The 113,425-nt window shown below is 72.2% G+C and carries 108 protein-coding genes, 1 tRNA gene and 1 pseudogene (2 of these 110 running past the window's edge); 71 read left to right on the plus strand and 39 right to left on the minus strand.

What is annotated here, in order from left to right; translation table 11 throughout:
- Positions 1–358, minus strand: partial view of a HelD family protein gene (locus FHU28_RS04645; protein ID WP_184681228.1) — the start only. 1,688 nt of this gene lie to the left of the window's left edge; the window shows 358 of its 2,046 coding nt (coding positions 1–358); it begins with the start codon at positions 356–358; the stop codon falls past the left edge of the window.
- Between the two features lie 218 nt (positions 359–576).
- Here FHU28_RS04645 and FHU28_RS04650 point away from each other — a divergent pair, with 218 nt between their 5' ends.
- From FHU28_RS04650 to FHU28_RS04670, 5 genes are all read left to right on the plus strand, one after another.
- On the plus strand, positions 577–948 hold the full coding sequence (locus FHU28_RS04650; protein WP_184681230.1) for a type II toxin-antitoxin system RelE/ParE family toxin: 372 nt from the start codon (positions 577–579) through the stop codon (positions 946–948).
- Positions 945–1,265 (plus strand): helix-turn-helix domain-containing protein, encoded by a 321-nt coding sequence (locus FHU28_RS04655; protein ID WP_184681232.1) that lies wholly within the window; start codon positions 945–947, stop codon positions 1,263–1,265. Before FHU28_RS04650 ends, FHU28_RS04655 begins: the two co-directional genes overlap by 4 nt.
- A gap of 55 nt (positions 1,266–1,320) precedes the next feature.
- Complete coding sequence (locus FHU28_RS04660) at positions 1,321–1,902, plus strand: ArsR/SmtB family transcription factor (RefSeq protein ID WP_184681234.1); 582 nt, start codon at positions 1,321–1,323, stop codon at positions 1,900–1,902.
- A gap of 39 nt (positions 1,903–1,941) precedes the next feature.
- Positions 1,942–3,183 (plus strand): MFS transporter, encoded by a 1,242-nt coding sequence (locus FHU28_RS04665; RefSeq protein WP_184681236.1) that lies wholly within the window; start codon positions 1,942–1,944, stop codon positions 3,181–3,183.
- 136 nt (positions 3,184–3,319) lie between these two features.
- Positions 3,320–4,171 carry a menaquinone biosynthetic enzyme MqnA/MqnD family protein gene (locus FHU28_RS04670; RefSeq protein WP_184681238.1) on the plus strand — a complete coding sequence of 284 codons (852 nt, stop codon included), beginning with the start codon at positions 3,320–3,322 and terminating at the stop codon, positions 4,169–4,171.
- Positions 4,172–4,227: 56 nt separating this feature from the next.
- On the opposite strand, the gene FHU28_RS04675 is transcribed toward FHU28_RS04670, so the two are convergent.
- Together FHU28_RS04675 and FHU28_RS04680 are read right to left on the minus strand one after the other, a co-directional pair.
- A complete protein-coding gene (locus FHU28_RS04675) occupies positions 4,228–5,163 on the minus strand; it encodes a hypothetical protein (protein WP_184681240.1) in 936 nt (311 codons plus the stop codon).
- The gene (locus FHU28_RS04680; RefSeq protein ID WP_184681242.1) at positions 5,163–6,140 is read right to left on the minus strand and encodes a hypothetical protein; all 978 of its coding nucleotides are present in this window, start codon (positions 6,138–6,140) and stop codon (positions 5,163–5,165) included. The genes FHU28_RS04675 and FHU28_RS04680 overlap by 1 nt, the downstream gene beginning before the upstream one ends.
- 365 nt (positions 6,141–6,505) lie before the next feature.
- On the opposite strand from FHU28_RS04680, the gene paaA reads away from it, so the two are divergent.
- From paaA to paaE, 5 genes are read left to right on the plus strand one after another with little or no spacing between them, the layout of a single operon-like run.
- Positions 6,506–7,570: a 1,2-phenylacetyl-CoA epoxidase subunit PaaA gene (gene paaA / locus FHU28_RS04685; protein WP_128137401.1), complete on the plus strand. Its 1,065-nt coding sequence runs from the start codon at positions 6,506–6,508 to the stop codon at positions 7,568–7,570.
- Positions 7,567–7,911: a 1,2-phenylacetyl-CoA epoxidase subunit PaaB gene (paaB, locus tag FHU28_RS04690; protein ID WP_376700628.1), complete on the plus strand. Its 345-nt coding sequence runs from the start codon at positions 7,567–7,569 to the stop codon at positions 7,909–7,911. Before paaA ends, paaB begins: the two co-directional genes overlap by 4 nt.
- A complete protein-coding gene (paaC, locus tag FHU28_RS04695; protein ID WP_184681244.1) occupies positions 7,908–8,630 on the plus strand; it encodes a 1,2-phenylacetyl-CoA epoxidase subunit PaaC in 723 nt (240 codons plus the stop codon). The genes paaB and paaC overlap by 4 nt, the downstream gene beginning before the upstream one ends.
- Positions 8,627–9,103 carry a 1,2-phenylacetyl-CoA epoxidase subunit PaaD gene (paaD, locus tag FHU28_RS04700; protein ID WP_184681246.1) on the plus strand — a complete coding sequence of 159 codons (477 nt, stop codon included), beginning with the start codon at positions 8,627–8,629 and terminating at the stop codon, positions 9,101–9,103. Before paaC ends, paaD begins: the two co-directional genes overlap by 4 nt.
- Positions 9,100–10,212 carry a 1,2-phenylacetyl-CoA epoxidase subunit PaaE gene (paaE, locus tag FHU28_RS04705; protein WP_184681248.1) on the plus strand — a complete coding sequence of 371 codons (1,113 nt, stop codon included), beginning with the start codon at positions 9,100–9,102 and terminating at the stop codon, positions 10,210–10,212. The genes paaD and paaE overlap by 4 nt, the downstream gene beginning before the upstream one ends.
- A gap of 27 nt (positions 10,213–10,239) precedes the next feature.
- Here paaE and FHU28_RS04710 read toward each other — a convergent pair whose 3' ends face one another.
- From FHU28_RS04710 to FHU28_RS04720, 3 genes are read right to left on the minus strand one after another with little or no spacing between them, the layout of a single operon-like run.
- A complete protein-coding gene (locus tag FHU28_RS04710) occupies positions 10,240–10,887 on the minus strand; it encodes a hypothetical protein (protein ID WP_311773513.1) in 648 nt (215 codons plus the stop codon).
- Between the two features lie 58 nt (positions 10,888–10,945).
- Positions 10,946–11,710: a peptidoglycan recognition protein family protein gene (locus tag FHU28_RS04715; protein ID WP_260412843.1), complete on the minus strand. Its 765-nt coding sequence runs from the start codon at positions 11,708–11,710 to the stop codon at positions 10,946–10,948.
- Positions 11,710–11,874 carry a hypothetical protein gene (locus FHU28_RS04720; RefSeq protein WP_184681250.1) on the minus strand — a complete coding sequence of 55 codons (165 nt, stop codon included), beginning with the start codon at positions 11,872–11,874 and terminating at the stop codon, positions 11,710–11,712. The genes FHU28_RS04715 and FHU28_RS04720 overlap by 1 nt, the downstream gene beginning before the upstream one ends.
- Before the next feature lie 121 nt (positions 11,875–11,995).
- On the opposite strand from FHU28_RS04720, the gene mqnC reads away from it, so the two are divergent.
- The 20 genes from mqnC to FHU28_RS04820 all read left to right on the plus strand — a co-directional run bounded on the left by mqnC (position 11,996) and on the right by FHU28_RS04820 (position 34,975).
- Positions 11,996–13,186: a cyclic dehypoxanthinyl futalosine synthase gene (gene mqnC / locus FHU28_RS04725; protein ID WP_073826356.1), complete on the plus strand. Its 1,191-nt coding sequence runs from the start codon at positions 11,996–11,998 to the stop codon at positions 13,184–13,186.
- 428 nt (positions 13,187–13,614) lie between these two features.
- Positions 13,615–14,874, plus strand: coding sequence for a cell wall anchor protein (locus FHU28_RS04730; protein WP_184681252.1), 1,260 nt, complete (start codon positions 13,615–13,617; stop codon positions 14,872–14,874).
- A gap of 98 nt (positions 14,875–14,972) precedes the next feature.
- Positions 14,973–15,683: a demethylmenaquinone methyltransferase gene (locus FHU28_RS04735; protein WP_073826353.1), complete on the plus strand. Its 711-nt coding sequence runs from the start codon at positions 14,973–14,975 to the stop codon at positions 15,681–15,683.
- Between the two features lie 75 nt (positions 15,684–15,758).
- Positions 15,759–15,977 carry a hypothetical protein gene (locus FHU28_RS04740; RefSeq protein WP_030500769.1) on the plus strand — a complete coding sequence of 73 codons (219 nt, stop codon included), beginning with the start codon at positions 15,759–15,761 and terminating at the stop codon, positions 15,975–15,977.
- 134 nt (positions 15,978–16,111) lie between these two features.
- Entirely contained in the window at positions 16,112–17,386 is a 1,275-nt protein-coding gene (locus FHU28_RS04745) for a geranylgeranyl reductase family protein (protein ID WP_184681254.1), read from the plus strand.
- A 133-nt stretch (positions 17,387–17,519) separates the two neighbouring features.
- Entirely contained in the window at positions 17,520–17,885 is a 366-nt protein-coding gene (locus FHU28_RS04750; RefSeq protein ID WP_013283601.1) for an NADH-quinone oxidoreductase subunit A, read from the plus strand.
- A gap of 11 nt (positions 17,886–17,896) precedes the next feature.
- Positions 17,897–18,577, plus strand: a complete 681-nt coding sequence (locus FHU28_RS04755; protein WP_030500771.1) for a NuoB/complex I 20 kDa subunit family protein — start codon at positions 17,897–17,899, stop codon at positions 18,575–18,577.
- Positions 18,574–19,308 (plus strand): NADH-quinone oxidoreductase subunit C, encoded by a 735-nt coding sequence (locus FHU28_RS04760; RefSeq protein ID WP_184681256.1) that lies wholly within the window; start codon positions 18,574–18,576, stop codon positions 19,306–19,308. Before FHU28_RS04755 ends, FHU28_RS04760 begins: the two co-directional genes overlap by 4 nt.
- Positions 19,305–20,630 (plus strand): NADH-quinone oxidoreductase subunit D, encoded by a 1,326-nt coding sequence (locus FHU28_RS04765; protein ID WP_073826339.1) that lies wholly within the window; start codon positions 19,305–19,307, stop codon positions 20,628–20,630. Before FHU28_RS04760 ends, FHU28_RS04765 begins: the two co-directional genes overlap by 4 nt.
- Positions 20,627–21,724 (plus strand): NADH-quinone oxidoreductase subunit NuoE, encoded by a 1,098-nt coding sequence (gene nuoE / locus FHU28_RS04770; protein WP_184681258.1) that lies wholly within the window; start codon positions 20,627–20,629, stop codon positions 21,722–21,724. The genes FHU28_RS04765 and nuoE overlap by 4 nt, the downstream gene beginning before the upstream one ends.
- Entirely contained in the window at positions 21,721–23,037 is a 1,317-nt protein-coding gene (gene nuoF / locus FHU28_RS04775) for an NADH-quinone oxidoreductase subunit NuoF (protein WP_184681260.1), read from the plus strand. Before nuoE ends, nuoF begins: the two co-directional genes overlap by 4 nt.
- Positions 23,037–25,547 (plus strand): NADH-quinone oxidoreductase subunit G, encoded by a 2,511-nt coding sequence (locus tag FHU28_RS04780; protein WP_184681262.1) that lies wholly within the window; start codon positions 23,037–23,039, stop codon positions 25,545–25,547. The genes nuoF and FHU28_RS04780 overlap by 1 nt, the downstream gene beginning before the upstream one ends.
- Positions 25,548–25,608: 61 nt before the next feature.
- Positions 25,609–26,961 carry an NADH-quinone oxidoreductase subunit NuoH gene (gene nuoH / locus FHU28_RS04785; protein WP_184681264.1) on the plus strand — a complete coding sequence of 451 codons (1,353 nt, stop codon included), beginning with the start codon at positions 25,609–25,611 and terminating at the stop codon, positions 26,959–26,961.
- Position 26,962: 1 nt separating this feature from the next.
- Positions 26,963–27,607, plus strand: coding sequence for an NADH-quinone oxidoreductase subunit NuoI (gene nuoI, locus FHU28_RS04790; RefSeq protein ID WP_073826325.1), 645 nt, complete (start codon positions 26,963–26,965; stop codon positions 27,605–27,607).
- Complete coding sequence (locus FHU28_RS04795) at positions 27,604–28,374, plus strand: NADH-quinone oxidoreductase subunit J (protein WP_184681266.1); 771 nt, start codon at positions 27,604–27,606, stop codon at positions 28,372–28,374. Before nuoI ends, FHU28_RS04795 begins: the two co-directional genes overlap by 4 nt.
- A gap of 55 nt (positions 28,375–28,429) precedes the next feature.
- Positions 28,430–28,729, plus strand: coding sequence for an NADH-quinone oxidoreductase subunit NuoK (nuoK, locus tag FHU28_RS04800; protein WP_013283611.1), 300 nt, complete (start codon positions 28,430–28,432; stop codon positions 28,727–28,729).
- A 7-nt stretch (positions 28,730–28,736) separates the two neighbouring features.
- A complete protein-coding gene (nuoL, locus tag FHU28_RS04805; RefSeq protein WP_184681268.1) occupies positions 28,737–30,698 on the plus strand; it encodes an NADH-quinone oxidoreductase subunit L in 1,962 nt (653 codons plus the stop codon).
- A 64-nt stretch (positions 30,699–30,762) separates the two neighbouring features.
- Positions 30,763–32,295 (plus strand): NADH-quinone oxidoreductase subunit M, encoded by a 1,533-nt coding sequence (locus tag FHU28_RS04810; RefSeq protein WP_184681270.1) that lies wholly within the window; start codon positions 30,763–30,765, stop codon positions 32,293–32,295.
- A complete protein-coding gene (gene nuoN, locus FHU28_RS04815) occupies positions 32,292–33,845 on the plus strand; it encodes an NADH-quinone oxidoreductase subunit NuoN (RefSeq protein WP_184681272.1) in 1,554 nt (517 codons plus the stop codon). The genes FHU28_RS04810 and nuoN overlap by 4 nt, the downstream gene beginning before the upstream one ends.
- A gap of 89 nt (positions 33,846–33,934) precedes the next feature.
- Entirely contained in the window at positions 33,935–34,975 is a 1,041-nt protein-coding gene (locus tag FHU28_RS04820) for a polyprenyl synthetase family protein (RefSeq protein ID WP_184681273.1), read from the plus strand.
- A 24-nt stretch (positions 34,976–34,999) separates the two neighbouring features.
- On the opposite strand, the gene FHU28_RS04825 is transcribed toward FHU28_RS04820, so the two are convergent.
- Entirely contained in the window at positions 35,000–36,190 is a 1,191-nt protein-coding gene (locus tag FHU28_RS04825) for an MFS transporter (RefSeq protein ID WP_184681275.1), read from the minus strand.
- Positions 36,191–36,343: 153 nt separating this feature from the next.
- Here FHU28_RS04825 and FHU28_RS04830 point away from each other — a divergent pair, with 153 nt between their 5' ends.
- Entirely contained in the window at positions 36,344–37,126 is a 783-nt protein-coding gene (locus FHU28_RS04830; protein ID WP_073826302.1) for an IclR family transcriptional regulator, read from the plus strand.
- Between the two features lie 69 nt (positions 37,127–37,195).
- On the opposite strand, the pseudogene FHU28_RS04835 reads toward FHU28_RS04830, so the two are convergent.
- A pseudogene (locus FHU28_RS04835) lies at positions 37,196–39,320 on the minus strand (PhoX family protein).
- Between the two features lie 169 nt (positions 39,321–39,489).
- Between FHU28_RS04835 and FHU28_RS04840 the strand changes: the two are divergent.
- Complete coding sequence (locus FHU28_RS04840) at positions 39,490–40,059, plus strand: sigma-70 family RNA polymerase sigma factor (protein ID WP_013283619.1); 570 nt, start codon at positions 39,490–39,492, stop codon at positions 40,057–40,059.
- On the plus strand, positions 40,056–40,745 hold the full coding sequence (locus FHU28_RS04845; RefSeq protein ID WP_184681277.1) for an anti-sigma factor family protein: 690 nt from the start codon (positions 40,056–40,058) through the stop codon (positions 40,743–40,745). The genes FHU28_RS04840 and FHU28_RS04845 overlap by 4 nt, the downstream gene beginning before the upstream one ends.
- Here the strand turns inward: FHU28_RS04845 and rarD are convergent.
- The 4 genes from rarD to eccE all read right to left on the minus strand — a co-directional run bounded on the left by rarD (position 40,730) and on the right by eccE (position 44,634).
- Positions 40,730–41,758: an EamA family transporter RarD gene (gene rarD, locus FHU28_RS04850; protein WP_376700637.1), complete on the minus strand. Its 1,029-nt coding sequence runs from the start codon at positions 41,756–41,758 to the stop codon at positions 40,730–40,732. The two genes, FHU28_RS04845 and rarD, sit on opposite strands and share 16 nt — an antisense overlap.
- Before the next feature lie 2 nt (positions 41,759–41,760).
- Positions 41,761–42,243, minus strand: a complete 483-nt coding sequence (locus FHU28_RS04855; RefSeq protein ID WP_184681279.1) for a GNAT family N-acetyltransferase — start codon at positions 42,241–42,243, stop codon at positions 41,761–41,763.
- A gap of 105 nt (positions 42,244–42,348) precedes the next feature.
- Positions 42,349–42,735, minus strand: coding sequence for a phage holin family protein (locus tag FHU28_RS04860; RefSeq protein ID WP_116503491.1), 387 nt, complete (start codon positions 42,733–42,735; stop codon positions 42,349–42,351).
- A gap of 69 nt (positions 42,736–42,804) precedes the next feature.
- Positions 42,805–44,634, minus strand: a complete 1,830-nt coding sequence (gene eccE / locus FHU28_RS04865) for a type VII secretion protein EccE (protein WP_184689224.1) — start codon at positions 44,632–44,634, stop codon at positions 42,805–42,807.
- Between the two features lie 203 nt (positions 44,635–44,837).
- Here eccE and FHU28_RS04870 point away from each other — a divergent pair, with 203 nt between their 5' ends.
- Together FHU28_RS04870 and FHU28_RS04875 are read left to right on the plus strand one after the other, a co-directional pair.
- Complete coding sequence (locus FHU28_RS04870; RefSeq protein ID WP_030503719.1) at positions 44,838–45,155, plus strand: WXG100 family type VII secretion target; 318 nt, start codon at positions 44,838–44,840, stop codon at positions 45,153–45,155.
- Between the two features lie 20 nt (positions 45,156–45,175).
- Positions 45,176–45,469, plus strand: a complete 294-nt coding sequence (locus FHU28_RS04875) for a WXG100 family type VII secretion target (protein ID WP_073826279.1) — start codon at positions 45,176–45,178, stop codon at positions 45,467–45,469.
- A 48-nt stretch (positions 45,470–45,517) separates the two neighbouring features.
- On the opposite strand, the gene mycP is transcribed toward FHU28_RS04875, so the two are convergent.
- On the minus strand, positions 45,518–46,723 hold the full coding sequence (mycP, locus tag FHU28_RS04880; protein WP_184681281.1) for a type VII secretion-associated serine protease mycosin: 1,206 nt from the start codon (positions 46,721–46,723) through the stop codon (positions 45,518–45,520).
- Positions 46,724–46,875: 152 nt separating this feature from the next.
- Here mycP and FHU28_RS04885 point away from each other — a divergent pair, with 152 nt between their 5' ends.
- Both FHU28_RS04885 and FHU28_RS04890 read left to right on the plus strand, forming a co-directional pair.
- The gene (locus FHU28_RS04885; protein ID WP_311773515.1) at positions 46,876–50,001 is read left to right on the plus strand and encodes an SseB family protein; all 3,126 of its coding nucleotides are present in this window, start codon (positions 46,876–46,878) and stop codon (positions 49,999–50,001) included.
- Positions 49,998–50,363, plus strand: a complete 366-nt coding sequence (locus tag FHU28_RS04890) for a hypothetical protein (protein WP_073826273.1) — start codon at positions 49,998–50,000, stop codon at positions 50,361–50,363. The genes FHU28_RS04885 and FHU28_RS04890 overlap by 4 nt, the downstream gene beginning before the upstream one ends.
- 1 nt (position 50,364) lies before the next feature.
- Here FHU28_RS04890 and FHU28_RS04895 read toward each other — a convergent pair whose 3' ends face one another.
- From FHU28_RS04895 to acs, 5 genes are all read right to left on the minus strand, one after another.
- Positions 50,365–51,297, minus strand: a complete 933-nt coding sequence (locus FHU28_RS04895; RefSeq protein ID WP_184681283.1) for an alpha/beta fold hydrolase — start codon at positions 51,295–51,297, stop codon at positions 50,365–50,367.
- A 104-nt stretch (positions 51,298–51,401) separates the two neighbouring features.
- Positions 51,402–51,797, minus strand: a complete 396-nt coding sequence (locus FHU28_RS04900) for a hypothetical protein (RefSeq protein ID WP_260412844.1) — start codon at positions 51,795–51,797, stop codon at positions 51,402–51,404.
- 180 nt (positions 51,798–51,977) lie between these two features.
- On the minus strand, positions 51,978–54,380 hold the full coding sequence (locus tag FHU28_RS04905) for an immune inhibitor A domain-containing protein (protein ID WP_184689228.1): 2,403 nt from the start codon (positions 54,378–54,380) through the stop codon (positions 51,978–51,980).
- A 358-nt stretch (positions 54,381–54,738) separates the two neighbouring features.
- Positions 54,739–57,522 (minus strand): immune inhibitor A, encoded by a 2,784-nt coding sequence (locus FHU28_RS04910; protein WP_260412845.1) that lies wholly within the window; start codon positions 57,520–57,522, stop codon positions 54,739–54,741.
- A gap of 231 nt (positions 57,523–57,753) precedes the next feature.
- Entirely contained in the window at positions 57,754–59,742 is a 1,989-nt protein-coding gene (gene acs, locus FHU28_RS04915; RefSeq protein ID WP_184681293.1) for an acetate--CoA ligase, read from the minus strand.
- A gap of 222 nt (positions 59,743–59,964) precedes the next feature.
- Here acs and FHU28_RS04920 point away from each other — a divergent pair, with 222 nt between their 5' ends.
- The gene (locus FHU28_RS04920) at positions 59,965–60,711 is read left to right on the plus strand and encodes a Fic family protein (protein ID WP_184681296.1); all 747 of its coding nucleotides are present in this window, start codon (positions 59,965–59,967) and stop codon (positions 60,709–60,711) included.
- A 23-nt stretch (positions 60,712–60,734) separates the two neighbouring features.
- Here FHU28_RS04920 and FHU28_RS04925 read toward each other — a convergent pair whose 3' ends face one another.
- Positions 60,735–61,541 carry an HAD family hydrolase gene (locus FHU28_RS04925; protein WP_174535058.1) on the minus strand — a complete coding sequence of 269 codons (807 nt, stop codon included), beginning with the start codon at positions 61,539–61,541 and terminating at the stop codon, positions 60,735–60,737.
- A gap of 618 nt (positions 61,542–62,159) precedes the next feature.
- Between FHU28_RS04925 and FHU28_RS04930 the strand changes: the two genes are divergently transcribed.
- Positions 62,160–62,939, plus strand: a complete 780-nt coding sequence (locus FHU28_RS04930) for a DUF6928 family protein (protein WP_260412846.1) — start codon at positions 62,160–62,162, stop codon at positions 62,937–62,939.
- A gap of 36 nt (positions 62,940–62,975) precedes the next feature.
- On the opposite strand, the gene FHU28_RS04935 is transcribed toward FHU28_RS04930, so the two are convergent.
- The 3 genes from FHU28_RS04935 to FHU28_RS04945 form a co-directional block, all read right to left on the minus strand.
- Complete coding sequence (locus FHU28_RS04935; protein ID WP_311773516.1) at positions 62,976–63,386, minus strand: hypothetical protein; 411 nt, start codon at positions 63,384–63,386, stop codon at positions 62,976–62,978.
- Positions 63,387–63,502: 116 nt separating this feature from the next.
- Entirely contained in the window at positions 63,503–64,468 is a 966-nt protein-coding gene (locus FHU28_RS04940; RefSeq protein ID WP_184681299.1) for a phosphotransferase enzyme family protein, read from the minus strand.
- A gap of 52 nt (positions 64,469–64,520) precedes the next feature.
- Complete coding sequence (locus FHU28_RS04945; protein ID WP_184681302.1) at positions 64,521–65,216, minus strand: VHL beta domain-containing protein; 696 nt, start codon at positions 65,214–65,216, stop codon at positions 64,521–64,523.
- A gap of 256 nt (positions 65,217–65,472) precedes the next feature.
- Between FHU28_RS04945 and ssd the strand changes: the two genes are divergently transcribed.
- The 7 genes from ssd to FHU28_RS04980 all read left to right on the plus strand — a co-directional run bounded on the left by ssd (position 65,473) and on the right by FHU28_RS04980 (position 70,443).
- Positions 65,473–66,576, plus strand: coding sequence for a septum site-determining protein Ssd (gene ssd / locus FHU28_RS04950; RefSeq protein ID WP_184681304.1), 1,104 nt, complete (start codon positions 65,473–65,475; stop codon positions 66,574–66,576).
- Positions 66,573–67,775, plus strand: coding sequence for a TadA family conjugal transfer-associated ATPase (locus FHU28_RS04955; RefSeq protein WP_184681312.1), 1,203 nt, complete (start codon positions 66,573–66,575; stop codon positions 67,773–67,775). The genes ssd and FHU28_RS04955 overlap by 4 nt, the downstream gene beginning before the upstream one ends.
- Entirely contained in the window at positions 67,772–68,632 is an 861-nt protein-coding gene (locus FHU28_RS04960; RefSeq protein WP_311773517.1) for a hypothetical protein, read from the plus strand. The genes FHU28_RS04955 and FHU28_RS04960 overlap by 4 nt, the downstream gene beginning before the upstream one ends.
- The gene (locus FHU28_RS04965; protein ID WP_184681321.1) at positions 68,632–69,360 is read left to right on the plus strand and encodes a type II secretion system F family protein; all 729 of its coding nucleotides are present in this window, start codon (positions 68,632–68,634) and stop codon (positions 69,358–69,360) included. The genes FHU28_RS04960 and FHU28_RS04965 overlap by 1 nt, the downstream gene beginning before the upstream one ends.
- 23 nt (positions 69,361–69,383) lie before the next feature.
- Positions 69,384–69,551: a DUF4244 domain-containing protein gene (locus FHU28_RS04970; protein ID WP_013283643.1), complete on the plus strand. Its 168-nt coding sequence runs from the start codon at positions 69,384–69,386 to the stop codon at positions 69,549–69,551.
- A 137-nt stretch (positions 69,552–69,688) separates the two neighbouring features.
- Entirely contained in the window at positions 69,689–70,063 is a 375-nt protein-coding gene (locus tag FHU28_RS04975) for a TadE family type IV pilus minor pilin (protein WP_198937442.1), read from the plus strand.
- Positions 70,060–70,443, plus strand: coding sequence for an Rv3654c family TadE-like protein (locus FHU28_RS04980; RefSeq protein WP_184681324.1), 384 nt, complete (start codon positions 70,060–70,062; stop codon positions 70,441–70,443). Before FHU28_RS04975 ends, FHU28_RS04980 begins: the two co-directional genes overlap by 4 nt.
- Positions 70,444–70,617: 174 nt before the next feature.
- Here the strand turns inward: FHU28_RS04980 and FHU28_RS04985 are convergent, their stop codons facing one another.
- The 3 genes from FHU28_RS04985 to FHU28_RS04995 all read right to left on the minus strand — a co-directional run bounded on the left by FHU28_RS04985 (position 70,618) and on the right by FHU28_RS04995 (position 74,289).
- Positions 70,618–71,196 carry an LURP-one-related family protein gene (locus FHU28_RS04985; protein WP_184681327.1) on the minus strand — a complete coding sequence of 193 codons (579 nt, stop codon included), beginning with the start codon at positions 71,194–71,196 and terminating at the stop codon, positions 70,618–70,620.
- Positions 71,197–71,334: 138 nt separating this feature from the next.
- Positions 71,335–71,541 carry a hypothetical protein gene (locus tag FHU28_RS04990; RefSeq protein ID WP_184681331.1) on the minus strand — a complete coding sequence of 69 codons (207 nt, stop codon included), beginning with the start codon at positions 71,539–71,541 and terminating at the stop codon, positions 71,335–71,337.
- Positions 71,542–71,799: 258 nt separating this feature from the next.
- Positions 71,800–74,289, minus strand: a complete 2,490-nt coding sequence (locus FHU28_RS04995; protein WP_184681333.1) for a DEAD/DEAH box helicase — start codon at positions 74,287–74,289, stop codon at positions 71,800–71,802.
- Between the two features lie 124 nt (positions 74,290–74,413).
- Here FHU28_RS04995 and FHU28_RS05000 point away from each other — a divergent pair, with 124 nt between their 5' ends.
- The 7 genes from FHU28_RS05000 (at position 74,414) to FHU28_RS05030 (ending at position 83,271) form a co-directional block, all read left to right on the plus strand.
- Positions 74,414–74,764, plus strand: a complete 351-nt coding sequence (locus FHU28_RS05000) for an STAS domain-containing protein (RefSeq protein WP_013283649.1) — start codon at positions 74,414–74,416, stop codon at positions 74,762–74,764.
- Positions 74,764–75,201, plus strand: coding sequence for an ATP-binding protein (locus FHU28_RS05005; protein WP_174535032.1), 438 nt, complete (start codon positions 74,764–74,766; stop codon positions 75,199–75,201). Before FHU28_RS05000 ends, FHU28_RS05005 begins: the two co-directional genes overlap by 1 nt.
- A gap of 320 nt (positions 75,202–75,521) precedes the next feature.
- Positions 75,522–77,873, plus strand: coding sequence for a sodium-translocating pyrophosphatase (locus FHU28_RS05010; RefSeq protein WP_184681342.1), 2,352 nt, complete (start codon positions 75,522–75,524; stop codon positions 77,871–77,873).
- A 102-nt stretch (positions 77,874–77,975) separates the two neighbouring features.
- Positions 77,976–78,518, plus strand: a complete 543-nt coding sequence (locus FHU28_RS05015) for a hypothetical protein (protein WP_184681344.1) — start codon at positions 77,976–77,978, stop codon at positions 78,516–78,518.
- Positions 78,509–79,117 carry a hypothetical protein gene (locus FHU28_RS05020; protein WP_184681346.1) on the plus strand — a complete coding sequence of 203 codons (609 nt, stop codon included), beginning with the start codon at positions 78,509–78,511 and terminating at the stop codon, positions 79,115–79,117. The genes FHU28_RS05015 and FHU28_RS05020 overlap by 10 nt, the downstream gene beginning before the upstream one ends.
- Positions 79,118–79,384: 267 nt before the next feature.
- A complete protein-coding gene (topA, locus tag FHU28_RS05025; protein ID WP_184681348.1) occupies positions 79,385–82,204 on the plus strand; it encodes a type I DNA topoisomerase in 2,820 nt (939 codons plus the stop codon).
- 113 nt (positions 82,205–82,317) lie between these two features.
- On the plus strand, positions 82,318–83,271 hold the full coding sequence (locus FHU28_RS05030; protein WP_311773518.1) for a DUF559 domain-containing protein: 954 nt from the start codon (positions 82,318–82,320) through the stop codon (positions 83,269–83,271).
- Between the two features lie 60 nt (positions 83,272–83,331).
- On the opposite strand, the gene FHU28_RS05035 is transcribed toward FHU28_RS05030, so the two are convergent.
- The gene (locus tag FHU28_RS05035) at positions 83,332–84,648 is read right to left on the minus strand and encodes a D-arabinono-1,4-lactone oxidase (RefSeq protein WP_184681350.1); all 1,317 of its coding nucleotides are present in this window, start codon (positions 84,646–84,648) and stop codon (positions 83,332–83,334) included.
- Positions 84,649–84,867: 219 nt separating this feature from the next.
- Between FHU28_RS05035 and FHU28_RS05040 the strand changes: the two genes are divergently transcribed.
- Positions 84,868–85,443: a TetR/AcrR family transcriptional regulator gene (locus FHU28_RS05040; RefSeq protein WP_184681353.1), complete on the plus strand. Its 576-nt coding sequence runs from the start codon at positions 84,868–84,870 to the stop codon at positions 85,441–85,443.
- Between the two features lie 63 nt (positions 85,444–85,506).
- Here FHU28_RS05040 and FHU28_RS05045 read toward each other — a convergent pair whose 3' ends face one another.
- A complete protein-coding gene (locus FHU28_RS05045) occupies positions 85,507–86,715 on the minus strand; it encodes an amino acid deaminase/aldolase (protein WP_184681355.1) in 1,209 nt (402 codons plus the stop codon).
- Positions 86,716–86,863: 148 nt separating this feature from the next.
- On the opposite strand from FHU28_RS05045, the gene tmk reads away from it, so the two are divergent.
- The 6 genes from tmk to FHU28_RS05075 all read left to right on the plus strand — a co-directional run bounded on the left by tmk (position 86,864) and on the right by FHU28_RS05075 (position 92,927).
- A complete protein-coding gene (tmk, locus tag FHU28_RS05050) occupies positions 86,864–89,089 on the plus strand; it encodes a dTMP kinase (RefSeq protein ID WP_260412847.1) in 2,226 nt (741 codons plus the stop codon).
- A complete protein-coding gene (locus FHU28_RS05055; protein WP_184681357.1) occupies positions 89,086–90,384 on the plus strand; it encodes a DNA polymerase III subunit delta' in 1,299 nt (432 codons plus the stop codon). Before tmk ends, FHU28_RS05055 begins: the two co-directional genes overlap by 4 nt.
- A gap of 135 nt (positions 90,385–90,519) precedes the next feature.
- Positions 90,520–90,849 carry a YbaB/EbfC family nucleoid-associated protein gene (locus tag FHU28_RS05060; RefSeq protein ID WP_013473591.1) on the plus strand — a complete coding sequence of 110 codons (330 nt, stop codon included), beginning with the start codon at positions 90,520–90,522 and terminating at the stop codon, positions 90,847–90,849.
- Position 90,850: 1 nt separating this feature from the next.
- The gene (locus FHU28_RS05065; protein ID WP_073826196.1) at positions 90,851–91,156 is read left to right on the plus strand and encodes a hypothetical protein; all 306 of its coding nucleotides are present in this window, start codon (positions 90,851–90,853) and stop codon (positions 91,154–91,156) included.
- Positions 91,156–91,824, plus strand: a complete 669-nt coding sequence (locus FHU28_RS05070) for a hypothetical protein (RefSeq protein ID WP_184681359.1) — start codon at positions 91,156–91,158, stop codon at positions 91,822–91,824. The genes FHU28_RS05065 and FHU28_RS05070 overlap by 1 nt, the downstream gene beginning before the upstream one ends.
- Positions 91,825–92,084: 260 nt before the next feature.
- Positions 92,085–92,927, plus strand: a complete 843-nt coding sequence (locus tag FHU28_RS05075) for a PSP1 domain-containing protein (protein ID WP_184681361.1) — start codon at positions 92,085–92,087, stop codon at positions 92,925–92,927.
- A 37-nt stretch (positions 92,928–92,964) separates the two neighbouring features.
- Here the strand turns inward: FHU28_RS05075 and FHU28_RS05080 are convergent, their stop codons facing one another.
- Positions 92,965–94,695, minus strand: coding sequence for a metallophosphoesterase family protein (locus FHU28_RS05080; protein ID WP_184681363.1), 1,731 nt, complete (start codon positions 94,693–94,695; stop codon positions 92,965–92,967).
- A gap of 132 nt (positions 94,696–94,827) precedes the next feature.
- Between FHU28_RS05080 and FHU28_RS05085 the strand changes: the two genes are divergently transcribed.
- Positions 94,828–94,904, plus strand: a tRNA-Thr gene (locus tag FHU28_RS05085).
- A 169-nt stretch (positions 94,905–95,073) separates the two neighbouring features.
- Here FHU28_RS05085 and FHU28_RS05090 read toward each other — a convergent pair.
- Entirely contained in the window at positions 95,074–95,853 is a 780-nt protein-coding gene (locus tag FHU28_RS05090) for an SDR family oxidoreductase (protein WP_184681365.1), read from the minus strand.
- A gap of 378 nt (positions 95,854–96,231) precedes the next feature.
- Between FHU28_RS05090 and FHU28_RS05095 the strand changes: the two genes are divergently transcribed.
- Positions 96,232–96,627, plus strand: a complete 396-nt coding sequence (locus FHU28_RS05095; protein ID WP_184681367.1) for a CPCC family cysteine-rich protein — start codon at positions 96,232–96,234, stop codon at positions 96,625–96,627.
- Positions 96,628–96,779: 152 nt separating this feature from the next.
- Here FHU28_RS05095 and FHU28_RS05100 read toward each other — a convergent pair whose 3' ends face one another.
- The 3 genes from FHU28_RS05100 to FHU28_RS05110 form a co-directional block, all read right to left on the minus strand.
- Positions 96,780–97,073, minus strand: a complete 294-nt coding sequence (locus FHU28_RS05100) for a hypothetical protein (RefSeq protein ID WP_184681369.1) — start codon at positions 97,071–97,073, stop codon at positions 96,780–96,782.
- A gap of 405 nt (positions 97,074–97,478) precedes the next feature.
- Positions 97,479–98,150, minus strand: a complete 672-nt coding sequence (locus FHU28_RS05105) for a hypothetical protein (protein ID WP_184681371.1) — start codon at positions 98,148–98,150, stop codon at positions 97,479–97,481.
- A 102-nt stretch (positions 98,151–98,252) separates the two neighbouring features.
- The gene (locus tag FHU28_RS05110) at positions 98,253–99,134 is read right to left on the minus strand and encodes an NAD(P)-dependent oxidoreductase (protein ID WP_184681373.1); all 882 of its coding nucleotides are present in this window, start codon (positions 99,132–99,134) and stop codon (positions 98,253–98,255) included.
- Positions 99,135–99,231: 97 nt separating this feature from the next.
- Here FHU28_RS05110 and FHU28_RS05115 point away from each other — a divergent pair, with 97 nt between their 5' ends.
- The gene (locus FHU28_RS05115) at positions 99,232–99,585 is read left to right on the plus strand and encodes a winged helix-turn-helix transcriptional regulator (RefSeq protein ID WP_174536015.1); all 354 of its coding nucleotides are present in this window, start codon (positions 99,232–99,234) and stop codon (positions 99,583–99,585) included.
- Positions 99,582–99,911: a hypothetical protein gene (locus FHU28_RS05120; RefSeq protein ID WP_184681374.1), complete on the plus strand. Its 330-nt coding sequence runs from the start codon at positions 99,582–99,584 to the stop codon at positions 99,909–99,911. The genes FHU28_RS05115 and FHU28_RS05120 overlap by 4 nt, the downstream gene beginning before the upstream one ends.
- Here the strand turns inward: FHU28_RS05120 and FHU28_RS05125 are convergent.
- Positions 99,908–100,732: a TrmH family RNA methyltransferase gene (locus FHU28_RS05125; protein ID WP_073826166.1), complete on the minus strand. Its 825-nt coding sequence runs from the start codon at positions 100,730–100,732 to the stop codon at positions 99,908–99,910. The two genes, FHU28_RS05120 and FHU28_RS05125, sit on opposite strands and share 4 nt — an antisense overlap.
- Before the next feature lie 63 nt (positions 100,733–100,795).
- Between FHU28_RS05125 and FHU28_RS05130 the strand changes: the two genes are divergently transcribed.
- Positions 100,796–101,350 carry a DUF3592 domain-containing protein gene (locus FHU28_RS05130; protein ID WP_311773519.1) on the plus strand — a complete coding sequence of 185 codons (555 nt, stop codon included), beginning with the start codon at positions 100,796–100,798 and terminating at the stop codon, positions 101,348–101,350.
- A gap of 9 nt (positions 101,351–101,359) precedes the next feature.
- Here the strand turns inward: FHU28_RS05130 and FHU28_RS05135 are convergent, their stop codons facing one another.
- Positions 101,360–101,980, minus strand: a complete 621-nt coding sequence (locus FHU28_RS05135; RefSeq protein ID WP_184681376.1) for a pyridoxamine 5'-phosphate oxidase family protein — start codon at positions 101,978–101,980, stop codon at positions 101,360–101,362.
- A 166-nt stretch (positions 101,981–102,146) separates the two neighbouring features.
- Between FHU28_RS05135 and FHU28_RS05140 the strand changes: the two genes are divergently transcribed.
- The 3 genes from FHU28_RS05140 to FHU28_RS05150 all read left to right on the plus strand — a co-directional run bounded on the left by FHU28_RS05140 (position 102,147) and on the right by FHU28_RS05150 (position 104,366).
- Positions 102,147–102,653: a DUF2231 domain-containing protein gene (locus FHU28_RS05140; protein WP_184681378.1), complete on the plus strand. Its 507-nt coding sequence runs from the start codon at positions 102,147–102,149 to the stop codon at positions 102,651–102,653.
- Positions 102,650–103,186 (plus strand): Hsp20/alpha crystallin family protein, encoded by a 537-nt coding sequence (locus tag FHU28_RS05145; RefSeq protein ID WP_184681380.1) that lies wholly within the window; start codon positions 102,650–102,652, stop codon positions 103,184–103,186. Before FHU28_RS05140 ends, FHU28_RS05145 begins: the two co-directional genes overlap by 4 nt.
- A gap of 61 nt (positions 103,187–103,247) precedes the next feature.
- Positions 103,248–104,366, plus strand: coding sequence for a glycosyltransferase family 9 protein (locus tag FHU28_RS05150; RefSeq protein WP_184689247.1), 1,119 nt, complete (start codon positions 103,248–103,250; stop codon positions 104,364–104,366).
- On the opposite strand, the gene FHU28_RS05155 is transcribed toward FHU28_RS05150, so the two are convergent.
- Both FHU28_RS05155 and rfaE2 read right to left on the minus strand, forming a co-directional pair.
- Positions 104,341–105,213, minus strand: a complete 873-nt coding sequence (locus FHU28_RS05155) for a glycosyltransferase family 2 protein (protein WP_184681382.1) — start codon at positions 105,211–105,213, stop codon at positions 104,341–104,343. The genes FHU28_RS05150 and FHU28_RS05155 overlap by 26 nt on opposite strands.
- Positions 105,210–107,105 (minus strand): D-glycero-beta-D-manno-heptose 1-phosphate adenylyltransferase, encoded by a 1,896-nt coding sequence (gene rfaE2 / locus FHU28_RS05160; protein WP_260412848.1) that lies wholly within the window; start codon positions 107,103–107,105, stop codon positions 105,210–105,212. The genes FHU28_RS05155 and rfaE2 overlap by 4 nt, the downstream gene beginning before the upstream one ends.
- A gap of 124 nt (positions 107,106–107,229) precedes the next feature.
- On the opposite strand from rfaE2, the gene FHU28_RS05165 reads away from it, so the two are divergent.
- The gene (locus tag FHU28_RS05165) at positions 107,230–107,784 is read left to right on the plus strand and encodes a type 1 glutamine amidotransferase domain-containing protein (RefSeq protein ID WP_184681384.1); all 555 of its coding nucleotides are present in this window, start codon (positions 107,230–107,232) and stop codon (positions 107,782–107,784) included.
- A gap of 56 nt (positions 107,785–107,840) precedes the next feature.
- Complete coding sequence (locus tag FHU28_RS05170) at positions 107,841–109,508, plus strand: MDR family MFS transporter (RefSeq protein ID WP_184681386.1); 1,668 nt, start codon at positions 107,841–107,843, stop codon at positions 109,506–109,508.
- 7 nt (positions 109,509–109,515) lie between these two features.
- Here FHU28_RS05170 and FHU28_RS05175 read toward each other — a convergent pair whose 3' ends face one another.
- Complete coding sequence (locus FHU28_RS05175; protein WP_184681388.1) at positions 109,516–110,007, minus strand: NUDIX domain-containing protein; 492 nt, start codon at positions 110,005–110,007, stop codon at positions 109,516–109,518.
- Between the two features lie 100 nt (positions 110,008–110,107).
- Between FHU28_RS05175 and FHU28_RS05180 the strand changes: the two genes are divergently transcribed.
- Positions 110,108–111,742: a fatty acid--CoA ligase gene (locus tag FHU28_RS05180; protein ID WP_184689249.1), complete on the plus strand. Its 1,635-nt coding sequence runs from the start codon at positions 110,108–110,110 to the stop codon at positions 111,740–111,742.
- 180 nt (positions 111,743–111,922) lie between these two features.
- Here FHU28_RS05180 and FHU28_RS05185 read toward each other — a convergent pair whose 3' ends face one another.
- On the minus strand, positions 111,923–112,936 hold the full coding sequence (locus FHU28_RS05185) for an NADPH:quinone reductase (protein WP_184681390.1): 1,014 nt from the start codon (positions 112,934–112,936) through the stop codon (positions 111,923–111,925).
- Positions 112,937–113,031: 95 nt separating this feature from the next.
- Positions 113,032–113,425, minus strand: partial view of an HAD family hydrolase gene (locus FHU28_RS05190; RefSeq protein ID WP_184681392.1) — the 3' portion only. It continues 257 nt past the right edge of the window; only the last 394 of its 651 coding nucleotides appear in the window; its start codon lies off the right edge, out of view; its stop codon occupies positions 113,032–113,034.

Genomic DNA, 113,425 nt, shown 5'->3' on the forward strand with positions numbered 1-113,425 from the left:
GGGAGACCGGCGCCCGCCAGTCCAGCACCAGCGGCTCGCCCAGCTCGTCGGTGATGTGCCGCCGCCCGACGTGGTACTCCCGCCCGGCGTGGTCCGGGTCCACCTCCCCGAAGTCGAGGCGGCCGAAGAACAGCGGCGTGGTGGGGTCGTCGGCCAGCTCCTTGACCCGCCGGGCCATGTGCCGGCCGAGCTGCTCGGCGGTGTACGAGTCGCCGGCCACCTTGTCGCCGGTGGCGAAGAGCGCTTCGGCGCGCTCCCGCATCCGGGTCAGCGCGGCGCGGGAGGCGGTGAGGTGGGCGCGCTCGGCTGCCAGTTCGGCGTCGAGACTGGCAGTGGCGTCAACTTCGGTTGCGGGCACTGTGAACTCCGATGGCTCAACTGAGGCTCGCTCGCGTGTCCGGGGCGGTTGGCCTGCTCCCGGCGCGGGGACGTCCGCTGCGGTGCATGCTCACCGCGGCCGTCGGGCGGCCATCCACGCTACGGCCATCCAGTCGCCGACACCACCGGATTTCGCTGCCGGGCGTGGCACTCGACCAACCGGGTGCTTAATAATATTCTTAAGTCCGGGGGTGAGAAATGGAGTGGGAGATCCTGATGACCGGGCAGGTCGAGGACTTCCTCGATGAGCTCTACGCTGCGGACCGTGAGTCGCACCGCCTGGTGAACCAGGCCATCCTGGTGCTGGAACGTAACGGTCCCATCGAGGGGCGACCCCTGGTCGACAGCATCACTGCATCTCGTCTCAGTAACCTCAAGGAGCTGCGGCCTCCGTCGGCCGGGCGCACCGAGATCAGGATTCTCTTCGTCTTCGACCCGTGGCGCTCCGCGGTTCTGCTGGTCGCCGGCGACAAGTCGGGGCAGTGGACGCGCTGGTACCGGGATGCCATTCCCGAGGCGGAGCAGCTCTACGACACCTACCTCAAGGAGCGGCAGGAGGAGATTCGATGAGCAGCGTCAAGCGGTGGCGTGACACCTCGCACCTGGACCGGGCGGTGGAGACCGCCGGTGGTGAGGAGGCATTCGAGGCCGCGATCGGTGGCATGCTCGACGAAGCCCGCGGCTGGCGTCTCGCGGAGCTGCGGAAGCGGCGCGAGATGACTCAGGAGCAGGTCGCGTCGAGGATGGGTGTGTCGGTCGCGCGGGTGTCGCAGATCGAGGCGGGCAGTGTCGCCACCCAGGACGTGCTCGCGCGATACATCGCCGCTCTCGGCGGCACGCTCAAGCTCATCGCCGATTTCGGCGACGAGCAGCTCAAGGTCGCCTGAGCCGATGGGCTCCACCTCGCGTGTCCGGGTGTCGGCGGCGCGGGATCATTGAGGCATGACCGAGGCGCGGCCCGAGCAGCGCCGGGTGACGATCAGCGACCCGCAGGTGATGCGGGCGCTGGCCCATCCGGCCCGTATGGCGATCATGGAACATCTCGGCACGCTGGAGGGCGGTGCGACGGCCACCGAGTGCGCCGAGATCGCCGGGCTGTCGCCGAGCGCGACCAGCTACCACCTGCGTGAGCTGGCGAAGTTCGGGCTGATCCGGCAGGCGCCCGGCCGGGGTGACGCGCGGGAGCGGGTGTGGCAGGCGGTGAATCCGTCGTTCCACGTCGAGGTGGGGCCCGATGCCGACCCGGAGGCGCGTGCGGCCGAGGCGGCCCTGGTCGAGGCGCATCTGGTCCGCGACGCGCAGCGCGTCCGGGACTGGTTGCGCAAGGCGCCGGACGAGCCGCAGGAGTGGTACGAGGCGACCTGGCTCAGCGACAGCGTGCTGCTGGTGACCGCGGAGGAGTTGACCGGGCTGAACCAGGCGATCCAGGCGCTGATGGAACCGTACCGGCGGCGGAACCGGACCGATCCACCCGCGGGGGTCCGCCCGGTGGCGGCGCAGTACCGGGCGATGCCTATCGATTGAGGGTTGCGCCCGCCAGGTGTGAAGGATTATTTTCGAAGTATGTCCTTCGCATCTGGCTCCTCGCGCTGGCCGGACGTCTGGCTCGCGGCCACCGCGCGCGGCATCTCCAGCTGCGGAAACTTCCTGGTCACCAGCGCCCTCACGCTGGCGCTCCAGTCCGCCGGAGCCGGTGGGCTCGCCGTATCCGGGCTGCTGCTCGCCGCGACGCTGCCGCTGGTCGCGCTCGCGCCGCTGACCGGTCGCCTCGCCGACCGGGTGGACAGCCGGGTGCTGCTGACCGTCGCCGGGATCGGCCAGGGCGCGACATGCCTGGCGCTCGCGTACGCCCCGGAGCCGGCGCTGGTGATCACACTGGTGGCGTTGCTGGCCACCGGCCTCGCGGTCACCCAGCCGGTGATCTCCGCGCTGGTGCCGGCCATGGTGCGGCCCGAGGACCTGCCCCGGGCCGGCGCGCTGAATCAGACCGCCGGCACGCTCGGCGCGCTCGCCGGACCGGCGCTGGCCGGGCTCCTCGTCGGTCAGTTCGGCACCCGGGTGCCGCTGCTCCTCGGCGCGCTCAGCTATCTCTCGCTGGTGGCGGCCGGGCTGCTCGTCCGTACCCGCAGGGGAGGCCGCCGGGTGACAGCCGGGACGGCCGCGGCGGTCGCGCCCCCGTGGCGGTTCCGGCGCGACCCGCTGCTCACGGTGATGGTCGGCAGCGTGGCTGCGGTGATCGGAGCGGTCGGGGCGGTGAACGTGATCGAGGTCTTCTTCATCCGGGAGACGCTCGGCAGCAGCGCCACCGTGTACGGGCTGGTCACCGGCTCGTGGACGCTCGGCGTCGTGCTCGGCGCGTGGCTGTTCGCCCGGGTCGCCCGCCGGCTCGCCGACGACGGCGCGCTGCTCGGCGCCGGGCTGGTGCTGCTCGGCGGATGCTGCCTGGCGGTGCTCGTGTCGGCCGCGGTGCCCTCGGCGTGGCTGCTCGTGCCGATCTGGCTGCTGGGCGGGGTGGGCAACGGCGGCGACAACGTCTTCAACAACCTCCTGCTGGCCCGGCGGGTACCGGAGGCGGCCCGGGGCCGGGCGTTCGCGGTCTTCGGCGCGGCGGCACAGGGCGCCGCGATGGGCGGCTACCTGGTCGGGGGCCTGCTGCTGGAGGTGGCCGGCCCGCGCGCGCTGATCGCCGGCTGCGGCGTGGCCGGCCTGCTGGTCGTGGTGGCGCTGCTCGGTCCGGTCCGCCGGGCGGTACGCGCCGAGCGCGCCGTCGTCCCCGCCGAAGCCGTGGCGGCGGAGCCGGTCTGACCGCTGGTGTTAAGAAGGGCCCCTTCCTCTACCGGAGGCGTTAATAGGGGGCCCTTCCTTTCCGCCGGGTGCGGGGTTCACCACTCGATCGGCTCCCCCGGCGGCGGGGGAGAGGCCGCGGCGATACGGTCGGGTCATGGCCGACCGCATCGCCCGCCCCCGGGTGGGGCACATCCAGTTCCTCAACTGCCTGCCCATCTACTGGGGGCTGATGCGGTCCGGCGCGCTCATCGACGTCGACCTGCACAAGGACTCGCCGGACCGGCTGAGCGCCGACCTGGTCGCCGGTGACCTCGACATCGGCCCGATCACGCTCGTGGAGTTCCTGAAGCACGCCGACGACCTGCTGCTCCTGCCCGACCTGGCGGTCGGCAGCGACGGGCCGGTGCTCTCGGTCAACATGGTGTCCACCCGCCCGCTGGGTGAGCTGGACGGCGCCCGGGTCGCGCTCGGCTCGACGTCGCGTACCGGGGTGCTGCTGGCCCAGCTGTTGCTGGCCGAGCGCCACGGGGTGCGGCCGGAGTACTTCCGCTGCCCGCCGGACCTGACCCAGATGCTGCTGGAGGCCGACGCCGGGGTGCTGATCGGCGACGTGGCGCTGCGCGCGCTCTACGAGGCGCCCGCCAAGGGCCTCGAAGTGACCGACCTGGGCCAGGCGTGGCACGACTGGACCGGGCTGCCGATGGTCTTCGCCGTCTGGGCGGTACGCCGTGACTTCGCCGCCGCCCACCCGGGCCTGGTGAAGGAGGTGCACGAGGCGTTCCTGCGCTCGCGTGACCTGTGCCTGGCCGAGCTGGACCAGGTGGCGGAGGCGGCGGCCCGCTGGGAGACGTTCGACGCGGAGACGCTCGCCACGTACTTCCGGGCGCTGGACTTCTCGCTCGGTGAGCGTCAGGTGGCCGGGCTGCGCGAGTTCGCCCACCGGGCGGCCGCGTACGGGGAGGTGCCGGCGTTGCCGGCCGGCGGACCGGAGTTCTTCCAGGGCTGAGCCGCCCACCGCGCAGGCCGGTGCGCCGGCCCGCGCGAATCAGGTGGCGGGGCGGGTCAGGTCGCCGGGCGCAGCAGCGCCTTGGTGATCCGTTCGCAGGCGTCCATGCCGTACTCCCAGCCGCCCTCGACGCCGAACGGGCTGCGGACCATCACGCCCATCGTCCACGTGTCGCCGATGGCGAGGCAGTTGACGTGGTACTCCTCTTCCTTGTCCCGGTCGATCCACCCGTTCTTGATGGCGATCTTCTTCTGCTGGGCGGCCGGGAACGCCTTGCGGATGCCGAAGTCACCGGGAGCGCGTACCTGGCGCATCTCGCTGAGCAGCCACTTGGTCCACTTCAGCCCGGCCGCGCGGCCGTCGTCGATACAGAGCCCGAGCCGGGCGGTGTCCCGAGGGGACAGCTCGGTGCGGCTCCAGCCGCCGTCGGAGGCGACCGCGCTGTCGGTGAGCTTGCAGATCGAGATCAGCCGCTCGATCGAGTCGGAACCGCCCACGCTCTCGTAGAACTCCTGGGCGCGGGTGTTGTCACTGTCGCGAATGATCTTCGTGGCGTCGGCCAGCTTCGCCTCGCTCGGCGTCTTGCCGTCCTCGGCGCGCAGGCGCAGGTAGTCGGCCACCACCCAGGACTTGATCAGCGAAGCGGTCGTGCTGGTCTCGTCCATGTTCGCCGAGCCGATGATCTTTCCGGTCCGCTTGTCCAGCACGGACCAGCCGTACCAGCCCTTGATCTTCAGGCTGTCCAGGTTCTTCTCCTGAAACGGCAGCGGGGTGAGCGTCGGTGAGGGGGCGACGCGCGGCGCGTTGCGGTCGACCGGTTGCTTGGCGGACCGCTCGGCCGTCGGCTCGGGGTGCGAGTTCGCGGTGGCCTCCAGCGGCGAGCCGGGGATCACCCGCAGGGAGAGGCCGAGCAGTCCGACGAGGACGACTGCCAGCGCGCTGAACGCCAGTGGGCGGCGATGGCTGCCGGGCCGACGCCGGACGCCGGCCATCAGAGCTTCCCGGCTGGCTGTTGCGGCACCTTGAGCGCGGCGCCGGGCTGCGGCGTCACGAGCTGGGTGGCGACGCTGGCGCACATCTCCGCGCCGTACGACAGGCTGGCCCTGCTCGGGTAGCGCATCATGACCGAGAGACTCCACTTGTCGGTGAACGCCAGGCAGCTGACGTGCCAGTTGCCGTCGTATGCGAGCCGCGTCCAGCCGTTCTTCATGTGCACCGGGCCCTGCGCCTTGATCGTCGCGGGCAGGCCGTCGATGATGCCCCATCGGCCACCGCCGGAGCGCTCCCTCTGCTGCTTGACGCTGCCGGCCACCTTGGTCATTTCGCTGAGCAGCCACTTCGTCCACTTGGGCCCGGCGGCGCGGCCGTCGGCGATGCAGTCGCCGAGGCGGACCGCGTCCCGGGGGGACATCTCGGTGAAGCTCCACCAGCCCTTGTATTCGGGCACGTCACCGGGCCGGGTGTCGGTCAGGCCGCAGATGCGGATCGCGCGCGCGATGACCGGGTCCGGCTTGCCGCCCGGCTGCGGCCGGTAGGAGCCGCCGGCCGCCCGGTAGACCCTGTTGGCGCCGTCGTCGTCGCTGTTGCGGATCGCCAGGATCGCCGCCTTCTTCAGTTCGTCGCTCGGCTCCTTCTCGCCGAGCTGGCGCAGGTAGTCCGCGACGATCCAGGCCTTGAGCATCGACTCGGTGGAGCTGGTCTGGCTCATGTTCTTCGCGCCGGTGACGGTGCCCGTCTCGCGGTCCATCAGTGCCCAGGAGAAAAACTCGCCCTCGAACTTCACCGAGACCGGCGCGTCGGCGAGCGTCGGCGGTGCGGGCGCGGTCGGGCTCGGCGCCGGGACCTGCCCACCGCCGATGCCGCCCTCGCCGCTGCCGCCGGCGAACTTGGCGTACGCGGCGGGCACCAGCATGACGCCACCGACGAGGACCGCCACGATGGCGAGCACCATGGTCACGCGAGGTCGCATGAGTGGTGAACTCCAGATGTATGGCCGGGGGGACCGGCGCTTCCGCAGGTTTCGCTCCGGTCGCCACACGGCCGGGGGAATTGGCCTGAACGGTGACGATCTTGGAGCCGAACGGCTTGCCGGGGGAAGTCTACTTCCGGACTGTCGATATGCCAGGTCTCGACACCCGCCGACTTGGCCGGAAGGGCGGGTTATTGACATGCTTTGCCAGCCTTGGGGGGTTTCATCTTCACGGAGTAATCGACATCACACCAACTCTCCGATGGCCACCGACCACGGCAGGCGCTTGTCCGATCACGGAAGGTGGCTCGCGAAAGCTGTTACACCCTCTAGTGTCAATCGTTCCGAGCTGTAACACTGGCTCCATGTATGGCAATGACTTCGCCCCGCCGGAGGACGCTCCGGGCGGCGGCCTGCTCGGCGAGGTGGAGGCGGCGGAGGCGGCGCTGCGCGAAGCGGCGGCGCGGGCCCGGCGCGGCGGCGCGGCGCCGGACGAGGACGTCGAGGCGTACTTCGCCGACGTCATCAACGCCGACCAGAAGATCGAACCCCGCGACTGGATGCCCGAGGCGTACCGCAGGACGCTGATCCGGCAGATCGCCCAGCACGCGCACTCCGAGATCATCGGCATGCAGCCGGAGGGCAACTGGATCAGCCGGGCACCGTCACTCAAGCGCAAGGCCATCCTGCTGGCGAAGGTGCAGGACGAGGCCGGCCACGGCCTCTACCTGTACGCGGCGGCCGAGACGCTCGGGATCAGCCGCGACGAGCTGGTGGAGCTGCTGCTCGACGGGCGGCAGAAGTACAGCTCGATCTTCAACTACCCGACGCTGACCTGGGCCGACGTGGGCGCCATCGGCTGGCTGGTGGACGGCGCGGCGATCGTCAACCAGGTGCCGCTGTGCCGCTGCTCCTACGGGCCGTACGCCCGGGCGATGATCCGGGTCTGCAAGGAGGAGTCGTTCCACCAGCGGCAGGGCTACGAGATCCTGCACACGCTGGCGCACGGCACCGAGGCGCAGAAGGCGATGGCCCAGGACGCGGTGGACCGCTGGTGGTACCCGTCACTTGCCATGTTCGGCCCGCCCGACGGCGACTCGACGCACAGCGCGCAGTCCATGGCCTGGAAGATCAAGCGCTTCTCCAACGACGAGCTGCGCCAGCGCTTCGTCGACATGTGCGTCGGCCAGGCGGAGGTGCTCGGCCTCACCCTGCCCGACCCGGACCTGCGCTGGAACGACGAGCGCCAGGCGTACGACTACACCCAGCCCGACTACGCCGAGCTGATGCGTGTCATCAAGGGCGACGGGCCGTGCAACAGGGAGCGCATGGCGCACCGGCGCAAGGCGCACGCCGACGGCGCGTGGGTACGGGAGGCCGCCGCGGCGTACGCCGCGAAGCGGGCGGAACGAAAGGCGGTAGCGGCATGAGCGAACGCACCGAGCGAAGCGAGGGCCGTGAGGGCATGCCCGGCCAGCCCGGCGTGAGCGGCGCGTCCTCTCCCCTCTGGGAGGTCTTCGTGCGGGCCCGCCGTGGCCTGTCGCACACCCACGTCGGCAGCCTGCACGCCCCCGACGCCGAGCTGGCCCTGCGCAACGCCCGCGACCTCTACACCCGCCGGCAGGAGGGCGTCTCGATCTGGGTGGTGCCGGCGAGCGCGATCACCGCGTCCAGCCCGGACGAGAAGGACGCTTTCTTCGACCCGGCCGCCGACAAGGTCTACCGGCACCCGACGTTCTACGAGGTCCCCGAAGGGGCGGCGCACCTATGAGCCGGTTCGACTTCACGCTCGCCATCGGCGACGACGCGCTCATCGCGGCGCAGCGCCTCGGCGAGTGGACCTCCCGCGCGCCGGAGATGGAAGAGGACATCGCGCTCGCCAACATCGCCCTCGACCAGCTCGGCGCGGCCCGGCTGCTGCTCACGTACGCGGGCGAGCTGGAGGGCGCCGGCCGGGACGAGGACGACCTGGCCTTCCTGCGCGACGACCGCGAGTTCCGCAACTGCCTGCTGGTCGAGCTGCCCAACGGCGACTTCGGCGTGACCATGGCGAAGCTGTTCTTCCTGGCCGCGTACCAGGTGCCGCTGTACACGGCGCTGGCCAGCTGCGCGGACGAGCGGCTGGCAGCGGTCGGCGCGAAGGCGCGCAAGGAGTCGGCGTACCACCTGGACCACGCCGCGCTGTGGGTGAAGCGGCTCGGCGACGGCACCGAGGAGTCGCACCGGCGCATGCAGGACGCGGTCGACCACGTGTGGCCGTACGTCCACGAGCTGTTCGACCCCGATCCGGCGGCGCCGGTCGACCCGGCCACCCTTCGGGCCGACTTCGACGCCACTGTGGCCGCCGTGCTGGACGAGGCGACGCTCACCCGCCCGGAGACGGGCTGGACGCCCGGCGGCGGCCGGGACGGCCTGCACACCGAACACCTCTCCTACCTGCTCGCCGAGATGCAGGTGCTGCACCGCGCCCACCCCGGAGCAAGCTGGTGACAAGCGCGAGGGACGCCGCGGCGGCGGTGGTGGACCCGGAGATCCGGGTCATCACCATCGACGAGCTGGGCATCCTGCGCGCGGTCGACGAGGAGCCCGGCACCGGCCGGGTCGTCGTCACCATCACACCCACCTACACCGGCTGCCCGGCCATGGACGTGATCCGGGAGGACATCCGCCGGGCGCTGGCCACCGCCGGGCATCCGGACGCCGAGGTACGCACCGTCTACCACCCGGCGTGGAGCACGGACTGGATCTCCGACGCGGGCCGGGCCAAGCTCGCCGCCGCCGGCATCGCCCCGCCCGCCTCGCGCGGCGACGACACAGTGGTGCCGCTGACCCTGGCCGTACGCTGCCCGCGCTGCGGCTCGCCGGAGACCACGCAGATCAGCCGCTTCGGCTCGACCGCGTGCAAGGCGCTGTGGCGCTGCCGCTCCTGTTCCGAACCCTTCGACCACCTGAAGGCGCTGTGACTGTCACCATCACGCGGCCGGTTCGCCGCCGGCCGGTCTTCCACCCGCTGCCCGTGGCCGCCGTGGACCGGCTCACCGACGACTCGGTGTCGATCACGTTCGCGGTGCCGGAGGAGCTGCGCGAGACGTTCGCGTTCTCCGCCGGGCAGCACCTCACCGTCCGCCGCCCGGCCGACGCCGACGGCGGGGAGGTGCGGCGGTCGTACTCGATCTGCTCCACCCCCGACGAGCTGGCCCGGCACGGCCGGTTGCGGATCGGGGTGCGTGAGGTGCCGGGCGGGGCGTTCTCCGCGTACGCCTGCGGCGCGCTGCGTGGCGGCGACACCGTCGAGGTGCTGCCGCCGCTGGGCCACTTCACCTCCGCGTTCGCCCCGGACCGGGCCCGCCGGTACGGCGCGGTGGTCGCCGGTTCCGGCATCACCCCGGTGCTCGGGCTGGCCGCGACCGCGCTGGCGGTCGAGCCGCGCAGCACGTTCACGCTGGTGTACGGCAACCGCACGGCGAACTCGGTGATGTTCGCCGAGGAGCTGGCCGACCTGAAGGACCGCTACCCGACCCGGCTGCACCTGGTGCACGTGCTGTCCCGGGAGATGGGCGAGTCGGCGCTGCTGTCCGGTCGGATCGACGCCGACCGGCTGACCCGGCTGCTCGACACCGTCGTACCGGGGGACGAGATCGATGAGTGGTTCCTCTGCGGCCCGTACGGGATGGTGGTGGACGCCAAGGCGGTGCTGGCGGGTCGCGGCGTGCCGGACGCGGCGGTGCACACCGAGCTGTTCCACGTCGACGCCCCGCCGGAGCCGGTGCGCCGCGAGGTCGAGCGGTCCGGCGCCGGCGCCGAGGTGACGATCGTGCTGGACGGGCGCTCGTCGAGTTTCACGATGGGCCGGGACGAGCGGGTGCTGGACGCGGCCCTGCGGGTGCGCGGCGAGCTGCCGTACGCGTGCAAGGGCGGGGTGTGCTCGACCTGCCGGGCCCGGGTGGTCTCGGGCGAGGTGACGATGGCGCGCAACTACGCGCTGGAGCCCGACGAGGTGGCCGCTGGTTACGTGCTGACCTGCCAGTCGAGCCCGGTCACCGACGAGCTGACAGTCGACTACGACGCGTGAGCTGACCGGCGGGCCGGCGCCCGCCGGTCAGATCGACAGCGGCGCCATGGCCTGACGGCCCCGGGCCCGCCGGACGTGGCCACGCCATCCGGCGAGGAGCGCGAACAGCGTCCAGCCGACCGCGCCGAGCACGAGCATGCTCCGCTTGCCGCCGACGTCGACCTTCTCGGCGTCGGCCAGTTCCACCTGCCCCTGCGGGTCGGTGAGCACCGTGAGTTGCTGGCCGACCCGGTAGCCGGGAGCGCTGCCCCGGTATACGAGCGGCTCGTCGAGCGGACCGGAGTCGCCGCGGAGCGCGAACTCGTGCCGCTTGCCGGACGTCTGCACGTCGGTGATGGTGACCTGCTGGGCGACGCCCCGCTGCTGCAGCACCGCCTCGGGGGCGAGCTGCACGCTGCCCACCAGCACGAAGAGGGCCGGCACCACCGACAGGACGGCCAGCCACCAGGCCCGGTGCAGCAGGCGCAGGGCGACGGCGACGGTGAAGCAGCCGGCCAGGCCGAGGCAGATCGGCACGGCCTGCGACAGGCCGACGGTCAGGTACCCGACGAGCGTGTTCACCACGATCACGGCGAGGCCGAGGCCGGCCACCACGGCTGTCATGGCGAGGGACCAGAGGGCAGGGCGGGCGCCCGCCACGACTACCGGGGTGTGCGGATGTGATGCGACGGACACGCCGCGAGCCTAGGCGACGGACGCAAGACCGCCGACGCGCCCGTCGCCCGGACGCGGCTCAGCTCGGCGCTTTGACCTCGCCGTCGAAGGCGATGCTGCGCCAGAGGTCGAACTGGCGGTCGTTGCCGATCAGCGGGTTGCCGACGAGCGCGACGGCGGCGTAGACCTCCTCGTTGTTGCGAAGCAGGCGGAAGTAACCGGGGCCGACCAGGGCGATGCCCCGGTTGGTGGACTGGATGAGCTTCATGTCGTCCTTCCAGAGTTCGAGGGGTGGGTTTCCGGTGAGCTGCCGGGCGACGTCGGCGCGCATGCTGTCGAGGTCGATGAAGGAGGGGTCGATCTTGCCGGTGGTGCTGGTCTCCCGGTGCCCGCGCGCGTAGGAGGCGTCGCGGCCGAGCCGCCTCAGCACGGCGGCGGTGGCGAGCACGGAGGCGGAGTACTGGGCGGGGGTCATCCGCTGGTCGACGCCGTTGTAGTCGATCTCCCAGCCGACCAGGAGCGTGTTGCCGTCACCGGCCGGGATCGGCCCGCTGCCGCGGCTGGACCCGGCGTGGTTGGCCCGCCCGCCGGAGATGACGTGGAAGACGCCGTTGTAGTCGACGAGCGCGTGGCAGAGCGGCCCGGGCAGGTCGGAGCGGCCGTTGATGCAGATGCCCAGGGCGGGGTGCGGGTTGGTGGCGCTGGAGGCGGCGGCGGTGTGGTGCCAGAGCACGCCGATCGGGTTGAACGAGCTGCCGGCCACGCGGCCGAGCCAGTTGCCCTCCTCCACCACCGTGACGCCGGCCGAGCGCAGCACGTCGGCGAGCCACGGAATGGTGGCCATCAGCGCTCCAGCAGGTCGGCGAGGCACTCCGGCGCGGTGGTGGCCGCCGCGGCGGGGCGAGGGCCGGCGGCGAGGGCCAGGCCGCCGGCCGCGAGTGGCGCGAGGACGAGCAAGGCGCGCCGGCGGAACGCGCGCCTCGTGCGGGGTACGGGTGCGTCAGTCATCGATGAATCGTAGGTTATCGATGGAATTCCCGGGGGCGTGGCGCTCGTCACCGTGTTTTCCGCGCCGGATCCCCAGGGTGGGCCGGTCGGGGCCGGGGGCGGTCGGCGTACGCTCGGGAGTGTGACGGCGAACCGGGAGATCGACGACATCCTGCAACGCGGCGCGGACGGCGGGCGCATCACGCCCGAGGAGGCGCTGCTGCTCTACATCGACGCGCCCTTCCACGCGCTGGGCGAGGCGGCCGACGCGGTACGGCGGCGCCGCTACCCGGACAACATCGTCACGTACCTGATCGACCGCAACATCAACTACACGAACGTCTGCGTGACGGCGTGCAAGTTCTGCGCGTTCTACCGGGCCCCCAAGCACAAGGAGGGCTGGACCCACCCGACCGAGGAGATCCTGCGCCGCTGCGGCGAGGCGGTCGAGCTGGGCGCCACCCAGGTCATGCTTCAGGGCGGGCACCACCCGGACTACGGCGTGGAGTACTACGAGGAGTTGTTCTCCTCGGTCAAGAAGGCGTACCCGCAGCTCGCGATCCACTCGATCGGCCCGAGCGAGATCCTGCACATGGCGAAGGTCTCCGGTGTGAGCCTGGACGAGGCCATCGCCCGGATCAAGGCCGCCGGCCTGGACTCGATCGCCGGCGCCGGCGCCGAGATGCTGCCGGACCGGCCGCGCAAGGCGATCGCGCCGCTGAAGGAGTCCGGCGCCCGCTGGCTGGAGGTCATGGAGCTGGCGCACCGGCAGGGCCTGGAGTCGACGGCCACCATGATGATGGGCACCGGCGAGACCAACGCCGAGCGGATCGAGCACCTGCGGATGATCCGCGACGTGCAGGACCGCACCGGCGGCTTCCGGGCCTTCATCCCGTGGACGTACCAGCCGGAGAACAACCACCTGAAGGGCCGCACCCAGGCGACCACGCTGGAGTACCTGCGGCTGGTCGCGGTGGCCCGGCTGTTCTTCGAGACGGTGCCGCACCTGCAGGCGTCCTGGCTGACCACCGGCAAGGACGTCGGGCAGCTCGCGCTGCACATGGGCGTGGACGACCTCGGCTCGATCATGCTGGAGGAGAACGTCATCTCCTCCGCCGGCGCCCGGCACCGGTCCAACCTGCACGAGCTGATCGGCATGATCCGGTCGGCCGACCGGATCCCCGCGCAGCGGGACACGCTCTACAACCGGCTCGCGGTGCACCACACGCCCGCCGACGACCCGAGCGACGACCGCGTGGTCTCGCACTTCTCGTCGATCGCGCTGCCCGGCGGTGGGGCCGGGAAGTCGCTGCCGCTGGTCGAGGTCAACTGACCTCGTTCCCCCGTTCGGCCGGTCGGCTCCCGTCGTGCGGCCGGAGCTCCGCCCGTTTCCGGTGAAGCTTCCGCCAGGGGTCTTCACCTGCGTGATCACCGGCGGCTAGCCTGCCCGCGCGACACCACCGATCCGGCCCGCGAGCAGGCAGGTAACAGGTCGGCGGCGACCCGGGTGAGCACGGCCCGGCACGTCGGCGACGCCATTACGCTGGCGGCGTCCGTCGGGGACGGTCGTCCTCCATCGGCCCATGAGGGCCGTTCACATAACGCACCGCGGCAAGGGCGGGATGGGTGACCATCCCGCCCTTGCCGTCTGTCGAATCGATGGGAATTCCCACCGTGGGACGCTGGCGCGACGCTGCGTCGCTCCGGTACCGTCCCTTCGTTCGTGCGTTGATCGGCGCGTCCCTACCCCCCGGGGGAACAATGACCTTCCGCTACCGGTCCACGCTGGCGCGCGCCGGCGTCGTGGCCCTGCTCTCCACCGCCGGTCTCGGCGCGCTCGCCGGCCCGGCGCAGGCGGCCGGCAAGGCAGACCTCCAGCTCATCCCGCTCAGCTACCAGCTCGCCAACGGCGTCACCGAGGCGAAGGCCAAGCCGTTCAAGTTCCAGGTGAACAACACCGCCGGGACCGTCGACGCGAAGGGCGTCCGGGTCACGGTCGAGACGAAGAACCTCAAGACCGGCAAGGTGGGCGTGCTGGTGCCGAAGGGCTGCGACATCCGCGGCACCACGTTCTCCTGCCTGCTCGGCGATCTGCCCGCGGGCACCACTGAGGACTTCGGACTCCCGCTGTTCTCCACCGGCGGCACGGGCGCGGCCGGCACCCTGACGGTGTCGATCAGCGCGGCCAACGGCGACGGGGTGCTCGACTCCGTCGACCACGACATCACCGTCACCGACCCCGGCTACGACCTCACCACATGGGTCCAGGACGTGTACGTCGACGTGGCGGTCGACGGCGACGACGCCGGTGAGGCGGGCCTGCGCCCGGTCCGGCCGGGCCAGACCGCGCCGCTGGACTGGGCCGTGTTCAACGGTGGCAGCGAGAACGCCACCGGCATCAGCTACGGGATCACACTGCCGGTCGGTGTCACCTTCGCCGAGCTGCCCGAGGGCTGCGTCGAGCAGGACCTGGGCGGGTTCGCCAACGCGTACTGCGAGGACCTGGGCGTGGTGCTCAAGCCCGGCCAGTACTACACCGCCGACGTGCGGGTGAAGGTCGGCGCGGACGTGGCCGAGAAGGTGCTCCGGCCGGGCTTCGTCTGGGCCGCCGGGCTGGAGGCGGCCTCCGGCACGCCGGAGGAGCAGCCGAAGGTCGCCAACTCGGCGCAGCGCCGCGCGTTCTCCGAGGCCGACGACGGCGACAACACCGCCCAGTTCGACGTCTTCGTCGACCAGAGCCCGCAGTCGACCCCGAGCCCGACGCCGACGGTCCAGCCGACCTCGACGCCGACCGCCGAGCCGACTCCGACCGGCAGCGTGACGGCGGTGCCGACCCCGACCGCCGATGGTGGCGCGGGTGGCGGCACCGGCGGCGGTGGCCTGCCGGTGACCGGTATGCAGGTCGGCCTGATCGGCGGGATCGGCGCGGCGGTGGTCGCCGCCGGCGTGGCGCTGATGATGCTGTCCCGGCGCCGCAAGGTGGTGCTCGTCACGCCGGGCGAGGAGCGCACCGAGGACTGACCGGTACGCAGGACGCGGCGAGGGCGGGGTGGGCGACCACCCCGCCCTCTCGCGTACCCGGGGCGGGGCGGGGGCCGCGCGGCTGGCAGAGTGGAGGGGTGAGCCGTACCCCGCAGGGCCAGCGCGCCAGCCTGGACAAGCAGCCGCACGAGGTAGCCGCGATGTTCGACGGTGTCGCGGCCCGCTACGACCTGACCAACACCGTGCTCTCCTTCGGGCAGGACCGGTCCTGGCGGCGTGCCACCCGGGCGGCGCTCGGGTTGCGCCCGGGCGAGCGGGTGCTCGACGTGGGCGCCGGCACCGGCGTCTCGACCGAGGAGCTGGCCCATTCCGGGGCGTACGCGGTGGGCGCCGACCTGTCGCTGGGCATGCTGTACGCGGGCAAGCGCACCCGCCCGTCGGTGCCGCTGCTGGCCGGGGACGCGCTGCGATTGCCGTTCGCCGACGCCAGCTTCGACGCGGTGACCATCTCCTTCGCGTTGCGCAACGTCAACGACACCGACGCGGCGCTGCGCGAACTGGCCCGGGTGACCCGGCCGGGCGGGCGGCTTGTGGTCTGCGAGTTCAGCACCCCGGTCAACCCGGCGTTCCGCACCGTCTACCTGTCGTACCTGATGCGGTCGTTGCCGGCCGTGGCGCGCGCGGTGTCCAGCAACCCCGACGCCTACGTCTACCTGGCGGAGTCGATCCGGGCCTGGCCGGACCAGCCGGCGCTGGCCGCGCGGATCGGCGCGGCCGGCTGGGGCCGGGTGGCGTGGCGCAACCTGACCGGGGGCGTGGTGGCCCTGCACCGGGCCGTCCGAAACTGACCGGACGACCAGGCGCGAGCCGGTCATTTCGTGAATATCCGGTTCTGGTCTACTTTGTCCCGTAGGCTCGCCCCCATGACGGGACCAGACCAGGCCGCCACCGACGACGACGCCGCCGAGCTGATCGCCCAGCTCCGCGAGTTGGCCGGCGCGGATCCCGCTGATGTCCGGCAGGTCGTCGCCGAGGTGCTGGCGGCGCTCGACCGCGCGGCGGGCGGCGCGTTGCGCGACCACCTGCCCGAGGCGATCCGGCTCGACGCCGGGCTCGGACCGGCCGCGCCGGCCCGCCCCTGACCGGTTTCGGCACTCCTACCGGCCCGTTTCCACGAAGTTAGGCCCCCCTCAGCGCGGCCTGGTGTAACGGCGGTCATAGACTCCAACCGGATGGGCTTGTGAAGCATTTCACGAGCATGCGGGAGGAGGCGCGGATGACCGCGGTGGAGAACGACGCCGACGTCATCGTCGTGGGCGCCGGTCCCGGAGGATCGGCCACGGCGTACCACCTGGCGCGGCACGGCGTACGCGTGCTGCTGCTGGAGAAGACGGAGTTTCCCCGGGAGAAGGTCTGCGGCGACGGGCTCACGCCCCGCGCCGTGCGGCAGCTCATCCGGATGGGCGTGGACACCTCGCCCGAGGCCGGCTGGCTGCACAACAAGGGCCTGCGGGTGATCGGCGGCGGGGTGCGCCTGGAGCTGGACTGGCCCGACCTGGCCAGCTTCCCCAACTACGGCCTGGTGCGGACCCGGCTCGACTTCGACGACCTGCTCGCGCAGCGGGCCGTCGCCGCCGGGGCGAAGCTGCGCACCAGCGTCAACGTCCTCGGCCCGGTGCTCGGCGCCGACGACCGGGTGATCGGCGTGCAGGCCGAGGTCGGCCCGGACAACGAGCCCGCCACCTTCCACGCGCCGCTCGTGGTCGCCGCCGACGGCGTCTCCGGCCGCTTCCCGCTCGCCCTCGGGCTGACCAAGCGGGAGGACCGCCCGATCGGCGTGGCGGTCCGCCGCTACTACCGCTCAGCCGCCAAGCACGACGACGACTACCTGGAGTCGTGGCTGGAGCTGCGGGCCAAGGGCAGCGACGCGCTGCTGCCCGGCTACGGCTGGATCTTCGGCCTCGGCGACGGCCGGGTGAACGTCGGCCTCGGCGTGCTGAACTCGTCCTCCGCGTTCGGCAAGACGAACTACCGCAAGCTGCTCACCGACTGGCTCGCGAACACCCCCGAGGAGTGGGGGATGACCGACGAGTCCAATGCGGAGGGTCCGACCCTCGGGGCCGCGCTGCCGATGGGCTTCAACCGGGTCCCGCACTACACCCGTGGCGTCCTGCTCGTCGGCGACTCCGGCGGCATGGTCAACCCGTTCAACGGCGAGGGCATCGCGTACGCGATGGAGTCCGGCGAGATGGCCGCGGAGGTCGTGGTGCAGGCGCTGGCCCGCCCGGCCGGCGCGGAGCGGGAGCGGGCGTTGCTGGCGTACCCGCAGGAGCTGAAGGCCCGCTTCGGCGGCTACTACCGGCTCGGCGGCGTGTTCGTGAAGCTCATCGGCCGCCCCGAGGTGATGCGGCTGGCCACCCGGCACGGCATGCCGCACCCGATGCTCATGCGCTTCGTGCTCAAGCTGCTGGCGAACCTGACCGACCCGCGCGGCGGGGACGCGATGGACCGGGTCATCAACGCGATGACGAAGGTGGCCCCGGCCGTGTAGGAGACGACCGGCCGCGGCCGACCGACCACGAGCCGGACAGAGATCGACCCCCCGACGACCGAGGTCCCAGGGACGTGAATAGTGTGATTTTGGCCAACCACCGAGGTCAGGGAAGGACGAGCAGGGGACAACGATGACGCTCTCTCCTTACGCACCCATCATCGGGCTGTTCGCCCTCGCTGCGGCGTTCGCGCTGTTCTCCGTGGCCGCCGCCCGACTCGCCGGCCCGCGGCGTCTCAACAAGGCCAAGCTCGAGGCGTACGAGTGTGGCATCGAACCGAGCCCGCAGCCGGTCGGCGGCGGCCGGTTCCCGATCAAGTTCTACCTGACGGCGATGCTCTTCATCGTCTTCGACATCGAGATCATCTTCCTCTACCCCTGGGCGGTCTCCTTCGACGCCCTGCCGATCTTCGGCTTCGTGGAGATGGTCCTGTTCATCGTCGCGGTCTTCGTCGCATACGCCTATGTCTGGCGGCGCGGCGGCCTGGACTGGGACTGAGGAGGTAGCAGATGGGCATCGAGGAGAAGCTCCCCTCCGGCGTCCTGCTCACCAGCGTCGAGAAGCTGGTCAACTGGACGCGGAAGACCTCGGTCTGGGGCGCCACGTTCGGTCTGGCCTGCTGCGCCATCGAGATGATGGCAGCGGGCGGCCCGCACTACGACATGGGCCGCTGGGGCATGGAGGTCTTCCGCGCCTCGCCCCGGCAGGCGGACCTGATGATCGTGGCCGGCCGGGTGAGCCAGAAGATGGCCCCGGTGCTGCGCCAGATCTACGACCAGATGGCCGAGCCCCGCTGGGTCATCTCGATGGGCGTCTGCGCCAGCAGCGGCGGCATGTTCAACAACTACGCCATCGTGCAGGGCGTCGACCACGTCGTACCGGTCGACATGTACCTTCCCGGCTGCCCGCCCCGGCCGGAGATGCTCATCGACGCCGTGCTCAAGCTGCGCGAGAAGATCATGCACGAGCCGCTGGGCCCGAACGGCCGCAAGATGCTGGAGGCCCGCAAGGCGCGCGGTGACGTGCCGGTCGTGCCGTACGGCTCGATGCCCTCGTCGTACCGCAGCGACAAGGCCCGGCGTGCCGAGTGGACGAAGGCCGTCCGCGAGGGGCGCGAGGAGCAGCTGCGGATCGAGAACTGGATGAAGGCGCAGAACCACCTTCAGGCGTCGCATAGGGGCCCGAAATGACCGCACCGAACGACAAGAACAACGACGGCGGGGTGCCGGTGCCGACCACCCCGACCGGCGCCAGCTCCACCGCTCCGGCCGAGTACCCGCCGGCCAGCCCGGCCGGCCGGGGGATGTTCGGCAACCAGGGCACCGGTGACGTCTCCGGCTACGGCGGGCTGGTCCGCCCGCGCAAGCCGATCGAGGAGGCGACCCGCCCGTACGGCAGCTACTTCGACGAGGTGCGGGACGCGCTGGAGGAGGCGTACCCGGACTTCGGCGACGCGATCGAGAAGGTCGTGGTCGACCGGGGTGAGCTGACGCTGCACGTGCGCCCGGAGCGCATCGCCGAGGTCTGCCAGGTGATGCGCGACGACCTGTCGCTGCGCTTCGAGCTGTGCTCCTCGGTGTCCGGCGTGGACTACCTGGGCGCGGAACGGCGCCTGCACGTGGTCTACCAGCTGACCTCGATGACCTACCGCCGCATCGTCCGGCTGGAGGTGGCGGTCTCCGCCGAGCAGCCGCACGTGCCGAGCGTCACCGCCGTCTACCCGACCGCCGACTGGCAGGAGCGGGAGGCGTACGACATGTTCGGCGTCGTCTTCGACGGCCACCCCGCCCTGACCCGGATCCTCATGCCGGACGACTGGGAGGGTCACCCGCAGCGCAAGGACTACCCGCTCGGCGGCGTACCGGTCGAGTACAAGGGTGCGGAGATCCCGCCGCCGGACCGGAGGAGGTCGTACCAGTGACCACGTCGAACTACGCGACCGAGCGCGAGACCACCGAGGGCAAGGTCTTCACCGTCACCGGTGGGGACTGGGACGAGGTCGTCTCCGGCGCGGACCCGATCAACGACGAGCGGATCATCGTCAACATGGGTCCGCAGCACCCGTCCACCCACGGCGTGCTCCGGCTGGTCCTGGAGCTGGAGGGCGAGACGGTCCGCGAGGCCCGCTCGGTCGTCGGCTACCTGCACACCGGCATCGAGAAGAACCTGGAGTACCGCAACTGGGTCCAGGGCTCGACGTTCGTGACCCGGATGGACTACCTCTCCCCGCTGTTCAACGAGACGGCGTACGCGCTCGCGGTGGAGAAGCTGCTCGGGATCACCGACGACATCACCGAGCGGGCCAACACCATCCGCGTGCTGATGATGGAGCTCAACCGGATCTCGTCGCACCTGGTCTGGCTGGCGACCACCGCCATGGAGCTGGGCGCGATCAACATGATGTTGTACGGCTTCCGCGAGCGGGAGTACGTCCTCGACATCTTCGAGACCATCACCGGCCTGCGGATGAACCACGCGTACGTGCGGCCGGGCGGTGTGGCGCAGGACGTGCCGGACGACGCGATCCGCAAGATCCGCGACTTCCTCACGCTGATGCCGAAGCGGCTCAAGGAGTACGAGGACCTGCTCTCCGGCCAGCCGATCTGGCTGGAGCGCACGCAGAACGTCGCGGTGCTCGACGTGACCGGCTGCATGGCGCTCGGCGTCACCGGCCCGGTGCTGCGCTCCGCCGGCCTCGCCTGGGACCTGCGCAAGACCATGCCGTACTGCGGCTACGAGACGTACGAGTTCGACGTGCCGACCCACACCGACGGTGACGTGTGGGGCCGCTACCTGGTCCGGGTCGCGGAGATCCGGGAGTCGCTGAAGCTCGTCGAGCAGGCGCTGGACCGCCTGAAGCCGGGCCCGGTGATGGTCTCCGACAAGAAGATCGCCTGGCCGGCGCAGCTCGCCATCGGTGTCGACGGCATGGGCAACTCCCTGGAGCACGTCGCGAAGATCATGGGTCAGTCGATGGAGTCGCTGATCCACCACTTCAAGCTCGTGACCGAGGGCTTCCGGGTCCCGCCGGGCCAGGTGTACGTCGCCATCGAGTCGCCCCGCGGCGAGCTGGGCGTGCACGCGGTGTCCGACGGCGGCACCCGGCCCTACCGGGTGCACTACCGGGAGCCGAGCTTCGTCAACCTCCAGGCCCTCCCGGCGATGGCCGAGGGCGGCCTGATCGCCGACGTGATCGCCGGCGGCGCCTCGCTGGACCCCGTGATGGGTGGTTGTGACCGATGAGCACGTTCACTGAAGAGACCCGGCTCCGGGCGCGGGAGATCATCGCCCGGTACCCGGCCGACCGGTCGCGTTCGGCGCTGCTGCCGCTGCTGCACCTGGTCCAGTCCGAGGAGGGGTACGTCTCCCCGGCCGGTGTCGAGTTCTGCGCCGAGGTGCTCGGGCTGAACAAGGCCCAGGTCGGCGCCGTCGCCACCTTCTACACCATGTACAAGCGCAAGCCCACCGGTGACTACCTGGTCAGCGTCTGCACCAACACGATGTGCGACGTGCTCGGCGGGCAGAAGGTCTACGACGCCCTGGCCGAGCACCTCGGCGTCGGGCACGAGGAGACCACCGCCGACGGGAAGATCACGCTGGAGCACGCCGAGTGCCTCGCGGCGTGTGACTACGGCCCGGTCATGACCGTCAACTACGACTTCTTCGACAACGTGGAGCCGCAGGGCGCGCTCGACGTGGTCGAGGAGCTGCGGGCCGGCGGCCGGCCGATGCCCACCCGGGGCGCGCGTCTGTGCACGCTCAAGGAGATGGCGGTCCAGCTCGCCGGTTTCGCCGACGAGCGGGACGGCGCGGTGGCCGACGGCGGGCCGGGCGTGCCGAGCCTGCGCGGCCTGCGCCTGGCCGAGCAGCACGGCGTATCGGTGCCGGGCTTCGACCCGAAGACCCCGATCCGCAGCAAGGCCGACGCCGACCGGGCCGCCGCCGAGGCGAAGGCGAAGGCCGAGGCCGCGAAGCCGGCGCCGGCCGCCGAGCCGGCCAAGCCGGAGGCGGCCACCGGCAGCACCGCGCCGGACGTGAAGGCGCCGGACGCCAAGTCGCCGCAGGTGCGTACCGCCGAGACCCGGCAGCCGGACGCGGCCACCGCCGTACCGGACGCGCCGGGCACCAAGGTCCCGGTGGACGGCCCGGCGCCGGTGCCCCGCGACGCGCAGGCGGCGCAGGCGGCCGGCACGGCGGCGAACCCGCCGGCCGGTGACGGCAAGCCCGCCGGCGACGCGGTCGGCGCGCAGGAGCGCAACCTCAAGGAAGCTGAGGCCGGTACGGGCGCGGACGGCGCCGACCCGGCGGACGCGAACGGATCGGGGGTCCGGAAGTGACCACTCCTCGGCCGGAGACGCTGGCCAAGCTCACGCCGGTGCTCACCAAGCGCTGGCTGTCGCCGGACGCCTGGCGGCTCGGCACCTACGAGAAGCTGGACGGCTACGCCGCCCTGCGCAAGGCGCTCAAGGCGCACCCGGACGACCTGATCCAGCTGGTCAAGGACTCCGGACTGCGCGGCCGTGGCGGCGCGGGCTTCCCGACCGGCCTGAAGTGGGGCTTCATCCCGCAGGGCGACGGCAAGCCGCACTACCTGGTGGTGAACGCCGACGAGGGCGAGCCGGGCACCTGCAAGGACCTGCCGTTGATGACCTACGACCCGCACTCGCTGGTCGAGGGCGTCATCATCGCCTCGTACGCGATCCGGGCCAACCGCGCGTACATCTACATCCGGGGCGAGGCCGTGCACGCCGCCCGGCGGCTGCGCAACGCGGTCGCCGAGGCGTACGCCAAGGGTTACCTCGGCCGGAACATCCTCGGCTCCGGGTTCGACCTGGACCTGGTGGTGCACTCCGGCGCCGGGGCGTACATCTGCGGCGAGGAGACCGCGCTGCTGGACTCGCTGGAGGGCTTCCGCGGCCAGCCCCGGCTGCGCCCGCCGTTCCCGGCGACCCACGGCCTGTACGCCAGCCCGACTGTGGTCAACAACGTCGGCACCATCGCCAGCGTGCCGTACATCGTGCTCGGTGGCGCGGACTGGTGGAAGACGATGGGCACGGAGAAGTCGTCCGGCCCGATGATCTACTCGCTGTCCGGCCGGATCGCGAACCCCGGCCAGTACGAGTGCTCGATGGGCATCACGCTGCGCGAGCTGATCGAGCTGGCCGGCGGGATGCAGCCCGGGCACAACCTGAAGTTCTGGACCCCGGGTGGCTCGTCGACGCCGCTGCTGACCGCCGAGCACCTGGACGTGCCGCTGGACTTCGAGGGGGTGGCGGGGGCCGGCTCGATCCTGGGCACCACCGCCACGCAGATCTTCTCCGACCAGGACTGCCCGGTGTACGCGACCTACCGGTGGCTGGAGTTCTACCACCACGAGTCGTGCGGCAAGTGCACCCCGTGCCGGGAGGGCAACTACTGGATGGTCCGGGTCTACCGGCGCATCCTGGCCGGCCAGGGCACCCACGAGGACCTGGACACCCTGCTCGACACCTGCGACAACATCCTCGGCCGCTCGTTCTGCGGTCTGGGTGACGGCGCGACCAGCTCGGTCACCTCGTCGCTGAAGTACTTCAAGCAGGACTACCTCGACTACATCGAGGGACGTACCGCTCCGAAGCTGTCGGAGAAGACCCTGGTAGGGGCGCACTGATGACCGACGTAGCCAAGCAGACCGAGACCGTCACGCTGACCATCGACGGTGTCGAGGTCACCGCCCCCAAGGGGGCGCTGCTGATCCGGGTCGCCGAGCAGCTGGGCACCGAGATCCCCCGCTTCTGCGACCACCCGCTGCTGGCCCCGGCCGGCGCCTGCCGGCAGTGCCTGGTGGAGGTGGAGGGCCAGCGCAAGCCGGTCGCCTCCTGCACCCAGACCGTCGCCGACGGCATGGTGGTGCGGACCCAGCTCACCTCCCCGGTCGCCAAGAAGGCCCAGGAGGGGGTGATGGAGCTGCTGCTCCTCAACCACCCCCTGGACTGCCCGATGTGCGACAAGGGCGGCGAGTGCCCGCTGCAGAACCAGGCGATGTCCACCGGCCGGACGGACTCGCGGTTCCACGAGCACAAGCGGGAGTACCCGAAGCCGCTGCCGATCAGCACCCAGGTGCTGCTCGACCGCGAGCGCTGCGTGCTCTGCCAGCGCTGCACCCGGTTCTCCGAGGAGATCGCCGGGGACAAGTTCATCGACCTGATGGGACGCTCCTCGCACGAGGAGATCAACATCTACCGGGACGAGGAGTACGGCGAGGACGGCGACGCCGGTGACGTCCCGTTCAACTCCTACTTCTCCGGCAACACCGTGCAGATCTGCCCGGTGGGCGCGCTGACCGGCGCGCAGTACCGGTTCCGGGCCCGCCCGTTCGACCTGGTCTCCACGCCCAGTGTCTGCGAGCACTGCTCGGCCGGTTGCGCCCAGCGCACCGACTGGCGGCGCGGCAAGGTGCTGCGCCGGCTGGCCGGCGACGACCCGGCGGTGAACGAGGAGTGGAACTGCGACAAGGGCCGCTGGGGCTTCCAGTACGCCCGCGCGTTCGACCGGATCAGCACCCCGCTGGTGCGCGACGAGAAGACCGGTGAGCTGCGCGAGGCGTCCTGGAGCGAGGCGCTGACCCGGGCCGCCGAGGGGCTGCGCGCGGCCCGTGACGGCGCGACCGGCACGGCGGTGCTGACCGGCGGCCGGCTCACCGTCGAGGACGCCTACGCGTACGCGAAGTTCGCCCGTATCGCGCTGAACACCAACGACATCGACTTCCGGGCCCGCCCGGTCTCCCGCGAGGAGGCCGACTTCCTGGCCAGCAGCGTCGCCGGGGTCACCGACGTGACCTACACCGACGTGGAGAACGCGCCCGCGGTGGTGCTCGTCGGCCTGGAGCCGGAGGAGGAGTGCCCGATCCTCTTCCTGCGGCTGCGCAAGGCGTACCTGAAGAAGAAGCTCACTGTGTACGCGATCGCGCCGTTCGCGACGCGCGGCCTGGAGAAGCTCGGGGCGAAGCTGGCCCGCGTGGTGCCGGGCGAGGAGGCCGGCGTGCTGGCCGAGCACGCCACGGTGGCCGAGGCGCTGGGGCAGCCCGGCGCGATCCTGATCGTCGGCGAGCGGCTGGCCGAGGTTCCGGGCGGGCTGTCGGCGGCGGCGGACGTCGCCCGGCGTACCGGCGCCCGGCTGGTCTGGGTGCCGCGGCGCGCGGGTGACCGCGGCGCTGTCGACGCGGGCTGCCTGCCCAACCTGCTCCCCGGCGGCCGTGTGGTCACCGAGCCCGCCGCCCGCGCGGAGCTGGGCGAGGCGTGGGACATCCCGGCCGGGGTGATCCCGAGCCAGGCCGGCCGCGACACCGACGGCATCCTCACCGCCGCCGCGAACGGTCAGCTCGGCGCCCTGGTGGTGGCCGGTGTGGACCCGGCCGATCTGGCCGACCCGCGCCTGGCCGAGACGGCCCTGGACGCGGTGCCGTTCCTGGTCAGCCTGGAACTGCGGATGAGCGCGGTGTCGCGCCGGGCCGACGTGGTCCTGCCGGTCGCGCCGGTGGTCGAGAAGGCCGGCAGCTTCCTGGACTGGGAGGGCCGGCTGCGCACGTTCGACAAGGTGCTGGACACCGGTGCGATGACCGACGCCCGGATCCTCGACGCGATCGCCGCGCAGCTCGACGTGCGGCTGGGCACCGGTGACGTGCCGAGCATCCGCCGCGAGCTGGGCGGGCTGCCGCGTACCCGGGTCGAGCGGCCGTCGGCGCCCTCGGCCGAGCCGGCCGCCGTCCGGCAGCCCGGCGCGGGCGAGGCCGTGCTGTCCACCTGGCACCAGCTCATCGACCTGGGCAGCCTCACCGACGGCGACGAGCACCTCGCCGGCACCGCCCGCCCGCCGGTGGTCCGGCTGGGCAAGGGCACCGCCGAGTCCCTCGGCGTGGCCGACGGCGACGCGGTCACCGTCGGCACCGACCGGGGCGCGGTCACGCTGCCGGCGGCGATCACCGAGATGCCGGACGGCGTCGTCTGGCTGCCGACCAACTCGCCCGGCTCCACCGTGCGGCGCAGCCTCGGCGCGACGTCCGGTTCGCTGGTGAAGGTCTCCGTCGGCGCCGCCGGCGGTCCGGCCGTCCCGGCCGGACGGGTCGCGGCGGACGCCGCGGACCGGCCGGACCCGCTGCTGAACACCGGGAGTGCACAGTGAGCGCGCGCAGGCAACGAGCGGAGCGAGTACGCCTCGCGGTCGCGAACGAAAGGTCGGTGCAGTGAATCTCTACCTCGCGGCGCAGGACCCGACGCTTGCCGACTTCGGCAAGGACCCGTGGTGGCTGGTCCTCGGCAAGATCCTCTTCGCGTTCGTCGTCGCCGTGGCGGCCACGCTGCTGGGCGTCTGGTTCGAGCGCCGGGTCGTGGGCCGGATGGCGGTGCGGCCCGGTCCCAACCAGGCCGGCCCGTTCGGTCTGCTCCAGACGCTCGCCGACGGCGTGAAGCTGGCCTTCAAGGAGGACATCCTCCCGCGCAAGGCCGACAAGGTCGTCTACTTCTTCGCCCCGGTGATCTCCGTGGTCTGCGCGGTCACCGCGCTGTCGGTGATTCCGTTCGGGCCGATGGTGAGCATCTTCGGGCACCGCACGCCGCTGCAGGTCACCGACGTGTCGGTGGCGGTGCTGGTGGTGCTGGCGTTCTCCTCGCTGGCCGTGTACGGCATCGTGCTCGGCGGCTGGGCCAGCGGCTCCACGTACCCTCTCCTCGGTGGTCTGCGCTCCGCCGCCCAGCTGGTGTCCTACGAGGTCACCATGGGCCTGAGCGTGGTCGCGGTCTTCATGACCGCCGGCACCATGTCGACCAGCGGGATCGTCGCCGCGCAGGGCGACGGCACCCGGCTGAGCATCGGCGGCTTCGAGGTCGCGGCCCCCGGCTGGTACGCGATCCTGCTGCTGCCCAGCTTCATCATGTTCTTCATCGCCATCGTCGGTGAGACCAACCGGGCGCCGTTCGACCTGCCCGAGGCGGAGTCGGAGCTGGTGGCCGGCTTCCAGACCGAGTACAGCTCGCTGAAGTTCGCGCTGTTCATGCTCAGCGAGTACGTCGCGATGGTGACGATGTCGGCGTTCACGGTGACCCTCTTCCTCGGCGGCTGGCACGCGCCGTGGCCGATCACGATCTGGTCGGGCGCCAACGAGGGCTGGTGGCCGATGCTGTGGTTCTTCGGCAAGGTCATCCTGCTGGTCTTCGTCTTCGTCTGGCTGCGCGGCACGCTGCCCCGGCTCCGCTACGACCAGTTCATGCGCTTCGGCTGGAAGGTGCTGCTGCCGCTGAACCTGGTCTGGATCATGGTGCTCGCCGGGCTGCGCTCGATCGAGGACTGGCAGGCCCGGGACCGGCTACTCGTCACCGCCGTCGGCGCGGGCGTGCTGCTGCTGGTCACGCTCTTCTGGCCGAGCCGGAAGAAGGAACTCAAGCCGTCGCCCCAGGAGCAGGCGGACAGCCGGCCGTACGGCAGCTTCCCGCTGCCGCCGATGGATCTTCAGGTTCCGCCGAGCCCGCGTACCAAGCGCGTGCTCGCCGAGCGGGAGCCGGCCAACGTCGTCGCCGGCCCGGACTCCAGGGAGGTGTGACGTGGGCGCGATCACCGGAACGTTCAAGGGCTTCGGTGTCACCTTCTCGCACATGTTCAAGAAGGTCGTCACCACCGACTACCCGTTCAAGCCGCCGGTCTCGGCGCCGCGCTACCACGGGCGGCACATCCTCAACCGGCACCCGGACGGGCTGGAGAAGTGCATCGGCTGCGAGCTGTGCGCCTGGGCCTGCCCGGCCGACGCGATCTACGTCGAGGGTGGCGACAACACCGAGGAGCAGCGCTTCTCCCCGGGTGAGCGGTACGCCAGCATCTACCAGATCAACTACGCCCGGTGCATCTTCTGCGGGCTCTGCATCGAGGCCTGCCCGACCCGTTCGCTCACCATGAGCAACGAGTACGAGCTGGCCCGGGACAACCGGCAGGACCTCATCTTCACGAAGGAGCAGCTGCTCGCGCCGCTGCTCGAGGGCATGGAGCAGCCGCCGCACCCGATGCGGCTGGGCGACAGCGAGAAGGACTACTACGTCGGCGCGCTGACCAACCCGGGCACCTCGGCGGGCGCCGAGCGCTCGCCGATGGGCCCCGGCCGGTACCAGGTGGAGGAGCACCCCGGCGTGACCTTCCCCGGTGCCGAGCAGGCCGAGCAGCGGTCCGCCGCGGCGGGCAAGGGAGGCAAGGCATGACCTCGGCTACGGTGCTCGCCGCTGCGGGCCAGGTGTCCGGGGGTGAGGAGGTCACCTTCTGGATCCTCGCCCCGCTGGCCCTGCTCGGGGCGGTCGGCATGGTGTGGGCCCGCAACGCGGTGCACTCCGCGCTGTGGCTCGTGCTGACAATGCTCTGCCTGGGCGTGTTCTACGTGCTCCAGGCCGGGCCGTTCATCGGCATGGTGCAGATCATCGTCTACACCGGCGCGATCATGATGCTGTTCCTGTTCGTGCTGATGCTCGTCGGCCGGGACGCGTCCGACTCGCTCATCGAGACGCTGCGCGGCCAGCGGATCGCCGCCGTCGTCCTCGGGCTCGGCTTCGCCGGCCTGGTGGGCAGCGGCCTGCACCGCGCGCTCGACGGCGTGCGGGCGGCCGGGCTCGACGAGGCGAACGCCGAGGGCAACGTGCAGGGCATCGCCCGGCTGCTGTTCACCAAGTACGTCTTCGCCTTCGAGCTGACCTCGGCGCTGCTGATCACCGCAGCGGTGGGCGCGATGGTGCTGGCGCACGTCGAGCGGCGCAAGGCGGACCGGATGGACCAGATCGCCACCATGAAGGCGCGGTTCCGTCCCGGCAACTACCCCGGCCCGAAGCCCGGCCCGGGTGTCTACGCCACCTCCTCCTCGGTGGCCACCCCGGCCCGCCTGCCCGACGGCCGGCTGACCGAGCGCAGCATCCCGGAGATCCTGCCGGTGCGTGAGCTGACGGCCGAGGAGACCGCACTGAAGGGTACTGAACGGTGAGCGCGAGGAGTGCAGCGAAGCGGAGCTCCGCAGTCGCGAACGAAAGGTCAGCACGGTGACCCCGGACTACTACCTGATCCTCGCGGCGGTGCTGTTCACCATCGGCGCCGTCGGCGTGCTGGTTCGGCGCAACGCGATCGTGCTGTTCATGTGCATCGAGCTGATGCTCAACGCGGCCAACCTGACCCTGGTCACGTTCAGCCGGATCAACGGCGACCTGAACGGCCAGATCATGGCGTTCTTCGTGATGGTGGTCGCGGCGGCCGAGGTAGTGGTCGGTCTCGCGATCATCATGGCGATCTTCCGTACCCGGCGCTCGGCGAGCGTCGACGACGCCAACCTGCTGAAGTACTGAGGGGCTCGTGGTGGAACAGATTCTGACGATCGCCCAGTCTGAGCCAGCCGAGGCCGTCACCTTCGCCACGGCGGACGGGATGCTGGGCTCGGTCTGGCTGCTGGTGGCGATCCCGCTGGTCAGCGCGGCGATCCTGCTGCTGCTGGGCAAGCGGGCGGACCGCTGGGGCCACTGGCTCGGCGTGGGCGCCATCGGCGCCGCCTTCCTGCTCGGGCTCACCTACTTCTTCCAGCTTCGCGGCCTGGAGAACAAGCAGGTCGAGCTGAGCCTCTGGGACTTCATGGTGGTCGGCGACCTGAAGGTGGACTTCGGTCTGCTCTTCGACCCGCTGGCCGCTGTCTTCGTCCTGCTGATCACCGGGGTGGGCTTCCTGATCCACCTCTACGCCGTGGAGTACATGGCGCACGACGAGGGCCGGCGGCTGTTCTTCGCCTACTTCAACCTGTTCGTCGCCGCGATGCTGCTGCTGGTGCTCGGCAACAACTACGTGATGCTCTACTTCGGCTGGGAGGGCGTCGGTCTGGCGTCGTACCTGCTGATCTCCTTCTGGTACGGCCGGCCGAGCGCGGCCACCGCCGGCAAGAAGGCGTTCCTGATGAACCGGGTCGGTGACGCCGGCCTGGCCATCGGCATCTTCATCATGTTCGCCATGCTCGGCACCACCCAGTACGACGAGGTGTTCAACGGGGTCGGCTCGCTGACCTCGACCACGGTGCTGGTGCTCGGCCTGCTCCTGCTGCTCGGCGCGGCCGGCAAGTCCGGCCAGTTCCCGCTCCAGGCGTGGTTGCCGGACGCGATGGAGGGCCCGACCCCGGTGTCCGCGCTCATCCACGCGGCCACCATGGTCACCGCCGGCGTCTACCTGATCGCCCGCTCCAACGCGATCTTCTCGGCCAACGAGACGCTCCAGCTCGTGGTGGTCAGCGTCGGCGCGCTCACCCTGCTGATGGGCTGCATCATCGGCGCGGCCAAGGACGACATCAAGCGGGTGCTGGCCTGGTCGACGGTGAGCCAGATCGGCTACATGTTCCTCGGCGTCGGTCTCGGCGGCGGCGCGTACGCGCTCGCCATCGTGCACCTGCTGGCGCACGGCTTCTTCAAGGCCAACATGTTCCTCGGCGCCGGCTCGGTCATGCACGGCATGAACGACCAGGTCGACATCCGCCGCTTCGGCGGACTGTCGAAGTACATGAAGGTCACCTGGCTGACGTTCATGATGGGCTGGCTCGCCATCATCGGCATGTTCCCGTTCTCCGGCTACTTCTCCAAGGAGCCGATCATCGTGGCCGCGTTCGAGCGGGAGGGCTGGACGGCCTGGCTGTTTGGCCTGGCCGCGCTGCTCGGCGCCGGGCTCACCGCCTTCTACATGACGCGGCTGTTCGTGCTCACGTTCCACGGTCCGAAGCGCTGGACCGAGGACATCGAGCACCCGCACGAGTCGCCGAAGCTGATGACGATCCCGCTGATCCTGCTGGCGATCGGCTCGGTCGGCGCGGGCTTCCTGCTCGCCACCTCCGTGCCGGACTGGCTCACCGCCACCAACGGGCTCGCCGCCGAGAGCGGGGAGCACGCGCCGGTGCTGGCGCACTGGCTGCTCACCGCGCTGTCGCTGCTGCTCACGGTGCTGGGCGCCGGGCTGGCCTGGTTCCTGTTCCGCGGCGGCACGGCCACCGAGCCGCAGCCGGCCGGCGTGGTGGTCACCGCCGCGCGCCGGAACCTCTACACGGACGCCTTCAACGAGGCGGTCTTCGAGAAGCCGGGCATCTTCCTCACCCGGGCGCTCGTGTTCCTCGACAACCGGGGCGTCGACGGGCTGGTCAACGGCCTGGCCGCCGCCGTGGGCGGGGGCTCGGGCCGGCTCCGGCGGCTCCAGACCGGCTTCGTGCGGTCGTACGCGACCTCGATCCTGGCCGGCGCGCTGCTCGTGGTCGCGGCGTTCCTGGCGGTGCAGGCGGGGTGGCTGGCGTGATCGACCTCAACGCGGCCGCCCCCGCCGGCGGGCCACGCAGTCACGACGGAGGTAAGGCCGAATAATGTCCAACTTCCCGTTCCTCTCGGTGCTTACCGTGGCGCCGCTGGTCGGTGCCCTGGTGGTGGCACTGCTGCCCCGCAGCCGCCCGGACCTGGCCAAGATGGTGGCGTTCGGCTGGTCGCTGCTGGTGCTGGTGCTCTCGGTGGTGATGTGGTTCGCCTTCTCCGCCGGCGGTGACCGGTTCCAGTTCCGCGAGTCGTACCCGTGGATCCCGAACTGGGGCGTGAACTTCACCTTCGAGGTGGACGGCATCGCGCTGGTCATGCTGATGCTGATCGCGATCCTGGTGCCGCTGGTGATCCTGGCGTCCTGGCACGACGCCGAGGCGTCGAAGCGCTCGGTGCCCGCCTACTTCGCGCTGCTGCTCGTCCTCGAGTGCACGATGATCGGCGTCTTCGCCGCCGCCGACGTCTTCCTGTTCTACGTGTTCTTCGAGGTCATGCTGGTGCCGATGTACTTCCTGATCGGCAGCTACGGCGGCCACCAGCGGCAGTACGCGGCGGTCAAGTTCTTCCTCTACTCGCTGGTCGGCGGTCTGTTCATGCTGGCCGCGGTGATCGGCCTCTGGGTGGTCGGCGGGAAGACCTTCGACTGGCAGGCGCTGAGCCAGGCGGAGTTCGCCACTGACACGGCCCGCTGGCTGTTCCTCGGCTTCTTCGTCGCCTTCGCGATCAAGGCGCCGTTCTTCCCGTTCCACACCTGGCTGCCGGACGCCGGTGGCGCGGCCCCGGCCGGCGCCGCCGCGCTGCTTGTCGGCGTGCTGGACAAGGTCGGCACGTTCGGCATCCTGCGCTACTGCCTGCCGCTGTTCCCGGAGGCGTCGCGCTGGTTCGCGCCGTGGGCGCTGGCGCTCGGCGTGATCGGCATCATCTACGCCGCGCTGCTGGCGGTCGGCCAGAACGACCTGAAGCGGCTGGTGTCGTACACCTCGATCGCGCACTTCGGGTTCATCGGCATCGGCATCTTCGCGTTCACCACCCAGGCCGGCACCGGCGCGGTGCTCTACATGCTCAACCACGGCCTGGCCACCGGCCTGCTGTTCCTGGTGGTCGGCATGCTGATCGCCCGGCGCGGCTCGGCGCTGATCAGCGACTTCGGCGGCGCGGGCAAGCTGGTGCCGGTGCTGGCCGGCGTGCTCTTCTTCGCCGGTCTGGCCTCGCTGGCGTTGCCCGGCACCGCGCCGTTCGTCTCCGAGTTCCTGGTGCTGATCGGCACGTTCACCGTCAACAAGCCGGTCGCGGTGATCGCCACGCTCGGCATCATCCTGGCGGCGGCGTACGTGCTGTGGATGGTGCAGCGCACCACGCAGGGCACGCTGAACCCGGCGCTGACCGAGGTCGAGGGCATGCGCCGGGACCTCACGCTGCGCGAGAAGGTAGTCGTCGCGCCGCTGATCGCGTTGATCGTGCTGCTCGGCTTCTACCCGAAGCCGGTCACCGATGTCATCAACCCCGCCGTCCAGGCGACCATGCAGGACGTCGGCAAGTCCGATCCCGCCCCTGAGGTCGGCAGCGTCCAGGAGGCCGCGAAGTGAGTGAACTGAAGCTGCCGTCGATCGACTACGCGGCGCTCGCTCCGATCCTGATCATGCTGGGCGCGGCCCTGGTCGGGATCCTGGTCGAGGCGTTCGTGCCGCGTCGCCTGCGCAACGCGGTGCAGCTCGGGCTCGCCCTGGTGGCGATGCTCGCGGCGATCGTGATGGTGATCCTGAACGCGGACGTCCGGCTGATCACCATCGGCGGGGCCATCGCGGTCGACGGGCCGACGCTGTTCCTCCAGGGCGCCATTCTGGTCCTGGCCGTGATGGCGCTGCTGCTCGTCGGCGAGCGCACGGTGGAGCGGGGCGGCGCGTTCGTGGCGCACGCCGCGGTCACCGCCGAGTCGGCGGAGGACCGCCGGCAGGCCGAGGGCGTCGGTGGCGCCACCGAGGTCTACCCGCTGATGTCGTTCGCGATCGCCGGCATGCTGATCTTCGTGGCGGCGAACGACCTGCTGACCATGTTCATCGCGCTTGAGGTCTTCTCGCTGCCGCTCTACCTGCTCTGCGCGCTGGCCCGCCGCCGGCGTCTGCTGAGCCAGGAGGCCGCGCTGAAGTACTTCATGCTCGGCGCGTACGCCTCGGCGTTCTTCCTGTTCGGTGTCGCCCTGATCTACGGCTTCACCTCCGGCATCCCGGGCCGTGGGGCCGGCGTCGACTTCGCCACCGTGCACGCCGCGGTCACCGAGTCCCCGTCCAGCCCGGTGCTGCTGTTCGCCGGCATGGCGCTGCTCAGCATCGGCCTGCTGTTCAAGGCCGCCGCCGCGCCGTTCCACGTCTGGACGCCGGACGTCTACCAGGGCGCTCCGACCCCGGTGACCGGCTTCATGGCCGCCTGCACCAAGGTCGCCGCGTTCGGCGCGCTGCTGCGCGTCTTCCACGTCGCGTTCGCCGGGGCCTCCTGGGACTTCACCCCGGTGCTCGGCACGGTGGCGGTGCTGACCATGCTGGTCGGCGCGGTGCTCGCGGTCACCCAGACGGACATCAAGCGCCTGCTGGCGTACTCGTCGATCGCGAACGCCGGCTACCTGCTGGTCGGTGTGCTGGCGCCGAGCCGCGAAGGGCTCTCCGGCACGATGTTCTACCTGGCCGCGTACGGCTTCTCGGTGCTCGCCGCGTTCGCCGTGGTGACGCTGGTGCGCGACAGCAACGGGGAGGCCACCCACCTGTCCCGCTGGGCCGGGCTGGGCCGCCGCTCGCCGTTCTTCGCGGCGATCTTCACGTTCATCCTGCTGGCCTTCGCCGGCATCCCGCTCACCAGCGGTTTCACCAGCAAGTTCGCGGTCTTCGGCCCGGCCCTGGAGGCCAACCAGGTCTGGCTGGTGATCGCCGGTGTGCTGACCAGCATGGTGCTGGCCTTCCCGTACCTGCGGGTCGTGGTGATGATGTGGCTCTCCGAGCCGGGCGAGGCCACGCCGACGGTGACCGTGCCGGGCGCGCTCACCTCGGCGGCGCTGGTCATCGGCGTGCTGGCCACGCTGGTGCTCGGCGTGGTCCCGGGTCCGCTGCTCGACCTGACGACTGGCGCCGCCGAATTCGTCAGATGACCGAGGTGTTCCCACCGAGGGCCGGTACGCCGTGGCGTGCCGGCCCTCGGCCCGTATCCCCCTCGACGAGCAGGTCGAACGGGTGTGGCATGGTTGAGGACGTGGCGAATCCGGCTGGCGAGCATTCAGGTCAGTTCGGCGCGCTCGGCCTGCACCTCGCGGACCCGCGCGTCGAAGCCTCCGTGCTGGGCGTGCTCGACCGGGTCGAGGCGGAGCTGCGGGCCAGCGTCGCCAGCGCGGACCCGCTGGTGACCGAGGCGGCCCGTCACCTGGTCGAGGCCGGCGGCAAGCGGTTCCGCCCGCTGCTGGTGGCGCTGAGCGCCCAGTTCGGCGACCCGGAGGCCGCGCAGGTCGTCCCGGCCGCCGTGGTGATGGAACTCACCCACCTGGCGACGCTCTACCACGACGACGTGATGGACGAGGCCGCCGTGCGGCGGGGCGCGCCGAGCGCCAACTCCCGCTGGACCAACTCGGTGGCCATCCTGGTCGGCGACTACCTCTTCGCCCGGGCCGCGGACATCGCCGCCGACCTGGGCACCGAGGCGGTACGCCTCCAGGCGCGCACGTTCGCGCGGCTGGTGCACGGCCAGATCGCCGAGACGGTCGGTCCGCGCGACAACGATCCGGTCGCGCACTACCTGCACGTGATCGCCGAGAAGACCGGCTCGCTGATCGCCACGTCGGCGCGCTTCGGCGGCATGTTCGGCGGCGCGGCGCCCGAGCACATCGAGGCGCTCGCCGAGTACGGCGAGATCATCGGCGTCGCGTTCCAGCTCTCCGACGACCTGCTGGACATCTCCAGCGAGTCGATCGAGTCCGGCAAGACGCCCGGCACCGACCTGCGCGAGGGCGTGCCCACGCTGCCGGTGCTCTACGCGCTGGCCTCGGACGACGCGGACGCGGCGAGCGTACGGCTGCGGGAGATCCTGGCCACCGGCCCGCTGGTGGACGACGCGCTGCATGCCGAGGCGCTCGGGCTGCTGCGGGAGTCCCCGGCGCTCAAGCGCGCCCGGGAGACGGTGCGAAGCTACGCCGAGGACGCCCGCGCCCGGCTCGCCCCGCTGCCCGAGGGCCCGGCGCGTCGCGCGCTGGAGTCCCTCTGCGACTACATCGCCGACCGCACCAGCTGACCCCCGCACCCACGGCGAGGGCGGTCAGGGGAGCGCGGGGGCGCGGCGGAGCAGGCGGGCGCCGAGCAGCATCAGGACGGCGGCCAGGAGCATGAGTGCCGCCGCCGTCAGCCACATCGCCGGGTAGCCGACCGTGCCGGCCAGCGCGCCCAGGCCGAGCGGTCCCAGGCAGCCGCCCGCGTACACGCCGGTCTGGGTGATCGAGGTCGCGGCGGCCGGCGCCTGCGGGTGCAGCCGGACCACCGCGAAGTTCATCAGCCCTGGCCAGGCCCAGCCGAGCCCGAAGCCGAGCACCACGCCCGCGAACAGCGGCGCCGGGCCGGCCACCGCGAGCAGGATCAGGCCGACCGAGCCGGTCAGCAGCATCCCCGCGATCAGCCCGACGTGCCCGCCGGCGCGCCGGTCGGCGAGCCAGCCGACGCCCACCCTCGCGAACACGCACACCGCGCTGCCGAGCGTCAGGGTCAGGCCGGCCAGGCCGGGGGAGAGGCCCCGCGCCGCCGCCGAGTCGACCAGGAACGTGCCCAGCGCGTTCGCCGCGGCCGCCGCCAGCGTCGCGGCCAGCCCGATCACCACCAGGGGCCCGGTGCCCCCGTTGCGGCCTCCGGAGGCGGCCCGGGCGCGCCGGTCCCGCCCGGTCCGGGGTACGGCCGGCAGCGCGGCCAGCGCCGCCCCGGCGGCCACCACGAAGGCCCAGCGCCAGCCGGCGGTGAGCGCGACAGTGGGGACCGCCACGCCGGCCAGCAGCGTGGCGACCGGGACGGCGGCCTGCTTCACGCCGAAGGAGAGCCCCTGGCGGTGGGCGGGCACGTGCTCGGCGAGCGCGGCGTTGCTGGCGAGCTGCCCGAGGGCGTTGGCGGCGGCGCTGAGCGCCAGCAGCGTCACAAGCATCGGGTACGACCGGGCCAGCCCGGCCACGGCGAGCAGGGAGGCGGCGGAGAGCAGGATACCGCCGCGGGCGACGGTGGCCGGGCCGTACCGCTCGACCAGGGCCCCGGAGGGCACCGAGGCGAGCGCGCTCACGCCGAAGTAGATCGAGACGGCCAGGCCGAGGCCGGCCGGGCTGAACCGGAGTTCGTCACTGAGCTGAACGGCGAGACCGCCGACGAGGAACACGGGCAGGACGCACACGATCGTGGTGACGGTGGCGCCGGCGCCCGCCCGGACCGCCCGCCGGGCCGACGCGGGCGCGTCTCGCGAAACTGTTTCAGTCATTGCGAGCACACCCTACGCCCGCACGTTTTGGCTGCTCATCGTGTCCGTCGACCTACCGTCTGTGTCCGGTGATCTGGCATCCTCCATCCGAACAGGCATTTCGCACTCGGCCGGTTTTTCATATGGTGTAAGTCCCCGGCGGCGGAGGTGGTTGTGCGCGACCCCTTGGCGGAACCCTCGGACCTGATCCGCAGCGTGTCCCGCGCGCTTCGAGTGCTTGAGTCGGTCGGCCGTGCGCCGAGAGGGCTCACCGTGAAGCAGATCGCCCGGCGTTGCGAGTTGACAGTCGCCACGACCTACCACCTCGTGCGCACTCTCGCGTACGAGGGCTACGTGATCCGGCGCGAGGACGGGACGTACATCGTGGGGTTGGAGGTGGCCGACCGCTACCGCGAGCTGGTCACCGCGTTCCGGGGGCCGCCCGCGGTCGGCGAGGCGCTGCGCCGCGCCGCGTCGGACACCGGCTGGAGCCACTACCTCGGCCGTTTCATCGGCGGGCAGGTGGCGGTGACCGCCTCTGCCGAGGGACCGCGCTCGCCCTACCTGGAAGACCTGGTGCCGGGCTTCGACGAGGGCGCCCACGCCACCGCGCTGGGCAAGAGCCTGCTCGCCACGCTCACCACCGAACAGCGCTTCCGCTACCTGCGCGAGTACGGCATGCGCCCGTTCACCACCGCCACCCTCACCACAGTCGAGGCGTTCGAGGCCGACCTGGCCGCCGGTGACCGGCGCGGCATGCAACTGGAACTCGGGCAGTTCCGGCAGGGTGTGGCGTGCGCGGCGGTGCTCGTCGCCCCGGACAAGGACATCGAGCGCCGGGTGGTGCTCGCGTGCGCGTTGCCGGCCGGCGAGATGATGACCTCCGCCCGGGTGGTCCGCGCGAAGCTGCTCACCGCCGCCAGGTCGATCGCCGACGGCATCGCCTCCGAGAACTAGGAAGGCCACCACCCTGGCGGGGTGGTGGCCTTCGGCGGGCGGTCCGGCGCCGGACCGCCCCGGGGTGGGTCAGCTGCCGACCGGGCCGCCGTCGAGGCGCCAGGTGACCACCACGCCGGGCTTGGCGAAGTCGCCGTCCGGCCAGGTGGAGGCCGGGTTCTCCACCGACGCGCCGGTCACCTCGCCCGGGTGCTGCACCGCGACGAAGACCGAACGGTTGTCACCGGTGATGAACGGGCCGCAGGTCTCCGCGCCGAGCGGCACGGTGAGGAACTGCTTCAGGTGGCCCCGCTCCGGACCCTCGACGGCCGTGGCGAACAGGCCGTCATTGCTGCCGAGCGCGTTGCCGTCGGTCGAGATCCACAGGTTGCCGGTGGCGTCGAAGGCCACGTTGTCCGGGCAGGAGATCGGGGAGACCTTGGTCTTGTCGTACCCGGCGAAGTAGGTCGAGGCGTCGGCCGGGTCGCCGCAGAGGATCGGCAGCGACCAGGTGAAGGTCTCGGCGGTGTTGTCGCCGCGGTCCTCGACCAGCTCCAGGATCTGCCCGTGCCGGTTGCTGTTGCGCGGGTTCGCCTCGTCGGCCGGCGCCTTGCCCGCCTTGCCGCGGTCGCTGTTGTTCGTCAGCGCGACGTACACCTTGCCGGTGAGCAGGCTCGGCTCGACGTCCTCGGGGCGGTCCATCTTCGTCGCTCCGACCCTGTCCCCGGCCAGCCGGGTGAAGGTGAGCACGTCCGCGGCGGTCATGCCGTCGACGTACGAGCGGTTGCCGCTGACCAGCTTGATCCAGCGGCCCCGGCCACCGAAGCCGCCGTCGGCCGGGAGCCTGCCGGAACCGTCGATCTCGGCGGCCGGGCTGTCCCCCTCGATCTTGGCGACGTAGAGCGTGCCCGACTCCAGCAGCGTCAGGTTGTGCCGCCGGGCCACCGAGGACTTCCCCGGCATGAACTTCTTGTCCGACACGAACCTGTAGAGGTAGTCGAAGCGCTCGTCGTCGCCCATGTACGCGACCACGCGGCCGTTGCGCGCCACTATGACGTTCGCGCCCTCGTGCTTGAACCGGCCCAGCGCGGTGTGCTTGCGCGGCTTGGACTGCGGGTCGAACGGGTCGATCTCGACGATCCAGCCGAACCGGTTCGCCTCGTTGGGGTGCCTGGCCAGGTCGAAGCGCTCGTCCGCCCGGTCCCACTTGCGGCTGCCACTCGGGTGGCGCACGTCCGTCGGGATGCCCGTAGCGGGTCAGCTTCGCCTTCTGCTCCTCGGCCACGCCGTCACCGCCGACGAAGTACTGGTTGAAGTTCTCCTCGCCGGAGAGCACTGTGCCCCACGGGGTGACGCCGCCCGCGCAGTTGTTCAACGTGCCGATGACCGTCCGGCCCTTCGGGTCGGCGGCGGTACGCAGCCAGGCCGACCCGGCCGCCGGCCCGGTCAGCTCGAACTTCGTCGCCAGCGCCGTGACCCGGCGGTTGTACTCGCGCCGGCCGCGCCGCACCGGCTGCCACTGCCCGGTGTTCTCCACCCGCTCCAGCTCGGCCACTGACATGCCGTGCGCGGCCATCGCCACCCGCACCTGCTCCACAGTGAGCGCGTCCTGGCTGGTGAAGCCGGGGAACATCAGGTCCTCGTTGGTGTACTCGTGGTTCACCACGAGCAGCGCCCGCCGGCGGTCGATCGGCAGCACGCCGACGAAGTCGTTGTTGTAGCCGAACTGCCTGGACTGGGCGGCGGCGGTCTGCCGGCCCAGGTCGAACGCGGGCGCGCCGGGCACGACCTCGTCGCCCCAGCGGATCACCACCGAGTGGTCGTACCCGTTCGGCACGACGAGCGCGTCGAGCTTGTTCGGCGGGATCGGCTTGAACGTCAGCGCGCCGCTGCCGGGACGACCCGCACCGGTGGCGGCCATCTCGCCCCCGCCCGGCACAGGCGGAGCGGCGGGGGCGGCGGCCGCCGGGGCGCCGGCCAGCGCGCCCGCCGCGGCGCCGCCGAAGCCGAGCACCAGCGCGCCGACCGCGCCGGCCCGGACCACGCCGCGCCGGGAGATCTCGGTGTCGACCAGGTCCCCGAAGTACGGGTTGTCGGTCGGGTTGGGCACCGGGTGGTCGCAGGCGTTGCCGCACCGGTACAGACAGGTCATCGCGTCGCGGCTGCCGTGGCGGGTGCCGCCGAGCAGCGGGAGCAGGCGAGGCCGGTCGCTCATGAGGTGGAGCCTCCTGATCGGACGTGGGGAAGGCGCACGGGCGAACGGCCCGTGCGCTCACCCGCCGGACGCTGCCAGGGCACCGTGAGCGGCGGCCGGCCCGGAGCTGAACCGGACGTGAACAGCTCCGACGTGACCTGCGGCTGAACCGTTCGGCGGCCCGGCACGTATGGAAGGGCGTACACATCGCCGGTTTCCCCGCCGCCGGAAGCGAGGTACCGCCATCAGCGACCACGACGCCCAACTGCTGCGCGCGCTGCACGACGAGCATGCCGACGCGCTGTACGCGCACGCCCTGCGGTTGGTAAACGGCGATCGGCCCCGGGCCGAGGACCTGGTGCAGGAGACGTTGCTGCGCGCCTGGCGGCACCCCGAGTCGCTGGATCCGCGACGCGGCTCGGTACGCGCCTGGCTGTTCACCACCGCGCGGAACCTGGCCATCGACGCCTGGCGGCGGCGCTCGGCCCGGGTCGGCGAGGTGTACACGGACGAACTGCCGGAGACTGCCGAGACGGTCGACGAGACGGAACGCGCGGTGGAGGCGTGGACCGTGGCCGAGGCACTCAACCGGCTCAGCCCGACCCATCGGGAAGTGCTCGTCGAGTGCTTCTACCAGGGGCGTTCGGTGGCGGAGGCGGCCGCCCGCCTGGGCGTGCCACCCGGCACGGTGAAGTCGCGCACCCACTACGCGCTGCGCTCACTACGGTTGGCGCTGGCCGAGATGGGGGTGACCGGATGACACGCTGCGAGTTCGCGCACGACGACGGGGCGTACGTGCTGGGCGCCCTCGCCCCGGCGGACCGGGTCGCCTACGAGCGGCACCTGGCCGGCTGCGCCCAGTGCCGGGAGGCGGTGGCCGAGATCGCCGTGCTGCCCGGCCTGCTGGGACGGCTCGACCCGGCCGGGTTGGAGCAGTTCCTGGAGGTCGGACCCGAGGCGTCGCGGGTGCCCGCACTGCTCGACGCCGCGCGGGAGCGCAAGCGCCGCGAGCGGTCCCGCTCCCGCCGCCAGTACGCGCTGACCGCGCTCGCCGCCGCCGCGCTCGCGGTGGTGGCCGGTGTCGGGGTGGCGCTGGTCCAGCCGCCGGCCGAGCCGTCCACGCCGCAGGTGGCGCTGACCTCCATGCGCCCGGTGGCCGGGACGGTGCCGGTGCACGCCGAGGTGGGGCTGACCGAGACGCCGTGGGGCACCGAGGTCACCATGCACTGCGGCTACGACAGGCGGGCCGGGCACCGGGAGGCATACACGTTCCGGCTGGTCGCGCACGGCCCGGACGGCGCGACGGAGCAGATCGGCTCCTGGCTCGCCGCCCCCGGCGACGACCTGCGCTTCTCCGGCGTCACCCGGTTCACGAAGGGCGAACTGGTCCGCCTGGAACTCCTCCGAGGCGCCAATTCCCCCGTCCTGGCCTACGACTTCCGCTGACTCCGCCCTCTGCTCCGGCGATCTTGCACTTCCGGCCCTCGGTGCGGGTTCTTCGCCCCTTTTGCCGGGGCGGTAAGTGCAAGATCAGCGGCTTGGGGTGGGGTGGGGGTGGGGGGTTGGGTGCGGGCGGCGGATCGGGTGCGGTGGGAGTGGTGCAGGGCGTCGGCCGTGAAGACCATCAGGGCGAGCCAGACCAGCGCGAAGCCGGCCAGCCGGACCGGGGGCATCGGCTCGTGGAAGATCAGCACGCCGCAGCCGAGCTGGAGGATCGGGGCGAGGTACTGCAACATGCCGACAGTGGACAGCGGCAACCGGTTCGCCGCCCCGGCGAAGAGCAGCAGCGGGATCGCGGTGGCGGCGCCGGCGAGCACCAGCAGCGCGGTGTGCCCGGCCGAGACGTGCCCGAACGTCGAGTCGCCGCGAGCCGACAGCCAGCCCAGGTACGCCAGGGCGGGCAGCGCCAGCACCGCCGACTCGACGAAGAGCCCCTCCGTGGCGGGCAGCGCGAGGCGCTTCTTGACCAGGCCGTACCCGGCGAAGCTGAACGCCAGGGTGAGCGCCAGCCAGGGCAGCCGGCCGTAGTCCACGGTGAGCACCGCCACCGCGAACGCGCCGACGCCGAGCGCCGCCCACTGCGCCGGGCGCAGCCGTTCCCGCAGCAGGAACACGCCGAACAGCACCGACACCAGCGGGTTGATGAAGTAGCCGAGCGCCGTCTCCACCACCCGGTCGGAGTTCACGCCGTAGATGTACGTGCCCCAGTTGACGGCGATCAGCGCGGCGGCGAGCCCGATGCCGGCGAGCGCGCGGGGCCGCCGGGCCAGCTTGCGCAGGAAACCGGCGTGCCGCGTTGCGGCCAGCAGCAACGCGACGAACGCCACCGACCAGAGGATCCGGTGCGCGAGGATCTCCACCGGCCCGGCCGGGCGGAGCAGCTTGAGGTAGATCGGGAAGAAACCCCAGATCAGGTACGCGCCGACGCCGTACAGGTAGCCGAGCCGGAGCTGGTTCACCGCTACACCGTAAGTGGTGGATCGGTCTGCTGGTCCTTATCGGTGACCGGCGTCACCCGCTGATCCAGCTCCATCCACCGATCCGGCGCGACAGGGCGGAAGCCGAGCTTCGCGTAGACCCCGTGCGCGTCGAGCGTCGCCAGCAGAATCCGGCGTACGCCCAGCTCGTCCAGGTGGTCGCGGACCGCGCCGGCCAGCCAGGTGCCCAGGCCGCGACCCCGCTCGGACGGGTCCACGTAGACGTCGCAGAGCCAGGCGAACGTGGCCCGGTCGGTGACCACCCGGGCCACCGCGACCTGCCGCCCGTCATCGGGCCGGTAGACGCCGAAGCCGATCGAGCCGGCGAACGAGCGCGCCACCGTCTCCCGCTCCCGCCCCCGCGCCCAGTACGCGTCACCGGCGAGCCAGGCGTGCACCCGGTCCAGGTCGATCCGGTCCGGGTCGGTGCTGATCTGGTAGCCGTCCGCGCGGGTCAGAGTGAACACCCGGCCGACGTTAGCGTCGTCCCCCGGGCCGCTCGCCAGCCAATTCCCTCCTGCTGGCCTGGTGGCCCCGGCCGGTCGCCGTCGCGGCCGGCCGGGACCGGGGCGTCAGTCGCGGTCGAGGACGGCGCCGAGGATCCAGGTGACGATGCCGACGAACAGCGCGCCCAGCACCGCCTCCGGCCAGAACCCGTCCACGTGGAAGGGCAGCCCGGCCTCACCGGCGATCCAGCTGGTGAGCAGGAAGAGCAGGCCGTTCACCACGATCGCGATCAGGCCGAGGGTCAGCAGGTAGAACCCGCAGCCCACGGTCTTGATGATCGGCTGGAGCACCGCGTTGACCACACCGAAGATCACCGCGACGAGCACCAGCGTGATCACGGTCTCGGTGGCCGACTCGGAGTCCAGCGAGATGCCCGGGATGAGCAGCGTGGCGAGCCAGAACGCCACCGCCGTCGAGCCCACACGAATCAGAAGACCCTTCAGGAAATCCATGGCCGGGATCGTGCCACGGACGTACCACCAGGGAAAGTAGCGTCGTCCGACCGGGCCGGGCGCGGCGCCTCAGTGTCGCGCCGGGCGACCGACCAGTTGCGACTCCACAGGCGTCGGTGAGAGCAGCGCCCACCGCAGGGCCCGCCGGTTGACCACAGCCACCATGTCGTCGCGGATGCGGGTCAGCCAGTCGGCGGAGCCGCCGAGCCCGAGCGCCGCTCCGGCCAGCGCCGCCTCGTCCGGGTCGAGCGGTTGGAGGATCGCCAGGTCGGCGCGAGCCAGCGCGGCCGTGTCGGCCGAGGTCAGCTCGTCGCGGACCACGAGCACCGACTGCCAGGCGGCATCCGGGCCGGCGTCCGGCGGCACCGGGCCGACGTCGACCACGACCAGCAGCGGGCACAGCGGCGAGCCGGACGCGCGGCCCACCGGACGCCCCGGCGCAAGCAGCGGTACGCCGCCGCCGAGCGTCCCGACACCGCGTACGAACGGCTCCCAGACCCGGGGGCGGCCGGTCTGCACCGCCACGCGGGCACCCAGCGCCAGTGCCCGCAGCACGAGCAGTTGAGCGGCCGGTACGCCGCCGACCAGCAGAACCCGCGTCGTGGCCGGCCGGAACAGGCGCACGGTGAGCGCGGCGCCGTGGCGGTTGGCGCCCACCATCAGGCCGGCGGTGGCCAGCGGCAGGTCCAGCGCGGGTGGCGGCGACCCGGGCCCGCCGGTCACCCCCAACGGCAGCGTGGCGGCCAGCCCGACCAGGTGCTCCCCGTCCAGCCGGCGCAGCTCGGCGCCGACGTCACCGGCGACCCGCCGCAGCGTCCGATCCGCCGCCGACAACTCGTCCACGCTGCCCGCGGCGACCCGCACCGCCAGCTCGGCCGGGGCCGGACCCGCACCGGTGCGGGGACCCACAGTCAGCGCGACGGTGGTGGCTGTGGCCGGCACCGCGAGCAGCCGGGTGACCAGACCCCGGGCGGCCTCGACGCGCGGATCCGGCCACCGGCGCAGTCGCCAGGTGGCCTGCGCCAGCCCGCCCAGCGCGAGCAGCGGCCACGTCTCCCGGACCGGGGCGCCGGGCTCGTGATGCGCCAGCTCGGCGATCACCCGTAGCGCCGCGTCCCCGCCGAGCGGCCGGGCGGTGAGCGGCCCGAGCCGGCGGACGATCCGCCGCAGCGTGCCGGAGAGCGCCCGCAGCAACTCCTCGTCCGGCCAGCCGTCCGCGCGCAACACCTGGACGGCCAGGACCGCCCGCGCCCGCCCTGCCACCCGGCCGTCGGTGAGCTGCCGGTACGACGTCCCGGCGGGACCGGCCGCGACGGCCGGCGCGGGCGCGGGGGAGGACGAGAAGACGAGCTGCAACCGGATCGCAGGGGCATCCGGGCTGCTCGGCGGGAGCAGGTCGAACGGCGCGGGCAGCCGGCGCGCGTGGTCACCGAGCAGGTCGTCCGGGTCGCCGAGTTCCAGCAGCGCGGTCAGGCCGGCGGCATCGTGCAGCACGGCGGCCGGACCGCCGGCCAGCTCGGTGGAGCCGGCCACCGAACCCGGCCGGACCAGCTCCAGCAGCGCCGCCGGATCGGCGGCCGCCGGCAGGGCGCGGCGCCGGGTCAGGTACGCGACGGCGGTGACGAGCCATTCGTGCAGCCAGCGGCCCCGTACCCGGATCCACGCGGCCGGCAGCACCAGCGCGGCCGTGAGCAGCGCGACGGCGGTCGCCACGACACCCCGCCCGGCGGCAGCCACCAGCACGGCTGCCGCGACCTGTGTCGCCACGACCTGACCGGCCCGCTGCCGAGGGCTCGGCCGATATGTCCACAGTGGGGTGGGCGCGGCCGGTCGGGTCGTAGTCGTCGCGGTCACCGCACCTCCTCGCCCGGGCCTCGCTGTGACGTCACCGTGGCACATCGTAATGGGCGTGTTGTCCACAGGGGAGCCCGAGGGGGTAGCAGAACCGGAATGGGACGGCTACCGTCAGCGACGAAATCGTCGAGTTGCGTGTCCGCCGCCGCCTGGCCTTCCCCTCCATCGGCCCCGGACGCCCTCCCGGCGAGTCCACGGTGGTCACTGCTGTGACCAGCCACGACCGAGGAGACGAGGTGACGTCCGGGATGTCCCAGACCCAGGCAGAAGCCGCGGTGATGCAGCAGACCGCCGCGAAGTTCGAGCAGGTCGACCAGTCGCTGCAGACCATGCTCAGCGGCCTGATGGCCGAGCTGGAGGTGTTGCAGCAGGCCTGGCGGGGCGCCGGTGGGCGCTCGTTCGCGCAGGTCAAGCAGCAGTGGGCGCAGGACCAGGCGGCCCTTCAGCGGGCGCTGCGGGAGACCGCCACCGCGATCCGCACCGCCGGCCGGCAGTACGACCTGTCCGACACCGAGGCCGCCGGCCGGGTGGCGGGCACCAACCGCGGCATCCAGCTGCCCCTCTGACAACCGGAAGGATCGAACTCATGGAGCACGGTGTGCTGGTCGTCAACTTCGCCGCCCTGCAACAGGCCGGCGCGGACATCCAACGGGCGCTGTCCACCCTGGAGAGCCAGCTCGGCCAGCTGGAACGCGACGCCGCCCCGCTGGTGGCGAGCTGGAACGGCTCCGCCCGCGAGGCGTACGAGGTGCGGCAGTCCCGGTGGCGGGCCGCCTCGCAGGACCTCCAGGCGATGCTGCGTGACATCAAGCTCGCGGTGGAGGATTCCGCGGCCGACTACCTCGACACCGAGAAGCGCAACGCCAACCTGTTCCAGTGAAGCGGAGCCGTGCGGCCCGGGTCTCCCTGATCCGGGCCGCACGGCGTTTCAGGCCGGGTCGGCCGCCCGCCAGCGCCGCCGTGCTCCGCGCGGCAGCACCAGGGCGAGCGCCGTCACCAGCGCCACCGCCCCGCCCACGACGGCGGCGGTCAGCAGCGCCCGGTCCCGGGCCGTCCCGCGGCGAGCCTTGCGGGCCAGCGCGGCCGGGTCCGGCCGGTCGGCGGGCAGCGCGGCGCCCGGCCGGGGCCGGGAGTCCACGGCGCCCGCCGACTCGGTCACCGCCCGGTACGGGTTGAGCACCCCCGCCCCGTACCCGGCATCGCGCCCCGGTGCCGGGTCGGCGGCGGCCACGATCCGGGCGGCCACCTCGTCCGCGCTCAGCCGGGGCCGGTACTCGCGCAGCAGCGCCGCGGTGCCGGCCACGAACGGGGTGGCGTAGCTGGTGCCCTCCGCCCGGTGATGTCCCTGCCGGGGAGCCGCCATCAGCACCTCGCTGCCCGGGGCGACCACGTCGACGTACGGGCCGGTCTGGGAGAACGCCGAGCGGGTGCCGTCCGGGCCGATCGCGCCCACTCCCAGCACGCCGTCGTACGCCGCCGGATAGGGCCGGGGATCGCCGTTGTCGTGCAGGTTCCCGGCGGCAGCGACCACCACCACGTCCCGTCGTAGCGCGTAGGCGACGGCGGCGCGCACGTCGGGGTCGTCCGCGTACAGCACGACCGAGAGGTTGAGCACGTCGGCGTCGTGGTCCACCGCCCACCGGATCGCCCGGGCGAAACCGGCTGCGTCGACTGTGCGCCCCGACTCCCGTCCCTCGACCACCTGCTGCTCGCTCACCCGTACCGGCAGGATGCGCGCGTCCGGCGCGAGGCCGCGGAACGCGATGCCGGGCTGCGGGGCGGCGGCGACGATGCTCGCCACGCCGGTGCCGTGCCCGGCGCAGTCCCGGGTGCCGTCCCCGCCCCGGTCGAGGAAGTCGGCGCCGGACAGGACGCGCCCCGCGAGTTGCGGATGGGAGCGGTCCACACCCGAGTCGACCACCGCGACCACGACTCCGGCGCCGGTGGCGAGCGGGGTGAGCCGGTCCGGGGCGTACCGTTGCTGCGGCCACGGCTGTTGCGCCACCGGCCGCGCCGGGGTGGGCGGCGAGGCGCAGCCGGCCGGTGCGTGAGCCGCCGCCGGGGCGACCGGAGACCCGATGAGGAGGAGCGTCGCCAGGGCGGCCACTGCGGGGTACGCGACAGGCCGAGACATCGACGACCTCCGTAACGTGTCGGCTCCGGGACGGGATGTTATCGCCTCGCGGACATCTGGGCCGACCGTCGATGGCCAGAAGTCCTGATCTTGCTGCCACCTTGTAGGTTGTAGGCGATGCCTGTGGCCTGTTCGCGGAAGGAGAGGTGGCCGTGACCGGATGGGAGCCGGCCACCGAGGCCGAGGTGGCGATGCGGGACGCGTTACGCGCCCAGGACCAGCAGCAGTACTTTCGCGCGCTGACGCGCGTCGATCTGTTCCTGCCGGTCGCGGGCGGCTCGGCCGGCGGATGGGGCACCTGGACCTCCGGCGGCCGCACGCACGTGCTCGCCTTCACCTCCGCCGCCGCGCTGCGGGCCAGCCTGGGGGAGAACGCCGGCACGGCCCGCCGTGTCCCCTACCCGGAGCTGGCGGCCGGCTGGCCCAACCCGGAGTGGTGGCTGGCGGTCAACCCCGGGTTGCCGATCGAGGGCTACCTGCCCGCCTGGTACGTCGCTCAGCTCTCCCGGGGCGACGTCCGGCTGCCCGGCCGGACCATGGGCGCCCGGGCCCGGCTGGACCGGGTGGAGAGCGCGGCCCGGAGCGCTCGCAACGGCGTACCCGAGTCCGCGCCCCGCCCCTCGGCCGTGCCCGTCCCGCCGGCCGCCGTTCCGCCCCCTGTGGTTCCCCCGGCCGCCGTTCCGCCGGCCGCAGTACCGCCTCCCGTGGTGCCGCCTCCCGCAGTACCGCCTCCGCCGGTACCGAACGGCCGGGGCGAACGGCGGGCGGAGCACGACGAGCCGCCCACGGTGCCGATGCGCGGCGCTTCGGTCCTGGGACGGCGGCTGCCGACCATGCCGCCCCGCCGCCGGGAGCCGGACCGGGACGGCCCGGGCCGCGCCGACGCCGGCGACGAACCGGGCACGGACGCCCTGGACGGCTGGCTCACCGATCTGCGCCGTCGCCCCGACGAGCCGGACCCCTTCGCCGCCCAGCCGGCGCCGGCCGACGAGCCGCCGGCGGACCCCACCCCACCGCCGCCGTCCCGCTCCTTCTTCGAGCCCGCCTCCGGCCGCTCGACCCGCCGCTCGTCATCGCTGGACGCGCCGCGGCGGGCCGCCGACCGGGCCGCCCCGCCGACCCGCTTCGCCGGCGGCCAGCCGTTTCCGCGTCGCCGCCCGCTGAACGAGCCGGTACGGGAGGAGCCCACCCAGGCGTTCGCGACGCGGGCGGACGAGCCGCCTCCGGTTCCCCGGAGCGACGAGGCGACCCAGGCGTTCCGGCCGACCCGCCCACCCGAGGACGCCGTCGAGACGCTGCCCCGGCGTCACTCCGGTCCCGCCACCCCCGCGACGGACGCCTGGGCCGATCCGCTCGGCCCAGGCCAGGAGGCCCCGCCCTGGAACGCGGCCGAGGACCCGGCGGAGGCGCTGTCGCCGTCGATCGCCGAGCCGGTGTCGAGCCCGCCCGCGCCGCGCCGGGACTTCACTCCCATCGTCATCGAGGGCACCGTCATCGAGGCCCGCGACCTGACCGAGCCCGACCAGCCCTGGTCCTCGCAGTACGCCGACCCGGTGCGTTCCGCGCCCGCCGAACACGCGGCGGCACCCTGGGCCGGCATCGCCGACCCGATCGCGCCGCTCCCGGCCGACCCGCTGGTGACGACCGGCGACGAGACGACGAACCTCACCGAGGCCGCCCACTCCGTTCCACCAGCCGAAACGACGTCGTTCGACCGGATCGGGCGGCTCGACGAGTCGACGGTGTCGTTCGCCTCGACGTCCGAACCCACCGCGCCGTTGCCCGGCTCGCCGACGGAGCCGCTGTTCGACCGGACGTCGGAGGACGCCACCACGTCCCTGTTCGGGACGCCGTCAGCGTCGGCTGAGCCGACCCAGTCCCTGTTCGAGCCGTCGGCTGAGCCGTCCGAGTCGTTGTTCGGCCGCCCGGCGTCGTCGGCCGAACCCACCGTGTCCCTGTTCGAGGCGAACACGCCGTCGGCCGAGCCGGCCACCCCGCTGTACGAGCCGACGCCGGCCGAGCCGACGGCTTCCCTGTTCGCGCCGGCCATCGCCGAGGAGCAGGCCACCGTGTCGCTCTTCGAGCCGGCCACCGACGCCGACCCGGCCACGCAGCCGACCGCCCACGCCGAACCGACCGCCCACGCCGAACCGGTCGCCTTCGACAACTCCGCCACCACGGCGCTGTTCGCCCCGGGTGAGCCGACCGTCGCGCTGCCCACCCCGCACGCGGTGCCGGACGTGGCAGAGCCGCCCGCGCCCGTAGCGGAGCCGGCGCGGATCGGCGCCGACGCGGTGAGCTCCGTCGCTTCGGCCGACTTCGTGCCGGCGAACGACGTGGAGGAGGAGTTGCTGGCCGCCTTGGGCAGCGGGAGCACCGACGGCTTCCTCACCACTCTGCTGCTGGCCCGGGTACTGCTGCCGGCCGCGCCCGAGTCGGCCGCCGGCAGCCGTCCGGGTGATCCGGGTTTCGTCTGGCACACCGAGCCGGTCGACGGCGAGACGTCCGTCTCGGTCTACACCTCCCCGGAGCGCCTCGCCGAGCACGCCGGAGACGCGGTCGAGACGGTACGGGTCAAGTTCGTCCAGCTCATTCGCAAGTGGCCGGACGTGTCCTGGTCGTTCCGGGTGAACCCGGACAGCCCGGTCGGTGCGACGTACCCGGGGGAGCAGGTTCTCGCGCTCGCCAACTGGGCGGCCGAGGTGGGCCTGGGCGACGACGCGGAGCCCGAGCCGGTCACCGCGCCGCAGCCGGCGGGCCGGTCCCGGCCGGAGGCGCCGGCGGTCGCCGACAACCGGCCGGTGACCATGCAGAAGGCGATCGCGGCGAGCCAACTCGCCTACTACCTGGAGCGTGGCTACGACCGGGTCTCCGGTTTCGTGCACCGGGCCGGGGAGTTGGCGCACCTGAACAGCCCGGCGGTGCTGTACCGCGCGCTCGGTCTCGGCCACCCCGGATCCCCGTTCTCCCCGGACGACGAGGAGATCTACCTGCTGCGGTGGCCGGCCTACCGGCCGAGCCTCTACCGGATCCCCTACGGCGGGCCGAACGAGTCCGCCATGCGGGCGATGGAGGGCTGGGTGATCGAGCGGCTGCCGTTCCGCGGCAACGGCTTCGCCCCCGGGGAGAGCAGCGACGTGATCGCCGAGTTCAAGGTGGACAGCGCCCGCCTGCCGCACGGCGCCGAGCTGTGGCGGCTCGGCGCGGACGGCGACACGCGGCTGGTCGCGGTCCTGGACACCGACGCGCTGGTCTGGCGGAAGGCGGACGAGGCGTGACCCGCGACGGCTACGTCGCCCGCTGGCGGGGGCGGGAGTATCAAGCCAGCCCCGCCGGGGACGAGGTCCGCCTCTACCAGCCCGGCCCGGACGAGGGATTCACCGAGGTACGCCCCGGCCGGTACGTCCGGGTGGTGCCGGCGGCCGAGGTCGACGATCTCGCGTACGTGCGGACCACCTGCACCTGGCAGGGGCAGCCGTTCATCGTGCTGGCCGAGCACGAGGGCTGGTTGCGGCTGGAGTACACGGGCGGGCGCTGGCCGGTGGCCGAGGCGATGGGGCTGGAGGCGTTCGACTTCGGCGTCTACCAGGGCTGGGCGCCCGCGTCCGAGGTGGCCGACCTGGGCGAGCAGCGGGTCTGAGTCAGGACTTCGCCCAGCGCAGGATCTCGCCGAGCACCAGGTCCCGGGCCTCCACGTGCGGGAAGTGCCCCACGTCGTCGAGCAGCCGCCACTCGTACGGCGCGCTGACGTAGCGGCCGGAGCCCTGGGCGGTACGGGGCAGCGAGGCGCGGTCCAGCGCGCCGTGCAGTTGCAGGGTCGGCGTGACGAGCGGCTTCTGCATCAGCTTCACGAAGCGGTAGCCGTGCAGCCGCAGCACCGAGCGGAACGCCCAGCGGTAGCCCTCCAGCGCGCAGAACGCGGCCTGCGGGATCTGCATCGCGACCCGGCAGCAGTGGGCGTAGTCGGCGAAGTCGGGGCTGTCCGCCCAGCGTGGGCCGCCCCACCGGCGCAGGATCTCCTCCACCTCGGCGGCGTCGTCCCGGGTCAGGACGTGCTCGTAGCGGGGGAGCTGGAACTTCAGCGTCGCGGTGGCCGAGGCGAACTGGCCGCGCGGGTCGGCGAAGATGGCGGCCCGCAGCCGCAGCGGGTGCGGCGCACCGAGCACCACGAGCCGCCGGACCAGGGTCGGGTGGAAGGAGGCGGCGGTCCAGCCGATGAGCCCGCCCGCGCCGGTGCCGACCACCGTGGCCGACCGCTCGCCCAGTGCGCGGATCAGGCCGGCGACGTCGGCGGCGAGCGTGTAGCCGTCGTACCCCCGGGGTGGCTTGTCGCTCGCGCCGTAGCCGCGCAGGTCGACGGCGACCGCCCGGAAGCCCGCGTCCGCGACCGCCGGAAGCATCTCGTGCCAGGCGTACCAGTACTCGGGGAAGCCGTGCAGGAAGAGCACCATCGGGCCGGCGCCCGCCTCGACGACGTGGAACCGGCTGCCGTTGGCGCCGACGAACCGATGCGTCCACGGCCCTTCGGGCAGGACGCAGGACTCGTCGACGGGTCCGCCGCGCTGGTCGGTCATGGGGCACAGCCTAGGGCCGCCGCTCGCGCATCGGGCTCGCAGGTGACCAGGATCAGGGATTTCTCCGGGAGGCGACCCGTCGAGCCCTGAGATCGCTTGTGACGTCAGGATTCGACGACGCGCATCGGGATGCCGGGCCCGCAGTCGACCGAGCGGTCCCGCGCGGTGAGCCGCAGCGAGACGAAGTCGCCCTTGCGCAGTTCCCCGGTGTTCGGGCCGTACACGGCGTACTCCGTGCCGTTCTCGTCCATCAGGCCGTAGCAGGGGCCGGAGCCGCCCCGGATGATCCAGCCGGCGACGACGCCGGCCGGCCGGTTGTCGGTCGGCTTCTTCGGCGGGCCGGCGGGACGCCGCAGCGTCGGCAGTTCGGTGGCGGACAGCGGCGTGGGCCGGTCGGCGGGCGTGGCCGCGCCGCTCGCGGCCGGTGCGTCGGCTCGGGACGCGGGCGGCGTGACCGGGCCGGCGGAGGCCGGGGTGGGCGGCTGGTGGTCGTCGGACACGGGTCCTCCGTTTCCGGCGCAGCCCGCGGCGGCGAGCAGCGCCGTCGCGAGAGCGGCCGGCAGGGCGGTACGGGGCGTCACGCGGGTAGGACGCGGGCATGGGCCGGCGGGTTCCGGTGGAAAGGGCGATGCCCGGGCGGGGAGCCCGCCCGGGCATCGCGTGGCGCGTCGATCAGTGGATCAGGAGAAGCGGACCTTCAGCGAGGTGCCGTTCTGCTCCAGGACCTTGATCTTGGTGCCGGTGGCCGGGAGCTTGACGCCGTGGTTCGGCAGCTCCGGGTACCAGTACTGCTTGGTGTCGTCGAACAGCGGCTGCGCGTCCTGGCCGCGGATGTACTGCGGCTGGCTGTTGATGTGCAGCGTGAACGAGTCGGCCTTCTTCAGGCTGAACGGCGCGTCGTAGACCTGGACGCGGGCCCGCCAGGGCTGCCCGGTCAGGTTGTAGATCGGCCGCGGGTGCGCGTCGATGATCATGTTCCGACCCTCACCCGGGTGCGCGAACGTGTCGTTGTCCGCGAACCGGAGGTTCCAGTAGGAGATCAGCAGACCCTCCTGGTACGCGTAGTGGTCCACGTAGTCCGGGCGGGTGTTCGCGTAGCCGAAGAAGTACGGGCCGGTCTTGAGGTACTTGTCGTACGAGACGTACGACCGGTGGCCGGCGATGTAGTAGTTGTCGAACTTACGGGTGTAGGTCTCCTCGACGATGCTGAAGCCGCTGAGGGTCCAGCCGTTCGCGCCGGCCTCGGCGCCGTCGGTGAGCACCGTCTGGCCGTCGGCGGTCACGGTGACCGCGTCACCGTAGAAGCCGCCCTCGGAGACGCCGCCGTCCGTCTGGTAGCGGAGCCGGAACTGCACGACCTTGCCGGCGACCGCGTCCATCGGGATGTTGACGTCGACCCACTGGTTGTTGCTGGAGCCGTCCAGGGCGTAGCGCCCGGGGGAGATCTCCTTCAGCGGGGTGCCGTTGGCCGTACCGGGCAGCGAGGCCCAGGTCTGGCCACCGTCGACGGACGCCTCGAAGAACAGGTAGTCGTAGTCCGCCTCGATGCTGTAGCGACCCTTCATCGACAGCGCGGCGCTGGTCTTCCCGGTGAGGTCGACAGTGCGCGTCATCGTGTTGTTCAGGTCGTCGTCGTTGCCCGAGAAGAACTGCTTCGTACCCTCGAACGGCTTGCCGTTCTGGAACGTGTACTCCCGCTGCGGCAGCACCACCACGGCGCCCTGGGCCTTGCTGGAGTTGTACTCCTGCGGCCCGAGTTCCAGGGTGCGCTTCTGGCCGGCGACGATCACCTCGTAGTCGAGCCAGCCGAGTTGGAGCTTGTTCCAGGCGCCGAGGTCGCCACCGCGCTCGCCGATGCCACCGTCGTTCTTGGCGCCGAGCCGGCTCTGGGCCATCAGGGTCCAGTGCTCGTTGTTGTTGTCCCCACCACTGACCACGTTGTAGTCGTCCGGCAGACCGAGGTCGTGGCCGTACTCGTGGTAGAAGACGCTGCGGCCACCGTTCTCCGGCTGGATCGTGTAGTCACCGATCCAGACGCCGGTGTTGCCGATCTGGGTGCCGCCGGCCGGGAAGTTCTCCGGGCCGGTGTTGCCCTGGTCGCTGGCGAAGGCGTACCACCGGTGGCTCCAGATGGCGTCCTCACCCTGGTACGGGTCACCGTCGGCCTCGTCACCGCCGGCGTGGACGATCTGGAAGTGGTCGATGTAGCCGTCCGGCTCGTTGAAGTCGCCGTCGCCGTCGAAGTCGTACCGGTCCCACTCGTCCATCGCCTTGACGTCCGCGGCGATCTCCGCGTCGGAGCGGCCCTGCGCCTTCTGGTCGGCGACCCACTGGTTGGCGGCGTCGCGGACCAGGGCCCAGGTGTTGGTGCAGACGTTCGAGGCGCACGGGTAGCCGCCGGAGCGGCCGTAGCGAGCCTCGTTGTACCGCACCTTCACCCAGTTGGTGACCTCGCCGTCGACGCTGTACCGACCCGAGGACTGGGCCTCGTAGTACTGCTTCAGCGACTCCTCGCCGGGCTTGGTGCCGAAGTACAGATCCCGGTAGTAGTCGGCGCTGTAGTCCGCCTGCCAGACCGTGGAGTTGTCCACCGCCCGGTTGGGCTGGGGGATCTGGTTGCGGAGCGGACCGTCGAACCGGGTCGGGCCCGGGGTGTCCGGGTCGGTGTCCTGGTCCGGGTAGTTCGGGTGCCGCTCGTCGCCGAACTCCGCGAGGATGACGAAGATCTTGTCGGTCCGCTCGCGGGAGAGTTCGACGTACTGGTCCTTGGTCGGACCCTTGCCTGCCTTGGTGCTCTTGGCTGCCTTGCCCGCCGCGGGACCGGCGACAGCCTGCTCGCCGACCTTGACGACCTTGCTGCCGTTGATCTTCTGGGCCTTCGCCCTGCCGGACAGGACCTCGCTGAGGCCCTCCTGGCGCAGCGCGCGCCGCTTCTCCTCCAGCGGGTTGGGCAGGTCGTGCTCAGCCTGCGCAGGCTCGGCCACCGACGGAGCGGCGGCCGGCAGCTTCGGCGTCGGCGCGGCGCTGGCGGACGTGCCTGCCATCAGTCCCGTCGCGGTCAGCGAAAGCCCGAGCAGACCCACTGCGACTTTGCGCACGTGGTACCTCCGGTGTGAGGGAACCGGCCCAACTGGGGGTACGGGCCGGTGGAACGTCCCACTAGTGGGACCAAGGGTGAACATAGACACTGCTGCGACTGGTGGGAAGATGCGTGCGTCGATTTGTTGCAACTTTTTGTTGAGAACGCTTTTCACCGTCACATGACAGCCGTTCGCCGAGCCGTTGACCAGCAACGATGCGCTCAGCGGTGAGTGCAGTGACATGCATGGATTAATCGGTTACGCGGAAGGGCCGGGAGCGCGAGCGCTCCCGGCCCTTCCCCCATCGAGCTGGATCAGATCATTTTTCGGTCATTCCGGTTCCGCTTTGACCGCGCCCGTTTCAGCTACGCGGCGGTACCACGTACACTTGGGCGTACGAGTTGTCCTTGGCGGCCCGCTTGATGATGATCGAGACGCCGTACTGGACGCCCGCGTCACCCGGGTTGCCGGTGCCGAGCACGATCGCCCCGCCACCCAGCGTCGAACCGTAGTAGTCGGTCGCCGGAGTGCCGTCCGGGTTCACCACCCGGGTCGTGTACTGCTGGTTGCCCCGGGACGGGATGACCACCGAGGCGTCGTTGTCCCGCGCGTACGCGGCGCCGTCACGGATCTCGATGCCCGGGTACCAGCCCTTGGCGTCGGTGAAGCCCTTCACCGGCGCCTGCGGGCCGAACTTCGTGCAGTACTCGCTGTACGGCTCGTCCGCCGCCTCCAGGCACTCCTTGAAGGGGTACGTGGGCTTGAGGCCGAACGCGGCGTTGGAGGACTGCGGCCGGCTGGGCAGGTTCTTCAGCACCGACGGGTCCTTCTCGGCCGCGGTGCCCTTGCGGCGCAGCGGGTCGTTGTGCGAGTCGACGATCAGCAGACCGCCCTTCGCGCCGTAGCTGGGCAGCGCGGTCATCTGCGCGGTGACGTGGTTGACGTCGCCGAGTTGGGTGTCCCGGTACCAGACCAGCATGCCCGGCGCGTTGTACGCGATCCGGTCGACCTTCCAGGCCTCGTGCGAGTAGACGGTGTCGTAGGTGTACTTCAGGCCGTTGTCGAAGCCGTCGAAGTTGCGCCACTCGGCCAGGTAGTAGTGCGACTTGACCTGCGTGCCCGAGTCGATGTACCAACCCGCGCCGCTGGTGTCGGTGAAGGTGCCGCCGGTCTGGGTCCAGCCCGCCGTGCCGCTCTCGACGTCGTCGCTCCACGTGGTCGCGCCGCCGCCGGTCACCGAGAAGTCGTCGGCGAACCAGCCGCGCTCGACGAACGCCTCGTCGGTGGCGTACCGCAGCCGCACCTGCACGGTCTGCCCGGCGAACGACGACAGGTCGACGTAGTCGTGCCGCCAGCCGCCGGTGCTGCCGCTCAGGCCGTACTTCTTGTTGCCGAAGTCGACCATCCGGCCGTTCGGGTCGGCGTAGCCGTCGTTGGTGGAGACCAGCGCGCCGCCCTCGGCGTACACCTTCTGCTCGTTCCAGGTGGCGCCGCCGTCGGTGGAGACCTCGACGAAGCCGAAGTCCCAGTCCGCCTCGATGACGTAGTTGTTCCACATCCAGAACTTCGCGTCGGCGGCGTTCGGGACGGTCACCGTGCGGCTCAGCTTGACGTCGGCCCAGTTCTGGTCCGCGCCGGAGTACCACATGTTCCCGCCGCTGTGCGGCGTCGCCAGCGAGATCACCTTGTCCGGCAGGTCGATCTTGATGCCGTCCTCGGTGCCGACCGGCGTGCGAGAGGTCTGCCCGAGCTTGACCAGCTTGGACCGGTCACCCGGCCCGAACGTCTTCGGCTCGGCCCAGCCGAGCACCCACTTGTCCCAGAGGCCCATGTGCGTGGGGAGCGCCTGGAAGATCTCGCCCGAGTGCGAGCCGGACGCCATCAGGTCCCAGAAGTCCACGTCGGAGTCGGCGTTGCCGGAGGTGTCGTAGAGGTCCGGCAGGCCCAGGTCGTGCCCGAACTCGTGGGCGAAGACGCCGACGCCGGCGTCCTCCGGCTGCACGATGTAGTTCGACACCTTCAGGTTGGTGCCCGGGATCGTGTAGCCACCGGTCACGGTCGAGGAGTGCGCCCAGACCGAGTAGATCCCGACGTCGCCGCCGCCACGGGACTTGCCCTGGTTGGCGTGCACCAGCACCAGGTGGTCGATCACGCCGTCCGGCTCGTGGTAGTTGCCGTCGCCGTCGCGGTCGCTCTGGTCCTCGATGTCGTAGTCGGCCCACGGGAAGCTCGGGTCGGACGCGGCCAGCGCGTCGATCGCGTCGGTGGCGAGGCGCCCGGCGCCCTGCGGGTTGTCCGGGTGGCCGTTCATCGACTGCTCACGCCCGGCGACCCAGTTGCCGTTCTCGTCCTGGAAGCAGCGCGACGCGGCGTACCAGCCCTCCGAGTGCGGCACCGTGATCCACGGGCTGGCCTGCCCGTCCACGGTGTACGCGCCCTTGGACATCTCCAGGTACATGTTGTGCATGGTCCGCCCGGCGAGGCTGATGCCCGGCTTGCCGTCCGGCCCCTTGAGGTCCTTGCGGACCCGCTCGGTGATGCCCTTCTTGCTGTAGAGCATCTTGTCGTAGTGGGCCGGCGAGAAGTCCGGCACCCACATCGAGTTGTTGTCCTTGTGCGGCAGCGTGGCCGGGTTGGGGATGGTGTTGTGCCGCGGCCCGTTCTGCACGGTGCCGGGAACGCAGGTGCGGTCCTCGAACACGGTCTTCGGGACCATCACGTTCGTGAAGTCGTCGTTGGCCTTGTCGTTGAACTCGACGAGCAGCGTCAGCAGCTTGGCGGTCTGCGTGCTCTTGGCCTTCTTGATCTTCCGCGGGCTGTGACCGGTCCGGATGGACTTGGCCTCCAGCTTGGCCAGCTCGCGGGCGGCGATCGGGTTGCCGCCGGCGTACTTGCGGTCGTATGCGCGGGCCTCGTCCGCCGGCGAGGAGAAGACGCCGTCGCGACCCTTGATCTCCTTGCCGCCGGTGTCCGGCTGAACCTCGGGCTCGGCGTAGTTGATGTAGTGCTCGTCCGCCCCGATCGTGACCGGTGCGGACCGGGACGGCTGGGCCGCCGCGCTGCCCGTCGCGGTCAGCGACGTGGCCGCGAGCGCGATGACGGGCAGCGCGACGAGTAAGCGTCGCCGTGCCCTGTGCTGCGACATGGGGAGCATGCCACTCCGTTCGTAGGGAATGGTGGGGAACCGGCCGTCTCACTGACGATCGTCGAAATCTGCCGGTGCGGCTGAACGTAACCGACAAGCAGCGACATCGACAGTGGTGGAAAAGTGCTCTGGCCGATCAGGTCAGATCGGGTCCACCGATCGACCAGCGCGGATCCCGGGTACGACGAAGGGGCGGACCGCAGTGCGGTCCGCCCCCTGGCCGGGCTGTGGTCAGTCCTCGTCGGACTTGCCGCCGCTCATCCCCGACGAGATCAACTCCATCACCGAGGAGTCCTGGAGCGTGGTCACGTCGCCGAGCGACCGGTTCTCCGCCACGTCCCGCAACAGCCGGCGCATGATCTTGCCGGAGCGGGTCTTCGGCAGCTCCGGCACCAGCATGATCTGCCGCGGCTTGGCGATCGGGCCGAGCGTCTTCGCCACGTGGTTGCGCAGCTCGGTGATGAGCTGCTCGCCCGCGTCGCCGGCGGTCTCCGCGTTGCCGCGCGGGATGGCGAACGCGACGATCGCCTGCCCGGTGGTCGGGTCGGTCGCGCCGACCACCGCCGCCTCCGCCACCGACGGGTGGCTGACCAGCGCCGACTCCACCTCCGTGGTGGAGATGTTGTGGCCGGACACCAGCATCACGTCGTCGACCCGGCCCAGCAGCCAGATGTGCCCGTCGTCGTCCTTCTTCGCGCCGTCACCGGCGAAGTAGACCCACTCGTCGCCGGTGTTGGCGCCCGCGCCGAACCGCGACCAGTACGTCTCCAGGAACCGGTTGTCGTCACCCCAGATGGTCCGCAGCATCGACGGCCACGGCTCCTTCAGCACCAGGTACCCGCCGCCGCCGTTCGGCACCGACTGGCCCTGGTCGTCCACCACGTCGGCGACGATGCCGGGCAGCGGGCTCATCGCCGAGCCGGGCTTCGCCTCGGTCACGCCCGGCAGTGGCGAGATCATGATGGCGCCGGTCTCGGTCTGCCACCAGGTGTCCACCACCGGCAGCTCACCGCGGCCGACGTGCTGCCGGTACCAGATCCACGCCTCCGGGTTGATCGGCTCACCGACGCTGCCGAGCAGGCGCAGCGACGACAGGTCGAACCCGGCCGGGATGTCCTCGCCCCACTTCATCATGGTGCGGATCAGCGTCGGCGCGGTGTACAGGGTGGTCACCTTGTACTTGTCGACGATCTCCCAGAACCGGCCCTTGTGCGGGGTGTCCGGGGTGCCCTCGTACATGACCTGGGTGGCGCCGTTGGAGAGCGGGCCGTACACGATGTAGGAGTGCCCGGTCACCCAGCCGATGTCGGCCGTGCACCAGTAGACGTCCGTCGCCGGCTTCAGGTCGAACACCGCGTGCGTGGTGTACGACACCTGGGTCAGGTAGCCGCCCGTGGTGTGCAGGATGCCCTTCGGCCGGGCGGTCGTGCCGCTGGTGTAGAGGATGAACAGCGGGTGCTCGGCGTCGAACGGCTGCGCCTCGTGCTCCGGCGACGCGGTCTCCACCGTCTCGTGCCACCAGTGGTCCTTGCCCGACCAGGCGACCTCCTCACCGGTACGCCGGACCACCAGCACGTGCTCCACCGACGGGCACTTCGCCACCGCCTCGTCCACTGTCGGCTTGAGCGCCGACGGCTTGCCCCGCCGGTACCCGCCGTCCGCGGTGATCACCACCTTGGCGCTGGCGTCCTGGATCCGGTTGGTGAGCGCGTCGGCGGAGAAGCCGCCGAACACCACGCTGTGCGTGGCGCCGATCCGGGCGCAGGCGAGCATCGCCACCGCCGCCTCCGGGATCATCGGCATGTAGATCGCCACCCGGTCACCGGCGGTCACGCCCAGCTCGGTCAGCGCGTTCGCCGCCTGGCAGGTGAGCCGGTGCAGGTCGGCGTAGGTGACGGTGCGGGTGTCGCCGGGCTCGCCCTCCCAGTGGATCGCCACCTTGTCCCCGAGGCCCGCCTCGACGTGCCGGTCCAGGCAGTTGTACGCCACATTCAGCCTGCCACCGGTGAACCACTTCGCGAACGGGGCGTTCGACCAGTCGAGCACCTGCTCCCACGGCTGGGCCCAGGCCAGCCGGCCGGCCTGGCGCTCCCAGAAGGCCAGCCGGTCACCGGCCGCCTCCTCGTACGCCTCGGCGGTCACGTTGGCGTTCGCGGCGAGTTCAGCCGGCGGCGGGAACTGGCGCGTCTCGTTCAGCAAGTTGGCCAATGCCTCGCTCATGCGGTGACTCCTTCGTCGCGTGACCTGCGTCTCCTACTCCGGGGAAGGTTAGTCCCGCCGTACCCCGGTCGCGACCGCCCGACCTCTCACCGCGCGCCCAGCGGCCTTCCCCTCGCGCCGAGGTGTAAGGAAGGGCCCCCTGTTAACGCCTCCGGTAGAGGAAGGGCCCCTTCTTAACAACCCCGGGCATGCGGGGAGCCCGGCGGTCGCTAGCGTGACGGGGTGACCACCGATCCGCTCGCCCCGCTGCTCGCGCTCGCCGACGTCGCCCTCGCCGTCGAGCAGGCCCGCGACCGGGTCGACCAGGCCCACCGGCACCGCGCGCTGCGCCGCCAGGGCGGCCAGGTCGCCGCCGAGGTCAGCCTCCGCTCCGCCGTGGCCAGCGCAGCGCTGGAGGGCCGCGACCACGACCGCGAGGAGGTACGCGCCGGCACGGTCACCGACCCGGTGCTGCAGGGCGCGCTGCGGGTGGCCGGAGCGCTCCCCGGGCTCAGCGACCTCTGGCCCAAGGCGCCCCGGCAGGTGCTGGCCCGGCTGCACGTGCTCGCCGCCCGTGACGTGGTGACCGAGGAGGAACTGGGCCGGCCGGTCGCCGACCCGGTGGTCGCGGCCCGCCTCGACGGCCTCGCCGCCCTGGTCGCAGGCGGCACAAAGGTCCCACCGCTGGTGCTGGCCGCCGTCGTACACGGCGAGCTGCTGAACCTGCGCCCGTTCCCCGGCCCGTCCGGGGTGGTGGCCCGGGCCGCCGCCCGGCTGGTGCTGATCTCCACCGGGTTCGACCCACGCGGGCTGGTCGCGGTGGACGTCGGTCACCGCGAGCGCGAACCCGAGTACGTGGGCGCGGCCGGCGCGTTCGCCACCGGCACGCCCGACGGCCTGCGCTCCTGGCTGCGGCACTACATGACGGCCGTGGAGGTCGGCGCCGACCAGATCACGCTCATCGGCGACGAGATCCTCGCCGCGTCCTGAGGGATGGCCGACCTGTCGTCCGGTCAGGCGGTGGGTGCGGTGGCGCGGGTGCGGCGGTGCCGGCCGTACCAGGCGATGCCGATGGCCACGCCGACCCCCACACCGAGCGCCGCCGCCGCGACCGGCACGGCCGGCCGCTCACGCAGGCGGCGGCCCAGCGGAATCGGGTGCCGGAACTCCAGCACCGGCCACGAGTTCTCCACCGCAAGCTTGCGCAGCGCCCGGTCCGGGTTGACCACCGTCGGGTGCCCCACGCACTCCAGCAGCGGCCGATCCGAGTACGAGTCGGAGTACGCGTACGAGTCGCTGAGGTCGTAGTCCCGTTCCAGGGCCAGTTCGCTGACCGCCTCGACCTTGCTCGGACCGGCGGCGTAGAACTCGACCTCACCGCTGTAACGGCCGTCCACCACACCCATGCGGGTGGCGATCACATCGGTGATCCCGAGCAGCTCGCCGATCGGCCGGACCATCTCGTCACCCGACGCGGAGACCAGCACCACGTCCCGGCCGGCGGCCTGGTGCTCCTCGATGAGAGCGGCCGCTTCGGCGTACACATAGGGGTTGATCAGCTCGTGCAGCGTCTCCGCGACGATCTGGCGGACCTGTTCCACCGGCCAGCCCTTGCAGAGTGTGGCCAGGTAGTCCCGGGTGCGGGCCATGGTCTGCTCGTCGGTGCCGCCCAGCCGGAACATCAACTGCGCGTACGCCGACTTGACCACGTCACGCCGAGTGATCAGCCCGTCCCGGTAGAACGGCCGACCGAATGCCAGGGCGCTCGATTTGGCGATGACGGTCTTGTCGAGATCGAAGAAAGCGGCGCTGCGGCCCACGGCGCGAAAGTCTAGCCCGACAGCGGCACGGAGGCGTCCGCCCAGGGTCATGGAAGTTGATGAGCACCCGCAGGAGTGATGGCGGTCACATCTGATGTGCGAGAAATTAGCTTTGCGTGGACTGAACACCACTCGACGTATAAGGGTCGGCTGCGGCATGCTTGTCCTCGCGACGGGAGTTCGCATTCCCGACGCCGCCGACCTCGGCGGTTGCACCCCCCGTAACCGCTGAGTCGGTTCGGCTCGACCCCCCCGGAGCCGAACCACAAGACGACCCCCGTCTCCCCCCGACGGGGGTCGTCCCTTTCCGGTGGGAGCGTGCCACCGCAGGTCACAGGCCCTCCCCGGCGTCCAGGTCACCTCCCGGCGGTGATGCCAGCGCCGGAGGCGGCAGAAGGCACATGGGCCTCCAGGCGCTCGGCGAGCGCCGCTATGGCTGGTCAGTACCTCGACCGGAACGATGCAAGGCAACCTTCCAACCGGCCGTGCGAGGAATGCAGGGCCGCTGGGCGTGCAGAACACCTCTGCCGAGCTGACGACCGTGCGCGCGCACCTGCCCGTTGGCGTGTGCGGCTACAGATCGGTCTCAGGGGTCTTGTGACAGACCACCAAGCCGACATGATCGTCGGGAGCGGAAGGAGCGACGTGGGCGCGAAAACGGCACTGCTGGCGTTTACTGACGGCGACATTCGTCCGGCGCTGCGGGGCGCCAGGCAATCGGAGCGAGCCGACGCCGAGGCGTTGGTGCGTCGAGTCCACCCCGGCTACGTCGTCGAGCCCGCCGATGACGACACCTTGCTCGACGGCGTCTACCCGCCGGACGGCGTCACGTACGCCACCGTGCTGGCCGGGGCGGAGCTGTACTGCGACCGACGGCTCGTGCTCGACCGCCCGTCTGAGCTGCCGGAGCACCTGCGCCTGGCCGGAGCAGGCCGGCGAATCATCATGCACGGGATGCACTCGGCCGTGGACTGGCTCGGCTTCGCGGTGTGGGAGGACGGCGTGCTGGTCAGATCACTGAGTCTGTCGCCCGGCAGCGGCATCCAGGAGAACATCGGCGAGCCGTACGACTTCGAGTTGCCGTACTGGACCGGTGAGCATTCCGTCGAGCCGGTCCCGGGCTGGCACGACCAGGACCCGTACCCGCTGCCGTTTCATCCCCTCGACCTTGGCGAGGAAGCGTTGCGTGCGCTGTTCGGTTTCATCATCGAGGGCCGTCCGTCGCCCGACGACATCGACCCTGACGACGTGCATCTGCACGGCTTTCACGCGACCGATCCGTCCGTTGACGCGCGGGCCGCGCGCGAGGCCGCCCATGCGGAGGCACTGCGGACCATGGGGCCACCGAGGATGTACCGCATGGGTCCGGACGGAACGATGCGCGAGGTCAGCTCCTGATCCGCCGACGGGCGGACCAGCAGGCGCATGCCCGGGTCAGGTGAGGCCGGGCGCCGTGAGGAGTTGCGTGAACCTGGGCGCCACGAGCCGCCAGGAGCATCGGCTGGGGTCGGTCCAGAAGTCACTGGCGACGACCCTCGGGTCAGCGAAATCGGTGCGGTAGTCGAGCGCGAGGGCGACGTCGTCTCCGGGGTTCCGGTTGACCGCGATGGGGACTGCACGATCGGCGTCGAGCCACGGCAGGTCGACCGGACGATCCATGCGGTTGCCGCGGGTCACTCGAAACAGCTGCGACGACGGGGCGTCGTCGGCGAAGAGATCCAGGGCGTCGTTCTCGAACCGCATCCGGTCAAGACTGGCGGGGAACATCAGTGGGTATTGGAACCACGGCATGACGCTCTGAAGCACGTGGTCCCCGGGGTGCCGCCAACGGTCCTGTTCCAGCACGTCGACCAGCGTGGTGGGCAGAGGAAGACCTCGGATCGTCCAATCCTGCCGATCAGAGTCCTCGTACACGTGACCTCGCAACGTCAGCTGTCCGCCAGGGCGGACAGGGTAGCTGTTCAGGGCGCGTAGCCGGGATCGGCGACGGCCTCGGCGATGCGGGTGAGCCAGCGCAGGTCGTTGGCCCGGGACTCCGGACTGGCCTCGGAGTCGAGGATGCTGCGGAGAAAAGCGGCCACGTCGTCGAGGTGCCGCTCGCCGCGGTAGTAACTCAGCAACCTCTGATCCGGCTCCACCGGCCCGTAGCCTCGCCGGAACAGTGCGGCCCGGTGCGCGTCGATCGGGTGGTCGCCGAAGTCCTGGCTGTGGACGAACATCAGGTCCCGCTCGCGCGGCGCGAGCATCGGCGCGTCCCAGTCCACGACGTGCAGCGGACCGTCGCCGTCGGCGATCAGGTTGCCCGGGTGGATGTCGGCGTGGGCGACGACGTGCCGAGCGCGCGTCACACCGGACGCAAGCTCGTCCACCGTGTCCGCCAGCCGGTGCAGCGCGGCACCGTACCGCTTCCAGAACGCGCCGAGGGCGTCGCTCGCCGCGGCCTGTCCCCCGAGCGTTCGCAGCCGCTCGCCCGCGGTCGGCCGGTAGGTCTCCACCGGCAGGACAGCGGCGAGTTCGACGCTCGACGTGACCTGGTGCAGCCGGCCCAGGAACTCGCCGTACTCGATCCACTGGCGGTCGGTGAGACCGCGAGCCCACAGACTGCCGCCCTCATGGAACGGGTAGAGCAGCAGCCGGTAGCCCTCGAAGCTGTGGACGGCGCCGCCGTCCGGAAGGTCGATCGGCGCGACGACCTGCCGGAGGCCCCGCGCGCGAAGGAAACCGGGCAGCGCGACGGCGGCCCGGGTGAACTCGCCGCGGCGCAGCTTCAGGAAGTACCGCCCACCGCCGGTCGTGTCCACCCGGTACGCCCAGGCGTTCCCGTCGAGCCCGACCGGCAGGAACACGAGGTCGGCGCCGTCCAGTGACCAGGCGGCGGCTACCTCGGCCGAAAGCAGCCGCTCGTCGACGCCAGGTTTGTCGATCACGGCCCGGAGCGTCGCAGCCGGCGTCCCGACCGGCAAGCGAGTTGCGGTCGGGTCAGCGGATCACCGCGCGCGAGGTGCGCCTGGCCGGCTCGAAACACACCAGCCCGCCGCCGCGCTCGTCGGTGACCACCCAGGGATGGCCGACGTACGTCTGCTGCCGGTAGGACTGCCGGGGCTCGAGCAGCGCGTACCGCTGACGCCGGCCCTCGTAGTTGAGCCAGTAGACGGTGACAGGCGCGCGCCGGGTGTTGACGAAGTCGATGAACGTCTCCGGTCCGCCGCCGTGTGAACGCAGCATCCGTTCGCGTGACGGCGGCAGCGGGCTGAGCTCGCCGGGACCGATGACCGGCGGTTTCGACCTGGGACGTGAGGGCTTCGGCGACGCCGGCTGCCTGGTCGGAGCGGCGGCCCGGCTCGGCGCGGCTGTCCGGGTGGGCAGGACGGAGCGGCTGGAGAGCGACACCGGTGGCGGCGACCAGGACGCGGTCGGTGCCTCCGTGGCCCGCTCGGGCAGCGGCGGGGACGCCAGGATCGCCTGACCCTCGATCGGTGGCGGAAGGTCGGGGCGGCGGGGCGTCGCGAAGGCGCTGACGATGCTGGCGAGTACCACGACCACGAGCCCGACCGCGATCGCGGCGAGCGCTGTCGGTGAAGGATCACGCAGCCAGGCCTCGCCGCCGGTCGGTTCGCCGGGCAGCGCGTGACGTGGAGGTGGGGGAATCGCGAGGGAGTGCGACGAATCGGTCATGGCCTCGAATCCGCAAGCCGGTGCCGTCCATAGAGCGGCGAGGGGGTCCCGATTATCCGTTACTGATCATCCCCGTAGTCAATGGCTGACCGTGCGCTCAGTCCTCCGCCCTCGCGGCACATAGCAGATCCACTCCTCCGCCGAGGTCTGTCCACATCACACTCCGTCGTCCACAGGCGAGCGGTCATCCCCCTCGCTCGGCTCGTCGACTCGGCAGGCTGCCGGGCACGTCCGAGTCCGACCGATGGAGGCCGCCATGCCGCCGCGCACCCCGCTCCCGCCGTACCGCCGCCTGCCTCTGCTCGTCACCTCCGACGGCGACCTTCTCGACGAGCTGCTGCGGCTCGCGGCGGCCGGTGGCACCGAGGTCGAGCTGGCCGCCGACCCGGCGGCCGCCCGGGCCCGCTGGGCGCCGGCGCCGCTGGTGCTGGTCGGCGCCGACCAGGCGGCGGCCTGCCTGCGGGCACGCCTTCCCCGCCGTCCCCGCACGGTCCTGGTCGGTCGCTCCGGCCAGCTCGATCCGGGTACGGAGTTGGCCGAGCTGATCGGCGCGGAGCACGTCGCGACGCTGCCCGCCGCCGAGCCCTGGCTGGTCGACCGGTTCGCCGAATGCGGGGCCGGTCCGGCGGGACCGGCGTCGGGGCGGGTGGTGGCGGTGCTCGGCGGGCGGGGTGGCGCTGGGGCCAGCGTGCTGGCCGGCGGGCTCGCCGTCACCGCGGCCCGCTCGCGCCTGCGGACGCTGCTTGTGGACGCCGACCCGCTCGGCGGCGGCCTCGATCTCGTACTCGGGTGGGAGCAGCTCGACGGGTTGCGCTGGCCCGAGCTGGCCGGCACGGATGGGCGCGTCGACCCGCCGTCGCTGGTCCGCGCGCTGCCCAGCCGAGGCGACCTCGTGGTGCTCTCCTGGGATCGCGGGGACCTGCGGCACCTGCCGGCCGAGGCGATGGCCGCCACCGTCGACGCCGGCCGTCGAGGGCGGGACCTGGTCGTGCTCGACCTGCCCCGGCACCTCGACGACGCGGCGGTGATCGCGCTCCAGGCCGCCGACCGCGCGCTGCTCGTCGTACCGGCCGAGCTGCGGGCGGCAGCCGCGGCGGCCCGGGTCGCCGCGGTCGCCGCGCCGCACTGCGTCGACCTGTCGGTGATCGTGCGCGGCCCGGCACCCGGCCGGCTCCGCGCAGCCGAGGTGTCCCGGGCACTGGGGCTGCCGCTCGCCGGCACGCTGCGGCCCGAGCCAGGGCTGTGCCGAGGGCTGGAGCGGGGCGAGGCACCGGGCGCGAGCGGCAAGGGCCCGCTCGCCGTCCTGTGCCAGCGGCTCGTGGACGAGCTGGTCGGGTCGCCGGCGGCGGGTGCGGCATGACCGGGCCGGCCGACCCCGGTGAGCTGGCCGTCCGGGTCCGGCACCGGTTCGCCGCCGAGGCGACGCCGGTCACGCCGGCGGCGATCGTCTCGGCCGTACGCGCCGAACCGGCGACCGCGGTGCTCGGCGACACCACGCTGCTGCGGATCGCCGACCGGGTGCACGACGACCTGATCGGCGCCGGTCCGCTCGCGCCGCTGCTCGCCGACCCGCAGGTCACCGACGTGCTGGTGAACGGGGTACGGGTCTGGGTGGACAGGGGGCAGGGGCTGCGTCAGGTGGCCGTGCCGCTGGGCTCGCTCGACGACGTACGCCGGTTGGCGCAGCGCCTCACCGCCGCGGCCGGTCGCCGACTGGACGACGCCGCGCCGTACGCCGACGCGCGGCTGCCCGACGGCACCCGGTTGCACGCCGTGCTGCCGCCGGTGGCGACCGACGGGCCGTACCTGTCGCTGCGTACCTTCCGGCAGCGCCCGTTCACCCTCGACGAGCTGGTGGATCGGGGCACCGTCGCCCGGCCGGTCGCCCCGCTGCTCGCCGCAGTGGTGGCCGCCCGCCTCGCGTACCTGGTCAGCGGCGGCACCGGCTCCGGCAAGACGACGCTGCTCAACACGCTGCTCGGGCTGGTGCCCGGCACCGAGCGGATCGTGCTGGTGGAGGACGCCGCCGAGCTGCGGCCGGTGCATCCGCACGTAATCGGGTTGCAGGCGCGTACCGCGAACGTCGAGGGCGCCGGGGCGGTCGGGCTCGGCGATCTGGTCCGGCAGGCGTTGCGGATGCGGCCGGACCGGCTGGTCGTGGGCGAGTGCCGGGGCGCCGAGGTGGTGGACCTGCTCGCCGCGTTGAACACCGGCCACGACGGCGGGGCGGGGACGCTTCATGCGAACGCTCCGGCCGACGTCCCGGCCCGGCTGGAAGCGCTCGGGATGCTCGGTGGCCTGCCCCGGCTCGCGCTGCACGCGCAGGTCGCGGCCGCGTTGCAGGTCGTCCTCCAGCTCCGGCGGACCGGCGAGGGACGGGTGCTGGACTCCATCGGCCTGCTGCTGCCCGACGGCCCCGACCGTGTGGTGACTGTGATTCCGGCCTGGGTACGTGGGCGAGGTCCCGGTCCGGCGGCCCGTGCGCTCGGCGCCCTGCTGCGGCAGCGGGGTGTGCTGGTGCCGCCGATCCTCCGGGTGTCCGCGGCGGAACCGTCGTGACCGCCCGGCTCGGGCTGGTGGCTCTGCTCCTCGCGGTGGCGGCGGCAGCCGTCGCCTGGCCGGTACGCGCGGGTCGCGCCCGGCAACTGGCGGTCCTGGGCGGTGGCTCGGCCCAGCGGGGAAGGGGTCCGCGCCGTCCGCTCGACGCCGGGCCGCAGTCGTCCGGCCGGCCCCCGGGCCATGCTCGGGAACCACGTCGGCCCGGACCCGGCCACGGCCCGGCGACGCTCGCGGTGGACGGCGACCGATCGGCCGGGCCGCCGGCGCCTCCGCTGTTCGCCCTCCGACGCGCGCTACCCGTGGCGGCGCTGCTCGGCGCCGTGACCGGGGCGCTGCTCGGCGGTCCGGTGGGGGCGCTGGCGCTGGCCACCTACGGCCTGCTCGCGGCGCGGGCGGTGCTGCGTCGGCGCACCCACCGGGCGGCCGCCCTCGCGCACCGCCGCGACCTCGACCGGGTGGCCGCCGTCGCCGCCGACCTGCGGGCCGGGCTGCCGGCCGACCTGGACGACGGGCCGGGTCGGGTCGCGCGACTCGCCCGAGCCGCCGGAAAGCTGGCCGATCGCACCGGGGCGCCCCTGGCCGACCTGCTGGAACGGATCGAGGCCGACGCCCGCGCCGCCGACCGAGGGCTCGCCGCTGCCGCCGCCCAGGCCGCCGGGGCCCGGGCGACCGCCTGGTTGCTCGCCGCGCTGCCCCTGGGCGGGATCGGTCTGGGCTACGGCATCGGAGTGGACCCGGTGGCGGTGCTGCTGCACACGCCCGTGGGTGGCGGCAGCGCGCTGGCCGCCGTCGCGTTGCAGGTCGGCGGGCTGCTCTGGGCGGAGCGGCTCGGCGTCACACCGGGACGGGCCGCCTGATGTCCCGTCAGGTGCTGGCGGCCGTGTGCCTCGGCGGCGCCGCGTTGCTCCTGGTCGTCGTCGCTCCGGCGGTCCGCCCGGCCCGGCGGTTGCGCCGGCTGGCCCCGGCGCCCCGGCGGCCCCGCCCGGCGTGGTGGCCGGATCGGGTACGGCTGGGCGCGGCGCTGGCCGGGCTTGCCGTGCCGGTGGTGGTCGGCGGCTGGACCGGTCTGGTCCTCGGGCTGCTGGCCGGTGTCGCTGCCGATCGTCTGCTGCGGCGGATCGAGCCGCGCGCCGCCCGGGACCGACGTCTGCGGGAGACAGCCGATCTGCCGCTGGCCGCGGACCTGCTGGCCGCCGCGCTGCGGGCGGGCGCGCCGGTCGACCGTTCGGTGCTGGCGGTCGCCGAGGTGCTCGGCGGCCCACTCGCCGACCGGCTCGGCCGGGTGGGCCGCACGCTGGGCCTTGGCGGTACGGCGACCGAGGCCTGGGCGCACCTGAGCTGCGTGGCCGGGGCCGAACCCGTGGTCGCGGCGGCGGTCCGGTCGTCGAACAGCGGCGCGGCGCTGGCTCGCGCGCTGACCCGGCTCGCCGACGATCTCCGCGCCGAACGGTCGACCGCCGCCGAGGCGGCCGCCCGGCGCGCGGGCGTGCTCATCGTGCTGCCGCTCGGGCTCTGTTTTCTGCCCGCCTTCATTCTCGCCGGTCTGGTGCCGGTGATCGTCGCCGTTCTCGGCGACGTGCTGTGAACCATCGAGAAAGGACTACCGACATGCGCAAACTCCTTACCCGCCTGCGGGGTGACGCCGGCATGAACACCGCCGAGTACGCCGTCGGCACGCTCGCCGCGGTCGCCTTCGCCGGGATCCTGCTGAAGGTGCTCACCTCCGGCAACGTGCAGTCCGCGCTGACCGCCGTCATCGACCGGGCCCTGAAGTGATTCCGCGCCGGTGGGCCGGCCGTCACGGGCGCTGGTTCCACGCTCCGGCTTACCCGCTGGGCGTCCCGGCCGGAGCGGGTCCGACCCGCGACGCCGCCGGCATCCGGGCCGGGGTGGTCGCGCGTGCCCTGGTCGGCCTGCTCCGCCGGGGACGTTCGTGGGTCGCGTGCGAGCGGGGCTCCTTCACCGCCGAATTGGCGGCCGGCCTGCCGGCGCTCATGCTGCTGCTCGTCGCGGGGCTGACGGCGGTGAACGCGGTGGGTACCCGGGTCGGCTGCGTCGACGCGGCCCGGGAGGCGGCGCTCGCCGCGGCCCGGGGCGAGTCCGGCGCGGTCGCCGGCCTCCGGTACGCCCCCGACGGCGCCGAGGTGTCGGTGACTGTGGCAGGCGACCGGGTCACGGCGACGGTTCGGGCGCCGGTCCGGACGTTCGGTGCTCGGCTGCCGCGACTGAGCGTGTCGGGGCAGGCGGCGGCGGCAGTGGAACCCGGCGCGCCGGGGCCGGTGCCGTGACGGCCGTCCGGTCGTCGCGCCGAACCGCCGCCGAGCGGGGCGGAGCAACGGTGTGCCTGCTCGCGATCGGGCTGGTGTTCGTGCTGGTCGGGATGTTCGGCGCCGCGCTCGGGGCCGCCCGGTGCGCTCGGCACCAGGCCCGCAACGCGGCGGACCTCGGGGCGCTCGCCGGCGCCGGGCGGGTGCTCGACGGCGTCGAGGGCGCGTGCGCTCGCGCAGCCGAGCTGGTCGCGGCCAACGGGGGCCGGATGACCGGCTGCCGGGTCGACGGGCTCGACCTGATCGTCACGGCGCGGGTACGTGTCGAGCCGCTGCCCGGGCTGACCCGGTACGCCATCGCGGCGTCCCGGGCCGGGCCGGCCCGGGACGCCGACGGCTGAGGCGGCCGAGCCAGGAGGAAGCCCGAAGGATGAGGCGGCCAAGCCAGTGCGGGAAGCCCGAAGGTTGAGGTGGCCGAGCCGGGGCGGGGCGCCGACAGCTGACGCGGCCGGAGCCGGGGCGTCAATCGCTGCCGCGCCCGGCTCCGGCCGGCGGGTTGAACAGGTGGCGCAGGGTCAGCGGGACTGGAGCGCGTCCAGCCCGACGGCCATCGCGATCACCAGGCGACGGTCGATCTGCGGGTGGTGGATGTCGACGACGTACCGGTCACGCAGGCCCCACTTCTTGTCGACCGAGAACACCGGCTGGCCGCCGGCCATGAAGTCGAAGTGGTACGGCAGCCAGGAGAGCGAGTCGACGAAGCGGCGCAGCAGCGCGACCGGCAGGCTGCGCTCCTGCCCGGTGGCCGGCGGCAGCCCGGGCTGCTCGACGTGCCACGTCGAGCGCAGCAGCGACTGCGCGAAGTCCTTGCGGAACAGTCCGATCGGGTTGCCGGCGTGGTCGGTCACGTCGTAGGTGGCGCCGAGGTCGAGCCGCTGCCGGGCCTTGAAGCCGAGAAGGGGGTACTGCTTGGAGTCGTCGGTGTAGATGGTCACCTGCTCCTTGAAGGCGAGCCGCTTCTGCTGCGCGAACGCGAGCAGCCCGGCCTCGGAGCCGTCGGGCGCCGCGGCGTGCACCTCGTACTGGTTGACCATCATCCGGATTCGCTGGCGGACGATGAACCGGTTATGGGCCTGCAGGTTGTCGAGCGACATCAGATCTCCTTCGAGGGGTCGCCGGAGTGTCGCACAGCAGGCCCGCCGCCGCTTACCCCCACTCGCGCCAGGATCACCGCTCGCGGGGGCCTCCGGCTCCCGGGCACCCACCCCGAAAAGGCGAACGGCGACGGAAGGTCAACGACCGCCGTCGACCGTGGCCTTCATCGCCCAAGTGTTCAGCACCTGATGAATGCCGCGCAGGCGCTCGTTGATCTGCTCCAGCCGCTCCGCCTGAGCGAGGGTGGCCAGCGCGGTGCCCAGCGCTATCAGCTGGTCGGGGGTGAGGTTTTCCTGGTCGATCGTGTAGAGCAACTCGACGGTCTCGGCGATCGTGTCGGCCATGGCGGCACCTCCGGCGGGACGGGTCTGGGGTCACCTCTGCGCTACCGGAAATGATGCATGGAAGCGCTCCCATACATCAATGCCCCGAGTGCCCCAGCCTCATGCACCCGTCCCACCCACCAGACCCCCCGGGCCTCGCGAAGCCCTCCAAGCCAGCTTGATCAACACCAGCTCGGCGAAGTGGTGGGGTCCAGCACCCGTCGATACCGCAACCTCCCCGAACTCGCGGGCGGTCCGCCCGAGCGACCGGCGGGGCGGTCAGGCGGGTGGGCTGCCGGTGGCCTGAGCCGGGCGGGTCAGTCGGTCGCCCTGGCGGGGCAACGCCTCGCCTCGCGCCGCCTCCGCACCCGGGCCACCCGCCTCCAGGCCCACGGCTGGCCCTCGGTCCTCACCCGGGCCGCCCGGGTCCGCGCCGCCGACCTTGGCGAGGTTCGCCAGCACCACGTCGAGGACCTTCACCGCCTCCGGCTTCGCCAGCGGGTTGTTGCCGTTTCCGCACTTCGGGGACTGGACGCAGGACGGGCACCCGGTCTCGCACCCGCATTCGACGATCGCGTCCCGGGTGGCGCGCAGCCAGGCGACGGCAGTGCCGTACGCCCGCTCGGCGAAACCCGCGCCGCCGGGATGCCCGTCGTAGACGAAGACCGTGGGCGCCTCGGTGTCCGGGTGCAGGGCGGTGGAGAGCCCACCGATGTCCCACCTGTCGCAGGTCGCCATCAGCGGCAGCAGACCGATGGCGGCGTGCTCGGCGGCGTGCAGCGCGCCCGGCACGTCGGCCGCCTCGACACCGGCGGCGATCAGCGACCCGGGAGAGAGCGTGAACCAGACCGCGACGGTGCGCAGCTCCCGCGCGGGCAGGTCGAGCGGGCGGGTGTCGATCACCTCGCCGGTGGCGATGCGCCGCCGCTGGTACGACACCACCTGGCTGGTCACGTCCACCTCGCCGAGGAAGAGCCCGACCGGGCCGGCGTCCACGTACGAGCGGACCGACACCACCGACAGCGAGGTCACGTCGCGGGCGTGGGTGGACCAGTCCGGCTCCTCGGCGTGCACCAGCGCGCACCCGTCGGCCAGGTCGAGCGAGTCGACCACGTACGAGACGCCCTGGTGCAGGTAGACCGCGCCGGTGTGCAGCAGGAAGTGCGCCGATCCGCCGTCGACGGTGCCGAGCAGCCGGCCGGTGGACTCCTCCACCACGCACACCGGGGCGCCGCCCTCGCCGCGCAGGTCGACCTCGGGGCGTTCCCGGTGCCGCCAGTACCAGCCGGTGGGCCGCTGCCGTAGCGCCCCCGCCTCGACCAGCGAGTCCACCGCCTCCTTCGCGCCTTCACCGAACAGGTCCAGGTCGGCGGGGGTGAGCGGGGACTCGTGGGCGGCGCAGGCGAGTTGCGGGGCGAGCACGTACGGGTTGGCCGGGTCGAGCACCGTTGCCTCGACCGGCCGCCCGAACAGCGCCTCCGGGTGGTGCACCAGGTAGGTGTCGAGCGGGTCGTCGCGGGCCACCAGCACGGCGAGCGCCTCGTCGCCGGAGCGCCCGGCCCGCCCGGCCTGCTGCCACAGCGACGCGCGGGTGCCGGGCCAGCCGCAGATCAGCACCGCGTCCAGCCCGACCAGGTCGACGCCGAGTTCGAGCGCGTTGGTGGAGGCGAGCCCGAGCAGGTCGCCGTGCAGCAGCGCCCGTTCCAGCTCGCGGCGCTCTTCGCGCAGGTAGCCGGCCCGGTAGGCGGCCACCCGCTCGCCGAGGCCGGGCACCGCCTCGTCGAGCGACCGCCGGGCGTTCGCGGCGACCACCTCGGCGCCCCGGCGGGACCGCACGAACGCGAGCGTGCGCACCCCCTCGACCACGCTGTCGGCGAGCAGGTCCGCGGTCTCCCGCAGCGCCGAGCGCCGGACCTGGACGAGGTCGGCGTCAACCGACGAGTCGGTGGGCGGCAGCAGCGGCGGCTCCCAGAGCGCGAACGTCACCCCGCCGCGCGGCGACGTGTCCTCGGTGACGGCGGTGACGGGCAGGCCGGTGAGCCGCCCGGCCGCCGTCGCCGGGTCGCCCGACGTGGCCGACGCGAGCAGAAACACCGGTGTACGCCCGAAGCGCGCGCACTGCCGCCGCAACCGCCGCAGGACGTGCGCGACGTGGGAGCCGAACACGCCCCGGTAGGTGTGGCACTCGTCGACCACCACGTACGCGAGGCGGCGCAGGAACCCGGACCAGTGGGCGTGGCCGGGCAGGATGCCGTGGTGCAGCATGTCCGGGTTGGTCAGCACGAACCGGGAGTGCCGGCGGATCCACTCCCGCTCGGCGCGCGGCGTGTCCCCGTCGTAGGTGGCGGGGCGTACCCCGTCGAGTTCGAGACCGGCGACGGCGCGGAGCTGGTCGGCGGCGAGCGCCTTGGTCGGCGCCAGGTAGAGCACGGTGGCGCGCGGGTCGGCGAGCAGCGTGCTCAGTGCCGGCAGCTGGTACGCCAGTGACTTGCCGGACGCCGTGCCGGTGGCGACCACGACATGACTGCCCGCGTACGCCAGCTCGGCGGCCTCGGCCTGGTGCCGCCACGGGGCGGTGACGCCGCGCCGCGCGAACGCCGCCCGCAGTTCCTCCGGTGCCCAGCCGGGCCACCCGACCGGCTCGCCGGCGCGGGCCGGGACGCGTTCGACGTGGGTGACCGGGTCGGTGGCGTGACGCAGCCGCAGCCGGCGCAGCAGCTCGCCCGGCGCACGCCGCGGGCCGGAGCTGTGGTCGGTCACGTCCTGCACTCTCGCACTGGTGTTCGGAATTGGGAACCGTGGGGTGGGGGTAAGGGAGGGGCGCGGCCGGTGATCCGATCGGGCTGCACGGGGGATGGTTAGATGCCCAGGAGAGTTTACCGAGGAGGGGCCGATGGAGCTGTCGCTGGCGACCCGCGCCGTGGGGGAGCACACGGTGCTCGAGGTCGGTGGTGAGGTGGATGTCTACACCGCCCCCCGCCTGCGGGAACGGCTTCTTGAGCTGATCGACGGCGGGGCCCGCCACGTGGTGGTCGACCTGGGCCGGGTGGACTTCCTCGATTCGACCGGACTGGGCGTGCTCGTGGGCGCGCTCAAGCGGCTGCGCTCGGCCGGTGGCTCGTTCGCCCTGGTCTGCGACAAGGAGCCGCTGCTCAAGATCTTCCGGATCACCGCCCTGGATCAGGTCTTCCCGCTGCACCCGACAGTCGACGCGGCCATCGCCGCCGACTCCACCGGCGCGTGATGGCCACCGTCAAGCTCTCCTTCTCTCCGGCCCCGGTGCACGTGCGCACCGCACGCCTGGTCGGCGTCGCGGTGGCGCGGCGGGCCGGCGTACGCGAGGACCTGCTGGACGAGGTGCGCCTGGCCATCGGTGAGGCGTGCACCCGGGCGGTCGCGCTGCACCGGCAGTACGGCCTGGCCGACCCGGTGTACGTGGAGATGTCCGACACCGGTGGCTACACGGTCCGGGTGGTCGACCGGGCTCCGATCGAGGCGGGCCTCGGCCTGGCCGCGCTCGGGCCGGACGAGCTGGCCAAGGAGTCGCTCAGCGAGGACGCGCTCACCACCGGGGTGGGCTTCGCGCTGCTCGCCGGTTTCGTGGAGGACCTCCAGGTCCGCCCGGTCGAGGAGGGCGTCGGCACCGAGGTCCGGATGACCTGGCCCGCCGGACGCGCCTGACCTTTCCGCTCACGCAGGCCGCGTTCCCCGCACGGGGAGCGCGGCCTCGTCGTGTTGACCGGGCCATATATCAGATTTCTTCGCATAACACAGTTACGAAGATCATCGAGACACGGTGCCCCCTGCCTGTGACCCTCGCCACGCCGGAGGGCTACAGTACCCGGGTTGTCAGCAAGTGATCCGTTCCCGCAGCCAGCGGGAATGGGTGTTCATCGCTGGTCCGCCGGGGTGGGTTGGCGCGCGCTTGCGAGTCCGCATCCAGGCGTCGGCCCGTGCGTCTCCACGAGCCGGCGCGAGTTGTTCGGTACAGGAGGACATAGATGTCCGGGACCTTGGCCGCCGACGGCGGCGCACTGTCCCTTACCGGAGCCAACGTGACGTACGTCGTCATCGCCGCGGTCATCGCGCTGGTGGCGCTCGTCTTCGCGGCCGCCCTCACCAGGGCGGTCCTGGCGGCCGGTACGGGAACCCCCAAGATGCAGGAGATCTCCGGGGCAGTGCAGGAGGGCGCCTCGGCGTACCTGCTGCGGCAGTTCCGCACGCTGGCGATCTTCGTGGCGGTCGCCGTCGTGTTGCTGTTCCTGCTGCCGGTGCACGACACCGACGGCAACGAGACGCTGGTGAAGGTCGGCCGCTCGGCGTTCTTCGTGGTGGGTGCGCTGTTCAGCGCGTTCATCGGCGGCGCCGGCATGTGGCTGGCCACCCGCGCCAACCTGCGGGTAGCCGCGGCCGCGCGGGAGCGCGAAGGCGGGCGCGAGGGCGCCATGAAGATCGCCTTCCGCACCGGCGGCGTGGTCGGCTTCCTCACCGTCGGCCTCGGTCTGTTCGGCGCGGCGCTCGTCGTGCTGATGTTCCGGGGCGACGCCCCGACCGTGCTGGAGGGCTTCGGCTTCGGTGCCGCGCTGCTCGCCATGTTCATGCGGGTGGGCGGCGGCATCTTCACCAAGGCCGCCGACGTCGGCGCCGACCTGGTCGGCAAGGTCGAGCAGGGCATCCCGGAGGACGACCCGCGCAACGCCGCCACCATCGCCGACAACGTGGGCGACAACGTCGGCGACTGCGCCGGCATGGCCGCCGACCTGTTCGAGTCGTACGCGGTCACGCTCGTCGCGGCGCTGATCCTGGGCCGGGCCGCGTTCGGCGAGACCGGCCTGGTCTTCCCGCTGATCATCTCCACCATCGGCGTGCTCGTCGCGATCGTCGGCGTCTTCATCACCCGGCTGCGTGCCAGCGACCGCAACGGCCTGACCGCCATCAACCGGGCGTTCTACCTCTCCGCGCTGATCGCCGCGGTGCTCGTCGCGATCGCGGCGTTCGCGTACCTGCCGGCCACGTTCGGCGAGCTGGAGGGCGGGCTGACCGACGTCGACCGCAACCCGCGGCTGGTGGCCATCGGCGCGGTCGTGATCGGCATCGTGCTGGCCGCCGCGATCCAGGCGCTGACCGGCTACTTCACCGAGACCAACAGGCGCCCGGTGCAGGACATCGGCAAGAGCTCGCAGACCGGTGCCGCCACCGTCATCCTCGCCGGCATCAGCATCGGCCTGGAGTCGGCCGTCTACTCGGCGCTGCTGATCGCCGCCGGCGTCTTCGGCGCGTTCCTGCTGGGCGGCAGCTCGATCACGCTGTCGCTGTTCGCTGTCGCGCTGGCCGGCACCGGCCTGCTCACCACCGTCGGCGTCATCGTCGCGATGGACACGTTCGGCCCGATCTCCGACAACGCGCAGGGCGTGGCCGAGATGTCCGGCGACATCGACGAGCACGGCGCGCAGACGCTGACCGAGCTGGACGCGGTCGGCAACACCACCAAGGCGATCACCAAGGGCATCGCGATCGCCACCGCCGTGCTGGCCGCGACCGCGCTGTTCGGCTCGTACACCGACACGCTGAAGAACGCCTACAGCGACGCGACGGGGGCCGAGGAGACCGACGCGCTGATCGACCAGCTGCTCAACGTGGCGAACCCGCGCAACCTGGTCGGTCTGATCATCGGCGCCGCGGTGGTCTTCCTCTTCTCCGGCCTGGCCATCAACGCGGTCTCCCGCTCGGCGGGCGCCGTGGTGATGGAGGTACGCCGCCAGTTCCGCGAGCTGCCCGGCATCATGGACGGCACGCAGCGGCCCGAGTACGGCAAGGTCGTGGACATCTGCACCCGCGACGCCCAGCGCGAGCTGTTGACCCCCGGCCTGCTGGCCATCCTGGCTCCGATCGCTGTCGGCTTCGGCCTCGGCGCGGGCGCGCTCGCCGCGTACCTGGCCGGCGCGATCGGCGCGGGCACGCTGATGGCGGTGTTCCTGGCCAACTCCGGTGGCGCCTGGGACAACGGCAAGAAGCTGGTGGAGGACGGCGCGTACGGCGGCAAGGGCTCCGACGCGCACGCCGCCACAGTCATCGGCGACACCGTCGGCGACCCGTTCAAGGACACCGCCGGCCCGGCGATCAACCCGCTGCTCAAGGTGATGAACCTGGTGTCGCTGCTGATCGCCCCGGCCGTGGTGGCCTGGAGCGTGGGCGACGACAAGAACAACCCGCTGCGCATCACGATCGCCGTGGTCGCCGCGCTGATCATCGCGGGGGCCGTGGTGTTCAGCAAGCGCAAGGGCGTGGCGATGACCGACTCGGACAGCGACGCCGGCACGCCGGACCAGCGCCCGGAGACGGTCAACGCCTGATCTCCACGCGACGGTTCCCGGCCGGCCCCGGCCGGCCGGGAACCCCGTGCCCGGCAAACCTGAGCGGTGGCGGTTCCGCTTGGAGGTCGTACGCTGCAACGCATGCGTACGCGCCGGGCGGCAACCGCCGGAAAGCTCACGGTGGTCCTGGCCACGCTGGTCCTCGTCGTCGCCGGGTGCGGCGGAGGCCCGAGCCCGCGGGTCTGGGCCGCGTCGGTCTGCCAGGCGCTCGCGCCGTGGCGCGCGGAGATCTCCAAGCTGACCAGCAGTACCCAGCAGCAGATGACCGCGCAGACCACTCCGATGCAGGCCAAGGAGAACCTGGTCCGGCTCTTCGCCGGTGCCGAGCAGGCCAGCGAGACGGCCCGGCGCAAGGTCGAGGAGGCGGGCGTGCCGGAGGCCGAGCGCGGCGCCGAGGTGTCCGCCGGGTTCCTGGGGTCGCTCAGCAAGATGCGCGACGCGTACGGCCGGGCCCGGGACGCCATCGACCAGCTCGACACCGCCCAGGCCGGCCCGTTCTACGACGGCGTGCGCGCCGCCGTGGACACGCTCAACAAGGAGTACGACGCGAGCGCGCTGGACACCAGCAAGCTCAACTCGACCGAGCTGAAAGAGGCCTTCGACGAGGTCCCGGAGTGTCGCTGACCCCTCCCACCCCGAAACCGGCCCGCCAGCCCTCGCTGTTCTCCACCGAGGCGGCCGATCCCGCGCTGGCGGATCTCGCCGGCCTGCTCGCCGGGCCGGGTGAGGTGGGGCGGATGGGCGGAACGGCCCGGATCTCCGTGGTGGTGGACGCCGCCTGGCGGGTGCACGTGCTGGTGGCGGAGCTGGGCGCCCGGGGCGTGCTGGCGAGCTGGGAGCCGACCGAGGACGGGCGGCATCGGGTGCGGACCGCGTACACGAGCATGCTGGCGCCGCTCGCGCGGGCCTGGCTGCGCGGGGCGGTGAAGCGGCCACCGGCCCGCTTCCACCTGGACGGGCGGCGGCTGCGGCTCTGGGTGGCAGCGGCCGGGACGGCCGAGCCGGCCGGGTTCCGGCTGCGGCTCGGCGCGGCCGACGAGCCGTCCTGGCCGGTGGTACGCGCCGCGCTGGCGGCGGTGGGCCTGCCGGCCGCGTTCGTGGAGCCGGACGAGGGCGGGCCCGCGTTCCGGATCGGCGGACGGCGGACGACGCGCCTCGCGGAGCTGGTGGGGGAACGACCGTCGGCCGCGCCGGTGGCGGAGTGGCCCGGGCCGCACGGCTGACCGCCGGTTGTCCGAACCCGGACACCCGATGCCGGCTCCGCCGAGCTGCGCGATCGTCACAGTGACACGCCTGCCGCCCTACCCACGGTGTACCGTGACGCCGTCCGGCAGGGTGCGGCCGGCGGTCGCCGGGAGAGCGCCCGTTTGCCGCCCACGAAACCCGGAACGCGGACGGCGCGTTACGTTGGACATCCGGACCGCCCGTGGTCCGGGTGGCGCAACACGGCCCGAAGCGGGCATGGCGTAGGAGTGAGGTCGGGGAGAGACGTGCCGAGCAACGCTGGAACCACCCGTCTGGTCATCGTCGAGTCTCCGGCGAAGGCCAAGACGATCTCGGGCTACCTCGGCCCGGGGTACGTCGTGGAGGCCAGCTTCGGCCACGTCCGGGACCTGCCCCGCAACGCCGCCGACGTCCCGGCGAAGTACAAGGGTGAGCCGTGGGCGCGGCTCGGCGTCGACGTCGACAACGGCTTCCACGCGCTCTACGTGGTCTCGGCCGACCGTAAGCAGCAGATCAGCAAGCTGGTGAAGCTGGCCAAGGAGGTCGACGAGATCTTCCTGGCGACGGATGAGGACCGCGAGGGCGAGGCCATCGCCTGGCACCTGGTGGAGACGCTCAAGCCCAAGGTGCCGGTCAAGCGGATGGTCTTCCACGAGATCACCAAGCCGGCCATCCAGGCCGCGGTGGCCAACCCCCGGGAGATCGACCGCGACCTGGTCGACGCCCAGGAGGCGCGGCGCATCCTCGACCGCCTCTACGGGTACGAGGTCTCGCCGGTGCTGTGGAAGAAGGTCATGCCGAAGCTGTCGGCGGGCCGGGTGCAGTCCGTGGCGACCCGGATCGTGGTCGAGCGGGAGCGCCAGCGGATGGCGTTCCGCACCGCCGAGTACTGGGACATCCTGGCCACGCTCGCGGTGGGGAAGCCGGGCGAGGGCCCGCGCACGTTCAACGCCACGCTCGTCGCGCTGAACGGCGACCGGATCGCCACCGGCAAGGACTTCGAGCCGACCACCGGCAAGGTGCGGCCCGGCGCGGGCGTGGTGCACCTGGACGAGGGCGGCGCCCGAGGGCTCGCCGCTCGCCTGGCCGACCGGCCGTTCACAGTCACCCGGGTCGAGGAGAAGCCCTACCGCCGCCGCCCGTACGCGCCGTTCATCACCTCCACGCTCCAGCAGGAGGCGGCCCGCAAGATGCGGTTCTCGTCGCAGCAGACGATGCGCACCGCGCAGCGCCTGTACGAGAACGGCTACATCACCTACATGCGTACCGACTCGGTGAACCTGTCCGAGACGGCCATCGCGGCCGCCCGCCGGCAGATCGTCGAGCTGTACGGCGAGCGCAGCGTGCCGCCGGAGCCGCGCCGCTACACCGGCAAGGTGAAGAACGCGCAGGAGGCGCACGAGGCGATCCGCCCGGCCGGCGACAACTTCCGCACCCCCGGTGAGGTGGCCAAGGAGCTGTCCGCCGAGGAGTTCAAGCTCTACGAGCTGATCTGGCGGCGCACCATCGCCTCGCAGATGACCGACGCGGTCGGCTCCAGCGTGTCGGTGCGCATCCGCGCCGTCTCCTCCGCCCAGGAGGAGGCCGACTTCGGCGCGACCGGCAAGACCATCACCGACCCCGGCTTCCTGCGCGCGTACGTCGAGTCCAGCGACGACGAGAACGCCGAGGCCGAGGACGCCGAGCGGCGGCTGCCCACGCTGGTCAAGGACCAGCCGCTGACCGCCGACGAGCTGAACGCGCAGGGCCACCACACCCAGCCGCCCGCCCGCTACACCGAGGCGTCGCTGGTCAAGGCGCTGGAGGAGTTGGGCATCGGCCGGCCCTCCACGTACGCGTCGATCATGCAGACGATCCAGGACCGCGGGTACGTGGTGAAGCGCGGCCAGGCCATGATCCCGTCGTTCCTGGCGTTCGCGGTGATCGGGCTGATGGAGCGGCACTACCCGCGCCTGATCGACTACGACTTCACCGCCAGCATGGAGAACGAGCTGGACGAGATCGCCGGTGGTGACCACGCCGCCGTCGACTTCCTCACCTCCTTCTACTTCGGCAGCACCAACGGCACCGGCGACCAGGCCATCGCGCACGCCGGTGGCCTGAAGAAGCTGGTCACCGAGGACCTCAGCGAGATCGACGCGCGCAGCGTCAACTCCATCCCGCTGTTCACCGACGACGAGGGCCGCGAGGTCGTCGTCCGGGTCGGCCGGTACGGGCCGTACCTGCAGCGGGCGCTGCCCGGCGAGCAGCAGACGCCGGCGGCCTCGGGTGAGGGCGAGGAGGGCGGCTCGCAGGGCGACCGGGCGCCGATCCCGGAGGGCCTGGCGCCCGACGAGCTGACCCCGGAGAAGGTGCACGAGCTGTTCCTCGGCGGCGGCGGTGAGCGCAAGCTCGGCGACGACCCGTCGACCGGCGAGCCGATCCTGCTCAAGTCCGGCCGGTTCGGCCCGTACGTGGCCAGCGGCGAGCGCAAGTCGTCGCTGCTGCGCTCGCAGACGCCGGACAGCCTCACCCTGGAGCAGGCGTTGCAGCTGCTGCGCCTGCCCCGGCTGATCGGCGTGGCCCCGGACGGCGCCGAGGTCGTCGCCAACAACGGCCGCTACGGCCCGTACGTCAAGCGCGGTGACGATTTCCGTTCGCTGGACTCGGAAGACAAGATGTTCACCGTCACGCTGGACGAGGCGCTGGCGTTGCTGGCGGCCCCGAAGGCCCGCCAGCGCCGGGCCGCCGCGCCGCCGCTGCGGGAGATGGGCAACGACCCGCTCACCGAGAAGCCGCTGGTGATCAAGGACGGGCGCTTCGGGCCGTACGTCACGGACGGCGAGTTCAACGCGTCGCTGCGGCGCGGGCAGACGCCGGAGGAGCTGACGCTGGAGCAGGCGTCGGAGATGCTCGCCGAGAAGCGCGCGAAGGGCCCGGCCCCGAAGAAGAAGGCCGCGAAGAAGGCCGCCCCGGCCAAGAAGGCCACGGCGGCCAAGAAGACGACTGCCGCGAAGAAGACAACGGCCGCCAAGGCCACGGCGGCCAAGAAGGCCCCCGCGAAGAAGGCCGCTCCGAAAAAGGCAACCTCAACCCCGAACGACTGACCCCTCCCGAGATCTTGGAAGGAAAGGGCCCCTATGAGGGCCGTTTTCTTCCAAGATCTGGTGGTTGTCCACAGGGGCGGCGAAGGAGCCGCGTCGGGGGCCACCGTGGGTAGGTGGGGAACTCCTGGGCGGGGATGCGGCGGGCTCTGCCGTCGGATGACGCGGACGAACTGACCTGGCTGCTCTTCCGGCAGGAGGACGTGCTCAGCCTCCAGCAGGCGCGGGCGCACCTGACCCGCAAGGCGATCCGTCACCGGGTGACGACCGGCCGGTGGCGACACGCGCATCGTGCGGTACTCGTCGCGCACAACGGCCCGGTCGGTCCCGCGCAACTCCGGTGGATCGCGGTACTGGCGGCCGGCCCCACCGCGCTCCTGGGCGGCATGACGGCGGCTCAGGCGGGCGGGCTGCGGGGGTTCCCGGACCGGGTGGTCCACCTCCTCCTGCCCGCCGCAACCCGTCGATCCCCGCTTCCGACCGGCGTGCTGGCACACCGGACGACACATCTGGCCGAGCGCGACGTGGTGCCGGTCGCAGCGCCACCTCGGACGGCGGTGGCCCGGTCGGTGGTCGACGCGGCGCAGTGGGCGCCGACCGACATCCAGGCCCGCGCGATCGTCGCGGCTGCCTTTCAGCAACGGCTGGTCGGTGGCGACGACCTGCACGAGGTGGTGGAGCGGATGCCCCGGATCCGCCGCCGACGGCTGATCCTGTCCACCGCCACCGATGCGGCCGGCGGTGCCCACTCCCTGGGCGAGCTGGACCTGCTCGGTCTCGTGCGCCGCGCCGGCCTGCCCGAGCCGACGCGCCAGCTGGTCCGCCGTGACGCTGCCGGCCGCCGACGTTATCTCGACGCGTACTTCGAGCAGTGGCGCGTGCACGTCGAGGTGGACGGCGGACAGCATCTGGACCCGGCGCACGCATGGGCGGACATGCGCCGGCAGAACGATCTCTGGGTGGAGGGTGATCGTGTCCTCCGGTTCCCCGCCTGGGTCCTGCGCGCTGACCCCGAAGCGGTGATCGCCCAGCTTCGCGCCGCCCTGCGGGCGGCCGGCTGGCGAGGCTGAGGGTGAGCCGAGATCTTGGAAGAAAACGGCCCTTATGAGGGCCCTTTCCTTCGAAGATCCTCAGGAGCCTAGGACCTGACTCAGGTAGGGGTTCTGGAAAAGGTTGTGGGGGTCCAGGCGGGAGCGGACGGACTGGAAGTCGGCGAATCTCGGGTAGGCCGTCGCCAGGGACTCCGCGTCGCGCCAGTGCAGCTTGCCCCAGTGCGGTCGGCCGCCCAGCTCGGTCGCCACCTGCTCGAACGCGCGGAAGTACGGCTCGTACGGCATGCCCACGTACTGGTGCACGGCGATGTACGCCGAGTCCCGCCCGTACGAGTGGGACAGCCAGATGTCGTCGGCGGCGGTGAACCGCACCTCGACCGGGAACAGCACCTTGAACGGCAGCCGGTCCACGATCCGGCGCAGCTCGGCCAGCGCGGTGGGCAGCGCCTCGCGCGGCAGCCCGTACTCCATCTCCACGAAACGGACCCGGCGCGGGGTGCAGAAGACGCGGTCGGAGCGGCCGGTGTAGGTGCGTTCGGTGAGCGCGCGGGCGGAGACGGCGCTGATCGTGGGCGCGAGGGCGGGCACGGCGCGGCCGAGGCGGCAGGCGCCGGCGAAGACGGTGTTGGAGAGGAACTCGTCGTCGAGCCAGCCGCGCCAGCCGGGCAAGGGCCGGTCGTCGGCGGGTACCCGGTCGTTGGTCTTGACCTGCACCCGGTCGGTGTACGGGAACCAGTAGAACTCGGCGTGGTCGTGCGTCTCGTACAGGGCGGGCAGGTCGTCGAGCACCTCGGCGAGCGGGGCCGGGCGTTCGTGCGCGCGCAGCACGAAGGCGTCGACGCAGCGCAGCGTGACCTCGACAAGCACGCCGACCGCGCCGAGCCCGACCCGGGCGGCGTCGAAGACGTCGCGGTTCTCCTCGGCCGAGCAGCGCAGCACCTCGCCGGTGCCGGTGACGAGCGTCAGCCCGGCCACGAAGGTGGACAGGCAGCCGAGTTTCGCCCCGGTGCCGTGGGTGCCGGTGGAGAGCGCGCCGGCGATGGTCTGGGCGTCGATGTCGCCGAGGTTCGGCATCGCCAGGCCGTGCCCGGCGAGCAGTTCGTTGAGCGTGTGCAACGTCATCCCAGCCGGTACGGTGACCAGGCGGCGCGCCACATCGACGCTGACGTCTGTCTCCAGTTCGGCGAGGTCGATGCGGTGCCCGTCGGCCACAGCCGTGGCGGTGAAGGAGTGGCCGCTGCCGGTGGCCCGGACGGTCCGGCCGGCCGCGGCGGCCTGGCGGACCGCCTCGACGACGTCGGAGACGCTACGCGGGCGCACGGTGAGGAGCGCGGTGCTGTGCTGGTTGCCGGCCCAGTTGGACCAGGTGGCGGTGGTACCGGTCATCGCGGCCACTCCTCGACATGAATATGAACTGAATTCATATCAGGAACGTTGTGCCTGGTAAATACCGCAATCGAGCCCGGCTCGTTGTACCGGTAGTCACAGACTCGTGACGTGCAGATATGTTCATCCGTCGAAGGGGGGTGGCGCCGAGTGTCCACACCAGCCGCCACGACCGGGCCGCTGCGTCGGGTACCGGTGCAGGGTCGAAGTGTCGCGCGGGTCCAGCGGATGCTGGACGCCTGCGCCGAGCTCGTCGACGAGGTGGGGTACGAAGGGCTGACCACTACCCTGCTCGCCGAGCGCGCCGAGGTGGCGATCGGGTCGGTGTACCAGTTCTTTCCGGACAAGCGGGCCATCGTGCAGGCGCTGACGCTGCGGACCATGGAGTCCTACCTCCAGCGGCTCGACGAGCGGTTCGCCTCGGACGATCTGACGTACTGGTGGGACGGCGTCGATGCGGCGATCGACGAGTACATCTCGATGCACCGCACCGTCCCCGGTTTCCGTACCCTGCACTTCGGCGACGTGGTCGACCTGCACCTGCTGGACGACCAGCGGGACAACAACGGGGTCATCGCGGAGCAGCTCGCCCGCGTGCTCACCGAGCGTTTCGGCCTGGCCGGGGTGCCCGACCTGCGGTTCCACCTGGAGGTCGCGGTCGAGGCCGCCGACGCCCTGATCAAGCTGGCCTTCCGCCGCCGCACCGACGGCGACGAGCGGGTGCTGGTCGAGGCGAAGGCGCTCATCCGGGAGTACCTGCACCGGCAGGTCAACGCCCCGGCCGAGGCCGTGTCCCAGGGCTGAGCGGCACGCCGAGCGGCGGGTTCCCGGTGCGCCGGGGCCCGCCGTCGTCACGCCGCGGGTGCGTCAGAGGAAGGCGTGGCCCTCGCCCCGGTAGGTGGGCACCGTCGCGACCACCGCGTCCCCGTCGACCAGGTGCACCTCGTTGACGTGCTCGCACATCTCGCCAGCCTTGGCGTGGCGGAACCACACCCGGTCACCGACCCGCAGGTCGTCCGCGGTATCCCCGGCGAGCGGCGTCTGCACCTCACCGGCGCCCTCCGCGCCGAGCAGCTTCAGGCCGTCCGGCAGCCAGGGCCGGGGCAGCCGGCTGCTCGCCGCCTGGCCGGAGGCGATCCAGCCGCCGCCGAGCACCGTGGCCAGCCCTGACGCCGGGCGGCGGACCACCGCGCAGGCGAAGAACGCCGCCGGAGTCGGCCGCCAGGCACGGTACGCGTCGAACAGCGTCGGCCCGTACAGGCCGGAGCCGGCGGTGACCTCGGTGACCGCGGGGTCGGCGCTGGTGGCGGCCACGCTGCCGGTGCCGCCGCCGTTGACGAACTCCAGGTCGGCGTGCTCGCGTACCGCGGCGACCGCGACCGAGCGGCGGGCCAGCAGTTCCCGGTACGACCCGCGCTGCGCGACCCGGATCGCCGAGCCGAGCACCGTCTGCCCGGGCGGCGCGTCACCCAGGCCGGCGATCTGCGCCTCGTACGACATCAGGCCGACCAGCCGAAAGCCCGGCCGCCCGGCGACGGCGGCGGCGAGCGCGCCGGCCGCCGCGGCGCTGTGCACCGGGGAGCGGCGCACACCGACGTGCACCCGGCCCCGCAGCGGGCGCCAGGAGGCGTCCAGGTCGAGGCAGACCCGCAGCGCGGGGCGGTGAGCTGGCGGGCAGACCTGGTCGATCAGGTCGAGCTGGGCGGCGTCGTCGACCATCAGCGTCACCGCGTCGGCGAGCGCCGGGTCGGCGGCCAGCTCGGCGAGGCCGGCCCGGTGCGCCGTCGGGTACGCCACCAGCACGTCGTCGCTGACGCCGGAGCGGGCGAGCCACACCGCCTCGGGCAGGGTGAAGGCCATCACACCCTGCCAGCCGGGGCGTCCGAGTACGCGGGTCAGCAGCTCGCGGACCCGTACCGACTTGCTCGCCACGCGCAGCGGCTTGCCGTCGGCCCGGCCGGTCAGCGCGCCGGCGTTGGCGTCGAACGCGGAGAGGTCGACCACCGCGTACGGCGGGTCGAGGTGAGCGGTCGCCCGGTCGAGACGCTCGCGAAGTTTGTCACGGTCGATGGCCACGTCTGCACGCTAACTGTCTGGGCGACAATGCGAAATACCCTCGCGTCTGTCCGGGCTGCGGGCGGTGGTCCCGGCGGCCTAGGCTCGGCGAGCAGGTGAATGTCGCGCAGGACTACTCCTCCCACGCGACTAGAGTGTTCCACCGGGGATGCCCAGACCTGGGCCGGCACGTGGAGGTACGGCCATCGAAAGCCAGAACAACGGCGAGTCGCCCGGCGTGTCGTCGTCCGGCACAGCCGCCGACCACTCCGGTCTCGCCGCCATCCGCTCGGTGCTGCGTATCCGGCCGTTCCGCAGGCTGTGGATCGTACTCAGCGCCGCCTCCTTCGGCGACTGGCTCGGCCTGCTCGCCACCGCGCTGTTCGCCGCCTCCCAGGTCTCCGGCAGCACCGCCCAGGGCGCCGCGTTCGGCGGTGTGACAGCGATCCGGCTGCTGCCGGCGCTGGTGCTCGGCCCGGTGGCGGGCGTCTTCGCCGACCGGTTCGACCGCCGGTGGACCATGGTCATCTGCGACCTGCTGCGCTTCGTGCTGTTCGCCTCGATTCCGCTGTACGCGCTCACCGGCGCCGCCGGCGGGCTGGTGGTCGGCTGGGCGCTGATCGCCACGTTCCTGATCGAGTCGATCACGCTGCTGTGGATCCCGGCCAAGGAAGCGGCGGTCCCGAACCTCATCCCGCGTACCCGGCTGGAGGCGGCGAACCAGCTCACGCTGATCACCACGTACGGCCTCACGCCGGTGGCCGCGGCCGTCGCGCTGGCCGTGCTGACCCGCGGCCTGCCCAGCGCGGTCGGCGGCAACCTGCCGAACTGGGCCGAGCCGGCCCAGCTCGCGCTCTGGTTCAACGCCTTCTCCCGGCTGGCCACCGCGCTCGTGGTGGCGTTCGGGATCAAGGAGATCAGCCAGGCCCAGCGCGCCGAGGCGGAGCGCACCGAGCAGAGCATGTTCCGGCAGTTCTCCGAGGGCTGGAAATACATCGGCCAGACCCCGCTCGTCCGTGGCCTGGTGCTGGGCATCTTCGGCGCCTTCGCCGGCGGCGGCATCGTGGTCGGCACGGGCAAGTTCTTCGCCAACTCGCTCGGCGCCGGTGACGCCGCCTTCTCGCTGCTCTTCGGCGCGATCTTCGTCGGCCTGGCGCTCGGCATCGGCCTCGGGCCGATGATCGTGCGGGACATGTCCCGCCGCCGCTGGTTCGGCATGAGCATCGTGCTCGCCAGCGCCTCGGTGCTGGTGCTCGCCTTCGCCATCCACCTGTCGATGGCCATCCTCGGCGCGATCCTGGTCGGCGCCGGCGCCGGCATGGCGTTCCTGGCCGGCACCACGCTGCTCGGCGGCGAGGTCGCCGACGAGGTACGCGGGCGCGTCTTCGCAGTGGTGCAGATCGGCACGCGGCTGGTGCTGATCCTTGCCATCGCGCTCAGCAGCCTCCTGGTCGGCGTCGGCGGCTCCCGCCAGCTCACCATCGCCGACCTGGGCATCTCCATCTCCTCGACCCGCCTGCTGCTGCTCGCCGCCGGCGCGGCCGGCATCATCGCCGGCATCAGCGCGTTCGGCCAGATGGACGACAAGAAGGGCGTGCCGGTCCTCGCCGACCTCTGGGGCTCGATCCGGGGGCGCCCGCTGATGCCGGCCGAGCCGTTCGTCTCCAGCGGCCTGTTCGTGGTCTTCGAGGGCGGCGAGGGCGCCGGCAAGTCCACCCAGCTCGCCGTGCTCGCCGAGCGCCTACGCGGGCAGGGGCGGGACGTGGTGGTCACCCGCGAGCCGGGCGCCACCCCGGTCGGTGAGCGGATCCGCTCGCTGGTGCTGGACACCGGCAAGGACGAGGCGCCGTCGCCGCGCGCCGAGGCGCTGCTCTACGCCGCCGACCGGGCGCACCATGTCGCGACTGTCGTCCGCCCGGCGCTCGTGCGCGGCGCGGTGGTGATCAGTGACCGGTACGTCGACTCGTCACTGGCGTACCAGGGTGCCGGCCGGACGCTGCCGGTGGACGAGGTCTCCTGGCTCTCGTCCTGGGCCACCGGCGGGCTCAAGCCCGACCTGGTGGTGCTGCTCGACGTCGAGCCGCGTACCGGCCTGAGCCGGGTGGAGACGCGCAACGAGGGGGCCGACCGGCTGGAGGCCGAGTCGCTGACGTTCCACGAGCGGGTCCGGTACGCCTTCCTCGACCTGGCCGCCGGTGACCCGAAGCGTTACCTGGTGCTCGACGCGTCCCGTCCGGTGGACGAGATCGCCGAGGCGGTGGCGCGCCGGGTGGGTGAGTTCCTCGCCGACCCGGGCGGGATCGTGCACCCGCGTCCGGCGCAGGGCCCGGACACCTCGGTCCAGCCGGAGTTATCCGACGCGGAGCTGGTGACGATGGAGCAACCCCGAAGATGACCGACGTCTTCGGCGATCTGGTCGGGCAGGACGAGGCGGTGGACACGCTGCGGCGGGCCGCCGCCTCGGCCGCCGCGCTGCTGCGCGCCGCCGTTCCCGTCGCGGCCGGCGCGTCGGCAGGCGGGTACGACGACCTCGACGCGCTCGCCGAGGAGTTCGACAGCACGGACACCGACCCAGGTCCGGTGCCCGCCGCTGAAGCCGATCCCGGCGCCGGGATGACCCACGCCTGGATCTTCACCGGGCCGCCCGGATCGGGCCGGTCGGTGGCCGCCCGCGCGTTCGCCGCCGCCCTGCAGTGTGTGCACGGCACCGGATGCGGCAGCTGCCCCGGCTGCCACACCACGCTCACCGGCACGCACGCCGATGTGCGGCTCGTCGTGCCGGACGGGCTCTCCATCGGCGTCGGCGAGATGCGGGCGCTCGTGCTCCGCGCGGCGAGCACCCCGTCCGGCGGCCGGTGGCAGGTCGTCATCATCGAGGACGCCGACCGGCTCACCGAGGCCGCCGGCAACGCGCTGCTCAAGGCGATCGAGGAGCCGCCGCCGCGTACCGTCTTCCTGCTCTGCGCCCCGTCCACCCACCCCGACGACATCTCCGTGACCATCCGGTCGCGCTGCCGCGTCGTACCGCTGCGCCAGCCGCCACCGGCCGCGGTGGCCGAGGTGCTGGTCCGTCGCGACGGCGTCGCGCCGGACGTGGCCGAGTGGGCCGCGGCGGCCGCGCAGGGGCACGTGGGCCGGGCCCGTCGGCTGGCCCGCGACCCGGAGGCCCGGCAGCGGCGCGATGCGGTGCTGGCCGTGCCGCGCCGGCTGACCGGCGTCGGCGCGGCGTTCGACGCCGCCTCGGCGCTGATCGAGGCCGCCGAGGCGGAGGCCGCCGCCTCGGTCGTCGAGATCGACGAGGCGGAACGGTCGGCGTTGCAGACCGCGCTCGGCGCGGGCGGCACCGGCCGTGGCGCGGCCGGCGCCATGCGCGGCGCCGCCGGTCAGCTCAAGGACCTGGAGAAGCGGCAGAAGTCGCGGGCGACCCGCGCCCAGCGGGACGCGCTAGACCGGGCGCTTGTCGACCTGGCCGGGTTCTATCGGGACGCGCTCACCATGGCGTTGCGGGCGCCGGTCGCCCCGGTGCACACCGACACCGCGGCGCTGGCCGGCGCGGGCGCGCAGAAGTGGGACGCCGAGGGCTCGCTGCGCCGCCTGGAGGCGGTGCTGGAGTGCCGGGCGGCGATCGAGGCGAACGTCAAGCCGCGGATCGCGGTGGAGGCGATGATGCTCAACCTCTGGCGCGGCTGACCCACGCCCGTTCCGCGCTGTCCACAGGGCATCGACACGCGCGATTGGCGTGCGGTACGGTCCCCGGTGATGCCGCGGTGATCGAGGCGGCACGCTCAGTGATGTTGGGGCCGACCGGCCGGGAGGAGTCCGCCGATGCCGCGGGGCGAGATCGACGAGGCCTGGATCGAGGAGGCGGTGCGGCGCTACCGCCGCATCGAGAACCTGCAGGCCGAGTTCGACCAGGCGGTGGCCACTGTCGAGGTCACCGTCCGCTCGCCCGACGGCCTCGTCGAGGTGGTGGTGACCGCCGGTGGGCGGATCACCGACGTGCGTTTCCTCGGTCCGCTGCACCACCGCAGCCCACGTGACGTGGCCGGTTCGGTGCAGGCGGCGGTCACCGCCGCCGCCGACGCGGCGCAGTGGGCGCGGGAGAAGCTGCACAACGAGACGTTCGCGGCCTACCGGCCGCTGGCGGGAGCCTGACATGGAGACGCTGCGTGCCCTGGCCGCCCGCCTCGACGAGGCCGGCGCGACCCTCGCCACGCTGGCCCGCACGGTCACCGCCACCGACCCGCCCCACCCCGCGTTCGGCGCGCACGCCGCCGGCCGCCCCGGTGACGTGGGCCGCGCGCTGCACCGGCAGTGGACCGCCGCCACCGCCGACCGGGCACGCGAGGCGCAGGCCGCCGCCGTCCGGCTCGCAGCCGCCGCGGCCGCGCTGCGCAGCGCCGCCGACCGCTACGCCGCCGCCGACGACGGCGTGGCCCGGCGGCTGGCCCGGGAGGCCTGATGGACGCGCTCGACCGCCTCGCCGAGCCAGGGCTCGACCTGCTCGCCCGCGTCGACACGCTGCTCGCCGCGGGCGCGCCCGAGGGGCACCGCCTCTGGCCGCTGCTGCGCCGCATGCAGGTGCTTCCCGGCGCGGCAGTGCGCGAGTTCCTCGACCTGCACCCCGCGCCGCTGACCGGCGCCGGCCACGCCGTGCGCCGGCTCGTCCGGGGGTACGACGACACCTGCGCCCTGCTCGGCGACACGATCGCCTGGTCGGGTGCTGCCGCGTCGGCGTACGACGAGGCGCGCGCAACACTGCTCCGGCACCTGGACGAGGGGCCGGAGAGCCTGGTCGGGCGGCTGGAGTCCACGGCGAGTTACGCGGACGCGCTGGCCGGCTGGGTGGAGGGCAGCCGGGTCGCGCTGGCCCGCGCGCTGGCCGAGGTGCTGGGTTCGTCCGAGGCGGTCGCCGTGCACGCGGCGACCCGACCCGGCGTCCACGCCGGACCGGCCGGGGCGTCGGCCGCGGCCGAGATCGCCACCCGGATCCTCGGTGTGCTCGGAGTCGCCTACGACGGCGCCGAGACGCTGCTGCGTCAGTGGGGGCCGAGTCTCGCCGAGACGGTCTGGCGGGATCGGCCGGCGGTCGCGCCGCACTACGGCGGCACCACCCGAATCGGCTACTGACGGTCCACGGCGCCGCGCGCCGGACCGGCCGTGGCCGGGCAACGGCGGCGACGCCGTGGACTTCCCCTGCACCCCCCGCAGGTATGTCTTCACTCAACGCTGTCGACACACGCTTGTCCCGGCAGCGGGCGAGGTTTCAGCCGTCCGGGCGAGGCGAAGGGGGCGATTCGGCCGGATCGACGGAGCCGATCGCCGCAGTCGGTGACCGGACGGCGACCGCCCGCCGTACGGCGGGCACCGATCCGCGTAGGGTGGGGCGCATGGGCATGCTCTGCGCGGTCAGTTTCAACCGGTACGGGCGCCTCTACTACCTCGACCCGGGCGAGCTGCGCCCGCAGGTGGGCGACCGGGTGCTGGTGCCCACCGACGAGGGCCCCGAGGTGGCCGAGTGCGTCTGGGCAGCCCAGTGGGTCAGCGAGGACACCGACGGGTTCCCGAAACTCGCCGGGCTCGCCGAGGACGACGACCTGCGCCGCGACGAGACGCTGCGCCGGCGCAAGGCCGAGGCGAAGGTGGCCGCCAAGCGGCTGATCCGCGAACACGGCCTGCCGATGAAGGTGGTAGCCGTCGACCACGTCCTGGCCACGCCGGAGAACGGCAGCGACCGCACCACCATCTACTTCACCGCGCCGCACCGGGTCGACTTCCGCTCCCTGGTCCGTGACCTGGGCGCCACCCTGCACTGCCGGGTCGAGCTGCGGCAGCTGTCCGCCCGTGACTCGGCACGGGTGCAGGGCGGCATCGGCTCCTGCGGACGTGACCTGTGCTGCGCCACGTTCCTCAACGACTTCGAGCCGGTGACCATCCGGATGGCGAAGGACCAGGACCTGCCGCTCAACCCGCTGCGCATCTCCGGCGCGTGCGGGCGGCTGATGTGCTGCCTCAAGTACGAGCACCCGCTGTACCAGAAGTTCCAGGAGTCGGCCCCCGCGGTCGGCAGCCGGGTCTCCACGCCGCAGGGCGAGGGCAAGGTGGTCGGCCACAGCGTCCCGCGCGACGCGGTGACGGTACGCCTGGACGCCGACGGCTCGCGCTCGATGTGCTCGCGGGCGTCGGTGTGCGCCCCCCGACAGGCCCACGACCAGCACTACCCCCAGCCCTGACCCCGAGCCCTCCCGCCCCTTCGGCGGTGATCGGGGGTCAGCGGATGACGATCGGGGGTTCGGCGAGGCGGGGGGTCAGCGGGGTCTTCGGGGTCAGCCACGGGGCCGTCGGGGACTGGTCGGGGTTGAGCTGCCAGCCGTGGGACACCTTGTCCACAGCGATCGGGTAGATCGTCAGCGTGCCGTCCGGGGCGATCCGGAACCGCAGGAACGCCTTCGAGTCCTCGATGCCCTGGGCGGCGAACAACTCGTTCAGGTTGACCCCGAACGCGCCGGCCACCAGCAGGTAGAGCGCGACGAGCTGACTGGCGACCAGACCGCTCACCGGCCCGTAGAGCACCACCGCGGCGACCGCCGGCATCGGCCACGGCCAGTCGTAGAACGGAAGCTGCAACCAGACCCACGTGCCCCCGGCGGCGAGCGCCACCTGGGCCAGCCCGTGCGCCACCCCGAGGATCCAGTGCCGGGCGTGCCGTTTCCCGCCCGCCGTCGGCGGCTTGGCGAAGAACACCGCGCCCATCATCGCCGCCACCAGCATGATCGCCAGCGGCACGCTGAACAGCCGCTGCTCGGTGGTGCCCACCCGCTGCACCGCCACGCCGGCCATGGCCAGCATCAGTAGCGTGTGCAGGGTGCCGAGCAACGTGGTGAAGCCCGGGTTGCGGAACGGCAGCCGGGCGAAGATCCCCCAGCCGTACCGGCGGGAACGCGCCTTGTCCGGGTAGCGCGCGGCCAGGTCGTACTCCTGGGTGTTGCTGGCCCGCCTGGTCAGCGTGTCACGCGGCGGCACCTCCAGCTTCTCCGGCAGCCGGTGCGTGGGGTAGAGGTATGCGCCGCCACCGCCGCACGTGATGAGCTGCCGGTCCGCCCCGGCGTAACGGGCGTAGTGGTGCAGGTCGCCGGAGACCAGCACCCGCACCTGCGCGCCGGTCGGCGCGACGAGAGTACGGATGAAGTAGTCGATCGAGTCGTACGCGTTGGGGTGGTCGACGGCCTTGACCCACGTCGGCGCCGGCACCGCCAGGATCACCTTCGACTCCGGGGTGAGCTTGCGGGCCACCTCGTCGAAGTAGGTGAGCTGCGGGTCGTCCAGGTACGAACCGGACTGGTCGTCGAGGCCGAGCAGCCACCAGCCGGCCGGCAGCTCGACCGCGAAGTACGAGCGGGACTGGCCGGTGCCCCAGCCGCCGAAGTGCCGGTCCCGGGTCCGCACGAACAGCCGCAGGAACGCCGTCAGTCCGTCGTACCAGTCGTGGTTGCCCGGCACCGCGAACAGCGTCGGCTGCTCCGGCGGCGCGACCGGCAACGCCGCCTGGTACGGGCCCTTGCAGCGGTCCTCGTACGCCTCGTAGCCCGCCGCCGGGTAGACCTGGTCGCCGCCCATCACCAGCGTCTGCGCCCGGGGAAGCCGGTGCCCGTCCACCGTCAGCTCCGGCTGGGCGAGCAGGTACGCCACCGAGTACGTGGCGTCGAAGCCGTCACCCAGGTCCGCCACGTAGTCGAGCCAGAGCCCGCCGTCCGGACCGACCTGCCGGAACGTGCCGTCGCCGAACGCGTTCTGCAGCTCGCGCTTGTCCAGGTACGCCCCGAACAACATCGCGAGCAGCGTACGCAGGCCGGTGCTGATCAGCAGCAGCGGCGCGAGCCAGGGCACCGGCCGGCGCGGGGTGAAACCCAGCTCCCGGGGGTCCATGCTGCGGGGGCGGCGGGTGGCGCGCTCGCCGGGATGCGCCTCGGGGGCCGCTGGCCGCGGCGGTTCGTCGGTCACCCGCCGCAGGGTAGTCGGGACGCGGCGCGAAGTCTCTCCCGTGACGGGGCAGATGTGGTCCGGTGCCCGGGTTCGGAGGCGGGGGATCCGGTTCGGCACAAGCTCGGTCGTGCCGTACACTTGGCGGTCGTTGCCGCCTTAGCTCAGTCGGCTAGAGCGACGCACTCGTAATGCGTAGGTCGACGGTTCGATTCCGTCAGGCGGCTCCACAGAAAGGCCCAGGTCACCGGCTTGATCGCCGATCATGACCTGGGCCTTTTGCCTACCCTCGCGAGGCCGGGCAGCCAAGCGAGCAGCCAACCTACACACCTGACCACAGCGCCCCCTCCAACCGCGAAGCCGCTTCCCGCGCGATCTCCGGAGCTACGTGGGCTTTGGTCAGGTGATGCCGCCGTCGCTGTGTAAGAGTTGGCCGTTGATCCAGCCCCCGTCGGGTGAGCACAGGAACGCGACGAGGTTCGCGCAGTCCTGTGGGCGCCCGAGGCGACCGAGCGGCGTGGCCCGTAGGACCGCATCCCTGATCTCCGGGGTCATCCAGCCGGTATCGGTCGGACCCGGATCGATGGCGTTGGCGGTCACGCCGAGGTGGGCCAGTTCTTGAGCGGCGGCCAGGGTGATCCGATCGAGTGCGCCTTTGCTGGCTCCGTAGGGAAGGTTGCCGACAGTAGCGTCACTGGTCAGGCTGATGATGCGTCCCGTGCCGTGTGGCCCGTGGAACCGTTGGGCGTACTCGCGAATCAGGAGCCAGCTTGCCCGGGTGTTGACCGCGAAGTGACGGTCGAAGCTTTCGATGCTGGTGTCGAGCAGGCCCGAGCTGACGCTCTCGCAGTGGGCGAGGACGAGCGCGCTGACCGCGCCGAGTTCTCGCTCCACGGCCGTGAAGATGCCGGCCGTGGCGTGAGGATCAGCGAGGTCCGCCTCGACTGCTGCGGTTTTCGCCCCGTGCTTGGCGGCTTGGCTGCTGAGCTGCGTCACGGCCTCGGGATCGGCTCCCCAGGGCATCCGCTCGTCGTACGGGGTCCAGTAGGTGAAGCCGACATCCCAGCCGGTCTGGGCCAGCGTCAGCACCACCGATGCGGCGATGCCGGCGCTGCGGCCGGCACCGGTCACCAGGGCGACGGGTCGATGCTGGTGGTCGACGCCATCCGTATGTGCCATCCGTGGTCGCACCCCCTTCGATGCGCCATCCTTGCTGCCCGCTCAAAGGCCGTCATCGGAATTACCCCGCCAATACAGCCGAGCTGGCGATACATCGCCACAGCGTCAAGCATCAACCGAGGTCGCAGTGTCAACCATCAACCGGAGTCGGACAGCCAACTGCCGACGATGTTGGGTCTCGGGACGTGCGTGACGGAGCAGTCTCAGGACGTGCGTGACACGTCCGGCTAGACGATCTTGTCTGCCTCCGGGAAGTTCGTGTCGGCAGAGTTGCGGACGGTACGTGTAGGCGGACGCGGTTGCGCCACCTCCCTGCGGTGAGGGCTTTCTGTATTGGGCTCGATTCTTGAACTGGATCGACAGCGAGAGGTGCAGATGATGGACGAGCATGCCGGTAAGCAGGAGGGGCTGTCCGCGGAAGAACTCGCGCGCCGCACCAGGTGGTTTGAGCAGTACGTCGAGGCGTTGAATCAGCGATCTGTAGTGGCTGAAGCGGGTGGCGAACCGTACGCGTGCCCCTGCTGTCGGCACCCGACGCTTGAGGGGCGAGGTCAGTTCGAGATTTGCTTCGCCTGCGGCTGGGAGGACGACGGGCAGGATGACGAAGACGCTGACACGGTGCGAGGCGGCCCCAACGGTTCGCTCAGTCTGACGGATGCCCGGCGTGCCTACGCCGAACGGCCGGTCAGCCTGGCAGATGCGCGGCGTGCCTACGCCAGACGACAAGCCCGTTGGGAAGAGCGCAGACGCCGATCGGCGCCCGAGACGACTTGACCTGATTGGATCGCATGCCGATCGCTTCGGCGCTCTCGCGGAGTGTCACCCAGGTCCTGATACCGATCCGTCAGAGGGAGATACCTCTAGGTTCACCCCGTCCTTGCCCATTCATGGTCCGGGTAGTTCGCCGGTCAGCGGCGCATCTGGCCTCAGCCGAGGTGCAGCAGCAACACTTGGTCGTCGCGGAGTTCGGAGATGCTGTCGCGCAACAGCCTCAGCCCATCCGAACCGGCCGTGCCGCTCTCCTCGAAGTCCAGCCCCATTTCCTCGAAGTGGGCGGCCAACTCCTCCTCGCGGTGCCTGGCGGGGTCGAGTTGATCCAGGAACCGCTTGTGTTCCGGAGTGATGAGCACGGTCAGGTCGTGCACCTTGTTGATGGCCGCCGACTCGGCATCGAACTCCGACTGCTCCAGGTCGACGTCGCGCTCCTCCAGATAGCTCAAGACGTGCAGCATGCAGTACCCGGACCAGTCGTACTCCTTCCGCGGCTCGCGTCCGTGCTCGGCGAGGTAGGAGCCGAGTGACGATGGCGATGTGCGGGCGAGGTGGGCCAACTCGGGGATGCTTCTCCTGGGGACCAGGGTCAGTGACGCGACAGCAGACAACGCACCCTCCGTCGTACGAACTCTGCCGGGCAGGCTACGGGGAGGGAGCGACAACGTGTCAGCGGATCGTTGGGGCGGCCGGGCATCGGTAGGTCCCCGGAGTGATCCCGGGACTGAATATGGGACACCGCGACCCGCCCTCCGCCACGCAGACCCACGGGCCCGAGGTGAGCGGCCCGCATCCAATCCGCATCCCGCGTTGCGACCGCCTCGCCCAGCCGGTTGGCGACCGCGTCCAGGTCGTCACCGAACAGAGCCACGGACACGTCCAGGTGATGGTGCGGGGGAGCCGGACCAGCCGGCGGCAGCGGCCCAGGCCAGCAGTACGCCCATGGTCAGGCCGGGCGGCAGGTACCAGAACGTGAGGAATCCGGCTGGTGGCGTCAACGGCAGTGCCGCGACGAGCGCCCATGCGACGCGGCGCGGCAGCACGCCGCGACGCAGCCCCTGCAGCCCACACCAGACGGTGCCCACCAGGGCCGCCAACAGGGCCACGAGGTCGAACATCCACCCGTACCCGGGGCTGCTGTATTCCAGGCCGATCGCGATGGCCGCGGTGAGGAGCCCGTACCTCGTGAGGCGGCGGGGCGTCGCGGTGGCGTGGCCGGTGACCGTCCAGACGAGCGGCAGCGCCAGCAGCACGGACACGAAGAAGGGCCCGCGCCAGATCCACGCCGGCTCCCCACCGTCGAACAACGGCAGGTTCTCGGCCATCCATCGCGACGGAGCGGGGAGGGAGCTGACGGCTCGGCCGCCGCCGACCTCCCACTGCGTGGCCATAGCGGCGCCGAGCACCGCCGCGATCACCGGTGCGAGAACCGCCAGGACGCGCCGCCAGCGGGCGACCGGCAACCTGTCCTCGACGCCGGTCGGGCCGGCGCGATCGGGTACGTGCTGCGGACGCTCTTGTCCCATCGGTCGATCGTCATTGCGTCGCCGGGAAATCTCATCAGGGGAACAGCCGAGATCACCATCGGCGTATCGGCGGTCCACGTGGGTTGTCTCGGTCCGCGGCGGTCAGCGCACCAGCAGGTCGATGACGCCCGTCAGGTCCTCCTCGCCGCTGCCCTCGGCCAGCCGGCGGCGCATCAGCTCGAAGTAGGGGCTGAGTAGTTCCGGGCTGACGCCCTGCTGCTCGGCGGTGCTGAGGAACGTCGGCGTGCCGGCTACCTGCATGGCGAGGTTGGAGACGACGCCCTTCGTGTAGTCGCCGCTCCGCAACTGGTCGGCGGTCTGGTGAACGGCCGGGGCCATCGCGACGAGCCAGTCGGCGAGCAGCGGGGCCAGCGACGTGGGGTCGATGTCCTCCCGGCGGATCAGGGCGAAGGCGTGCGCTGCCCCGGCGAACATCCCGTACATGGCGCTGAGCAGGGCGACGTCGTGCAGGGCGGCGAAGCCCGCGTCCCGGCCGACATAGGTGGTGCCGGCCGGGACGCCGAGCGTCTCCCGGTGCCGTTCGAACAGCTCGCGGGAGCCGCTGTAGAAGACGTAGCCGCCCGCGTCCGGGACGCCGATCATCGGAGGAACGGCCATGATCCCGCCGTCGAGGTAGCGGGCGCCGCGCTCGCGGGCCCAGTCGGCTCGGACGCGGGCGTGGGCGGGCGTACTCGTGGTCAGGTTGACCAGGTCCTTGCCGGCCAGGTCGGTGCCGGCCAGCACCTCCTCGACCGAGGCGTCGTCCAGCAGGCAGACGACGACAAGGGTGTTCGCTGCGACGGCCTCGGCGGCGCTCTCCGCGGCCCTCGCTCCTTCGGCGCAGATCGCCGCGGCGCGGGCCGGGGTGCGGTTCCAGACGGTGAGCGGGTGGCCGGCGGCGAGCCAGGCGCGGCCCAGCGCGGCGCCCATCGCGCCGAGGCCCAGCAGCGTGACGGGCGTCTTCTCCACAGTGTCGTGTGCCATGCCGATCAGGCTGGTCGCAGGCCCGCAGATGATCAAGTACGCACTTCGGAGTAGGTGGTTACTCTGAGGTGAGCGAGCAGGTCGGAAGGGCGGGGGCATGACGACGTTGAACCGGCCGGGCGCACCGGACGGCCATGTCTGCGGGATCGACGCCGCGATGGAGGTGATCGGGGGCAAGTGGAAGGTGCTGATCCTCTGGGCACTTCACGAGCACCCGTACCGCCGCTTCGGCGAATTGCGCCGGCTGCTGCCGGGGATCACCGAGAAGGTGCTGGCCGCACACCTGCGCGAGATGGAGGCGGACGGCGTCGTGCGTCGCGTCTCCTACGACGAGGTGCCGCCGCGCGTCGAGTACTCGCTGACCGAGGACGGCGTACGGCTCAACGACGCGCTCGAACCGCTGGCCGCGTGGGGCCGTGAGCGGCGGGACGTGGGAGGCTCCCGCCCGTGACGGACGACGAGTCGAAAGTCGTGCAGCTCTACTGCCGTTTCGAGATCAGGGTCGACGACCCGGAGGCGGTGTTCGAGGCCGCCGAACGGGAGTTGCGGAGCGCCGACGTCGGCTGGCCGGGCGAGCAGGAGACCCTGGACGAGGCGGTTGCCGAGCTGCGGGGAGACCTGGCGCAGTCGGTCGCCGGCCTGGTCGACCCCGACCGGGTGTTGGCCGGTGTGCCCGGTCTGGAGGTACGCCGGGGGCGGTGGTGGGCCGAGGTCGGGCCGCCGTCCGATCGGTTCCAGCCCGGCTTCGGCTCGCCGGAGGAGGACGCCAATCGCTAGCGCTGCTTCGCGCGCTGCCGGGCGGCCTCGTACAGCGCCACCGTCCCGGCCGCCGCCGCGTTCAGCGAACTGGCCGCACCGACGATCGGGATGCGTACCATCCGGTCGGCAGCCTCCTGCCAGCCCTTGCTGAGTCCGTGCGTCTCGTTGCCGACGAGCAGGACAGTGGGCCCGGTCAGGTCGTGCTCCGCGACGTCCACGTCGCCGTGTTCGTCCGTACCGATGATCTGGATCTGTGGTCCCTCCTTCCGCGCCGCGGCGACCCAGTCGAGGACGGCGTGGTGGCTGGGGACGCGCACGGCCGGTACGGCGAACAGCGACCCGGTGCTGGCCCGTACCGCCTTCGGGTCGTAGGGGTCGGCGGCGTGGCCGGTGACCACCACGCCGGACGCGCCGAAGGCGTCGGCGGAACGGATCAGCGTGCCGATGTTGCCCGGGGTCTTGGGGCGGTCGAAGACCACCACGAGCATGTCGGGCCCGACCGGGATGCGGGCCAGGTCGTCATCGGGCTGCGCCACCACGGCCAGCAGTTCGGGTGACTCCTCCTCCTTGCCGCTGAGTTCCCGCATCAGTTCGGGCGCGAGGGCGACCCGCCGGGCGTCGGCGCGGTCGAGCAGTTCCCGGCACCAGCGGGACAGCGGCTGCCGGTCCGGGTACAGCAGCGCCCGGATCTCCCACCCCTGTTCCAGGGCGACGGTGATCGGGCGTACCCCCTGGACCAGGAACTCCCCGGCACGCTGGCGCTTGTTGCGGTTGGTCAGCAGCGCCTGCCACTGCTGGAAGCTCGCGTTCCGGGTGGTGATCGTCAAGGTCTTCGCCACGTAGCCGATTCAACCCCATCGGGGGTCGGTCCCGGGGTTGCGGCCCCCGGCGACGATGGTCAGGTGATCAACCGCCGGTCGTTCCTGATCCACCTCGCATGCGTACTGCTGGTGGCCGGCGGCGGCGCGTTGCTGTGGCTGCCGTTCCACACCCAGATGGAGCTGGACGACTGGGCGGTGACGCTGCGTGAGCGGGGTACGCCCGCGCGGGCGGTCGTCGTCGATCAGGTGACGAAGAGCGGCGGCAACCGGAGTTCCTCGTCGAGGACCATGTACTTCAGCTACGAGCTCGACGGCCGGACGCACGCGCAGGAGGTGGCCTGCTTCGAGGTGTGCCGGGCCGCCGGGGCCGAGGTGCCGATCTGGGTGAACCCGGCGGACCCGGGCGACTTCGTGACCGACTTCGGGCAGCTCAGCGGCCACCGCGGCCGTGTGCAGGGCGTCCTCGGCGTGGTCGGGCTGGCCGTCCTGGGCGTCGGGGTGGTGCTGACCCTGTCCCGTATCAGGCGTCGGCGTTCCAACCGGCCGCGCCGCGACCGGCCGCGCCGGATGGAGCCGGCGGCGGACGGTCGCGGGTACGTGGGCCGGGGCAAGCGCAAGCGCAACGTCCGGCCCTGACCACGGACCTCAGCGGTACAGGGTCTCCAGGTAGGCCGGGCCGTAATGGCGTTCCAGGTCGGCCAGGCTCTCCGCCGGGGCCTCCACCTCTTTGATCAGCCGGGCCCGGGCCGGCAGCACGTCCGGCTGCCAGGTCTCCGGCTGCCACAGCTCGGAACGGAGGAAAGCCTTCGCGCAGTGGTAGAAGATCTGCTCGATCGCGACCTCGACGGCCAGCAGCGGCCGGTGGCCCTTGACCTCCATGTCGTCGAACCACGGCGCGTCGGCGATCAGCCGGGCCCGCCCGTTGATCCGCAGCGTGTCGGTGCGGCCGGGGATCAGGAAGATCAGCCCGACGTGCGGGTTGGCCAGGATATTGCGGTAGCCGTCGGCCCGCCGGTTGCCGGGCCGCTCCGGGATGGCGATCGTGGTGTCGTCCAGCACGAGCGCGAAGCCGGGCGGGTCACCCTTCGGGGAGACGTCGCAGGTGCCGTCCGCGCCAGCGGTGGCGATCAGGCAGAACGGTGACGCGGCGAGCCACTCCCGGTCGCGTTCGTGCAGCGTACGGCGGTCCTTGGCGGCCGCGCGCGGCATCGGCGTCCCGATCAGCTCGCGTAGTTCGGCCTCGCTGGTGATCTCCCGGGTCGTCACGTCTTCCTCCCCCGTCCGTTGATCGTCACGACGGTTCCGGCCCGCGACGGGCTGGTTTCCGCCACTGTCAGCCTAGGAGACGCGTCGAGTGCCGGGTTTGCCCCCGGGACCGGCGGGTAGGGACCGGTTCGCAGCGTGCGTCCGGACGTGACGGATGGAGGCCGAGATGGAGAGCCGACTGAAGGTGCTCGGCCATCCCGTGCACCCGATGCTCGTGATGTTTCCGGTGGCGCTTCTCGTGACCGCGGTGATCTTCGATCTGGTGGACACCGTGGGCGGACCGGACTTCCTCGGCGAGGTGGCGTACTGGAACATCACAGTCGGCCTGATCGGCGGCCTGCTGGCCGCGGCGGCCGGGGCGTTCGACCTGCTCGCCCTACCGGTCGGTACCCGCGCGAAGCGGGTCGGGCTGACCCACGCCGCCGCCAACGTGGCGGTGATCCTGCTCTTCGCCGCGGTCTGGGTGGTCCGGCTCAACGCCGACTCGCGGGCCGCCGGTGGCGCGCTGATCGCGATCGAGGTGGTCGCGGTGGCGATCCTCGGGGTCAGCGCCTGGCTCGGCGGTGAGCTGGTGGACCGGCTCGGCGTCGGCGTCGACCCGGAGCACGATCTGAACGCGCCCAGCTCGCTGCGATCCCCCTCGGCGAACCAGCGGATCGGAGACGTGCGATGACCGAACAGAGCGGCGGACGGGGCTGGCGTGGCCGCCAGCAGGGCTGGGACCCGATGGGTGAGCTGCAGTCGCTGCGCTCCGAGCTGAGCCGGCTGGTCGGCGGACGCTCCGGCGGCCAGGACGTGGATCTGGCCGAGACGGCCGACGGCTGGGAGGTCGTCGTCCGGCTCCCCGGCGTGGCGCCGGAGGAGGTCGCCGTCGAGTTGGACGACCGGGAGCTGTGCGTCCGCGCCCGGTCGGAGGCCGAGGTCAACGCCGACCACGGCATCCCGGGCGGGTTCACCACCCGCGGCTTCGAGTACCGCGTCGACCTGCCGTCCCGCGTGGACCCGGACCGGATCGACGCGGTGATGGACCACGGCCTGCTGCGGGTACGCCTGCCCCGGGCAACCCGGCCCACGCCGCGCACCATCACCGTCGGCCGTACCGGCCCACGTGCGAGCGCCGACCGTACGCCGATGCCCGCCGACCCGGCCGCGGACCGGGAGCTGCACCACCCGGACACCGCGCTCGACGAGATCGACCGGCCGTAGGGGCCGCGTGACCAGCCCGTTCGACGACTCCAGCTCGGCGCGTCTGTCGCCGCGCCGCGACCTGGAGCCGTCGGTGCTCGGCCCGGTCGGCGAGCGCGTATCCGACGTCGAACGGATCGCCGTGCTGCGCGCCAACGCGCTCGGCGACTTCATCTTCGTGCTGCCGGCGCTGGACGCGCTGCGGTCGGCGTACCCGTCGGCGGAGATCGTGCTGCTCGGCGCGCCGTGGCACGCGGCGCTCTGGCGCGACCGGCCCGGCCCGGTGGATCGGGTGCTGGTGGTGCCGGCGGCGCCCGGCATCCGCGATCCCGGCGCCGGCGAGGAGCCGGGAGACGTCGCGGAGTTCCTGGCCGCGGCCCGTGCCGAGCGGTTCGACCTGGCCTTGCAGGTGCACGGCGGCGGGGCGAACTCCAACCCGCTGGTGGCGGGCCTGGGCGCGCGGGTCACCGCCGGCCTGCGGGCCGAGGGTGCGCCGCCGCTCGACCGCTGGCTGCGCTACGTCTACTACCAGCACGAGGTGATCCGCTACCTGGAGGTGGCCGCGCTGGTCGGCGCGCCCGCCACCACGATCGTCCCATCGCTCGCGGTGACCGCCGCCGACCGGGCCGAGGCCGCCGCCGTGCTCGGCCCGCAGAGGCGGCCGCTGGTGGCGCTGCACCCGGGCGCCACCGACACGCGGCGGCGCTGGCCGCCGGAATGCTTCGCCGAGGTCGCCCGCGCGCTCACCGGAGACGGGTACGAGGTGCTGGTCACCGGCACTCCCGCCGAGCAGGAGACGGTGGACGCGGTGGCGGCGGCCGCCGGCGTGCCGGTACGCCCGCAGGTCGGCACGCTCAGCCTCGGGGCGCTGGCCGCCGCGTACGCCGACTGCGCGCTCGTGGTCTCCAACGACACCGGACCGCTGCACCTGGCCGCCGCCGTGGGCGCGCCGACTGTCGGTGTGTTCTGGGTCGGCAACCTGATCAACGGGGCGTCGCCGCTGCGCGACCGGCACCGCCCGATCGCCGCCTGGACCACCCACTGCCCGGTCTGCGGCGTCGACTGCACACCGGGGATCTACCCGCACCGGCCCGGCGACGGGGAGTGCCCGCACCGGGTGTCGTTCGTGGCCGACGTGCCAGCGGTCGAGGTGATCGAGGCGGCCCGCGAGCTGCTCACACCTCCGCCGCCGACTCGCTGAGCACGACCTCCCACGCCTCCACGTCCCGCTCGGTGACAGTGGTCGGCGACTCCAAATGGTAGGCCCCGCTGGGCAGCACACCGGCGCCGCCGTGGCGCTCCAGCACCGCGAGCTGGGCGGCGACGTCCTCGCCCTGGTGCCGGTCGGGCAGCCGCTCCCAGAAGTCGAAGCCACCGGCCTCGACCAGCTTCGCCCGGTCGTAGAGCACGCAGCCGCCGATCCAGGAGACCTTGTACGCGCGCCACTGCCCCGGCGGCAGGTTCAGCTTCTCGGTGACGTGCAGCAGGTTCGCGGCCGGGTGGATGGACGCCCGATGCCACTCCGGCGTACCGGGCAGGATGCGTTCCGGCACCGGCCGCCCGGTCCACTCCTCGTAGTGCTCGTGCGTCTCCGGGCGGACGTCGTCGGCGTAGGAGAGCCCGTGCACCGCGTTGCCGACGAACCCGCAGCCCAGCTCGTCCAGCGCGGTGACCAGGCGGGACAGCGTGCCCGGCTCCAGCCACACGTCGTCGTCAAGGCAGAGCACGGCGTCCGCCGCCGACTGGGCGAGCAGGTAGGACCGGTGTTCGGCCAGGCCGCGCCGGGGCAGCCGCCGGGTCAGCAGCACCGGGTGCCCCCGGTGCCGCAACGCCCGGACCATCGTGGCGGCGGCCGGATGCGCGTACGCGGGCTCGCCGTCGGACTGGTCGCTGACCACCACCCCGAAGCCGGGTACGCCCTCCTGGGCGGCCAGCCCGGAGAGGGTGACAGCCAGTTCGGCGGGCCGGTTGCGGGTGGGAATCAGCACGTCGAGCCGCCGGTGCTGCCGGAACTGCCCGGGCGTGCCCGGGTCGAGCGGTCGGGTCACGCCGGCCTGCCTTCGCCCACGGCGGGGCTGTGCTGGTCAGGCACGGCCTCACGGCCCTCGCTTCGCTCGGTGCGTTCGCTCATGCCGACCGACTGGGCGCGGATCCGGTCGATGATCGCCGAGGTGGAGCGGTCCGGCACGTACCCGAGCGTGCGTACCTGCCCGCCCAGCCGCCGCACCAGCGGTGCCTCCGGCACCATCTCCGGCGGGTAGTCGCCGCCCTTGACGTAGACGTCCGGCCGGACCGCCTCGATCAGCCGGGCCGGCGAGTCCTCCTCGAAGACCACCACGTGGTCGACGCAGGCCAGCGCCGCCAGCAGGGCGATGCGGTCCTCGACCGGGTTGACCGGCCGGTCCGCGCCCTTGAGCCGGCGCACGCTGCCGTCCGAGTTGACCGCCACGATCAGCAGGTCACCGAGCGCGCGGGCCTGGGTCAGGTAGCGGACGTGCCCCGGGTGCAGCACGTCGAAGCAGCCGTTGGTGAACACCACCGACCGGCCGGCCTGCCGGTGCTCGTCCACGAGCGCGGCCAGTTCGTCGGCGCCGACCAACGCCGGGTGCCCGCCCTCCTCCGGGCCGGCGCCGAGTGCTGCGAGCAGGTCCTCCTGGCGGCACACGCAGGTGCCGGTGTCGGCCACCGTGATGGTGGCGGCGAGCTGCGCGAGCTGGGCGGCGGTGGGCAGGCCCGAGTCGGCGGCGAGCGCCAGCGTCATGGCCGCCAGGTACGCGTCCCCGGCGCCCACCGCGTGGCTGGCCGGGACCGGGGTGCTGTGGCTGCGCCGGGGCTCACCCTCGGCGCCGCCGACCACCGCGCCCTCGGTGTCCAGGGTCACCGCCACCACGTCCGCGCCGGTGTGCGCGCGCAGCTCGGGCAGGCGCGACTCGGCGAGCACGGCCCGGTCCACGCCGGTACCGGCGGTTGCGCTCACCGTCACGCCGGTGCCGGTGACGCTGAGTCCGTCCCCGGTCAGCGCCACCCGCTCCTCGCCGGGCGTCGGCTCGCCGGTCGGGCCGGTGGAGCCGTCGGTGGTCCGGGCGGCGGGCGCGCCCGAGGTCGGGTGCGGGCTACCAGGCGCGCGGTCGCCGGACCCGCCGGGCGCCGCGCCGACCATCAGCTCGGACGGGCCTTCGGCCTCCGGCGGGTGGTCCAGGTGCAGGTCACCACCATTGGGTACGGCGTTGCGCTCGCCGTGCGCGAAACCGGCGGCGGCGCGGGCCAGCAGCCGGGTGGCCTCGGCGAAGCTCGGCGTCACCACAGTCGGGTTCAGCCCACGCCAGTCGGCCAGATCGTGCGCGTCCAGCGCCACGGTGCCGTAGCGGTCCCGGTTGGCGACCAGCCAGGCGCGTACCGCCGAGGGCAGGCCGCCCAGTCCGTAGTCGCAGACCACGAGCGTGAGCGGCTGTCCCGGGGCCACCGCGCGCAGTTCCTCGGTGGCGCAGTGCAGCGCGGTCAGCAGCCGTGCCACCCCGTCGTCGTCCAGCGCGTCCTCCGGGCCGCCGGAGTCCTCCCGGAGCAGGATCTGGTTGCCGGCGAGCATCCGCCGCTTGACCGGCGTCGGGCGGCCGGGCTGGCTCACCGTACGGTCCCAGACCGCCGCGCGGTCCAGGCAGTCGTGCAGCTCGTCGCCGGCCACGTCGGCGCCGACCGGGGCGACCAGCGCGGCCCGGCCGCCGAGCGCCGCGACGTTCACCGCCGTGTTGGCGGCGCCCCCGGCCGCGGAGATCCGCCGCCGCAGGGTGAGGACCGGCGCGGGCGCCTCGCGGCAGAGCCGCTCCGACTCGGCGAACCGCCACTCGTCCAGCATGGCGTCCCCGACGACCAGCACGGGACGCTGCTGCCAGCTCGCCACCACGGTGGCCAGCCGGCGCTCTTCCGCTGCTGCTCCTGCCATGCCTCTGCGGATCCCCCCACGCCGTCAGGACAAACCTGGTGCGACGCGGGCCACCCGGTGCGCCCGGTTTCGCCGCATCGGCCGGGGGAACGGTTCAGACATACCCCGGAGAGGAGAGAAGAGCATGGCAGCGACACTTCAGGGCAAGCGCATCGCCTTCCTGGCCGCCGACGGCGTCGAGGAGGTCGAGTACACCCAGCCCCGGGAGGCGGTGGAGAACGCGGGCGCGCAGGTCGAGCTGGTCTCCCTCGACTCCGGCTCGATCCAGGCCTTCAACCACCTCGACCACGGCAAGCAGTACCAGGTCGACGTCACCGTCAAGGAGGCGGACGCCGGGGCGTACGACGGGCTGGTGCTGCCCGGCGGCGTGGCGAACCCGGACTTCCTGCGCGCGGACCCGGACGCGGTCCGGTTCGTGAAGTCGTTCTTCGACGCCGGCAAGCCGGTCGGGGTGATCTGCCACGGCCCGTGGACGCTCGTTGAGGCCGACGTGGTGCGGGGCCGCACGATCACGTCCTGGCCGAGCCTGCGCACCGACCTCACGAACGCCGGCGCGAACTGGGTCGACAAGGAGGTCGTCACCGACAACGGGCTGGTCAGCAGCCGCAAACCGGACGACCTGCCCGCGTTCTGCGCCAAGATCGTGGAGGAGTTCGCCGAGGGCCGGCACACCGCCTGAGGAAAGTCACCCGCCCACCGGGGGCATGATCCGCCCTCGGTGGGATAGGAAGCGGGATGACCGCCCAGACCGCCCCGCCCGCGCTGCCCGCCCGCCAGATCCGCCTGCTGATGTTCGGTCTGATGACCGGCATGCTGCTGGCGGCGCTCGACCAGACCATCGTCGGCACCGCCCTGCCGACGATCGTGGGGGAGCTGGGCGGCATCAACCACTACTCGTGGGTGGTCACCGCATACCTGCTGGCCTCGACCGCCTCGACGCCGCTGTACGGCAAGATGGCCGACCTGTACGGACGCCGGCCGGTCTTCCTGTTCTCGATCGGCATGTTCCTGCTCGGCTCGTTGCTGGCCGGGCTGTCGCAGAACATGACCCAGCTGATCGTCACGCGCGGTGTGCAGGGTATCGGCGCGGGTGGCCTGATGACGCTGGCGTTCACCATCATCTCGGACGTGGTCTCGCCCCGGGAGCGTGGCCGCTACCAGGGGTTGTTCGGCGCGGTGTTCGGCGTGTCCTCGGTGGCCGGGCCGCTCGTCGGCGGTTACTTCGCGGAGACCAACTGGCGGTGGATCTTCTACATCAACGTGCCGCTGGCGATCCTCGCCATCGTGGTCTGCTGGCACGTGATGCGGCTGGTGCCGTTCGAGCGCCGGGAGCACACAGTCGACTGGATCGGCGCGGCGCTGCTGGTAGCCGGGGTGAGCTGCCTGCTGCTGGCGCTGAGCTGGGGTGGCGCCGAGTACGCCTGGGGTTCCGGCGTGATCGTCGGCCTGTTCGTCGCGGGAGCGGTGCTGGGCGTGCTGTTCGTCGTCCAGGAGGCGCGGACCCGGGAACCGATCCTGCCGCTGCGGTTGTTCCGCAGCGCCACGTTCGCGCTCGCCAACGCGGCGGGCTTCGTCCTCGGTCTGGTGATGTTCGGGTCGATCATCTTCATCCCGCTCTACCTCCAGATCGTCAAGGGCGCCTCACCGACGCGCAGCGGTCTGCTGATGCTGCCGATGATGGCCGGCGTCATCATCACCTCGATCATCACCGGCCGGGCGATGAGCCGGATCGGCAGGTACAAGTGGTTCCCGGTGGCGGGCGCGGCCGTGCTGGTGGTCGGCATGCTGCTGTTCCAGCAGCTCCAGGTGGCCACCACGCTGTGGGCCGCGTTCGGCTACATGGTGGTGATCGGTGTCGGGCTGGGCCTGTGCATGCAGTCGCTGATCCTCGCGGTGCAGAACGCGGTCAGCGTGCGCGACCTGGGCGCGGGCACCTCCTCGGCCACGTTCTTCCGGTCGCTCGGCGGCTCGTTCGGCGTGGCCATCCTCGGCGCGGTGCTGTCGTCCCGGCTCACCACCGAACTGGCCGGCCGGCTGCCCGGCGCGCTCGCGCAGCTCCCGCCGGAGCAGCGGGCCGCGGTGTCGGCCGGCGGGAACTTCTCGATCAACGACCCGGCGGCCGTCCTGGCCCTGCCCGCCCCGGTACGCGCCGCCGTACAGGCCGCGTTCGTCGAGTCGCTGCACCTGGTCTTCCTGACCACCGGGCTGATCGCGATCGTCGCGGTGCTGGTCACGCTGGCGATGCCGAACCACCAGCTGCGCGGTACCGGTCCGCAGGGCGCCACCGGCGGCGCCGACCCGATCGGCGGCAAGGCCCCCGCGCCGGGCGGCAAGCCGCTCACCAAGGAGTCGAAGGAGGAGGCCGCCGCCGACATGGAGGCGAAGTCGCAGACGATGCTGTGACCGGCGGCTACTTGAGGATCAGCCGGTTGGTCTGCTCGAACACGTCCAGGTCGGCGAGCGTCTCGTGGACGCTCGTCGAGAGCGGGTGCGGGAAGTCCGCCGGACGGAAGAATCCGGCGTCGGTGGTCTCGTCGGTGAACCGGTCCAGCTCGCCGTCCCACTCGTCGACCCGGAACGCGGCGGTGAAGACCTGGTACGTGTGCCCGTACATGTTGGTGTGGGTGCGGTCCGGGCCGGTGTAGAGCGCGAACGCGCTGACCCGCAGCGCCCGTAGGCCGGTCTCCTCGCGCACCTCCCGGACCGCGCAGTCGGCGATCGACTCGCCGAGTTCCATGGCGCCGGCCGGCAGTGCCCACTGGCCGTTGTCGGAGCGCTGGATCAGCAGCACCCGCGCGGCGTTGTCGCGCACCACGGCGCGGGCGCCGACGAACATCAGGGTGCGGTCACCGGCCAGGGCGCGGAGTTGCCCCACGTACGAGTCGGCCCACGAGATGCTCACCCGGACAATCTACGCATCATCCGCGATCACCTCTGTGGTTCCGGGGGGTTCCGTAGATGTGACCGCCGCCACTACTTTGTTACCCATGCGTAGCACGATGATGGACGCCCCCCTTCAGGTCGCCCGGATCCTCGAACACGGCGCCACCGTGCACGGCACGGCCGAGGTGGTCACCTGGACCGGCGCCGAACCCCGCCGGATGACGTACGCGGAGGTCGGCCGCTCCGCCGCCCGGCTGGCCCACGCGCTGCGCGCGGAGTGCGGCGTGACCGGCGACGAGCGGGTCGCGACGTTCATGTGGAACAACAACGAGCACCTGGTGGCCTACTTCGCCGTGCCGAGCATGGGGGCGGTGCTGCACACGCTCAACATCCGGCTCTTCCCCGACCAGGTCGCCTACATCGCCAACCACGCCGAGGACCGCGTGGTGCTCGTCGACACCACGCTCATCCCGCTGCTCGCCCGGGTGATCGGCGAGATGACCACTGTGGAGCATGTGGTGGTGGTCGGCGGCGGCGACCCGGCCCCGCTGCTGGCCGCGGCCGGTGACCGGATCACCGTGCACCACTGGGACGCGCTGCTGGCCGACCGCCCGGAGCACTACGACTGGCCGGAGGTGGACGAACGCGACGCGGCCGCGCTCTGCTACACCTCGGGCACCACCGGTCACCCCAAGGGTGTCGCCTACTCGCACCGCTCGATCTACCTGCACTCGCTCCAGGTCTGCATGCCGGAGGGCTTCGGCCTCGGCCCGAACGACCGTGAGCTGGCCATCGTCCCGATGTTCCACGCGATGTCCTGGGGCCTGCCGTACGCGACCTTCCTCTCCGGCGCCTCGCTGATCATGCCGGACCGGTTCCTCCAGGCCGAGCCGATCGCCGCGATGATCGCCGCCGAGCGCCCCACGCTCGCGGGCGCGGTGCCGACCATCTGGACCGACCTGCTGGCCTACCTGGACGCGCACGAGGTGGACCTCTCCTCGCTGAAGGAGGTCATCGTCGGCGGGTCGGCCTGCCCGCCGGCGCTGATGCACGCGTTCCACGACCGCTACGGCATCGACGTCATCCACGCCTGGGGCATGACCGAGATGTCGCCGCTGGGCTCGGTGTCCCGGGCGCCGGCCGGCGCGACCGGCGACGACGCCTGGCGCTACCGCTACACCCAGGGCCGCGTTCCGGCGGGCGTGACCGCGCGGATCGTCGGCCCGGCGGGTGAGCCGCTGCCCGCCGACGGGGCGTCGGTGGGCGAGCTGGAGGTGCGCGGGCCGTGGGTGACGGCCCGGTACATCGGCGACGACGTGCCGGAGGAGGAGAAGTTCCGGGACGGCTGGCTGCGCACCGGTGACGTCGGCACGCTCTCGCCGGACGGCTACATCACGCTCACCGACCGCGCCAAGGACGTGATCAAGTCGGGCGGGGAGTGGATCTCCTCGGTCGAGCTGGAGAATGCCCTGATGGCGCACCCGTCGGTGCTGGAGGCATGCGTGGTGGGCGTGCCGGACGAGCGCTGGGACGAGCGTCCGCTGGCCACCGTGGTGGTCCGCGAGGGCGCCTCGGTGACCGCCGAGGAGCTGCGGGACTTCCTGGCCGGCTCGGTGGCCCGCTGGCAGTTGCCGGAACGCTGGGCGTTCATCGACGCCGTGCCGAAGACGAGCGTCGGCAAGTTCGACAAGAAGGTGGTGCGCTCGCGGTACGCCGACGGCGGGCTCGACGTGCGGGAACTGACCGCGACGTAACGTTTCGGGGCGTACCGTCGCCTACACGGGCAGGAACACGTTTCCAACGGGCATTCCTCCCAGAGGGCGGCCCCGGCGTTCGCACCGCGCCGGGGCCGCCCGTCCGTTACGGGCTGACCCGCACCGTCATTGTTGCGAAACTTGTTCGCGTCTGTCCGGCTGTCGGGGAAATCCGGTCGCCTACTCGTCCGCGGTGGTGACCAGCACCTTGCCCACCACGCTGTCCTGCACCGCCTGCTGCGCGGCGGCGGCCTCCGCCAGCGGATACCGGTGCAGCGGCAGCCCGGCGTCCTCACCGACCCGGATCGCGCCCTGCGCCACCGCCGCCGCGATGTCCGTGACCGCCTGCGCCTTGGCGACCTTCGGCGCGGTGTAGATCAGCACGAACTGCCAGCGCGCGTTCGGACCCATCAGCGGCCGGATCGGCAACGTGACCTCGTCGCCGCCGTCGTCGGCGTACACGCAGACCGCCGCGCCGGTGCGCAGCATCCGCACGTCCGCGGCGGCGTTGCGGGCGGCGGAGACCTCGACGATCGTGTGCACCCCGTCGGGCGCGACCTTGCGGACCTCCTCGACCACGTCCTGCTCGCGATAATTGATCACGAAGTCGGCTCCGGCCGCCGCCGCGAGCTGCGCCTTCTCCGGGCTGCTCACAGTGGTGATGACGCACGCGTCGGCCCAGCTCGCGAGCTGGATCGCCGCGTTGCCCACCGCGCCCGCGCCGCCCTGCACCAGCACCACGTGGTCGCTCAGCGCGCCCGCGTGCAGCTTGTCCGGCATGTACTCACCGGCGGTCAGGCAGCGGTGCGCGGTCATGAACGGGATGCCGAGCGCCGCCCCCAGGTCGAACGACGCCGGACCGAGCGGCACCGCGTGCCGGACCGGAACCAGCGTGTACTCCGCTGCGGTGCCCCACGGCCGCTGCCACGCCGCCTCCCACACCCAGACCCGCTCGCCGATCAGCGTCCGGTCCACGCCCTCGCCGACCGCCTCGACCACCCCGGCGCCGTCCTGGTGCGGGATCTGCCAGCCGGCCGGGAGCGGCCACGCCTGCCGGGCCTTCCAGTCGGTCGGGTTCACCCCCGACACGGCCAGCCGCACCAGCACCTCGCCGGGGCCAGGCTCCGGCACGGGCCGCTCGACAACCTGGAGCACCGAGGCGTCCCCGGTGCGCTCGTACACGATCGCCTTCATCCGCCCTCCCCTTCCCACCTGCGCTACCCCGCCGCCCGCCGATCATTCAAGGAAGGGCCCCCTATTAACGCCTCAGGTAGAGGAAGGGCCCCTTGTCAACACCCCTCGACCACCTCGGGGGTGAGCGCGTCGATCGAGGGGAGCAGCACGGCCGCGAGCGCCTCGGCGTCCGGATCGAGCGGGTACGACCCGTGCGGCACCGCCACCACCCGGCACCCGGCGGCAGCCGCCGAACGGACCCCGTTCGACGAGTCCTCCACCGCCACGCAGCGGGCCGGGTCCACACCCAGCCGCCCGGCCACGGCCAGCCAGACGTCCGGCGCCGGCTTGCCCCGGGCGGTCTCCTCCGTCGACAGCGTCGCCCCGAACGACCCCGCCAGGCCCGTCGCGTCCAGCGCCGCGGCGATCAACCGGGTCGGGGAGGAACTGGCCAACCCCAGCGGCCACCGCGCGGCCACCCGGCGCACGACCTCCTCCGCCCCGTCGATC

Source organism: Micromonospora echinospora, assembly GCF_014203425.1.
Lineage (GTDB): Bacteria > Actinomycetota > Actinomycetes > Mycobacteriales > Micromonosporaceae > Micromonospora > Micromonospora echinospora_A.

Bases quoted from the DNA above. Each gene is read 5' to 3' on its own strand.
- FHU28_RS05070 (WP_184681359.1), top strand. From the start codon at position 91,156: ATGGACGCGCTCGACCGCCTCGCCGAGCCAGGGCTCGACCTGCTCGCC.
- FHU28_RS04875 (WP_073826279.1), top strand. From the start codon at position 45,176: ATGGAGCACGGTGTGCTGGTCGTCAACTTCGCCGCCCTGCAACAGGCC.
- paaA (WP_128137401.1), top strand. From the start codon at position 6,506: ATGTATGGCAATGACTTCGCCCCGCCGGAGGACGCTCCGGGCGGCGGC.
- FHU28_RS04795 (WP_184681266.1), top strand. From the start codon at position 27,604: ATGACCTCGGCTACGGTGCTCGCCGCTGCGGGCCAGGTGTCCGGGGGT.
- FHU28_RS04895 (WP_184681283.1), bottom strand. From the start codon at position 51,297: ATGACCGACCAGCGCGGCGGACCCGTCGACGAGTCCTGCGTCCTGCCC.
- FHU28_RS04780 (WP_184681262.1), top strand. From the start codon at position 23,037: ATGACCGACGTAGCCAAGCAGACCGAGACCGTCACGCTGACCATCGAC.
- FHU28_RS05040 (WP_184681353.1), top strand. From the start codon at position 84,868: ATGCTGGACGCCTGCGCCGAGCTCGTCGACGAGGTGGGGTACGAAGGG.
- FHU28_RS05010 (WP_184681342.1), top strand. From the start codon at position 75,522: ATGTCCGGGACCTTGGCCGCCGACGGCGGCGCACTGTCCCTTACCGGA.
- FHU28_RS04945 (WP_184681302.1), bottom strand. From the start codon at position 65,216: ATGACCGATTCGTCGCACTCCCTCGCGATTCCCCCACCTCCACGTCAC.
- FHU28_RS04955 (WP_184681312.1), top strand. From the start codon at position 66,573: ATGACCGGGCCGGCCGACCCCGGTGAGCTGGCCGTCCGGGTCCGGCAC.
- FHU28_RS04660 (WP_184681234.1), top strand. From the start codon at position 1,321: ATGACCGAGGCGCGGCCCGAGCAGCGCCGGGTGACGATCAGCGACCCG.
- FHU28_RS04715 (WP_260412843.1), bottom strand. From the start codon at position 11,710: ATGGCCACCATTCCGTGGCTCGCCGACGTGCTGCGCTCGGCCGGCGTC.
- FHU28_RS04985 (WP_184681327.1), bottom strand. From the start codon at position 71,196: ATGTCGCTCGACAACCTGCAGGCCCATAACCGGTTCATCGTCCGCCAG.
- FHU28_RS04910 (WP_260412845.1), bottom strand. From the start codon at position 57,522: ATGTCGCAGCACAGGGCACGGCGACGCTTACTCGTCGCGCTGCCCGTC.
- FHU28_RS05140 (WP_184681378.1), top strand. From the start codon at position 102,147: ATGGAGAGCCGACTGAAGGTGCTCGGCCATCCCGTGCACCCGATGCTC.
- FHU28_RS04730 (WP_184681252.1), top strand. From the start codon at position 13,615: ATGACCTTCCGCTACCGGTCCACGCTGGCGCGCGCCGGCGTCGTGGCC.
- nuoE (WP_184681258.1), top strand. From the start codon at position 20,627: ATGAGCACGTTCACTGAAGAGACCCGGCTCCGGGCGCGGGAGATCATC.
- FHU28_RS05065 (WP_073826196.1), top strand. From the start codon at position 90,851: ATGGAGACGCTGCGTGCCCTGGCCGCCCGCCTCGACGAGGCCGGCGCG.
- paaB (WP_376700628.1), top strand. From the start codon at position 7,567: ATGAGCGAACGCACCGAGCGAAGCGAGGGCCGTGAGGGCATGCCCGGC.
- rfaE2 (WP_260412848.1), bottom strand. From the start codon at position 107,105: ATGGCAGGAGCAGCAGCGGAAGAGCGCCGGCTGGCCACCGTGGTGGCG.
- FHU28_RS05075 (WP_184681361.1), top strand. From the start codon at position 92,085: ATGGGCATGCTCTGCGCGGTCAGTTTCAACCGGTACGGGCGCCTCTAC.
- FHU28_RS05115 (WP_174536015.1), top strand. From the start codon at position 99,232: ATGACGACGTTGAACCGGCCGGGCGCACCGGACGGCCATGTCTGCGGG.
- eccE (WP_184689224.1), bottom strand. From the start codon at position 44,634: ATGTGCCACGGTGACGTCACAGCGAGGCCCGGGCGAGGAGGTGCGGTG.
- FHU28_RS04680 (WP_184681242.1), bottom strand. From the start codon at position 6,140: ATGCGACCTCGCGTGACCATGGTGCTCGCCATCGTGGCGGTCCTCGTC.
- FHU28_RS04720 (WP_184681250.1), bottom strand. From the start codon at position 11,874: ATGACTGACGCACCCGTACCCCGCACGAGGCGCGCGTTCCGCCGGCGC.
- FHU28_RS05145 (WP_184681380.1), top strand. From the start codon at position 102,650: ATGACCGAACAGAGCGGCGGACGGGGCTGGCGTGGCCGCCAGCAGGGC.
- FHU28_RS05090 (WP_184681365.1), bottom strand. From the start codon at position 95,853: ATGGCACATACGGATGGCGTCGACCACCAGCATCGACCCGTCGCCCTG.
- FHU28_RS04965 (WP_184681321.1), top strand. From the start codon at position 68,632: ATGTCCCGTCAGGTGCTGGCGGCCGTGTGCCTCGGCGGCGCCGCGTTG.
- FHU28_RS05095 (WP_184681367.1), top strand. From the start codon at position 96,232: ATGGACGAGCATGCCGGTAAGCAGGAGGGGCTGTCCGCGGAAGAACTC.
- FHU28_RS04655 (WP_184681232.1), top strand. From the start codon at position 945: ATGAGCAGCGTCAAGCGGTGGCGTGACACCTCGCACCTGGACCGGGCG.
- FHU28_RS05180 (WP_184689249.1), top strand. From the start codon at position 110,108: ATGGACGCCCCCCTTCAGGTCGCCCGGATCCTCGAACACGGCGCCACC.
- FHU28_RS04860 (WP_116503491.1), bottom strand. From the start codon at position 42,735: ATGGATTTCCTGAAGGGTCTTCTGATTCGTGTGGGCTCGACGGCGGTG.
- FHU28_RS05105 (WP_184681371.1), bottom strand. From the start codon at position 98,150: ATGGGACAAGAGCGTCCGCAGCACGTACCCGATCGCGCCGGCCCGACC.
- FHU28_RS04825 (WP_184681275.1), bottom strand. From the start codon at position 36,190: ATGACTGAAACAGTTTCGCGAGACGCGCCCGCGTCGGCCCGGCGGGCG.
- FHU28_RS04750 (WP_013283601.1), top strand. From the start codon at position 17,520: ATGACGCTCTCTCCTTACGCACCCATCATCGGGCTGTTCGCCCTCGCT.
- FHU28_RS04970 (WP_013283643.1), top strand. From the start codon at position 69,384: ATGCGCAAACTCCTTACCCGCCTGCGGGGTGACGCCGGCATGAACACC.
- FHU28_RS05055 (WP_184681357.1), top strand. From the start codon at position 89,086: ATGACCGACGTCTTCGGCGATCTGGTCGGGCAGGACGAGGCGGTGGAC.
- FHU28_RS04650 (WP_184681230.1), top strand. From the start codon at position 577: ATGGAGTGGGAGATCCTGATGACCGGGCAGGTCGAGGACTTCCTCGAT.
- FHU28_RS04820 (WP_184681273.1), top strand. From the start codon at position 33,935: ATGGTTGAGGACGTGGCGAATCCGGCTGGCGAGCATTCAGGTCAGTTC.
- FHU28_RS04930 (WP_260412846.1), top strand. From the start codon at position 62,160: ATGATCGTCGGGAGCGGAAGGAGCGACGTGGGCGCGAAAACGGCACTG.
- FHU28_RS05165 (WP_184681384.1), top strand. From the start codon at position 107,230: ATGGCAGCGACACTTCAGGGCAAGCGCATCGCCTTCCTGGCCGCCGAC.
- FHU28_RS05060 (WP_013473591.1), top strand. From the start codon at position 90,520: ATGCCGCGGGGCGAGATCGACGAGGCCTGGATCGAGGAGGCGGTGCGG.
- FHU28_RS04990 (WP_184681331.1), bottom strand. From the start codon at position 71,541: ATGGCCGACACGATCGCCGAGACCGTCGAGTTGCTCTACACGATCGAC.
- paaC (WP_184681244.1), top strand. From the start codon at position 7,908: ATGAGCCGGTTCGACTTCACGCTCGCCATCGGCGACGACGCGCTCATC.
- FHU28_RS04840 (WP_013283619.1), top strand. From the start codon at position 39,490: ATGGAAGGGCGTACACATCGCCGGTTTCCCCGCCGCCGGAAGCGAGGT.
- FHU28_RS04670 (WP_184681238.1), top strand. From the start codon at position 3,320: ATGGCCGACCGCATCGCCCGCCCCCGGGTGGGGCACATCCAGTTCCTC.
- ssd (WP_184681304.1), top strand. From the start codon at position 65,473: ATGCCGCCGCGCACCCCGCTCCCGCCGTACCGCCGCCTGCCTCTGCTC.
- FHU28_RS04745 (WP_184681254.1), top strand. From the start codon at position 16,112: ATGACCGCGGTGGAGAACGACGCCGACGTCATCGTCGTGGGCGCCGGT.
- FHU28_RS04870 (WP_030503719.1), top strand. From the start codon at position 44,838: ATGTCCCAGACCCAGGCAGAAGCCGCGGTGATGCAGCAGACCGCCGCG.
- FHU28_RS05000 (WP_013283649.1), top strand. From the start codon at position 74,414: ATGGAGCTGTCGCTGGCGACCCGCGCCGTGGGGGAGCACACGGTGCTC.
- FHU28_RS05015 (WP_184681344.1), top strand. From the start codon at position 77,976: ATGCGTACGCGCCGGGCGGCAACCGCCGGAAAGCTCACGGTGGTCCTG.
- FHU28_RS05110 (WP_184681373.1), bottom strand. From the start codon at position 99,134: ATGGCACACGACACTGTGGAGAAGACGCCCGTCACGCTGCTGGGCCTC.
- FHU28_RS04760 (WP_184681256.1), top strand. From the start codon at position 18,574: ATGACCGCACCGAACGACAAGAACAACGACGGCGGGGTGCCGGTGCCG.
- FHU28_RS04740 (WP_030500769.1), top strand. From the start codon at position 15,759: ATGACGGGACCAGACCAGGCCGCCACCGACGACGACGCCGCCGAGCTG.
- FHU28_RS04675 (WP_184681240.1), bottom strand. From the start codon at position 5,163: ATGGCCGGCGTCCGGCGTCGGCCCGGCAGCCATCGCCGCCCACTGGCG.
- FHU28_RS05170 (WP_184681386.1), top strand. From the start codon at position 107,841: ATGACCGCCCAGACCGCCCCGCCCGCGCTGCCCGCCCGCCAGATCCGC.
- FHU28_RS04755 (WP_030500771.1), top strand. From the start codon at position 17,897: ATGGGCATCGAGGAGAAGCTCCCCTCCGGCGTCCTGCTCACCAGCGTC.
- tmk (WP_260412847.1), top strand. From the start codon at position 86,864: ATGCCCAGACCTGGGCCGGCACGTGGAGGTACGGCCATCGAAAGCCAG.
- FHU28_RS05185 (WP_184681390.1), bottom strand. From the start codon at position 112,936: ATGAAGGCGATCGTGTACGAGCGCACCGGGGACGCCTCGGTGCTCCAG.
- acs (WP_184681293.1), bottom strand. From the start codon at position 59,742: ATGAGCGAGGCATTGGCCAACTTGCTGAACGAGACGCGCCAGTTCCCG.
- FHU28_RS04665 (WP_184681236.1), top strand. From the start codon at position 1,942: ATGTCCTTCGCATCTGGCTCCTCGCGCTGGCCGGACGTCTGGCTCGCG.
- mycP (WP_184681281.1), bottom strand. From the start codon at position 46,723: ATGTCTCGGCCTGTCGCGTACCCCGCAGTGGCCGCCCTGGCGACGCTC.
- FHU28_RS04845 (WP_184681277.1), top strand. From the start codon at position 40,056: ATGACACGCTGCGAGTTCGCGCACGACGACGGGGCGTACGTGCTGGGC.
- FHU28_RS04810 (WP_184681270.1), top strand. From the start codon at position 30,763: ATGTCCAACTTCCCGTTCCTCTCGGTGCTTACCGTGGCGCCGCTGGTC.
- FHU28_RS05005 (WP_174535032.1), top strand. From the start codon at position 74,764: ATGGCCACCGTCAAGCTCTCCTTCTCTCCGGCCCCGGTGCACGTGCGC.